At 55.3% G+C, this 115343-nt stretch carries 102 protein-coding genes and 1 pseudogene (2 of these 103 only partly in view); 55 read left to right on the forward strand and 48 right to left on the reverse strand.

What is annotated here, in order from left to right; translation table 11 throughout:
- A protein-coding gene (locus HY751_01050) for a hypothetical protein (protein ID MBI4664974.1) crosses the window boundary here: on the reverse strand, positions 1–1736 show its 5' portion. It extends 100 nt beyond the left edge of the window; 1736 of the gene's 1836 nt are visible here — the first part of the coding sequence; its start codon is at positions 1734–1736; its stop codon lies beyond the left edge, outside the window.
- Positions 1733–2614 (reverse strand): phosphate/phosphite/phosphonate ABC transporter substrate-binding protein, encoded by an 882-nt coding sequence (gene phnD, locus HY751_01055; GenBank protein ID MBI4664975.1) that lies wholly within the window; start codon positions 2612–2614, stop codon positions 1733–1735. Before phnD ends, HY751_01050 begins: the two co-directional genes overlap by 4 nt.
- A gap of 581 nt (positions 2615–3195) precedes the next feature.
- Here phnD and HY751_01060 point away from each other — a divergent pair.
- The 5 genes from HY751_01060 (at position 3196) to HY751_01080 (ending at position 8854) form a co-directional block, all read left to right on the forward strand.
- Positions 3196–3735, forward strand: a complete 540-nt coding sequence (locus HY751_01060; GenBank protein ID MBI4664976.1) for a 4Fe-4S dicluster domain-containing protein — start codon at positions 3196–3198, stop codon at positions 3733–3735.
- 14 nt (positions 3736–3749) lie between these two features.
- Positions 3750–6356, forward strand: coding sequence for a molybdopterin-dependent oxidoreductase (locus tag HY751_01065; protein MBI4664977.1), 2607 nt, complete (start codon positions 3750–3752; stop codon positions 6354–6356).
- 208 nt (positions 6357–6564) lie between these two features.
- Positions 6565–7089, forward strand: a complete 525-nt coding sequence (locus HY751_01070) for a molecular chaperone TorD family protein (protein ID MBI4664978.1) — start codon at positions 6565–6567, stop codon at positions 7087–7089.
- A gap of 9 nt (positions 7090–7098) precedes the next feature.
- The gene (locus HY751_01075; protein MBI4664979.1) at positions 7099–8262 is read left to right on the forward strand and encodes a 4Fe-4S binding protein; all 1164 of its coding nucleotides are present in this window, start codon (positions 7099–7101) and stop codon (positions 8260–8262) included.
- Positions 8252–8854, forward strand: coding sequence for a hypothetical protein (locus HY751_01080; GenBank protein MBI4664980.1), 603 nt, complete (start codon positions 8252–8254; stop codon positions 8852–8854). Before HY751_01075 ends, HY751_01080 begins: the two co-directional genes overlap by 11 nt.
- A gap of 51 nt (positions 8855–8905) precedes the next feature.
- Here HY751_01080 and HY751_01085 read toward each other — a convergent pair whose 3' ends face one another.
- From HY751_01085 to HY751_01185, 21 genes are all read right to left on the reverse strand, one after another.
- Positions 8906–9673, reverse strand: a complete 768-nt coding sequence (locus tag HY751_01085; GenBank protein ID MBI4664981.1) for a dioxygenase — start codon at positions 9671–9673, stop codon at positions 8906–8908.
- 138 nt (positions 9674–9811) lie between these two features.
- Positions 9812–11272: an Asp-tRNA(Asn)/Glu-tRNA(Gln) amidotransferase subunit GatA gene (gatA, locus tag HY751_01090; protein ID MBI4664982.1), complete on the reverse strand. Its 1461-nt coding sequence runs from the start codon at positions 11270–11272 to the stop codon at positions 9812–9814.
- Between the two features lie 3 nt (positions 11273–11275).
- A complete protein-coding gene (gatC, locus tag HY751_01095) occupies positions 11276–11563 on the reverse strand; it encodes an Asp-tRNA(Asn)/Glu-tRNA(Gln) amidotransferase subunit GatC (protein ID MBI4664983.1) in 288 nt (95 codons plus the stop codon).
- Between the two features lie 173 nt (positions 11564–11736).
- The gene (locus HY751_01100) at positions 11737–13275 is read right to left on the reverse strand and encodes an NAD(P)/FAD-dependent oxidoreductase (protein MBI4664984.1); all 1539 of its coding nucleotides are present in this window, start codon (positions 13273–13275) and stop codon (positions 11737–11739) included.
- Between the two features lie 10 nt (positions 13276–13285).
- Entirely contained in the window at positions 13286–14047 is a 762-nt protein-coding gene (locus tag HY751_01105; protein ID MBI4664985.1) for a hypothetical protein, read from the reverse strand.
- A gap of 115 nt (positions 14048–14162) precedes the next feature.
- The gene (locus HY751_01110; GenBank protein ID MBI4664986.1) at positions 14163–14966 is read right to left on the reverse strand and encodes a PHP domain-containing protein; all 804 of its coding nucleotides are present in this window, start codon (positions 14964–14966) and stop codon (positions 14163–14165) included.
- Positions 14954–16447, reverse strand: a complete 1494-nt coding sequence (locus HY751_01115; protein MBI4664987.1) for a radical SAM protein — start codon at positions 16445–16447, stop codon at positions 14954–14956. Before HY751_01115 ends, HY751_01110 begins: the two co-directional genes overlap by 13 nt.
- A 22-nt stretch (positions 16448–16469) precedes the next feature.
- Positions 16470–17897, reverse strand: a complete 1428-nt coding sequence (locus tag HY751_01120; protein ID MBI4664988.1) for a hypothetical protein — start codon at positions 17895–17897, stop codon at positions 16470–16472.
- Entirely contained in the window at positions 17894–18871 is a 978-nt protein-coding gene (locus HY751_01125; protein ID MBI4664989.1) for a hypothetical protein, read from the reverse strand. The genes HY751_01120 and HY751_01125 overlap by 4 nt, the downstream gene beginning before the upstream one ends.
- Positions 18855–19856 carry a glycosyltransferase gene (locus HY751_01130; protein ID MBI4664990.1) on the reverse strand — a complete coding sequence of 334 codons (1002 nt, stop codon included), beginning with the start codon at positions 19854–19856 and terminating at the stop codon, positions 18855–18857. Before HY751_01130 ends, HY751_01125 begins: the two co-directional genes overlap by 17 nt.
- Complete coding sequence (locus HY751_01135; GenBank protein MBI4664991.1) at positions 19849–20442, reverse strand: AMMECR1 domain-containing protein; 594 nt, start codon at positions 20440–20442, stop codon at positions 19849–19851. Before HY751_01135 ends, HY751_01130 begins: the two co-directional genes overlap by 8 nt.
- Positions 20439–21263, reverse strand: a complete 825-nt coding sequence (locus HY751_01140) for a methyltransferase domain-containing protein (GenBank protein ID MBI4664992.1) — start codon at positions 21261–21263, stop codon at positions 20439–20441. Before HY751_01140 ends, HY751_01135 begins: the two co-directional genes overlap by 4 nt.
- Positions 21250–22311, reverse strand: coding sequence for a radical SAM protein (locus HY751_01145; GenBank protein MBI4664993.1), 1062 nt, complete (start codon positions 22309–22311; stop codon positions 21250–21252). Before HY751_01145 ends, HY751_01140 begins: the two co-directional genes overlap by 14 nt.
- Positions 22299–23033, reverse strand: coding sequence for a nucleotidyltransferase domain-containing protein (locus HY751_01150; protein ID MBI4664994.1), 735 nt, complete (start codon positions 23031–23033; stop codon positions 22299–22301). Before HY751_01150 ends, HY751_01145 begins: the two co-directional genes overlap by 13 nt.
- Complete coding sequence (locus tag HY751_01155) at positions 23005–23994, reverse strand: radical SAM protein (protein MBI4664995.1); 990 nt, start codon at positions 23992–23994, stop codon at positions 23005–23007. The genes HY751_01150 and HY751_01155 overlap by 29 nt, the downstream gene beginning before the upstream one ends.
- A gap of 66 nt (positions 23995–24060) precedes the next feature.
- Entirely contained in the window at positions 24061–24930 is an 870-nt protein-coding gene (locus tag HY751_01160; protein ID MBI4664996.1) for a radical SAM protein, read from the reverse strand.
- 41 nt (positions 24931–24971) lie between these two features.
- Positions 24972–26405, reverse strand: a complete 1434-nt coding sequence (locus HY751_01165; protein ID MBI4664997.1) for a radical SAM protein — start codon at positions 26403–26405, stop codon at positions 24972–24974.
- Positions 26395–26928: a hypothetical protein gene (locus tag HY751_01170; protein ID MBI4664998.1), complete on the reverse strand. Its 534-nt coding sequence runs from the start codon at positions 26926–26928 to the stop codon at positions 26395–26397. The genes HY751_01165 and HY751_01170 overlap by 11 nt, the downstream gene beginning before the upstream one ends.
- A 9-nt stretch (positions 26929–26937) precedes the next feature.
- Positions 26938–27123, reverse strand: a complete 186-nt coding sequence (locus tag HY751_01175) for a hypothetical protein (protein MBI4664999.1) — start codon at positions 27121–27123, stop codon at positions 26938–26940.
- Positions 27102–28145, reverse strand: a complete 1044-nt coding sequence (locus HY751_01180; GenBank protein ID MBI4665000.1) for a DUF362 domain-containing protein — start codon at positions 28143–28145, stop codon at positions 27102–27104. Before HY751_01180 ends, HY751_01175 begins: the two co-directional genes overlap by 22 nt.
- Positions 28142–29197: a radical SAM protein gene (locus HY751_01185; GenBank protein MBI4665001.1), complete on the reverse strand. Its 1056-nt coding sequence runs from the start codon at positions 29195–29197 to the stop codon at positions 28142–28144. The genes HY751_01180 and HY751_01185 overlap by 4 nt, the downstream gene beginning before the upstream one ends.
- Positions 29198–29434: 237 nt before the next feature.
- On the opposite strand from HY751_01185, the gene HY751_01190 reads away from it, so the two are divergent.
- Both HY751_01190 and amrS read left to right on the forward strand, forming a co-directional pair.
- The gene (locus HY751_01190) at positions 29435–30061 is read left to right on the forward strand and encodes a CBS domain-containing protein (protein ID MBI4665002.1); all 627 of its coding nucleotides are present in this window, start codon (positions 29435–29437) and stop codon (positions 30059–30061) included.
- A 35-nt stretch (positions 30062–30096) separates the two neighbouring features.
- Positions 30097–31098, forward strand: a complete 1002-nt coding sequence (gene amrS, locus HY751_01195) for an AmmeMemoRadiSam system radical SAM enzyme (protein MBI4665003.1) — start codon at positions 30097–30099, stop codon at positions 31096–31098.
- Positions 31099–31106: 8 nt separating this feature from the next.
- Here amrS and HY751_01200 read toward each other — a convergent pair whose 3' ends face one another.
- The gene (locus HY751_01200) at positions 31107–32387 is read right to left on the reverse strand and encodes an MFS transporter (protein ID MBI4665004.1); all 1281 of its coding nucleotides are present in this window, start codon (positions 32385–32387) and stop codon (positions 31107–31109) included.
- A gap of 846 nt (positions 32388–33233) precedes the next feature.
- Here HY751_01200 and HY751_01205 point away from each other — a divergent pair.
- Together HY751_01205 and HY751_01210 are read left to right on the forward strand one after the other, a co-directional pair.
- Entirely contained in the window at positions 33234–35336 is a 2103-nt protein-coding gene (locus HY751_01205; protein MBI4665005.1) for an acetate--CoA ligase family protein, read from the forward strand.
- Positions 35333–37213, forward strand: a complete 1881-nt coding sequence (locus HY751_01210) for a GNAT family N-acetyltransferase (GenBank protein MBI4665006.1) — start codon at positions 35333–35335, stop codon at positions 37211–37213. Before HY751_01205 ends, HY751_01210 begins: the two co-directional genes overlap by 4 nt.
- On the opposite strand, the gene pssA is transcribed toward HY751_01210, so the two are convergent.
- Genes pssA through ilvB form a run of 5 tightly spaced genes read right to left on the reverse strand, consistent with a single transcriptional unit; the run spans position 37210 to position 41943 of the window.
- Complete coding sequence (gene pssA / locus HY751_01215; protein ID MBI4665007.1) at positions 37210–38037, reverse strand: CDP-diacylglycerol--serine O-phosphatidyltransferase; 828 nt, start codon at positions 38035–38037, stop codon at positions 37210–37212. The two genes, HY751_01210 and pssA, sit on opposite strands and share 4 nt — an antisense overlap.
- Positions 38038–38041: 4 nt before the next feature.
- A complete protein-coding gene (locus HY751_01220) occupies positions 38042–38686 on the reverse strand; it encodes a phosphatidylserine decarboxylase family protein (protein ID MBI4665008.1) in 645 nt (214 codons plus the stop codon).
- Between the two features lie 6 nt (positions 38687–38692).
- Positions 38693–39697 carry a ketol-acid reductoisomerase gene (gene ilvC / locus HY751_01225; protein MBI4665009.1) on the reverse strand — a complete coding sequence of 335 codons (1005 nt, stop codon included), beginning with the start codon at positions 39695–39697 and terminating at the stop codon, positions 38693–38695.
- 53 nt (positions 39698–39750) lie between these two features.
- A complete protein-coding gene (ilvN, locus tag HY751_01230; GenBank protein MBI4665010.1) occupies positions 39751–40242 on the reverse strand; it encodes an acetolactate synthase small subunit in 492 nt (163 codons plus the stop codon).
- A 6-nt stretch (positions 40243–40248) separates the two neighbouring features.
- A complete protein-coding gene (gene ilvB / locus HY751_01235; protein MBI4665011.1) occupies positions 40249–41943 on the reverse strand; it encodes a biosynthetic-type acetolactate synthase large subunit in 1695 nt (564 codons plus the stop codon).
- Between the two features lie 356 nt (positions 41944–42299).
- Between ilvB and HY751_01240 the strand changes: the two are divergent.
- The 10 genes and pseudogenes from HY751_01240 (at position 42300) to thyX (ending at position 53356) form a co-directional block, all read left to right on the forward strand.
- Positions 42300–42571, forward strand: a pseudogene (locus HY751_01240) (BrnT family toxin).
- Positions 42558–42806 carry a hypothetical protein gene (locus HY751_01245; GenBank protein ID MBI4665012.1) on the forward strand — a complete coding sequence of 83 codons (249 nt, stop codon included), beginning with the start codon at positions 42558–42560 and terminating at the stop codon, positions 42804–42806. Before HY751_01240 ends, HY751_01245 begins: the two are co-directional and overlap by 14 nt.
- A 9-nt stretch (positions 42807–42815) precedes the next feature.
- Positions 42816–44012 carry a 2'-deoxycytidine 5'-triphosphate deaminase gene (locus HY751_01250; GenBank protein ID MBI4665013.1) on the forward strand — a complete coding sequence of 399 codons (1197 nt, stop codon included), beginning with the start codon at positions 42816–42818 and terminating at the stop codon, positions 44010–44012.
- A 154-nt stretch (positions 44013–44166) separates the two neighbouring features.
- On the forward strand, positions 44167–45357 hold the full coding sequence (locus HY751_01255; GenBank protein MBI4665014.1) for a PilT/PilU family type 4a pilus ATPase: 1191 nt from the start codon (positions 44167–44169) through the stop codon (positions 45355–45357).
- A 6-nt stretch (positions 45358–45363) separates the two neighbouring features.
- Positions 45364–46086 carry a zinc-ribbon domain-containing protein gene (locus tag HY751_01260; GenBank protein ID MBI4665015.1) on the forward strand — a complete coding sequence of 241 codons (723 nt, stop codon included), beginning with the start codon at positions 45364–45366 and terminating at the stop codon, positions 46084–46086.
- Between the two features lie 50 nt (positions 46087–46136).
- A complete protein-coding gene (locus HY751_01265; GenBank protein ID MBI4665016.1) occupies positions 46137–47330 on the forward strand; it encodes a type II secretion system F family protein in 1194 nt (397 codons plus the stop codon).
- An 88-nt stretch (positions 47331–47418) separates the two neighbouring features.
- Positions 47419–49164: a PAS domain S-box protein gene (locus tag HY751_01270; GenBank protein MBI4665017.1), complete on the forward strand. Its 1746-nt coding sequence runs from the start codon at positions 47419–47421 to the stop codon at positions 49162–49164.
- 253 nt (positions 49165–49417) lie between these two features.
- Positions 49418–51196, forward strand: a complete 1779-nt coding sequence (gene aspS, locus HY751_01275) for an aspartate--tRNA ligase (protein ID MBI4665018.1) — start codon at positions 49418–49420, stop codon at positions 51194–51196.
- Positions 51193–52602: a glutamate--tRNA ligase gene (gene gltX, locus HY751_01280; protein MBI4665019.1), complete on the forward strand. Its 1410-nt coding sequence runs from the start codon at positions 51193–51195 to the stop codon at positions 52600–52602. Before aspS ends, gltX begins: the two co-directional genes overlap by 4 nt.
- Positions 52603–52618: 16 nt before the next feature.
- Complete coding sequence (gene thyX / locus HY751_01285; GenBank protein MBI4665020.1) at positions 52619–53356, forward strand: FAD-dependent thymidylate synthase; 738 nt, start codon at positions 52619–52621, stop codon at positions 53354–53356.
- Here thyX and HY751_01290 read toward each other — a convergent pair.
- The gene (locus HY751_01290) at positions 53353–54369 is read right to left on the reverse strand and encodes a hypothetical protein (protein ID MBI4665021.1); all 1017 of its coding nucleotides are present in this window, start codon (positions 54367–54369) and stop codon (positions 53353–53355) included. The two genes, thyX and HY751_01290, sit on opposite strands and share 4 nt — an antisense overlap.
- On the reverse strand, positions 54366–55331 hold the full coding sequence (locus HY751_01295) for an ATP-grasp domain-containing protein (GenBank protein MBI4665022.1): 966 nt from the start codon (positions 55329–55331) through the stop codon (positions 54366–54368). Before HY751_01295 ends, HY751_01290 begins: the two co-directional genes overlap by 4 nt.
- 110 nt (positions 55332–55441) lie before the next feature.
- Here HY751_01295 and HY751_01300 point away from each other — a divergent pair, with 110 nt between their 5' ends.
- From HY751_01300 to HY751_01330, 7 genes are all read left to right on the forward strand, one after another.
- Complete coding sequence (locus HY751_01300; GenBank protein ID MBI4665023.1) at positions 55442–57082, forward strand: AAA family ATPase; 1641 nt, start codon at positions 55442–55444, stop codon at positions 57080–57082.
- Between the two features lie 168 nt (positions 57083–57250).
- Entirely contained in the window at positions 57251–59959 is a 2709-nt protein-coding gene (locus tag HY751_01305) for a PAS domain S-box protein (GenBank protein MBI4665024.1), read from the forward strand.
- Between the two features lie 73 nt (positions 59960–60032).
- Complete coding sequence (dusB, locus tag HY751_01310) at positions 60033–61010, forward strand: tRNA dihydrouridine synthase DusB (protein ID MBI4665025.1); 978 nt, start codon at positions 60033–60035, stop codon at positions 61008–61010.
- Between the two features lie 112 nt (positions 61011–61122).
- Positions 61123–62496, forward strand: a complete 1374-nt coding sequence (locus tag HY751_01315) for a phosphomannomutase/phosphoglucomutase (protein ID MBI4665026.1) — start codon at positions 61123–61125, stop codon at positions 62494–62496.
- Positions 62497–62535: 39 nt separating this feature from the next.
- Positions 62536–64401 (forward strand): penicillin-binding protein 2, encoded by a 1866-nt coding sequence (gene mrdA, locus HY751_01320; protein ID MBI4665027.1) that lies wholly within the window; start codon positions 62536–62538, stop codon positions 64399–64401.
- Positions 64398–65513 (forward strand): rod shape-determining protein RodA, encoded by a 1116-nt coding sequence (rodA, locus tag HY751_01325; protein ID MBI4665028.1) that lies wholly within the window; start codon positions 64398–64400, stop codon positions 65511–65513. The genes mrdA and rodA overlap by 4 nt, the downstream gene beginning before the upstream one ends.
- Positions 65506–68046: a TIGR03960 family B12-binding radical SAM protein gene (locus tag HY751_01330; protein MBI4665029.1), complete on the forward strand. Its 2541-nt coding sequence runs from the start codon at positions 65506–65508 to the stop codon at positions 68044–68046. The genes rodA and HY751_01330 overlap by 8 nt, the downstream gene beginning before the upstream one ends.
- On the opposite strand, the gene rlmN is transcribed toward HY751_01330, so the two are convergent.
- Positions 68024–69088, reverse strand: coding sequence for a 23S rRNA (adenine(2503)-C(2))-methyltransferase RlmN (gene rlmN, locus HY751_01335; protein ID MBI4665030.1), 1065 nt, complete (start codon positions 69086–69088; stop codon positions 68024–68026). The genes HY751_01330 and rlmN overlap by 23 nt on opposite strands.
- A gap of 470 nt (positions 69089–69558) precedes the next feature.
- Between rlmN and HY751_01340 the strand changes: the two genes are divergently transcribed.
- The 23 genes from HY751_01340 to lspA all read left to right on the forward strand — a co-directional run bounded on the left by HY751_01340 (position 69559) and on the right by lspA (position 91526).
- A complete protein-coding gene (locus HY751_01340) occupies positions 69559–70968 on the forward strand; it encodes a diguanylate cyclase (GenBank protein ID MBI4665031.1) in 1410 nt (469 codons plus the stop codon).
- A 245-nt stretch (positions 70969–71213) separates the two neighbouring features.
- Positions 71214–73454 carry an ABC transporter permease subunit gene (locus HY751_01345; protein MBI4665032.1) on the forward strand — a complete coding sequence of 747 codons (2241 nt, stop codon included), beginning with the start codon at positions 71214–71216 and terminating at the stop codon, positions 73452–73454.
- Positions 73451–75055, forward strand: a complete 1605-nt coding sequence (pstA, locus tag HY751_01350; protein MBI4665033.1) for a phosphate ABC transporter permease PstA — start codon at positions 73451–73453, stop codon at positions 75053–75055. The genes HY751_01345 and pstA overlap by 4 nt, the downstream gene beginning before the upstream one ends.
- Positions 75056–75097: 42 nt before the next feature.
- Positions 75098–75907: a phosphate ABC transporter ATP-binding protein gene (locus HY751_01355; protein MBI4665034.1), complete on the forward strand. Its 810-nt coding sequence runs from the start codon at positions 75098–75100 to the stop codon at positions 75905–75907.
- Positions 75908–75932: 25 nt separating this feature from the next.
- Positions 75933–76607, forward strand: coding sequence for a phosphate signaling complex protein PhoU (gene phoU, locus HY751_01360; protein ID MBI4665035.1), 675 nt, complete (start codon positions 75933–75935; stop codon positions 76605–76607).
- 135 nt (positions 76608–76742) lie between these two features.
- Positions 76743–76976 carry an AtpZ/AtpI family protein gene (locus tag HY751_01365; GenBank protein MBI4665036.1) on the forward strand — a complete coding sequence of 78 codons (234 nt, stop codon included), beginning with the start codon at positions 76743–76745 and terminating at the stop codon, positions 76974–76976.
- 11 nt (positions 76977–76987) lie between these two features.
- Positions 76988–77380, forward strand: coding sequence for an ATP synthase subunit I (locus HY751_01370; protein ID MBI4665037.1), 393 nt, complete (start codon positions 76988–76990; stop codon positions 77378–77380).
- Positions 77364–78026: a F0F1 ATP synthase subunit A gene (gene atpB, locus HY751_01375; protein ID MBI4665038.1), complete on the forward strand. Its 663-nt coding sequence runs from the start codon at positions 77364–77366 to the stop codon at positions 78024–78026. Before HY751_01370 ends, atpB begins: the two co-directional genes overlap by 17 nt.
- Positions 78027–78148: 122 nt before the next feature.
- Positions 78149–78460 carry an ATP synthase F0 subunit C gene (gene atpE, locus HY751_01380; GenBank protein MBI4665039.1) on the forward strand — a complete coding sequence of 104 codons (312 nt, stop codon included), beginning with the start codon at positions 78149–78151 and terminating at the stop codon, positions 78458–78460.
- A gap of 164 nt (positions 78461–78624) precedes the next feature.
- Positions 78625–79143, forward strand: a complete 519-nt coding sequence (locus HY751_01385) for an NAD(P)H-dependent oxidoreductase subunit E (GenBank protein ID MBI4665040.1) — start codon at positions 78625–78627, stop codon at positions 79141–79143.
- A 130-nt stretch (positions 79144–79273) separates the two neighbouring features.
- Positions 79274–80611 carry a signal recognition particle protein gene (ffh, locus tag HY751_01390; GenBank protein MBI4665041.1) on the forward strand — a complete coding sequence of 446 codons (1338 nt, stop codon included), beginning with the start codon at positions 79274–79276 and terminating at the stop codon, positions 80609–80611.
- A 31-nt stretch (positions 80612–80642) separates the two neighbouring features.
- Entirely contained in the window at positions 80643–80885 is a 243-nt protein-coding gene (gene rpsP, locus HY751_01395; protein ID MBI4665042.1) for a 30S ribosomal protein S16, read from the forward strand.
- A gap of 100 nt (positions 80886–80985) precedes the next feature.
- A complete protein-coding gene (locus HY751_01400; protein ID MBI4665043.1) occupies positions 80986–81216 on the forward strand; it encodes a KH domain-containing protein in 231 nt (76 codons plus the stop codon).
- Between the two features lie 4 nt (positions 81217–81220).
- A complete protein-coding gene (gene rimM, locus HY751_01405; GenBank protein ID MBI4665044.1) occupies positions 81221–81799 on the forward strand; it encodes a 16S rRNA processing protein RimM in 579 nt (192 codons plus the stop codon).
- Between the two features lie 9 nt (positions 81800–81808).
- Complete coding sequence (trmD, locus tag HY751_01410; GenBank protein MBI4665045.1) at positions 81809–82546, forward strand: tRNA (guanosine(37)-N1)-methyltransferase TrmD; 738 nt, start codon at positions 81809–81811, stop codon at positions 82544–82546.
- Positions 82543–83133 (forward strand): RNA methyltransferase, encoded by a 591-nt coding sequence (locus HY751_01415; protein ID MBI4665046.1) that lies wholly within the window; start codon positions 82543–82545, stop codon positions 83131–83133. Before trmD ends, HY751_01415 begins: the two co-directional genes overlap by 4 nt.
- Positions 83134–83154: 21 nt before the next feature.
- On the forward strand, positions 83155–83496 hold the full coding sequence (rplS, locus tag HY751_01420; protein MBI4665047.1) for a 50S ribosomal protein L19: 342 nt from the start codon (positions 83155–83157) through the stop codon (positions 83494–83496).
- An 85-nt stretch (positions 83497–83581) separates the two neighbouring features.
- Entirely contained in the window at positions 83582–87139 is a 3558-nt protein-coding gene (locus tag HY751_01425; protein MBI4665048.1) for an AsmA-like C-terminal domain-containing protein, read from the forward strand.
- 47 nt (positions 87140–87186) lie between these two features.
- Positions 87187–87825, forward strand: coding sequence for a class I SAM-dependent methyltransferase (locus tag HY751_01430; GenBank protein MBI4665049.1), 639 nt, complete (start codon positions 87187–87189; stop codon positions 87823–87825).
- Positions 87826–87859: 34 nt separating this feature from the next.
- Positions 87860–88747 (forward strand): DUF3108 domain-containing protein, encoded by an 888-nt coding sequence (locus HY751_01435; GenBank protein ID MBI4665050.1) that lies wholly within the window; start codon positions 87860–87862, stop codon positions 88745–88747.
- On the forward strand, positions 88719–90359 hold the full coding sequence (locus HY751_01440) for an NAD+ synthase (GenBank protein ID MBI4665051.1): 1641 nt from the start codon (positions 88719–88721) through the stop codon (positions 90357–90359). The genes HY751_01435 and HY751_01440 overlap by 29 nt, the downstream gene beginning before the upstream one ends.
- Positions 90360–90396: 37 nt before the next feature.
- On the forward strand, positions 90397–90939 hold the full coding sequence (locus tag HY751_01445) for an arginine decarboxylase, pyruvoyl-dependent (GenBank protein MBI4665052.1): 543 nt from the start codon (positions 90397–90399) through the stop codon (positions 90937–90939).
- 83 nt (positions 90940–91022) lie between these two features.
- Positions 91023–91526 carry a signal peptidase II gene (gene lspA / locus HY751_01450; protein ID MBI4665053.1) on the forward strand — a complete coding sequence of 168 codons (504 nt, stop codon included), beginning with the start codon at positions 91023–91025 and terminating at the stop codon, positions 91524–91526.
- A 35-nt stretch (positions 91527–91561) separates the two neighbouring features.
- Here the strand turns inward: lspA and HY751_01455 are convergent, their stop codons facing one another.
- Entirely contained in the window at positions 91562–91744 is a 183-nt protein-coding gene (locus HY751_01455) for a hypothetical protein (protein MBI4665054.1), read from the reverse strand.
- 603 nt (positions 91745–92347) lie between these two features.
- Here HY751_01455 and HY751_01460 point away from each other — a divergent pair.
- The 3 genes from HY751_01460 to HY751_01470 all read left to right on the forward strand — a co-directional run bounded on the left by HY751_01460 (position 92348) and on the right by HY751_01470 (position 97279).
- Entirely contained in the window at positions 92348–93403 is a 1056-nt protein-coding gene (locus HY751_01460; protein MBI4665055.1) for a hypothetical protein, read from the forward strand.
- The gene (locus HY751_01465) at positions 93400–95304 is read left to right on the forward strand and encodes a HAMP domain-containing histidine kinase (GenBank protein MBI4665056.1); all 1905 of its coding nucleotides are present in this window, start codon (positions 93400–93402) and stop codon (positions 95302–95304) included. The genes HY751_01460 and HY751_01465 overlap by 4 nt, the downstream gene beginning before the upstream one ends.
- Before the next feature lie 94 nt (positions 95305–95398).
- On the forward strand, positions 95399–97279 hold the full coding sequence (locus HY751_01470) for a response regulator (protein MBI4665057.1): 1881 nt from the start codon (positions 95399–95401) through the stop codon (positions 97277–97279).
- Positions 97280–97294: 15 nt separating this feature from the next.
- Here HY751_01470 and HY751_01475 read toward each other — a convergent pair whose 3' ends face one another.
- Positions 97295–98920 carry a response regulator gene (locus tag HY751_01475; protein ID MBI4665058.1) on the reverse strand — a complete coding sequence of 542 codons (1626 nt, stop codon included), beginning with the start codon at positions 98918–98920 and terminating at the stop codon, positions 97295–97297.
- 301 nt (positions 98921–99221) lie between these two features.
- On the opposite strand from HY751_01475, the gene HY751_01480 reads away from it, so the two are divergent.
- Positions 99222–100562, forward strand: a complete 1341-nt coding sequence (locus HY751_01480) for a protein kinase (GenBank protein ID MBI4665059.1) — start codon at positions 99222–99224, stop codon at positions 100560–100562.
- A gap of 7 nt (positions 100563–100569) precedes the next feature.
- Here HY751_01480 and HY751_01485 read toward each other — a convergent pair whose 3' ends face one another.
- Positions 100570–101643, reverse strand: coding sequence for a mannose-1-phosphate guanylyltransferase (locus HY751_01485; GenBank protein MBI4665060.1), 1074 nt, complete (start codon positions 101641–101643; stop codon positions 100570–100572).
- 227 nt (positions 101644–101870) lie between these two features.
- Positions 101871–102134 (reverse strand): hypothetical protein, encoded by a 264-nt coding sequence (locus HY751_01490; GenBank protein ID MBI4665061.1) that lies wholly within the window; start codon positions 102132–102134, stop codon positions 101871–101873.
- A gap of 141 nt (positions 102135–102275) precedes the next feature.
- Between HY751_01490 and HY751_01495 the strand changes: the two genes are divergently transcribed.
- Entirely contained in the window at positions 102276–102527 is a 252-nt protein-coding gene (locus HY751_01495; protein ID MBI4665062.1) for a glutaredoxin family protein, read from the forward strand.
- A gap of 26 nt (positions 102528–102553) precedes the next feature.
- On the opposite strand, the gene HY751_01500 is transcribed toward HY751_01495, so the two are convergent.
- From HY751_01500 to HY751_01545, 10 genes are all read right to left on the reverse strand, one after another.
- Positions 102554–103504, reverse strand: a complete 951-nt coding sequence (locus tag HY751_01500; protein MBI4665063.1) for a L,D-transpeptidase family protein — start codon at positions 103502–103504, stop codon at positions 102554–102556.
- Positions 103501–104487 (reverse strand): nuclear transport factor 2 family protein, encoded by a 987-nt coding sequence (locus HY751_01505; GenBank protein ID MBI4665064.1) that lies wholly within the window; start codon positions 104485–104487, stop codon positions 103501–103503. Before HY751_01505 ends, HY751_01500 begins: the two co-directional genes overlap by 4 nt.
- 157 nt (positions 104488–104644) lie before the next feature.
- On the reverse strand, positions 104645–105097 hold the full coding sequence (locus tag HY751_01510) for a hypothetical protein (GenBank protein MBI4665065.1): 453 nt from the start codon (positions 105095–105097) through the stop codon (positions 104645–104647).
- Between the two features lie 70 nt (positions 105098–105167).
- Complete coding sequence (locus HY751_01515; protein MBI4665066.1) at positions 105168–105692, reverse strand: hypothetical protein; 525 nt, start codon at positions 105690–105692, stop codon at positions 105168–105170.
- The gene (locus HY751_01520; protein ID MBI4665067.1) at positions 105689–107314 is read right to left on the reverse strand and encodes a cytochrome b N-terminal domain-containing protein; all 1626 of its coding nucleotides are present in this window, start codon (positions 107312–107314) and stop codon (positions 105689–105691) included. Before HY751_01520 ends, HY751_01515 begins: the two co-directional genes overlap by 4 nt.
- A complete protein-coding gene (locus tag HY751_01525; GenBank protein MBI4665068.1) occupies positions 107314–108147 on the reverse strand; it encodes an SCO family protein in 834 nt (277 codons plus the stop codon). The genes HY751_01520 and HY751_01525 overlap by 1 nt, the downstream gene beginning before the upstream one ends.
- 200 nt (positions 108148–108347) lie before the next feature.
- On the reverse strand, positions 108348–109868 hold the full coding sequence (locus HY751_01530) for a cbb3-type cytochrome c oxidase subunit I (GenBank protein ID MBI4665069.1): 1521 nt from the start codon (positions 109866–109868) through the stop codon (positions 108348–108350).
- Positions 109869–109882: 14 nt separating this feature from the next.
- Positions 109883–110413 carry a cytochrome C oxidase subunit II gene (locus HY751_01535; protein MBI4665070.1) on the reverse strand — a complete coding sequence of 177 codons (531 nt, stop codon included), beginning with the start codon at positions 110411–110413 and terminating at the stop codon, positions 109883–109885.
- Positions 110414–110434: 21 nt separating this feature from the next.
- Complete coding sequence (locus HY751_01540) at positions 110435–110605, reverse strand: hypothetical protein (GenBank protein MBI4665071.1); 171 nt, start codon at positions 110603–110605, stop codon at positions 110435–110437.
- Positions 110606–110847: 242 nt separating this feature from the next.
- The gene (locus tag HY751_01545) at positions 110848–112029 is read right to left on the reverse strand and encodes a flagellar hook protein FlgE (protein ID MBI4665072.1); all 1182 of its coding nucleotides are present in this window, start codon (positions 112027–112029) and stop codon (positions 110848–110850) included.
- 363 nt (positions 112030–112392) lie between these two features.
- Here HY751_01545 and HY751_01550 point away from each other — a divergent pair, with 363 nt between their 5' ends.
- A complete protein-coding gene (locus HY751_01550; protein MBI4665073.1) occupies positions 112393–113235 on the forward strand; it encodes a flagellin FliC in 843 nt (280 codons plus the stop codon).
- A 225-nt stretch (positions 113236–113460) separates the two neighbouring features.
- Here the strand turns inward: HY751_01550 and kdsA are convergent, their stop codons facing one another.
- On the reverse strand, positions 113461–114288 hold the full coding sequence (kdsA, locus tag HY751_01555; protein MBI4665074.1) for a 3-deoxy-8-phosphooctulonate synthase: 828 nt from the start codon (positions 114286–114288) through the stop codon (positions 113461–113463).
- A protein-coding gene (locus HY751_01560; GenBank protein ID MBI4665075.1) for a CTP synthase crosses the window boundary here: on the reverse strand, positions 114285–115343 show its 3' portion. The gene runs 543 nt beyond the window's last position; the window shows 1059 of its 1602 coding nt (coding positions 544–1602); its start codon lies off the right edge, out of view; its stop codon occupies positions 114285–114287. The genes kdsA and HY751_01560 overlap by 4 nt, the downstream gene beginning before the upstream one ends.

Below are 115343 nucleotides of genomic sequence, written 5' to 3' on the forward strand. Positions count from 1 at the left end.
GCCATGCCAAGGCCAAGCCCCCCGCTTTTTTTCGTGTAGAACGGCGTGAAGCAATTGCCTATTTCCTCATCGGTCATACCCACGCCGGTATCCTTCACCCTGAAATATACAAAGCCGTCGTCCACACCACTGCTCACCCGCAATGAACCGCCGTTTTCCATGGATTGGATCCCGTTTATAACCAGGTTCCACACCACCTGCTTTATCTGGTTCTGGTCCGCCAGTATGGACGGCACCTCATGGGCGAACTCCCTTATCAGGTCAAACCGGGCGGAGCCGTTGCGGTGATGCATGGCCAGGTTCAACGCTTCATCAAGGATCCGGTTGATGTCGCAATAACTCTTGGCCGGTTTCCGCTCCTGCGAGAAACCGAGAAAATCGTTCAGCGTCGCGTTGAGCCGTGACGCCTCCTTTTCAATGACCAAAAGCAGATTGCGCCTCTGCTCATCGGTTATTTTGGACGAAGCGCCTGAAACAAGCTGTAACGCGGTTATCAGGGCGTTAAGCGGATTTCTAATCTCGTGCGCAAGGCCAGCGGCCATCTGCCCCATCAGCGCCAGCTGTTCCTTGCGTTTCAAGTCCTCCTTGAGGTTCGCCTGGTTGGTGGTGTCCAGGGAAAGCTCCAGCGCCCCTATTACAAGGTTGTGCTCGTTATGAAGCGGCGCGGCCAGTATGTGGAAGTTCCGCTCTTCACCCGCAACCACCCTTTTCTTGGATTCGCAGGAGACTATTTCTCCGGAAACCAGCGTCTCTTTCGCCGGGCACGACGGGCACGCGGAAAACCGCTCTGTGCTGTTGTGGACGCATCTGCATCCGAGCATTTCGCCGAACCATTCCTTGTGGATGCGGTTCTGCCATATCACAGACATGGTGGTGTCCATCACTATCATGCCAGCCTGCATCCCGTGGAGGATGTTGTCCAGCTTCTCTTTTTCCAGCCGCAGTTCGTTCAGCACCGATTCGTACCTGCCGATGATGGCGGTGACAAAATCGTTGAACCGCGCTATCTCGTCCCTCTTTTCATATTGGTTTATGTCAATGTCGTCCAGCACGTTTGTGCGCATGGCGCCGATCTTTTTCACGGTAATGTCTATGGGCCGGAGCATCCTTAGCATGGCGAAATACCCGAGAAGCGCGCCGAGCGATGCGAGGCCAATGCAAATAAAGACAACCTTGGCGCGTAGCTTGCCTATGGTAGCGACATATGGCTTGTCGGAGACGCCGGCCACCACCATCCCGATTTTCTCGCCATTTATGGTGACCGGGGCCACCGCGTGGAACATCCTGAACATTCCGGGCTTATGCTCTATCCGGAGGTCGGCTCCAGCTGAGGATTCACCTGTGGGGACACCGGGCAAAGTAAAATGGGAGCCTAACGGGTAGCTGGCCGGATTGGAGTGCGCGGCGACATTGCCGGCCCCGTCTATTACGGCGGCATACTCTATAAGGTGAAGCCCCTCAAACTGTTTGGGAACCTGGCGCGTGACATCGCGCACCGCGTTGTAAAGATCCCATGTGTCGTGGCGGATAAGCGGATTGGCGCTTCTTGTGGCAAGGCTGAAAACCGTATGTACGGCGTTGTGCTTCAGCTCACCCTCCAGAAACTTCTGGCTTTCAACGTATAAAACGTAAGTAAGAAGCGATGAGCATATAAGTATCGTGCCTACAAGCAGAAGGCTTATCTTGCCTCCAATGGGCGCGTCGAACCTGAAAAGGTTGAATATCCGGGGAATCATCGCGCCGGAGCCTTTGTGTAAGATACCGTCTTGCGCATTTTGCGTATGGAATCGTAGTCGGAATCTTTCATTTGGGCGAACTTTTCAATGGCCATCAACTTGAGCACTTCCCTTCCGGCAGGGTCATTGTGCAACGCAAGGAAAAATTCTTTAAGGCGCGACTTGATGGAATTGTCCAGGCCCGGCCGCACAACAAATGGGGTGAAGGGCATGTAATCTGATTTGTGGATTATCTTGGTCTCCGCGGTTATTTTAGGGTGCATTTTGGAGACTGTCTCCCACACATAGCTGTCCACATAGGCCCCATCCGCAAGGTGTGAGGCTACAGCTTCTATAGAATTGGCGTGGCTATATGAAAAGAAAAAGGTCCTGAAAAATGTTTCAGGGGTCTCCTTCATCCTGCTCAGATAATAGACAGGCACTAAAAACCCGGAGTTTGAAAGCGGATCGGAAAACGCGAACACCTTTCCTCTCAGATCCTCGAGGGACGCGTAGCCACTCTCCCGGCTTACGATTAAGAAAGACTGGTACATGGGCCTGTTATTGAGAACAGGCGTAACCAGAAGCTCGAGCCCGAACTTGTCGTGATCGAGAGTATATGGGAGGCCGCAAACGAAGGCGACGTCCACGCTTTCGCTCTCAAGAAGAGAACTCATCTCCTGGTATGACTTCCGGTAAACCGTGTCTATGGGGATGCCCAGACTTTTCTCAAGAAGATTAACCAGTTTTTTATGGGTGGCCAAATCGTATTCCAGCGCCACGGCCGTGAGGCCAAACCGGAGCCTGTGCTTTGCGGCGGGTTTAATACCCTGTGAATACCCATAGCCATACGACAGCGCTAACAACACCGCCGCCAATGAGAATAGAAATTTAGCCATGTTAACCGGTTTGCGACATGGAATGTGATGAAAAGGGAGTCTTTGACCAATGGATTTTTATATAAATTAGCATATTTATCCTCATCAAATCAAATGAGAGCAAACTGGGCGCCATCGTATGAATGGGGTACCGGCCCGGACAAAGCGCTTAATGATTTACCAAAACAGTCAAGTTTTCACTCCACCCCATTCTATTTACATCATTCCAGCAACTCTCTGGTTGTCCAAATATGGAACACCCCTGCTCCAATGTTGTTATCGAATCAGTCCCTGGGTTACTGGGGGATAATTCACCTTATACCTTTATTGCTTGTCACGATGGGGATTTTGTAGGTTATTTAGCATTAATCATGAGTTAGGCATCCGTATTGCTCTACCTGCCAAAGGGGGCTTTTTCAAGTCACACCCCATTCACAGGGGATTACTGCTCTAACGCTTAAAGAGGATTCTGATTATCAGGGGATAAATGTATGGCAAAACAGATGGTTATGGTTGTTGATCTTAGACGTTGTATCGGATGTCAGGCTTGTACGGTAGCCTGCAAGACTGAGAACAAGGTTGGGTTAGGCCGTTGGAGAACCATGGTTCGCACCTATGAGAAGGGGCAGTATCCCAACGCAAAACGCCATTTCTTCCCGACTTTGTGCAACCAGTGCGGAAGTTGCATGAAAGCCTCGAAAAAGACAGGTGGAGACATGTTCTTCAAGAGGCCCGACGGGATTATCGATTTCGACCAGTCCAAGGCCAAAAAAGACGCCAACGGCGTTTATGAGGCCGCGGCTATCGAAGCGTGCCCGGTGGAGGCGGTCTCGTGGGACAAGCACACCGGCCTGCCGGACAAGTGCAACTTCTGCGCTCACCGGGTGGACGCCGGCCTAATGCCCGCCTGTGTACAGACCTGCATCGGCAAAGCCCGCGTTTTCGGCGACCTCAACGATCCAAACAGCGAGGTGAGCAAGCTTATCGCCCAAAATGGCGTGGCTCAGGCCAAGGAGAAGGAAAAATGCCCCGGTGTTTATTACATTGGGCTGGACATGTTCTTCTCCCTGGAGATGGAAGGGTTCCGCGAGGTGAATCCTAAGGATTTCACATCCGGCAAATACACGATGCAACAGGCATAAGGGGGTGATCTAAAATGGATTTCAGCAGACGAAGGTTTTTGCAGTTAGGCGCCGCCACCGGAGCGGCCATGGCGGCCATTGGCAAGAAAGCCAATGCCATGGAGCTAAACCCGGGTGGAAAATCGGTGACAAAAAAGGGTGTGGAGCGCAAGGCCGTCCCCTACACCTGCATGACATGCAACATTGAAGACGGCGGCATCGCCTATGTCGAGGATGGCCGGATAGTGAAGCTGGAGGGCAACCCGAAGCAACCCGGAAACCGCGGCAGGCTTTGCGCCAAGGGCAACGCCGGATTCCAGCATGTTTATGACCCGGAGAGGATACTTTTCCCGCTCAAGCGTGTAGGCAAGAGGGGCGAAGGAAAATGGAAAAGGATTTCGTGGGACGAGGCTCTCAATGAGGTGGCCGGGAAGATCCGTGAGCACATCAAGTCCGGCAAGGATCGCGACGAGATATGCTTCAAATGGGGCAGAAACCGCACCCACGGATTTATTGACAGGTGGATGAACGCCTTGGGCTCTTCGGCCACAATGAACCACACCTCGGTGTGCGAGTCGTCTAAGAAGATAGGCATGGAAGCCACTTGGGGTCCGGATATCGAGACGCCGGACTTCGCCAACACCAAGTACATCCTCAACTTCGGGAGCAACATCCTGGAGGCCGCCTATTTCCACAACCCGTACGCCCAGAGGATCATGGACGGCGTGGTGGGAAACAAGGCCAAGATGGTAACTTTCGACGTGCGTCTTTCCAACACCGCCGCCAAGTCCGACGAGTGGCATCCGGTGTTCCCAGGCACAGATGGCGTCATCGCCCTGGCGATGGCCAACGTCATCATGCAGGAAGGGTTGTACGACGCCGAGTTCATCCGCGACTGGGTAAACGTGTCGGCCGACGAGCTGAAGTCCTACCTGGCCAAGTACACGCCCGCCATGGCCGAAAGCTACAGCGGCGTGAAAGCGGAGGACATTATCCGCATCGCCAGGGAGTTCGCCACGGCCAAACCCGCCACCACCTACACCTACCGCGGCCCCTGCAAGCACATGTACGGATCTTACAACGAGCGGTCGTGCATGCTGTTGCCGATCATTACCGGCAACATCGAGCGGAAGGGCGGCTACTGCCTTCCCCGCGGGATGGGTTGGGACGGCGTGGAGCCAAACCCGCCAAAACCCAAAGGGCACAGTGTCCTCCATCAGCCTCACGACTATCCGCTGGCGGGGCACCATGTGAGCCATCACATTCCCTACCTGATACTGGAAGGGAAGGCGAAGGTGGCCATATGGATGGACTATTATGACAACCCTGCGTACACCTATCCTTCCGCCCATGTGTGGAGGAAGATTTACCAGGATGAGAAGCTCATTCCGTATTTCATCACGTTCAGCCCGGTGATAAGCGAGACTTCCCTGTACGCCGACATCATCCTTCCGGACGTCAGCTATCTGGAGAGGCACGACCCGGAAAATATGCCCAGTGACCTTCTGCCGTGGATTGGCCTCCGCCAGCCGGTTGTAAAACCGATGGGCGATTCCAGGGAGTTCCGTGACGTGATACTGGATCTTGCCAACCGGATCGATCCGGACGGAAGCCTGGGGATCAAGAAGTACTTCTCCTACGGCACCACGGCGGACTACATGCATAAGCACTTTGACAACGTCAAAGGGCTCAAGGATGTGGGCGGATACGAGTACCTGAAGAAGAACGGCGTGTTCCCTGATTACGGTCAGTTGAACCCGGAGGACTACAGGTACTACAAGGACGGCAAACTTGTGGAGCCGGAGTATGGCCTGCACATGAAGGAAGATCCGAACGGCGTGGAGGTAAATGGAAAGAAGAGGGCCGGTTTCGGCACTCCCTCCAAGAAGATCGAGATCAAGACCGACCATTACGCCAAGGCTGGTTTCAACCCGATGCCGGTGTTCAAGGAGCATCCGTGGCACTGGGAGAAAGGCAAAAAGAAACTAAAACCGGGGCAGATGGTGCTGACCACCTTCAAGTGGAACGTACACACCCAGTCCAGAACCGGCAACCTGCCGTTGCTGTCGGAGATAGTCCACAAGAACCCAGCGTGGATAAACTCCAAGACCGCGGCGAAGCTTGGGATCAAGAACAACGACCTGATCAGGATCACGTCCGGCGTAGGTTATATGGTAACCCGCGCCAACGTGACCGAGTCCATCCATCCGGAAGTGGTGGCTGTTTCAACAGCCGTGGGCCACAAGGTGGGCGGCAGGTTCGCCACGGCCAACAAGGGCGCGAAGTCGCACCAGTGGGCCACTGACGATCCGGAGCACAAGCAGATGTGGTGGGATGACGCTGGCGTCCACCCGAACGACATCATCCCGGTATGCACCGATCCGATCGGCGGTTCCCAGGGATGGTTTGACGCGGTGGTCTCCGTGGAGAAAGCCCATAAGGGAGACAAGTACGGTGATGTAGTGGCCGATGTGGATAAGGCTATCGCCTTCTATAAGGAGACGCTAACCTACAACGTGGCCGGGGCCAACCACAAGAAGGTCCATTCGGAACTGGCGTCCAACGCCACTCCGGAAAAATCCACCGTAGCAGTCGCCAAAAACGATAAGGGGTATAATGACTTTAACCCTGTCATCGTCTAGGCCAAGCGGCTTTAGGCGGTATTTCTGAGTTTCTTCCCTGGCCGGCGGCTCCAACCTCCGGCCAGGGGATTTTATAAAGGTTGCGAAGTTTATGTTGAACGATACGATTGCAGAGCTTGAATCATTACGAAACGTTTACCTGTTTCTAAGCCAATTTATGATTCGTGAAGTGGACCGGGAACTCTTGGCCATTCTCCGGACAGAACAAATGTCCGGGTTTCTTAAAAGCATTGGCGTGGACTTGGCGCCTGGGGCCGGGGAGAGCGACGACACGTTGCTGGATGAGTTGGCGGCGGAATACTGCGCGCTTTTCGTCCAGCCCGGTTCAGCCCAGCCATATGAATCGGTTTACCTGGAGGGGCGGCACCTGGCGCCAGCCGCCGACAAGGTGGAGATAACCTACCAGAAGTCAGGTTTTGAATACAGGAAATCATATCCCAATATCTTCCCTGATCACGCCGGGATCGAGCTTGCCTTCATAGCTTCCCTGCTGGACGCCAGGATAAAGAACATCAAAGAGGGCGTGCTGACGGATGAAGATGGATATGAAATGGAACGAATGTCTTTCATATCCGCGCATCCAGCCAAGTGGATGAGGGATTATTTCCTGAAAGTATCCGCGCAGGCCAAGTTGAAATTTTACTCAGCCATTCTCGATTTTGCGGCGGGATTTATCGAGAGCGAGGTAGAAGAAGCGGCCGCGAACGCCACCCGTTGCGAGACGAAGCAGTAAGGTAGTTCCATGAATGCAAGCGAGACGGTGAAAAAATCCGTGCCCCTGTCCATAAACCCCTCCGCGTGCATTGATGTGCGCGCAGAGTCCCGCGTATGCGGAGCGTGCGTGGATATTTGCCCTGAAGAATGCCTGAAAATATCAGGCCGGTCGGCCCAAGTGGACAGCGCGTCCTGCGTGGAATGCGGTTTGTGCGTAACAGCATGCCCCTCTTCGGCCGTTTCTTTAGGATCTTATCTGGAGGGGCGGATCGCCGACATAATAGATATGGAGATTTCACGTTCTCCAACGGTTTCCCTCTATTGCTCAAAAACGGCGTACTCCGGGGGGGAGAGGCAAAAAGGCTTGTTCCACTGCCTTGGCGTCCTCGGCGCTGGCAGGCTTGTCAACATGGTCATGTCCGAAGCCGAATCCGTTACGCTTAACGGGGCCTGCCGGAAATGTGTCATTGTTAATGGGGAGCGGCAGATACAACAAGCCGTGGATATGGCCAATAACACCACCGAAAAGCTGGGCCGTGGCCGTTGTATCCGGTTCGACGCCTGCGCCCCTGAAAATGTCAGGGAAAAGGAGATTGCGGAGGCCTCGTCCCGGCGTGGTTTTCTTTTCGGCATGGCAAGGATGGCGGCGAAACAGGCGGTGTCGAAAATAAAAGTTTATAACACCTCCGAAACCTCCAATGGAAAACTTGCGCCAATACCTCTGCCCACGCGCAAACGCATGCTGAACACCATCGTTAAAAACGCCGGGCCGATGCAATTTGCGTTCACCGAAAGCGATTCACCCTTTAGGTTAATAAGAATATCCAGCAGTTGCGTCTTGTGCAATGCTTGTTCAACCTATTGCCCCACAGGAGCCCTTACTTTAAGGGATTATCCGGACCGGGTGGCGTTGGAGTTAACTTCCGCATCCTGCGTAAAATGCCAGGGTTGCGCGAAATTATGCCCTGAAAACGCCATAAGCTACGCGGACGGGTTCAGCGCGGAGGAAGCGCTGGCGGAGCGTCCTGCGCTAATGGCGGAAAAGGGCAAAGCCCAATGCGTTACATGTCAGAAACCTTTCATACCATCTTCTGACGGGCAGGCCCAATGCCAGGGATGCATGAAAGTGGACAAGTTTCAGAGCCATCTTTTTTCCATGTATATCAATAACAGGAGGAGTCATGAAAGCTAAGCTTATAGCGGGGGTGGTAATAAGTTTTTTCATGGTGGTGGGATACGCCGCCCTGGCTTCCGCTAAAAATCCGCAATATACGGGCAACACAGGATGCAAATGTCACAAGCAGGAGCAGGACGAATGGGCCAAAAGCCCGCACGGCAAGGCATTCGAGGCCCTTATCGCCAGCAAGCGCTCCAAGTCGCAGAACCTCGCGATGAAAAACGCGAAGCTGGACTACAAGAAAGACTACGACAAGGACGATAAGTGTCTCAAGTGCCATACGGTCGGCTATAGCTCCCCAGGTGGGTACGAAGATGATAAAAGCGCCGCGGACCTTAAAAACGTCGGTTGCGAGATGTGCCACGGCGCCGGTTCCGAATACAGGAACCTCCATAAAGAAAAAGAGGAGACTTTTACAAGAACGGAAGCCAAGGCAGGTGGAGCGACTTACGGATCCGAGGACAAGGGCGTATGCTTAAAATGCCACGATCACAAGGACTCACCTTTCAATTCGAAGACCGACAAGAAGTACGCCTTCAGCCATAGTGAGATGATCAAGCTGGAGAAGGCGTGGCACAAGATTTATCCGATCAAGTTCAAACATTGATCCCTTCGCTCCGCCGGTGGCATAAAAACTGCCGGCGGAGGAAAATCAACCTCACGAAAACATCACGCACAGCCTGCTCAAAGATCCGTACTCAAAACCGTCCACTGGGAACGACACCTTGGAACCACTTCCCGCCGCCCCCATGGCCACCAGCAATGGGGTGAAATGGTCATCGGTTGGATGGCACATGCGGTAATGTGGAGCGGTTGCGTAATTTGAAATGGCGGTCACATCCCGGTTATGCAGTTTTAGTTTCAACCATTCTATAAACTCCACAGCCCATTGGTGAGGTGGAGATTTACCGGAAAAATCCAGCGCGGAAAGGTTATGGGTAAGGTTTCCGCTGATAAATATCGTCACCCCATCATCGCGCAATGGCGCCAGAGCCCCGCCAAGCTTTAGAAGCTCCGATGAAGGATAACCACCGGGCATGGAGACCGGTAGCACAGGCACATCCGCATTGGGGTACATATGCAACAGTGGAACCCAAACCCCATGATCCAGCCCACGCTCGCTGTTTTCGGCGACCTCGAATTTCCCTTTAAGAAACTGCCGGGTCTTTTCAGCCAGTTCCGGAGCGCCAGGCGCTGGATAATCCATTTCATATAGCTCTTGGGGGAAACCGTAATAATCATGAATGACCGGCGCTCGTTCAGTGGCTCCTATCACAAGGGATTTTGTAAGCCAATGGGATGAAATCGCCAATATTCCCTTGGGTTTTGGGAACATTCCAGCCCAGGCGGCGTAATCTTTCCCCTTCTCCCTGTCCAGCGCCAGCAATGGCGATCCGTGGGCGGCGAATAAAACTGGCTGTCTCATAACGTCTCCGCTCCGCTTATACCTTCCATTTAGATGTTAATCCCTTAAGACAGGTTCTCCATCAAAATGGTAATGGGAGCTGGAACGGTTGGCGGAAAGTGGGAAAGTTCAACCAGTGTAAAGGAGCGTGGCGCCAGATTAGAGCGCCGGTTTTTTCCCAGCGATTCCGGTTTTTTTCTCCAGCGCCCGGGCGGCGCGGAGGATGGTGGGTTCGTCAAAAAATTTGCCGAACATCTGGACGCCGATAGGCAGACCCTCCGCAGTAAATCCGCAGGGCGCGGAAAGGCCAGGGATGCCCGCCAGGTTGCAGTTGATGGTGAAAATATCCGAAAGGTACATCTGCAACGGATCGTCCGCTTTCTCCCCTATGCCAAAGGCGGCGGTGGGAGTGGTGGGCGCCATGATTATGTCCACATCGGCGAAGGCGTTCACAAAATCGTTCTTTATAAGGGTACGCACTTTCTGGGCCTTCAGATAATACGCGTCGTAATAACCGGAAGACAGGGCGTAAGTGCCCAGCATAATCCTGCGTTTCACTTCGGGCCCAAACCCTTCGCCCCGGGTTTTCTTGTACATTTCCATCAGGCCTTCGGCCCCTTCTGCGCGATAGCCATACTTCACGCCGTCGTACCGGGCCAGGTTAGCCGAAGCCTCCGCCGGAGCCAGCACGTAATATGTTGGAATGCCATATTTGGAATGGGGCAGGGAAACGGTTTTCACCCTGGCCCCTTCGGCTTCCAGCGATTTTATGGCGGCGCGGACGGATTCTTCCACCGCGGGATCCATCCCTTTCACGAAATACTCTTCCGGCACGCCAATCACAAGCCCATCAACACCTTTCTCCAGATCCGCCGTGTAATCCGGCGCCGGAAGGTTGGCGCTGGTGGAGTCCATGGAATCGTGCCCGGCGATGGCGTTCATGAGAATGGCGCAGTCGGTAACATCCTTGGTCATGGGGCCAACCTGGTCCAGCGACGAGGCGAAAGCCACCAGCCCGAACCGGGAAACCCTGCCATAAGTCGGTTTTAACCCCACGATGCCGCACAGCGCCGCAGGCTGGCGGATAGAACCGCCGGTGTCCGACCCTAATGACGCGGCGCACAAATCAGCCGCTACCGCCGCAGATGAGCCGCCTGAAGAGCCACCGGGTATTTTGGTGATGTCCCATGGATTTTTTGAGGGGCCGAAATGGCTGTTCTCGGTGGAGGAACCCATGGCGAACTCGTCCATGTTGGTTTTACCGAGGATAACCGCCCCAGCCTCTTTGAGCTTTCGTATCACAAACGCGTCGTAAGGGGGAACGAAACCCTCCAGCATTTTCGACGAGCAGGTGGTGCGAAGCCCATTGGTGGCCAGCACGTCTTTAATCCCCAGCGGCGCGCCTAAAAGCGCCCCCTTCTCCCCTTTCGCCCGGCGCTCATCGGCGGCTTTGGCCTGCCTTATGGCGCCATCTGCGTCCACCGTAACATAGGCTTTTATTTTGCCGTCCAGGGCGTTTATCCGGTCCAGATACGCCTGGGTGGCCTGCTGGCTTGTGATTTCACCCTTGTCCATTAGGGCGCCAAGCTCTTTTAATGTGAGGGAGCAGATGTCTGCCATAAATCAGTCCAGCACCTTGGGGACGCGGAAATGACCGTGATCCGCCGAAGGGGCGTTCTTCTCCCACAACCCGGCTTCAAACGGCTGGGCCATCTTGTCTTCGCGGAAGACGTTCTTCAAATCCAGCGCATGGGAAGTGGGTTCCACGGCGGAGGTGTCCAGCTCGTTCAACTGGCTGATATAGTCCAGAATGGCGGACAGCTGGGCGCCGTACCGCTCTTCATCCTCCGGCGTGAGAGCCAGCCGGGCCAATGTGGCCACGTGCCGCGTCTCTTTCAGGGAAAGCGACATCCCGGTTACCTCTTGTGGGTGGACTTTTTGCTTCTCCAGCGCCTTTTAAGCTTCTTTTTCCTGGTAGGGCTAGCCATTTTGCGCAACACTCCAAATCTAATTTAATGAAGTTGATTAATTTAGCATTTTAGGGGAACGGGTGACAAGAAAAATAAGCTTTTCGCCGCCAGCCGCTATTTTTTATCCAGTATCCTCCGGGCCTTATCCGCGCAGAAATTGCCGCCGATTATCACTCCCGACAGACCGCCGCCGGGCAGGCCCCAGGCCGAGGATATAAGAAGGTTGTCCACGCCCGGGATGGATATGGGGCGTGACATCATGTCCTGCCCAACCGTTTGGGCGAAACCGTAAAACACCCCTTTGGGATTTCCGGTATATCTTTTAATGGTCACCGGCGTGGCCACTTCGGAATAGATAACCAGCTCTTTTGCGCCGGGCACAAGCTTGTCCAGCCGGTCTATAAATATACGGGCCACCTCGTCTTTCTTCGCCTTATACTCTTCCCGGCTCAAACCCTCCCAATTGGAAATATCATCCCCAATAGCGATGGAACCCACGCTTTTCCCCTCCGGCGCCAGGCCGGAATCTATCATCCCGTATTCCACGAAGGCGTAACTTTTCGATTTATAGTCCGCGTTTCTGCTGTCTTCCTTTATCTGTTTTATGCTGTCCACCGTGTCGCCGCACACGAATGTGGAATAGCACTTGTTCCCAATCCCTTTTAGCGGGCGGCTGAATCCAAGGAAAACGATGGTGGCGGAACCCGGTAACGCCATGGCCCCCATACGCGCCTTGAACTTTTCGTTCCTGTAATCTGGCATCATATGGTTTATCAGGTTTGGCAAAGGCAGGTTGGCGATAACCACATCCGCTTCGGCGAATATTTCCTTGTGTCTCTCAGGATGGGTTTTGGATGTTTTCCGGTACTTTACGCCGGTGGCTCGCCCATTTTCCAAAACCACCCTGGTCACCTCATTGCGGGTCAACACCTCGCCGCCATTGTCCGTTATCACCTTGGCCATGGCGTTGGACAGTTGCTGGGAGCCACCTTTTATGTAATGGCCGCCGCCGGAAAAATAGCTTCCCTGCGCCACGCCGTAATACACCATGCCCAACTCATACGGATCATCGTGATAATAGCCCACATTCGCCATGAGTATTAACTTGAGGTCCTCATCACTGATAATTGAGTCCACAAAACTCCCCACGTCTTTTTTCATGTAGCGGAATATGTGGTAATACCAGAACGGGAAATAGAACGGCAGTCTTAACAGTAATCTCCATGGCTCCATTGGTATTGTGGCCATCCATGCGCCCATGTCAGAGATGACCCTGAAGAATTTTTCAATGCCTTTATGTTCTCGGGGGAACTGCTTTATCAGCTTCGCGGCGGCGGCCTCCACGTTGTCTGGCATCACGAAATCCAGGGATCCCTTAACCACCCGGTAAAACTCCGGCACGCGAATAAACTCCACGCTGGAAGAGATGCCCAGCTCATTAATAATAGCGGGTTTGATGTCATTTTTATCCAGCCCGTCCATTTCATGCAGAGTGGCCTCCACCAGCAGGTCTTTCCGGCGGAACGTGACGGCGCACCCGCCCACAACGTTGTGCTTTTCCACCAGCAACACCTTCTTACCACGCTTGGCCAGAATTGCGCCCGCTGTAAGCCCTCCCAGCCCTCCCCCGGCCACTACCACGTCGTATTTCATGACACTCCAGTCATTTGCCGTCCAGTTGGAACCGCTGATAGCGAAAAGCCCGGCGGGCCAATTGCGCCTGCCCTTTTATCTCCCTGCGTTCTTGCGCTTTTTTATCCTTGGGTATGGCGTAAATCAGATTTTCCTTCTTTTTCGGATCGAAAAAACCAATGTACCCGCCAGGTTTCACGCCGAAGGATTTAAGTGGCCTTCCCTTGTATAGCCTTCCGAGGAAATCGTTCCGCCCCCCAGGCTCATGCTCGCCGGTGAAATATAAAGGAAGGAGGAAGTTGGAGACCGGCACGCCATCTATCTTGTAATGCTCGGCCTGCACGGCGTCGCACAGCTCATACCAGAAAAACACCGACCTTTTCGGCTCGAAGGGGTGCGGCCCGGTCACCAGCAGGTTAACCTCCGGGTCTCCGATAAGCTCCAGAGCCTCGTGGGACAACGTTACAGACCAATCCTCCCCCACCATCTTTGCGATGTTCGTGAACACATATCCGCACGGGACGCCACGGTTGTTCTTGTCATGGTATCCAATGGCGTTTTTCACTTTGCCCACGTCGTCCCACAGGTATATCACCGCATCGCCGCGCATATCCCATGGCGTTTGTTTTTTGGGCTGGTTTCTACCGCTACGCCCCTCCAGCCTTAACGTGGCCCCGATGCTCCAGTAAGGCGCGAAGTCCTCGGCGATCTGTCGGTTTATAGCCCGGATAACGTTTAAAAGCTCTTCATCACTAACTGCGCCGCTAGTCTGATTGATGACGGAAATTATCATTCTCCCCCTCATTTCCCCGATATGTTGGCTATTTTCGAGTAAAGTCAGCCTGTTGGATAAATAATATATTATTTTTTGATAATAAGTTCCCGGAACATGCGTGAATTAGCGGGGATCAGCCCTTCAGCTTTTCTTCCAGGGAAGCTAGAGGAACGCCCAGGTCTTTTACGAACATGGTGGCGCATCTTACGTCCCCCACATCCCGCGCATGATGAGCGTCGCTACCCATCACGAGCCTGCCGCCCCGGGCGATAACAGAGAGCGCCAAACGCTGATAGATTCCTCGCCATTTGGCGCTATCGGCGGTTTCGGAATTCCCTATAAGCCTCATGATATGTTCGTTCAGTTCCACAGCCACTCCGCAAAACGCGGCGGTAAAAGCCAACTCCTCCGCGGCGGCGATAAAAAGATTGGAGAATAGGCTACCGTATATGAATATGTCGAAAGGATGCGTCAGAATATCCATTGCGCCTGTGCGCATCGCCCGGGTGGAAACATCCACATAATATTCCAGTAGCAGGGTTAAACCGGCGGCCCGGCAAGACGCGCCGAACGCAGGTTCGGAATAACCCTGCTCGTTAAAAGCCGGATATAACTTCCATGGCGCAAAACCGTGCACAGCGCCGGATACAGGCCCCCATTTTTCCGCGCCTCCCGTCTCAAGCGCCTTTATCGCGATGTTAGTCTCCAGAGAAAGCTCCACACCCATCAAAAGTGTTACGCCGTATATCTTTTGATTGGCTGGCCTGGAAAACAGCCGTGGAAGATGCTCCGGACTGTATAGATGATCCACCACCGCCACCTGGGCGATTTCTCTTGATAACGCGGTTTTTGCGATGTCCTCCAATTCGCTTTCAGAGTCTGGCGAGTATTTGGAATGAACGTGGCAATCAATTGGCGGCAAAGTCACGAATGACATGCCATCACGCCCCCGCAGGTGGGGTCTTTCCTGCCGATGACGCCGTAGTGGGCGAAAATCACGCCGCGGCACCCTCCTTTGCAGGTTTCCACAGCTTCGCACCCTGCGCATTCTTCATCTTCACATGGCTGGGCGCGATGGGCAAAATCCCGCATCACCGCCGAGTTTCTCCATACCTCACCCAGGTCGTCCACTCCAGCCATGCCAACTTTGAAAGAGGGATGGTTTAGCAAAACGCAGGGTATGTATGACCCGTCAAAACTTACATCCATACGGAACCTTCCGGCCTCGCACCCGGAATACACATATCGGGCGGCATCGTTCCACTCAAACTTTTTACGCCATTCTTTTATAAATACCGGATGGATGCCCGAGGTGCAGTTTATCGTGATGTCGGGATATTCATTCTGCTTTGCCCACAGCGCTTCGCGCACTGTCTTGAAGCCGGACTCCTGCCTGATTAAAAGATCACCGGCGTTTTGTCCGCGCCCCACAGGAGACATAACCATGAAATGGAAATCCTTTATACCTAACTGCAAGCCGCAGTCCACGAACCTTCCGGCCACGTTGAACGTTTTCTCCGTCAACGTGGCGCTCATCCCCACCGGCAGGCCAGCCTTAAAACTGTTCCTTATCCCTTTAACGGTCTTTTCGAACCTGCCCTTGCCCCTCATGGAGTCGTGAGTGGCGGCGTCGGGCCCGTCCAGGCTTATGCTGATGATGGGAAGGCCCGCCGTTTTAAGTTGCTCCGCGCGGGCGCTGTTTAACCCCAATCCGTTGGTGTTCGTGAAAACCGAAAGGCCCCGGCGCACGGCGCCGGCAACAAGCCCCGGGAAATCCGGGAACATCAGCGGCTCGCCGCCAATCAGTACGATGGTAGGAATTTTCAAAGCCACCGCCTGGTCGAAAAGGTTTTCGAGAGTTTCACGGTTCAATTGCCGCGTGCCTTTTCCGGCGGAGGCGTAACAATGGGAGCAGGCCATGTTGCACCGCTCTGTTATGTTCAGGTAAAGCCTCAAAGGCGCCGAAAGCCTGGTCTCACCGGATTCCCACATGGCTATATCCCACCGGGGAGGTTGTTCTGAGTTTGATGGACCCAAAGTGAATATGCCTAAATGAAGCCCTTTCTGGACGAACCGCTCCAAGACGCTTTCCGAATATCCTAAAGCGGCGGCCCAAACACGCAATTTATCAATTGTGGTTCCGCGCTCCATGCGGGCTATCAATTCACAGGCGCCCTTGTCCAGATATGTGATGTGGCCATAGGGGAATTCGGTTGCGGAATATTGCCGGTATGCGATAGAGCCGAAAAACTCCTGCCGAAACACAATTCCCCGGCAAACACCTAATGTGGCGGCGCCCGCCAGTCCAGGTTTCTCCACGAAACTTTCGAGGGGGAACGGCCTCCACACCAGTGAGTAGGGGAACATAAACCTTGGAGCGGCGAAAATCTGTGGCTCCGGCCCGCTTTTTGTATCCATACCAGTCACTCTTTTTTTGTCGTTAATTGAAAACATATGTGGTCTTTACCGGCGTGATGCGCTTTAACAACCTCGTGGCCAATTCCTGTGTCGGCTTTGGGCCAGCCCATCGCCACACCTCATACCCTTCTCCACTTTTCACCAGTTCGTACCCGCAACCGGGAATCAAACCGTCGCCGGGGACAGAAACAAGGAATATTTGCGAGCTATCATGTTTAAGAATATTGCGGCACTCCGGATTTTCCGCCATCCGCTTTACGAGCGTAGCCTGCTTTTTAAATTCAGACGGGTTTTTGAAATTCGTATCCCACAGTGCGGTCATGCCGCCATAGCCTGTTATGTAATGCCCAAACCTCCAATGAGCCACTACTATCGAACTGGAATCGCCGCCAGCCTCTTTCACGGCATCCACAGTACTTGTGCAGGCTTCACCGGTGCGGCACGGGGTTACAAGGCAGATCAGCACCCCTATCGCCACTGCATACCAGCCTGCGGATCCGGGGATGTCGCCAAGAATCACCGCTGAGGGCGCCACTGTGTAAATTAGATAACGCCTGGCCGCCAAAGACTGGATAACCGCCACCGCGAGAAGCACGGTGGGGGGATTTGGCTGAAAAGACAAGATTCCCCAAATAAGCGCAACAATTACGGCGGGAGAGGCCAATATCATTCCCCTTATTGAAACCGGCCGTTCCTCAAGCGTAATTACTTTGCCGGTTTTCTCATCTAACAAAAGCCCACCACACATTTTTTTGCGGTTCCGCCACGCCCACAATAATTCTATAAATGGAGTGAACCTTCCACCGCACCTCCCGCGAGCCCTTAAGCAAATAGCGAAAACCGGCAGGATGCCGGCCATCCCCGCCAATGCCGGAATGGAGCCATTCATGGCTGTTGGGGTGACGCAAAGTAACATCGCCGGAAAAAGGAACGCGCTGGTAGCCGAAGCGAATCCTGTCAACGCAAGAACCATGGGAACGCCGGTAGGAAACCACCAGGAATCCGGGTTGGCCCCGGCGAACATTAATAATGGCGATATCGCCGCCGCCATGGCATCTCCCCGCAACCCGCCCGCCACAAGCCTGCCCAGGACCACCGGGGTGGAAAGTATCGCAAGGGCCGTCAGCGCCGGTTGAGATGAAGCAAGGGCCGTGAAACACGCCATCATTAATAAAAGCGAAACCAGCATTAGCCGTGGAACTATTTCCTCCAAAGCCGGAGCCTGCATTTTTCTGGAAATACGGATCATTCCCGCGAGCAGATAGTGAAGCAGTGGCGGATAAGTGGAGCCTGAGGTCCCCAGGGGGAGCCAACTCTTGGTATCTTGTGGCCGCCTGGATCCGTCATTCGCCACGCAATACGCCATCCGCAGATGATAATAATGCCCGCTGTCGTTGGGCGGGCTTGTGCCCAGCGCAACTCTCACCGCTTCCACCGCAACACTTCTCATTGGAGCGCGGTTCCCTTTAAGGTATCCTCCGCCAGCTTGCCAACAGGCATTATGGCGAACCCCGCTTTCCGCGCGCTATCCACCGCCTTCTCCCATACTTGCGGGCCGGAATATTGGGGATGGAACAGCAAAGCGCAACTGGCCCCAAACCTTGCGGCTTCTCTTATTTTCTTTTCCATCAGCGCCAGGTAAGACTCCTGGCTCATTTTCTTCATCACAAGATGAGCGTAATCACCACCATCCAGCAGTGGCGCCTCGCAAATCATTTCTTCAGCTACCGCGCCTGGGCCGTAAACAGGATGGGCCCATAGCCCCATAAAACTGGAATCCGCCTTATAACCCAACGATGCCAGCGTTCTCCATACCCTTGGCGCAAGTTTCAGCCTGGGTGCGCGAAATACCTGCGGAGTTCTCAATATTTCTCCTACCGCCACATGTCCCCTGAACACATTACGTTCCGAGGCGTCCAGATGATCGGAGGTGTGGTTTCCCGTTTCGTGCCTGGTTAACTGCTCGATCAGCCCATTCTTCAGCGCCGAATTCAATCCCGTTTCGGTGAGAAATACAGTGGCCTTAATACCTTCGGCGGTAAGGTCGTTTAAGTGCCGCGCCAGTTCTTTTGAGCATTCGGCGCAATCCTGCTCCAGGTCAAAGGTGATGGACAATCTGGGTTTAGGTGGCACTGGCAGATTACATTCACCCAATATATCCAACAACTCAACAACGCCCTTTTCATTGCAAAGAGTTTTATATGAGATGAATTTTTTTTGCCCGGAGCCATCCTCCAGCATTACTCCGCTTTCGCCGGAAGCTTTCGCATATGCTTTCGTCCACGAAATACGGAACTGGTTTTGATAACCTGATTTGTTTTTGACCATCACTGGATAACCTAAACCCGCCAGCAGTGTGTACAGCCTTGCCTGTTCGCTTCCCGGCGTCATTGCGCTTGCGATGAACTCAACGCCGGGTTCCACAGGCAGTCTCCATCCAACCAACCAGCGAACCCACCTGATAGCTCCAGCTTTTCAATAAATAAACCAAAGCGCCGTACCAGCCAAGCTTACCGATGACTTTTCGCATATATCCGTTTTTCGGCCCCAAAATGGCCAGCCATCCAGATAGAAAACCAGCAAAAAGCGCGATACCCGCTTCAACGCTGGCCAAACCGGCCGCTATCGCCATTACCGGGCCCAACTGCCACCAAACCGACATGACAGCTTTGCCGCCATTAATTGTTTTTCGCAAGGAATCCTCGCCGCTATGCGCCAAATGGCATGTGAAAGCTTTCCCGTAAGCGAACTGTCTCTGCGCAAGCTCCATGGAAGTTTCCGGCGCGCGATGGAACATCACAAGATTCCAGGAGATTACAGGCGTCAGGCCATTTTTCCGCGCGCGGCCCACGAACTCGGTATCCTCACCTGCGCGCAAACTTTCGTTAAACCCCCCAAGCGCCATGAACTCATCCTTGCGGATGATCATTTGCCCGCCGGGCAGGTCTATTACCGCGCCGGAGCCATCAAATCGGGGTTTGTGGCTCACTACTTTTGCGGCAATCCGCTGGAACCTGTTTCGCTTATCGTATAGCGGAAGAATTCTGCCGCCGATTATTACCCGGCCGGGATAGTTGTTTATAGCCAGTGACAGTTCCACCCGCCAGTTTCCATCAACCACGGAATCGGCGTCCAGAAAGGCCAGCCAGCGCCCCCTGGCCCCTGAGGCCCCAACGTTCCTGGCGGAGGATGGCCCAAGGTTCTCATCAAGGTGGATTACACGCGTGTTGTTGAATCGCTCAACCAGTCCCCGCGCAACCTCCAGGGTTTTGTCTGTGGAACCGTCATCCACAACGATGATCTCCATTGATACCGCCGCCTCATCACCAATAAGAGACATCAACGCTAATCCCAGGGTTTTTTCTTCGTTGTGGGCTGGCAAGATCACCGATACCAAAGGGCTATCCATTCCCAGCTTCTCCGATCAGCGGGTTCCGGCCGGGCGCTTCTTCTTCGATAATTCTCACCGGAGCCAGCATAAGCTTCACATCGGTGGAGAGCCACATGTCGCCGGGCAGTCCGGCTTTCAGGCACAATTGCGACGCGGCCTCCTGAATGTCCCATCCGGCCAGCTCGGCCACTTCGTGAAGGAACACCGCTGAATGGGCCTTGTATTCCAGAAACAGCGCATTGCCTTCGGGAATAGCCCCACCGGTTGTTTCTAGAGGCTTTCGTTCACCAATCAAATGAACACGGATTATTATGTTGGAAAGCTCTTCCGGTTTGAGCCGTGGAAACACCGTTTCGTGAAGCGCGCACCCCCTTGCGGCCTTGGCCACGGCGTTTATCAGCGGCTCATCGGGCTGGTGGAATCCGTGACTTGCGCGGGGATCCATCTGCGGCCATCGCCAGATGGAAACATAAGCGGCGCTTTTTTTTCGCGCCTGATGGGGAAATGACGCCAGCGCCTCATCGGGCACTATCATTGGCGGGCCGCTACGAGTGGCGTTTTCAAGCGAGGCCCTGGCTGTCGCCAGCAGTAGATTTTCTATCATGCGCCCATCCGCCGCGTAAGATACACAAGGTATCTTGCTTTGCCCCCGGTAATGTCCCACCGGCCAGCGGTTAAATCGGCAACATTCTGGAGCCAACGCCAAAGCCAAACCGGAATATGGGCCGACATCTCCCGCCACCACCTGGGCATGAACACCCTCACCGGAGTTTCAATTAATGGCGCCAGTCCGGACTCGTTCAACAGTTCCCGGAACCTTTCACCACTGAACGACCATAAATGCCCCTCAAAAGGCCGTCCGAACTGGCTTTCAACCACCCGCGCGATGGATGCGCCATCTTCAACAACCCCGATGCCGGCTTTCGCGCCGCCGTCCCATGTAGGGATGGATATAACCGCATGGCCGCCTTCACCAATGACCCGGGCAATCTCCTTTAATGATCCGCGCGGATCTGGCAGATGCTCTGCCACCTCAGATAAAACCACCCAATGGAAAGTGGCTGTCTTAAACGGCAGTTCCAAAGCGTCTCCCTGCGTAAACGCAGGGCCATTCCCTGCGCGGCCCCGGGCCCGGATCAGTTTCCCTATGCTAATGTCCATCCCCACCGCAATTGAACCGCTCCTGAACAAGGACTTCACGTAATGCCCCTCACCGCATCCCACATCCAGAGTTTTGTGACCCCGCTCCGGTTTTAGCATCCGCCGCACTGCGGCTTGCCTCAGCCTGTGTTCCCGTCCCTCCAGCGTTGGAGGGCCCTCATACATAAGCTCCATGCAGTCTCCGGTTTGCGCCTCCCATTCGTAATAGTGGCGGAGCAGGCGGCGTAGATTTAGAAGGCTGTTTATTTTTTCAGAGCCGGACATAGTACATGTATTTCTTGCCGCACAAACCAGTGGCCTCGTTGCATGAGCTGTCGAACTGGCAATCATCGCAAATGCCGCCGCAATGTTTTTTGTACATGGAGCAAAGGATGCGGCACCCGCCACCGCAGATATCCTGTTTCTCGCAACTCATACATCCGGGAAGCCCGTGGAATGACACATCCCGCACAGAGCTGAAACCCGGCCCATCGCGCCATATCTGGGGCAAACGCCGTTTGCGCAGGTTGCCGCACCTGTTTTCCGGAAAGATCAATGGATTGCATGGCGTCACATCGCCATTGGGGCGGATGAAACAGTATGTGCGGCCCGGGATGCATCCGGCATGGGGATAAAAGAAACCGTCGCTGTTGGACTGGCGCCTGGCCCCATCGGCCACGCCACGGGTTAGTTCCGCCTCCTCGGCCACAAGATTCCGGAATCCGCTTTCGGTAAGGTACAGATCCGCCCGGTTCTGCCGCCCGGCGCCGGTTGGCACAAACCTCATGTATAAAATCTCCCTGGCCCCGGAGCCCGCCACTTCCATCCGCGTTTTTTGCATGATGGGGGCGTTCCTGGCGGTTAACGTCATGGAGGCTATTACATATATCCCCGCGTCGGTCAGCTGACGTATCGCCGCCAGCGCCTTGGCGTGGTTGCCATGCCCGCGCATGTAGTTGTGGCTCTCCTCGTCTCCGTCAACGCTCACCTCCACGCATTCCACACCCAGTTCTTTAAGCCGTTGGGCTTTTTCCTGGCGCATGAGGACGCCGTTGGTGGTGAGTGTCACGCCAAGGCCGCTTTTTCTGGCCCCTTCTACGATAGTGAGAAAATCCTTCCGGAAAAATGGCTCGCCCCCGCCGAAATAAATCTCGTGCGCTCCCATGGCCCCGGCGTCGGATACTATCTCCAGCCACTCCGCCGTACTCATCTCGTCGAACCTTAATGCGTCGTCGTCATACTTGGGAGACGATGCGAAACAATGCCTGCACTTGATGTTGCACCGGTAGGTCACCGCCGTCACTAGATTGAAAGGGGCGTTCATCGCGAACATGGCATTCGCCCTTTCGCCCAGATATCCTCATAGGCCGTCAACACATGGGCCAACAGAGTTTCCGGTGAATCGCTCACCGGCTCTTTCAGCCCCATTCTTTTCCTTATGTCCAGCAGATGATGGAACACCCAGGTGTTCATGGCGGGGAACGCCTCCTCCACCCCGGCGACAGTCTCGGCCCGGGATGAGCGGAGCCTGCCGGTAATCCCTAAAAGAAGCGCCTTGCAGGACTTGAAAAGCATTTCGTCCAGAAACCGTAACGCCACCGGCGGGTTCATCCTGCCGATCCTTGTGACGGCCCCTCTCAAGTTCCGGAGCCCCACGCCAGCAACCCTCATGCTGTCTTCCACCAGAACCGGTTCAGGATGCATGAACGTAACTTGCCCGCCGTATATCAGGTTCGCCACGCTGATCTCTTTTAGAAGGAACGGGTTAACAGGACCCAGCGGGTCGTCAATCTCAGTTACAGTCGCCATTGTGATGTCTATCTGGCTGAACGGGTACACTTCACCGGCGGCGTTCTTCAGCTTCGCGCCGCCCAGCGCCAGTTCCAACCCCGACAGGCCCGGCTCGAACAGCGCGAATATATCCAGATCGCTGTAACCGGGAATAAAATCGCCATACGAAAGGCTTCCGAACAGATAAACTGAAACCAGCCCATCCAGGCGTTCATCCAAAAGCTGGCGGAAACGGTCAGTTTCCGCAATAAGGATCCGCCCCATCAAGCCCCCTCCCTTCCAACATAGCATGCGCCCTGCATCCACCGCATAACCTCATCCAGCGGCATGATGAACATGGCCCTTGGCTTTCATTTCTGCGCCGGAGCCGCCACAAAAGTGGTGAATCCATCCAGATACGCCACAGGGATGTTTCAAAAACGTTGCCCAATGTTTCAGGAATCTTTCTACAAGGGTAAACGGAGCCATCCTCCATCACCGTAACGCCGCCCACCCCCGCAGAACAGCCTTTCATGGCGAAGCCCGCTTTTTGTGGAAATTCTTTTAAACCCCGCGCCCCCGCCAGGGCCACGTAAAACAATGGGTCGTTCATCCACACCATAAACCCGTCAACCCGTTTCCTCGCCATCCGCTCCACCACCCTGCCCCATTCAGCGCCGCTCAACCCTGGCATGGCCCCGGCTCCCATGGCTATGTGCCGATGGAGACCCAGCGGCAGATTTTCTTCCCGCGCCCACCCGGTGAAATTCTCAAGCTCATCGGCGTTTACCGCCGTTACAGTGGCGGCAATGGAAACTTTTACGCCAGATGACCGCAAGACCGATATTGCGCTCATTGCCCGGGCATAACTGCCCTTGCCCCGGATGGCGTCGTTAACCGGTTTAAAACCTTCCAAAGATATCTGAACGGACTCCACCCCCAGCCCGCGAAGCCTTGCGGCGATATCTCTATCTATTCCCGCCCCGGATGAAAGCAGGCTCCACCGGCTATTGGTTGAATTGATAACCTCCGCCAGTTCCCATATCCCCGCGTACGCCAGCGGATCGCCCCCGGTTACGTTGAACGTGAGCTGGCCGAAATGGGGTTCAAAATCCACCACCGTCTGGCGGATAAATGATTCCCAGGCGGAAACTGGCGCGTCAGCTCCTTCCCAGCCATCCTGATAGCAATGGGCGCACCGGGACTGGCATTTGCGAGTCAGGTGCGTCTGTATAAAAAAGCCCATATATCCCCCCGCCCCGTTCATGTCACTTTTCCAGGCATGTCATTTTAATATTTATAGCATAATTTTTTACTGATAATAACAATAAAACATGCAACCGGGGCATTGGCCCTCGCCAGCGCCGGATGACGCCGCTTCAAAGCCCCGGGATTGGATCGCCTTATTCAATCCATCCTCAATCGCGTTGGCTGTGGCGGCGAAGGCCCAGCACGGGCTAACGCCGCCATTTGGGAATAAGGTGAATATACGTCCGCCTGCTTTGCATTTCCCATGTCGGCGGAATCCCTTCTCTACATAATCAGCGGCGGCCTGGTAATATTCAGCCCCGTTACAGTTCAGCGGATGGTTTAAGCGGGCAAGATTTTTCAGGGTCGACGCCATTTTGGCGAATTGTCCAGCGTTCCGTTGCCATGTCTTGGCTCCCCCGAATGCGGGAGCCCACGGCTGAACCCCCACGCTATGAACCCCCAGCGTTTCCGCCAGCTCGAATACTGCGTTTATTTCATCCATGTTTGCTGGCATTAACGTGAAAGAAAGGCTCACCCTTGATGAGGGCTGGCTTTCACGTATTCGCTTGATTCCCTCTACCGCCCGTTTCCAGGCCCCTTTAACACCCCGGATACGGTCATGTACTCTTTCGTTTCCGTCTATGGATACTGATATGTCTTGTATCCCCTCAAGTTCCTCCGCTCTTTTCGCTGTAACAGTGGTTGCGTTTGTACTTAGGCGTATTTCCAGCCCCTCTTCCAGCATGGGCGCAACCACAGCGCGCAAATCTTTTCGGGCAAATGGCTCTCCGCCGGTGACATAGACCACCTTTACGCCCAGCTCCGCCAATTGCAGGGCCATGCCCTTCACGGCGCTTATAGGGAAATCCTCACCATCCGGCCCGCTATGGGCGCACATGGAGCATTTGAGGGTGCATCTGGAAGTGATCATAAAGATCGCTTTTCGCGCCATAACGGTATTTTAATAACTACTCATCCACCGGGGCAGGTAGCCACAGCATCGGAAAACTGGCTGTAAGCGCCGCCACCCTTCCGGGCAAGATAAGCCACCATAAGCGGAGCGGTTTCCACGGTTGGCTCCATACGCCACTGGCCGCCTTGAGCCATGCGCAGGGCGAATCGGCGGATTTGGCATGGCCACCCTTCAACGGGTGGGCCTTTTGTGGCAAGCAGGCCCAGGAAGTGGGCGAATATGTTTTTTTTCAGTTCACACCGGGCAGGGTCTGTAGGGCTGTTATCAATCCGTTGCGGATAGGTGACCCTGGCGGGGCAATCGCCGGCGCAATGCCATTTGAGCGCGCAGGATGCGCAATGGGGAAGGTTTTCTACAACCCGTTTCCCCAGGGCGTTCAACAGCGCGCCATGCCACATCAATCCTTCTCCGGTCACGTCCCCCACGCCAAAAACCCCTGCCATTGGATGGGCGCGGGAACATGCCTCCAGGCATCTGCTCACCAACCCGTCATGGGTCACATACACGTTTCCCGTTACGGCCCCGCAGTAGGCTTCCGTCATGGCCTGCGGCGACACTCCTGGGAAACTCACCGCCAGCCCCAGTTCCCATGCCGTGTCCAGCGCCTCGCGGAACCGGGCCTGCGCGCGTTCATTATGGTCTATGCCAGCGGGCCCAGCCCGCCCGGCGGACACCACGGGGCCAAGATGTATCTCCCGGGTCTTGGCCGCCCCGGCGAAAAACCTTATCGTATCCGGCAGGCGGTCCAGCGTATCCCCCGCCACTGTGGACACGATGGCGTAATTTTCAAACCCCGCCTCATCGAACGCCTGGAGGGTTTTCATCACCCTATCGAAAGACCCGGCCCCGGTGGATGTTTTCCGGTGAGCGTTATGTATCTGTTCCGGCCCGTCCAGCGCCAGCGATACCAGTTGGAACTTTTCCATTATCTCGTCCCGGATTTTTTGGCTGAACAGACCGTTGGTGGCTATGCCGAACCCAACCGAGGCGCCGATCTCCGCCGCCCGGAGTCTGGCGCGTTCCATGACTGATTGGATCAACCCCCATGCCTGGGTGGGTTCGCCGCCTCCATGGAAATAAAGCTCTATCCGCTCCGCCCCGCTCTTTTCAGCCGATTGCGCCACATGGTCCACAGCCCAATTGGCCAGCCATTCAGGCATGGCCAGGTCCGCCTCGCCGCCGTTGGCGTAACAATAAGAGCAACGAAGGTTGCATCTCGTGGTCGGAATCAAGGTGGCCCGTTCAGCCCGAAGTGTTTCCGAACGCTCTGGCGCCGGGGCCAGCGGGGCTACGCTTCGCGCAAACCAGTTGGCCGCCTCTATCTGAACAGAGATTGGGACGGTTGAAGAAACGGACAATATTCCGCCAGAAATGGGCTCGTAAAAGACAACGCCCCTTTCCCATTCCATCCGGAACACATTCTTATGGCTCATGCGCCGCTACCACTTTCGTGTCTGTGTTAAGAGCCGCTTCCACAAGCCGGTAAAGCTCTTCATGAATTGGGCCGTGGTTTGCTATTGCCACATCCGCCGGCCATTGAGCCCATTCGGTTTCGCTGGAATGGATGTCGTCCACCCCCAAAGAAAACTCCTGCCCGCGTTCCGAAAGCCTGCGGACGCATTCCGCCAGTGGAGCCTCCACCCGCCAGAAAACAAAGCCCCTCGCCCGTAACAGCTCCATATCCGGTTTGAATCGCGCCGCGTCCACAACCACTGGCCGCCCAGCCGGGACGCGCCGCAACGCCGCGGACATCCAGACCGACTCATCCAGCGCGCGCATGGCGTCGGTCACCTGGTTCATGACGGTTTTCGACTGGGAGCCGAACAGTATCCCGCACACCTCCCGGCACACGGTTCCTGTGCTGGCGATGGCATAGCGGTAATGTTCCGCCAGGTACCCGGCCACCGTGGTTTTCCCCGCGCCGGAGCGGCCCGTGAGGGCGATGTTTGGATACATCGTTGATTATTAATCCGCCTTTTGCGGCTGGTCCATTTCCGGCCCGGTGGAAGCGCACACCTTGCAATGGCAATGGGTGCAAAGGAAATCGGCCTCCTCGCGGCCCGACATGTCTGTCTTCAAATATCCGAGAAGCTCTTTTAGCTTGGCCCTGTCATCATCGGTGAGGCCGTTCAGTTTGTTATCGTTTCCCATACGATCTCCTTCATTCCGAAGAATTTTTCACCACTTGCCATCTGGTTGCTCCAAAGTTTCCAAACGCCGCTCTCCAGCGGTTTTTCACGCTCCATAAGCTCCACGCTGGCCCTGTCCGCCATGAAGGGGTCGGCGGCGATTACAAAACCGGCGTCAGTGTAAACAGGGGCGTGGGTGAACGAGGCGCAATCGCACTGGGGGGTTACATCCACCACACCGTTAATGAAAACCGAGCGGCGCCCGGCCAGAAACGCGGCGGCGGCCTCGGTAAGCCTGTGCGAAAAGTTTTCCAGCTGGCCGTCGTCCAGGCTGTAAACCCCTTGCCTGCATGGCCCCATGCAATGGCAACAACCGGTGCAGGCTGTGTCCAGCCGCCGTATTGCTCCATCAACCAATTCCAAAGCCCCATGCCCACACGTTTTCAGACATTCGCCGCAGGCGGAGCATTTGGAGGTATCCATCAACGGCTTGGTGGCCCCATGTATGGCGGCTTTACCCGCCGAAGACATGAGCCCCATCCCAACGTTCTTTATGGCCCCAGCCACTCCCGTGAACCCGTGAAGGGTTATGTGGGAAAGAACAGCCATGTGCCGCACACCCTGTAAAGACCCGGCGCCCATGTAAGCCGGGCCTCCGTTCACCGGGGGCAGGGCTACGCCAAACTCCCCCCGCATGCCGTCGGAGATTATCAACGGGCACCCAATGGAGTCTGCGGTGAAACCATGCGCCGAGGCGGTCTCCAGATAACCCACCGCCGTGCTTCGGGAGCCTTTGTACAAAACCACGGTGTCTGTCGCGAAAGGTTTCATACCGGCGTTTCTGGCCGCATCCGCCACTGCCCGCACATAAAGAGGCCTTAAATATCTTGTGGCGCCCCTTTCCCCGAAATGACACTTGATGGCCAAAAGTTCGCCGGGAGCGCCCCAAGAACGGAATACCAGCTCCAGCTTTTTCCTGATGATGTCCACGGTGGATACATACGGCTGGGTCGTGGCCGGTATGTGGCTTAAATTTACGGTCACGGAGCTTCCCTTCTTTTATTTAGGACCTGGCACATGGGGTCGCGGCCAAAAAAAGACCCTGTGGCGATGGCGGCGCGGGCGTGGCATCCACCGCAACATTCGGCCAGATGGGCGCAATCGCCGCAGGCCTCACGGTACGTCTCCGGATCCCTCATCTTTTGCATGAACCCGCTGGCGCGCCATACCTGGGCGAACCTGCCGCCGGTGACATCTTCCCCCTCCCCGGCGAACTCCGTGAACACCGGGCAATGAAACATGCGCCCCTCTTTGGTGATGTGGCAGAACGACCGGCTGGAGGGGCAACCAAGGGTTTTCTCGCCGCTCATGGCGGCTTCGTACAAATTGTCCAGCGCCAACGCTGTTCCGTTATTTGGGGAGATCAACCTTATCTGCTCGCAGGTCTTTTTGATTATCTCTGGCGAAAGGTCGCCAAAATCCTTCCCGGCGGCGCGGCCTTTGGCCAGCATGGGCTCCACCTTGAACTGGTATGCCCCCAACCCGGAGCTCAGTTGATAGAGCGCGGCCACCTCCTCCACATTAGAGGAGTCTATGGTCATGTTCACCGTTACCCGGATCCCCCAGGCCACGGCTGAGGCGATATTCTCCGTCACCTTGTCAAAACATCCGCGGCCCCTTCTTTTATCGTGGGCATCCCTCAAACCGTCCAGGCTAATCTGCGCGCTCCCAAGCCCGGCTTTTTTCAGCAGGCGCGCCACGTTGGCGGTAAGTAAAACGCCGTTGGTGTCCAGATGGATATTGGCGAATTTTCTACGGTGAGCGGTTTTTATAAAGGTTTCAATATCCTTTCGGCAAAGAGGCTCACCACCTGTGAAACATATGGCTGTCCGCCCTGGATACAAAACCGAACGTATTATTTCTATGATCGATCCGGTGGAAAGCTCCGCCCGGCTGTCACGATAGGCGCCAGAGGCTGGAGGGTTGTAGCAATGGGCGCATCGCAGGTTGCAACGGTGGGTAACCTCGATACACACCACGGCAGGCTCCCGCTTCGCCTCCGCAAACGTTAACACCGAGCCGAGAAAAGGATCCATCCGCCAAAAAGCGCCTCCCGCCAAACATTTGAGCCTCACGCTCCAGCAGGTATAAATATACAATACCATTTTTATTTATACAACACCTGTTATTTTCCAATGCCCATTCGGACTGACAAGAGGACGTTTTAAGAGGCGTTTTTTATGCTTGTTGACCCCGGACGCGCCGCAAATTACAATTAACGTAGAAATCAAGCTTACATCTTTCCAGAGGGGCTTATGCGCGTCGGCCAGTTAATGACAAGAAAAGTTATATCCGCCTCGCCGGATCAAACCGTTGAGGACGCGTTGAGCCTTATGCTCAAAAACCGGGTGGCCCATTTGCCGGTGCTTGAACGCGGAAATCTGGTGGGCATCCTTTCTGACAGGGACCTGCGAACCCTCATCTCCCCTAAGAAACATAAATCCGCCAAAGCGAAGGGGAAAGAGCCGTTCAGCAAAAAAGTGCGCGATGTGATGACCAAGTCCGTTATCACGGCGGACGCTGGCATGAACATCCACGACGCGGCCAAGATGATGCTCCGGCTCAAGATAGGTTGTCTGCCGGTGATAGATAACAACAAGATGGAAGGCATCATTACCAAAGACGACCTTCTGGACGTTTTTGTGGAGCTTCTGAGGACCCTCCAGCAATCATCCAGTATTTACATCGAGCTGATGGATGAAATTGACGATTGTTCCACGGTGTTCTCGGTTCTCCAAAAACATAAAGCCCGGGTTTTAAGCTATTCAGCCACCCCGGCCGGTAACGGCCACCGGCAGATCTGCCATTTCAGGCTGGGAAGATGCCCGGTGAAAAAGATAACCCAGGACCTTGCAAAGAAAGGCGTTAAAGTTCTGGAGGCTTTCGGCGAGGATCTCTAGATAACAAACGTTTGAAGGGGCTCACCATGGAGGAGATGAAACCGCCTCCCGGGGCCCGCCCGGCCCTTTATTGGGAGCCGATGGACAAAGGGCGCGTGCGATGCCGCCTTTGTCCGTTCAACTGCGTTCTTTCCGAATGCAAAACGGGAATTTGCGCCGGAAAGACCAACGTGGGGGGCATACTTTACGCCGTAAATTACGCATTCACCACTTCCATCAACCTCGACCCGATGGAAAAAAAGCCTCTCTATCATTTTTACCCCGGCTCTTCCATCCTCTCCATCGGCCCTAACGGATGTAACATGGCTTGCGACTTCTGCCAGAACTATTACATATCCCAGCAATCGGCCCCGACTGAGCGGCTTATGCCTGAAGAGGCGGCGGCGCTGGCGGTCTCTTACGGATCTGTGGGACTGGCGTACACCTATGCCGAACCGCTTATCTGGTACGAGTATGTGCTGGACACCTCAAAGGAGGTTCGCAAGGCCGGGCTCAAGAATGTGCTGGTGACCAACGGCATGATAAACCCGGAGCCGATGATGGAACTTTTGCCCTACACCGACGCCATGAATATAGACATAAAATCAATGGATCCGGCGTTTTACAGAAAGGTCTGCCACGGTATGCTGGAGCCTGTGCTGGAGACGGTGAAACTGACTTTCGCCCGGACCCACGTGGAGATAACCAATCTGGTCATCCCCGGGTTCAACGACAGCGATGAGATGTTCCACCAGCTTACCGATTTCCTGGCGGACTTGAGCCCCTACATACCACTGCATTTTTCCAGGTACCATCCGGATTACAAGCTCCACGCTCCGCCTACGCCGTTGGATACGCTGTTGAGGGCGGCCCGTATCGCCTCCGAAAAGCTGAAGTACGTATATATAGGGAACGTGCATACGGACACCCATAACCAGACCAAATGCCCGTTCTGCGGGAAGATTGTTATTGAACGGGGCGGGTTCAGCGTTTACAGGGTTTCTTTGACGAAGGGTAAATGCAACTTCTGCGGGGGAGACACCGGGGTGATAATGTGACCCGGGCGCTACACCGCGTCTTCCTTCATTTCCGCATACACTTGGCGTTCAGTGGTGTCGCGCGGCTCCTTGTTCATAACACGAGGCAATCTTTTATACGTCAGCGCGATTAAGAGCGCCGCCGTGAGCGACAATAGCAAAACCTGCCCCGTGAGAGCCGCGTATATCCAGTTCAACCCGCGCCATTTTTCGATGGCCGCCACCTCGTAAACCGCTATGGAGCCCAGCCCGAAGGTAAAGGTGAACTTTATGCCGTACCCTGTGGACAGCCAGCGGCGGGGCAGGAATTTTGTCACCAGGCTGTTCTCTATAGGTTGCATCCCCAGCGAGAAGAAAAGGAACAACCCCGTGACGACATATAAAGGCATGTCGGTCAAAAAGAACATGGCCGCCACGAAAGGCAAAGCCATGGTTTGAACCATGAAATAGGCTTTGCGCAGGTCCATGGCGTCGGCTATCCTGCCCCCCACATACTGCCCGGCGATGGTGAACATATACAGGGTGGATACCAGCAGGCCCGCCGCGCCGGAACCGGCGTTTGCCCCGGTGGACGGGGTGAAGCTGGCGATAATACCCACCAGCTCGCTGGCCCGCATCTCGAAATAAGCGGGCAACGCCGTTAGGTTCGCCCGGTACGTGAAACCGCCAAGCGTCATGGCGAAACAGAGGATGGCGAAATACAGCCAATATTCTTTTTTATGGGTGTCTTTCCCTTTCACAGCCTCAATTTCATGATGGGGGCGTTCATCAAATGAAAAGAGGCCTCCCAGGAAAAACCCGGCGATGCCCAGCATACCGGCGATGATATACACCCATCGCCAGTCGAAAAACAGCAGGGTCAGCCCGGCCAGCAAAGGGGCGGAAGCCTCGCCCAGCGCCCCGAAAATGCCGTTTATGCCGTGGGCTTTCCCCTGCTCCTCTATCTCCTTGGCGATCAATCCCAGCCCCACGGGATGATATAGTCCGCAGAATAGCCCTATCACCGCCAGGGCCATGGTGAAATCGGTAACACTGGTGGACATCCCGGCCAATAAAGAGCCTATCCCCACCCCAAACATGCATATTTTGAGCAAGGCGGATTTGGACCAGAGATCGGCCACATAACCCGCAGGAAGGGCCAGGGCGCCGTACAGGAAATACATCATGAAACTCAGCGGGAACACCTCTGCGATAGAGAGCCCCATTTCCCGGGAAAAGGGCATGACGATGGCCGGGAATATGAGGATGTTCATATGTATGAGGTAGTGGGCCATGCTGGCCAGGGCCACAATCCTTTTTTCCCGCGGCACTTTCGATATAACTCCAAACAGCTTTTATAGATATGGTAAAGGAACGCGGGGGATTTATCAAAGCACCCCAGCCGAGGGTAAGCGGACGGGTGCGCTACCCGCGTCCCCGTGGTCGCTGACCACGGTTACCGCGCCATGGAAATACCGGGGTCGGGCGACCCCGGCGAAGCGAAACCGCGGCGACAGCGGGTCAATTATCAAAACAGAGTGGCGGACCTTTTTCATAAATGTTGTCATGCCGGACTTGATCCGGCATCCGGGCCTTGATTCTTTACCCGCTTCCCCGTGGTCGCTGACCACGGTTACCGCGCCATGGAAATACTGGGGTCGGGCGACCCCGGCGAAGCGAAACCGCGGCGACAGCAGGTCAATTATCAAAACAGGAGAGGCGGACCTTTTTCATAAATGTTGTCATGCCGGACTTGATCCGGCATCCGGGCCTTGATTCTTTACCCGCTTCCCCGTGGTCGAGAGGCGGACCTTTTTCATAAATGTTGTCATGCCGGACTTGATCCGGCATCCGGGCCTTGATTCTTTACCCGCTTCCCCGTGGTCGCTGACCACGGTTACCGCGCCATGGAAATACCGGGGTCGGGCGACCCCGGCGAAGCTAAACCGCGGCGACAGCGCGAAGCGAACTATTTAGCGCCCCGATCCCGGCTCGCGCTATCGCTTGGCCGGGATGACACGGCGCCATGGTATCTATGCATGAACCCCGGTTCCCGGTAATAAACACTCATCAAAAATTATTAATCCGTCCCTGCCTGTTTGATGTAGTATTTAGTTGACCAAAACGGCAACCGTGCTGGAGCCCCAGGTTAAAAGGCCCGGCGGATTGGGGGGACGATGCTGGAACCTCTTTTGTATCCTGAATCGGTAGCGGTCATTGGCGCCTCCAAATCGCCAGGCAAGGTTGGCTACGAGATACTCAACAACCTTGTGAAAGGCGGTTTTGCCGGGGAACTCATCCCCGTAAACCCCACCGCCGACGAAATCATGGGGGTAAAGTGCTTCCCCGACATCACCAAACACGAAGGCCCGGTGGACCTTTCGGTTATCGCCGTTCCCACGGCGGCGGTGAAAGCGGCGGTTGAGGGCTCCATAAAAGCCGGGGTGAAGGCAATCATCGTCATCACCGCCGGGTTTAAGGAAACCGGCCATGACGGAGCCGAGCTTGAAAAAGAGATAGCGGCCATCTGCGCCGCCCGCAACGTGCGCATCATGGGCCCCAACTGCCTGGGGCTGATAAACACCCATCACAAGTTCAACGCCTCTTTCGCCCGGCGGATGCCCCACACGGGGGGAATCTCGGTTATCTCCCAGTCCGGCGCGTTATGCACCGCCATACTGGACTGGGCGGCGGAGCGGCACACCGGCCTTGCGAAACTCATCAGTTTCGGCAACAAGGCGGATTTGAACGAGAGCGATTTCCTGCGCGCCCTGGGCCGGGACGAAGACACCCGCGTGATAATGGGGTATCTGGAAAACATCACCAACGGCGACGAGTTCATAAAAGTGGCCGAAGACGTGGCCAACCGCAAACCGGTGGTCCTGCTGAAAGTGGGCTCCACCAAGGCGGGAATGAAAGCGGCCTCGTCCCACACTGGCAGTCTGGCCGGGGCGGACATAGCCTATGGCGCCGCCTTCAAACGGGCCGGCGTTATAAGGGTGGAAACCTTCGAGGCGCTGTTCGATTATTCCACGGCCTTCTCCATGCAACCGTTGCCCAAAGGCGACCGGGTGGCCATAATCACCAACGCCGGGGGGCCGGGCATCATGGCGGCGGACGCGGTGGAAAAATCCGGCATGAAAGTGACCACCCTTGGGATAGACACTGCCTCGGAACTTTCGTGCAAACTACCGGCGGCCGCTTCCATAGGGAACCCCATAGACGTGCTGGGAGACGCGGATCCGGAGCGTTACGCCCTGGCCCTGCGCGCCGCGCAGGAAGACGACACGGTGGACGCCATCATAGTGATCCTCACCCCCCAGGCAATGACCAAACCGGCGGAGACCGCCAGAGCCCTGGCCGGATGTGTGCGGGGCGAAAAACCAATATTGGCGGCTTTCATGGGCGGGGCCGATGTCCTGCCGGGGCGGGAGGAGCTTGCGGCGGCCAGCCTGCCGGATTACCCGTCGCCAGAACGGGCCGTGGCGGCGCTGAAAGCGATGCATGACTATGTGTTATGGCGCAAACGCCCGCCGAGGATAATCGCCAAATTCCCAGTGAACCGGCGGCGGGTGGAGCGGATAATCACCCACCACATGCGGGCGAACCGTCTGCAAATCGGCGAGGTGATGGCCAAGGAGATTCTTAAAGCTTACGGGTTTAACGTGCCCGAGGGCCAACTGGCCGCCAACGCCGAGGAGGCGCTGGACGTGGCCGACCGCATAGGCTACCCCGTGGCCATGAAGATCGCCTCGCCGGATATCATCCACAAGTCAGATTTCGGCGGTGTGCGGCTGGGGCTTATCAACGCCGAAGCGGTAACGGACGCTTTCGACCTGATGATGGCGCGGATAAAGCGCCGGTCGCCGGACGTTCAGCTTGAAGGGGTGTACGTGGAGAAGATGGCCACCCGGGGCCGGGAGGTTATCGTTGGGATGACGCGGGATCCGCAGTTCGGCCCTATGCTCATGTTCGGCCTGGGCGGCATATTCGTGGAAGTGATGAAAGACGTCACATTCTATCTGGCCCCCATAACCGCCGAGGACGCCATGCAGATGCTCAAGTCCACCCGCTCATACGCGCTTCTCAAGGGGGCGCGGGGCCAGCGCCCGGTGGACCTTAACGCCATAGCCCAGGGATTACAGCGCATCAGCCAGCTGGCCACCGATTTCCCGCAGATAGCCGAGCTGGACATCAACCCCTTCATAGTCGGCGAGGTGGGCGCGGAACCCACTGTGGCGGACGCCAGGATAACCCTTTCGCTGGATGTAAAACCATGAGCGGCGAAGAGAAGATTTCATTCGACCCTGCCTGGCAGGAAAAATACAGGGACATGATAATGACCCCGGCCCAGGCGGTTTTAAAAGTGCGGCCGGGGCACAGGGTTTTCATCGGCTCCGGATGCGCGGAGCCTGAAGAGCTGGTGAGGTCGCTCACCAGGCGAAGCGCGGAGCTGGCGGACATTGAGATAGTGCACCTGGTCACCCATGGCGTGGCTCCATACGCCACAAGGGAAATGGCGGACCATTTCACGGTGAACAGCTTCTTCATCGGCGACAACGTGCGGGAGATAATCCAGGCGGGATACGGGCATTACACACCCATATTCCTTTCAGACATACCGCGCCTTATGAAAAGCGGCCAGCTCCGGGTGGACGTGGCGCTTATCCAGGTAAGCCCCCCGGACGAGAAGGGTTTTTGCAGTCTTGGCGTTTCGGTGGACATCGTAAAAAGCGCCGCGGAGAACGCGGGGCTTGTTATCGCCCAGGTGAACCCTAAAATGCCCCGCACGTTGGGCGACAGTTTCATTCATGTGTACGATCTGGACATCCTGGCCCCGGTGGACGAGCCTGTCATAGAGGTTAAACCCCTTGAGGTTACCGATGTGATGCGCCAGGTGGGCGAAAACCTTTCGAGCCTTATAGAGGACGGATCCACCATAGAGGTGGGGATAGGCCGGATACCGCAAAGCATCCTGCTGTTCCTCAAGGATAAAAAAGACCTGGGGATCCACTCCGAGATGTTCACGGACACCCTGCTGGAGCTTATCGGGTCCGGCGCGGTGACAGGGGCGTTAAAAGCGATAGACCGGGGAAAGATTGTGGCCAGTTTCTGTATCGGTAGCCGGAAACTTTACGATTATGTCCACAATAACCCCATGTTCTATTTCCGGCCCACCGAGTATGTGAACGATTCGTCCATCATAGGCCAGCTCCACAAGATGGTGGCCATCAACACCGCCATGGAGGTGGACCTTACGGGACAGGTTTGCGCCGACTCCATAGGGACCAAGTTTTATTCCGGCATCGGCGGACAGGTGGATTTCAACCGGGGGGCGGCCCGGTCGCCGGGGGGCAAGGTCATAATCGCGCTCCCTTCCACGGCCAAGGGCGGATCCATATCCCGCATTGTCTCGCGGCTTTCGCCCGGGGCCGGTGTGGTTACCACCCGGGGCGGAGTGCATTACGTGGTTACGGAACACGGCGTGGCGTACCTGCACGGCAAGAACATCCACGAACGGGCCATGGCGCTAATATCCGTGGCCCATCCGGACCACCGCGAGCGGCTTCTAAAAGAGGCTATTGAACTGAAGTACGTTAGGCCGGAGATGTCCGAGGTGGAGGGGAAGATATGGCTTTCGCCGCAGGAGTTGAAAACATCCTGTTTGCTGGACGACGGCACGCAGGTCACGTTCCGCTCCATCCGCCCCACCGATGAACATGCAACCCGCGACCTTTTCTACGCGCTGTCGCAGGAGACCATCTATTACCGGTACATGACCCATCTTACCCGCATCTCCCACCGGCAGTTGCAGAATTTCGTGTATATAGACCACCGGCACGACGTGGCGATAGTTGGCACGGTGCCAGACCCGTCGGGAGAGGAGATAATCGCCGTAGGCAGATATTACCTGGATCCCAAATCGAACCGGGCGGAGGTGGCTTTTGTGGTGCGGGACCAGTGGCAGAACCGGGGGCTGGGCAAGTTCATGCTCAAGTATCTTGTGAGCGTGGCGCGGCGGAACGGCATCCGGGGGTTCACCGCCGAGGTGTTGCGGGAGAACAAGTCCATGCAGTCGGTGTTCAACAAAAGCGGGCTTAAAATAAAGAGCGGGCTTAACGAAGGGGTTTACAGCTTCGAGCTGGATTTCGCCTAGCTCTTCCCCATCCCAAGCAGTGAAAGCAGACTTTCCGTTATAGGATCGTTTCTTCTGGCCCAATACCACTCTATGGGTCCGTGTATGGCGAAAGCCACCCCCATGGCGAACAGCATGTGGTGCGGGAACTGGGCCACCACGAAGGCGAAAAGTAAAACACCCATCAGAAGCTGGAACGGCTTCTTGCGGGCCAGGTCCACCTGTTTGAAATTCCTGTATGGGATATTGCTCACCATCAGCAGGGCCAGGATATATGTGGCTATCATCACCAGCACAGCCGGGGCCCGGTCCACATCCAGCGCGCCCCTTGTAAGCAGAACCACGGCGGCCAGAAGGCCCGCCGCCGCCGGAATGGGCAGGCCCACAAACCTGTCCTTGCGCGTTTCAGAAGTCTGGGTGTTGAACCGCGCCAGCCGCAACGCTCCGCAGATCACGAACAAAAACGCGGCCATCCAGCCCAGCCTGCCGAACGGTTGTAGCACCCAGTTGTACATCAAAATGCCCGGCGCGGCGCCGAAGGACATAAGGTCCGAAAGGGAGTCGTACTCCACGCCGAAATTGGTGGTGGCTCCGGTGGCGCGGGCTATGCGCCCGTCCAGCCCGTCGAAGAAAATCGCCAGGATTATCATCCAGGCGGCTATGTAAAAATCCGCGTTGATGGAGGCGATGATCGCGTAAAACCCGCAGAAGAAAGATGCCGACGTTATCAGGCTGGGGACTATGTAAATCCCCTTCCTGATATTGCCAAAAGCCGCCAAACGCCCTTCCCCGCCATTATTATTGGCGGGCGGTTCGGACTGCTGACTTTCTGTTTCCGGTTCCATGGGTTTATTTCGCCACAGGTGAATATCTGGCCATTACCGTTTCACCGGCGGCCACGTTATCTCCGATTTTACTGACAACTTCCACACCGGCGGGCATTATCAAGTCCACCCGGGAGCCGAACCGTATAAGGCCGAACCGCTCACCCGCCGCAAGCTCTTGCCCCACGTTCACCCATGTAACTATCCGCCGGGCGATAAGCCCCGCGATCTGCTTTACGCCAATTACACCGGCGGCGGTCTCCATTGTTATAAGGGTCTGCTCGTTGTCCAGGCTGGCCTTGTGGTCCCACGCGGCCAGGAACTTGCCCTTGTTATAGAACTTGCGGACAATTTTCCCAGCCAGCGGAACCCGCTGGACATGCACGTTGAACACGGAGAGGAAAATGGAAACGCACACCGAGCCCTTGGGATGGTCGGGGCTTTGGTACGCCGTGTCTATCTTCACCACCTTGCCGTCGGCGGGGGCCAGTATAAGCCCCTCGCCGGGAGGCGCCACGCGCTCCGGATCCCTAAAGAAAAACACCACGAACGCCAGGAGAAGACAAACCACTACGCCCGTCTTCCCCCAACCCAGCATTAACAGGAACAGCGCTAAAAGCGCCAGGGGGATGATAAACATCAGCCCTTCGGAGGCTATCGGCAATTTCATCGCCGGTCAGTCCTCGATCTTCTTGCCGATCCAGTGCATCATGCCGCGCAGTTTTTCGCCCACCTGCTCGATGGGATGCTCCGCGTCTTTCCTCAGCACGGCGTTGTACACCGGGCGGTTGGCCTGGTTTTCCAGAACCCATTCCCGGGCGAACTCGCCATCCTGTATCTCGCGGAGAATCTCTTCCATTTCCATCCGGGTGTCTTCGTTTATCACGCGCCTGCCACGGGTGATGTCGCCGTATTTGGCGGTGTCGGATATGGAGTAACGCATGTTGGCTATGCCGCCTTCGTGGATAAGGTCCACGATAAGCTTCAACTCGTGCAGACACTCGAAATACGCCACCTCTGGCTGGTAACCGGCGTTCACCAGGGTGTCGAACCCGGCGCGGATAAGCTCCGATACGCCGCCGCAAAGAACGGCCTGTTCGCCGAACAGGTCTGTCTCGGTCTCTTCCCTGAAGGTGGTCTCTATCACGCCGCCGCGGGTGCCGCCCACGCCTCTGGCGTATGCCAGGGCTATGTTCTTGGCGTTGCCGGTGGCGTTCTTTTCAACAGCCATAAGGCAGGGCACGCCGCCACCCTGGGTGTACACCCGGCGCACCAGGTGGCCAGGCCCTTTGGGGGCCACCATGAAAACGTCCGCGTCCTCCGGAGCCACGATCTGGCCGAAATGGATGTTGAACCCGTGGGCGAAGGCCAGGGCCGCCCCTTTTTTCATGTTTGGCCGCACATCATTCTCGAAAATGGCCTTTTGCGAAGTGTCGGGGGCGAGGAACATTATCACGTCCGCCTCTTTGGCCACTTCCGCCGGGGTCTTAACGGTCAGCCCCTCTTTCTGGGCCGACGCGATGAACCGGCTACCAGGCCTTAAGCCGATTATGACTTTCACCCCGGAATCCCGCAGGTTCAAGGCGTGGGCGTGGCCCTGGCTTCCGTAACCTATGATGGCCACGGTCTTGCCGGCCAGGTGTTTCAGATCCGCGTCTTTGTCATAATAAATGATAGCCATGTCGTTTAACGATTCTCCCTTCTAGTATTTTGGCGTAACGCCCGAATTGAATATCAGCCCAGGGACTTTTTTCCGCGGGCCATGGCCACTTTGCCGCTCCGCGCGATTTCCAGAAGCCCCAGGGGTTTTATCATCTCAAGGAAAGCGTTCAGTTTGCTCTCCGACCCCGTGATCTCAATGGTATAAGTCTTCGGCGACACGTCCAGCACCTTGCCGCGGAATATCTCCGTCATCCGGAGGATCTCCGCGCGGTTGTCCGGCTCGGCGTTAACCTTAACCATAAGTATCTCCCGGACAACGTATTCCTCGTCGTCCATGAAGTCGTTCACTTTTATCACGTCTATCAGCTTGTTGAGCTGTTTTGTTATCTGCTCGATTATGGCGTCGTCCCCCCGGGTGACGATGGTCATGCGGGAGGTGGACGGGTCCAGCGACGGGGCAACGGACAGGGTTTCAATGTTGAACCCACGGCCCGAGAAAAGGCCCGCCACCCGGGCCAGCACGCCGAACTTGTTCTCTACCAGCACTGATATGGTGTGTCTCATAGCCCCTTACGCCAGCAACATCTTGGTCAGCGGCTCGCCCGCCGGAACCATGGGGTAAACATTCTCCTCCCGGTCCACCACGCAGTCCACAATGGCCGGTCTGCGGGCGGCTATGGCTTTCTCCAGCGCGGGGCCCACCTCTTCGGGTTTTGTTACCCTGATACCGAATGCGTTGTAGGCCTCGGCCAGCTTCACGAAATCCGGCTGGGCCTCCATGCAGGTATAGGCGTAACGGCCGCCAAAGAAAAGCTCCTGCCATTGCCGCACCATGCCGAGGAACCCGTTGTTGAGTATTACTATTATCACCGGCAGGCGGTACTGGGCCGCCGTGGCCAGTTCCTGGATGTTCATTTGGATGGAGCCGTCCCCTGCGATGTCTATCACCACCTTGTCCGGAAACGCCGCCTGCGCGCCAAGGGCCGCCGGGAACCCGTAACCCATGGTGCCCAAGCCCCCGGAGGTGAGGAACGTGCGGGGATGGTTCAGCTTTATGTACTGGGCGGCCCACATCTGGTTCTGCCCCACTTCGGTGGCGAATATGGCCTCGCCGCCGGTGACGCGGTTAATTTCCTCCAGCACGAACTGGGGTTTTATAACGTTCGTTTTCTTGACATAGGTAATGGCGTTGCCAGCTTTCCATTCGGCGATCTGCTGGAGCCAATCCTTGTTCTTCGTTTTCCAGTTTATGTCTTTCGCCCGCACGGCGGCGTTGAGTTTCCGTAACGTGTCGTTAAGGTCGCCCACCACGGGGATGTGGCATTTGACGTTCTTGGATATGGACGACGGGTCTATATCCACATGGGCCACCTTGGCTTTGGGCGCAAACTCGTCCAGCTTGCCGGTCACCCTGTCGTCGAACCGGGCGCCGAGGGCCACCACCAGGTCCGCGTGGCTCATGGCCATATTGGCGCAGTAAGTGCCGTGCATCCCCAGTAAACCCAGGTTCAGTTCATGGTCCGACGGCAAGCTCCCCAAACCCATAAGCGTGATGGCCGAAGGGGAGCTGGTATGCTCGGCCAGCTTTAACAGCTCACTGGAAGAGTTGGATAATATCATCCCCCCGCCCACATACAGCACTGGCGCGCGGGACTCCGCCAGCGCGTCCGCCAGTTTGTCTATCTGGCGCATATGCCCTTCAACGTTGGGCTTGTAAGAGCGCAACTCTATTTTCTCGGGCATCTCGAATCTGGCCGTGCCGGTGATAACGTCTTTGGGTATGTCCACCACCACCGGGCCGGGTTTCCCCGTGGAGGCTATGTAGAACGCCTCGGCTATGGTGGGGGCCAGGTCCGCCGTGGTGCGCACAAGGTAACTGTGCTTCACGCACGGGCGGGTGATCCCTATGATGTCCGCCTCTTGGAACGCATCGTTGCCGATCAGGCTTGTGGGCACCTGCCCGGTGAACACCACTATGGGTATGGAATCCATGTAAGCGGTGGCGATGCCGGTTACGGCATTGGTGGCGCCGGGGCCGGAAGTCACCAGCGCAACGCCCACCCTGCCGGTGGCGCGGGCAAACCCGTCGGCCATGTGCACTGCGCCCTGCTCGTGGCGAACCAGGATGTGCCTCAGTTTCGGGTTTTTGAAAAGCTCATCATATATTGGCAGAACCACCCCTCCGGGATACCCGAAGATGAGATCCACCTTCAATTTCAACAGGGACTTCACGAATATCTCGGCCCCTGTGCGCGCGCTTGTCATTGGCTACCTACCGCCTTGTTTTGCATGAATGTTTGATGATATAGTATCTGTCTTTATGAGTCAAACCAAGACGAGATGTGGTAGTGTCCCAGTTTGAAAGTACAGGGGAGATTCTTCACTTACGCTCAGAATGACAATATAACAGCCGTTGATAATATTGTCATCCTGAGCGAAGCGCAAGCGAAGTGAAGGATCTGTCTATTATTTGAGATTCTAACTGAGACACCACCCGAAATGTTTAATAAATATATGCCTTTGGGCAAATTTGACATTCGCTTGAAACGCTCCGCTCCAAATAGCGGTTCAACAGATTGCGGATTGATAAAAAATGCCAACCTGGACGAAAATGGCGAATAATGCGCTTCGAGTGGGATTCTGAAAATACGGCGCTAATGTAAAGAAACACGGGATATCTTTTCTTAAGGCTTCAACGGTTTTCGGTGACCCTTTGGCGATTACGTTCAGCGATCCCGGCCATTCCGCAAAAGAGTGCAGATTCCTGAATTTAGGCCTTTCCACTATGGGCAGGTTATTGGTTGTAGCCCATACGGAAAGGTTTGATAAAATACGTTTAATTAGCGCAAGGCGAGCGACGCGGAAAGAAGGAGAAATATATGAAAACAGTTAAGACCGCCGGACTACGCGCCGGGTACAAACGGGAAGATTTGGGCAAAGGGACAAGGGTCAAGTATTTTAAGAAATATCAAAAAGGAACCAACCTTGTTCTTTTAAGCCCGGATGTGGCGGCTGTTTTTCATGATGACGCCTCCGTCAATGATGCGTTGCGTGATTTGATTAGAGTGGCCAATCAGTCGGTCAGCCCGGTAACACGACCAGGCCATAACGAAAAATCCGGACGTTAACAAGTAGCGATGTCCAAAACAAGGCCGGGTGGGGTTTTGCCGTCACAGGAGATAGCTTCTCTTGTGGATGATGGATGTATTTCCAGCGCCGGACTTTTACCTGGTGAACTAAAACAGAACATTCAACCCGCTTCGCTGGATCTAACCTTGGGGCCCAAAGCGTACAGGCTCCAAGCCAGTTTCCTGCCGCAATGGCCCAACAAGGTTGAAGACCGGCTGGCGGACCTGCTGATGTACGAAATAAACCTCACCAAAGGCGCCATTCTGGAGCGGGGGGCGGTTTACCTAATCCCCCTGGGCGAGAAATTGCGTTTGCCCCGGGACATCCGCGGGCGCACAAACCCCAAAAGCTCCACCGGCAGGCTGGATGTGTTCACAAGGGTTATTACCGACGGTTGCACCCGGTTTGAGGAGATAGAGCCGGGCTATAACGGCGGGCTATATCTTGAAGTGGTGCCCCGTTCCTTCACCATTAAAGTGAGAAGCGGCCAACGGCTGAACCAGCTTCGCCTGTTCCTGTGCCCATCCGAACGCGATTGCCCCCATCCATCCAACTTTGCCGACTCTTCCACACTGCACCATTACCTGGGCGGCACGGAGCTTCGCCGGGTATATGAGAAAGAAAAGCTCCTTTGCGACATCGAGGGGGAGTTTATAGACAATACCGACCGGCATGTTAGCGGCGACGGGTTGTTGATGAGCGTGGACCTAACGGCTCCCGCCGGAAACTACAATCCCGTGGGCTACAAAGCCAAAAAGAACAGCCGCGTGATAGAGCTGGACATGGTGGGCCATTACGACGCCGATGATTTCTGGGAACCCATCCACCCCCACAAACTTGGCAGGCTCATCCTGGAGCCGGAGGAGTTTTACATTTTCGCCTCCAAAGAGAGAATACGGGTTCCCCTGAACTGCTCCGCCGAAATGGTGGAGTTCGACGCGGGCTCCGGCGAGCTTCGCACCCATTACGCCGGTTTTTTCGACCCTGGGTTCGGATATGGCGGCGACGGTAAGGTTATGGGCACCAAGGCGGTGCTGGAGGTGCGGCCCCACGACGTGCCGTTCATAATTGAAGACGGCCAGATACTTTTCAAGATGAAGTACGAGCGCATGGCCTCCGCCCCCCAAATCTGGTACGGGTCGGAAATAGGCTCCAACTATCACGACCAAACGTTGAGGCTGGCCAAGCAGTTCCGGAAACCATAGGCCCTGTCCCCGGCAAACCCGCCAACCGTATCCCTCTGAATTTTCTTGTTAAGCGAACCGGTTAATATATAATTATTCTCACCGGACGCGGGCCGTGGAATGGCCGCGCGGATTTGAGTTTGGCAACGTGCCGCGCGCAGGGGGCGCTTGAAATATGAGAAGAGCCGAGCTTGACCACGTGCTGGAGACGATGCTCGACAGCCACGACAACGTCTCGGATTTGAACATGACCGTTGGCAAGGCGTTCCAGGTGGAATCCTCCGGCGTTCTGGTGGACGTGAACATGAATCCACCCGTCTGGAAACTCACTCCCTTCCAGACGGAGCTTATAGCCCTCAACATAATCGCCAACGACCAGCGCCTGACCCGCCACCTGGTGGATAGCGGCTCGGCGGACTGCTCCTATTTCGTGGGCGACAAGGCCCGGTTCCGCGTAAACATATTCTCCCAGCGCAACACATACTCGCTGGTGCTGAGGAAACTCCAAACGGTAATCCCCACCATAGAAGACCTGGAACTGCCCGAGGTGTTCCACAAGGTGGCCGAAGAGAAAAACGGCCTTGTGGTGGTTACAGGCGCCACCGGTTCCGGTAAAACCACGTCGCTTGCGGCCATGCTGGACGTTATCAACCGGAACAAATCCGTCCACGTGGTTACGCTGGAAGACCCGGTGGAGTATATGCACCCCCACAAAAAGGCCACATTCAACCAGCGGGAGTTGGGGAAAGATTTCGACACATTCGCCAACGGGTTGCGCGCCGCCCTTCGCCAGGCTCCTAAAGTGGTGCTGGTGGGCGAAATGCGCGACCGGGAAACTGTTGAAATAGGCCTGTCGGCCTCTGAAACCGGCCACCTGGTGATGAGCACCCTGCATACGGTGGACGCTGGCGCCACCATAAACCGCATCGTGGGCATGTTCGACCTGGAGGAGGAAAAACTGATCCGCATACGCCTGGCGGAGTCTGTCCGGTGGGTCATCTGCCAACGCCTGCTACCAAAAGTGGGCGGCGGGCGCGTGGCCGCGTTCGAGGTGATGGGCTCCAACCTCCGGGTAAAAGAAACCATATTAAATGGCGAACAGGAGGGCAAAACCTTCTACGAGATAATAACCGCGTCGGAGCCTTTCGGGTGGCGCACTTTCGACAAGAGCATCACCGAGCTTTACGAGAAAGGACTGATATCCGAAGATACCGCCATGGGTTACGCCTCCCGCAAGGCGATAGTGGGCCGCAACATAGACATGATAAAGAGCAAACGCGGCCAGGCCACCACCGACATTGAAGACCTTTCGCTGGACGAAGGTTACGAGCAAACCTCCACCGGGCTGAAGAAAAAGAAAAGGTAAGTTGAGATGAGAGTTTCCTGCCCCAGTTGCCAGAAGGTGCTCAACATACAGGACGACAAGCTTCCGCTAGGAAAACAGGTGAAATTCGCCTGTCCTTTCTGCAAAAACCCGATACACGTCACCCGGGAGGAAGCCTCTGAAGGGGAGACGGAACTGCCCTCCATGGGGATGGTGCCGGACACAACCCCCCAATTCAAGCTGGACGAAACGCAAAACGTGCCCATCCCCCCTCCCCCATCGGGCAAGGTGGAGTTGCCGGACCTGGGCGAGGCGCTGGAGAGCGAGCTTGAGATCCTCGAAGAAGGCGCCCACAGGGCGCTGGTGGCCGACACGGAAAACCTGGACCGCATATCGCCGGTGCTCAAGAAGATGAACTATCTGATAACCACCGTTAAAACCGCCGACGAAGCCCTGCGCAAGTTGCAGTTCAACTTCTACGACCTGGTGATAATAAACGAGCGGTTCAACGGGGCGGATCCGGCCAGCAACCCCATACACAAATTCATCGAGCCGATGACCATGGATATCCGCAGGAAAATGTTCGTGGCCATCATTGGGAAGAATTTCAGGACCCTCGACAGGATGACGGCCTTCGCCAAAAGCGCGAACATGGTGATGAACGAGACGGATTTCCCCAATTTCGAGCTAATCCTCAAGAAGGCGATTAAAGACGACGAGACTTTCTTCCGTCTGATAAAGAAGACCCTTGTGGAACTAGGCAAGGATTAACCGTTGTTGCGGATGATTGGTCAGCCAACGAATAAAAGGGATTAAATATCATGCCCGTTTTTCAGTACAAGTTCGAGACCAAGATAGGAACCCAGAACGGGGAGATTGAGGCCGAAAACCTTGAGGCGGCGAAAGCCCAGCTGGCCAAGCAAAGGGTCAGGGTAAAGTCTATCAAGGCCAAGGGTAAGGAATTTGTCCTTTTCGAAAGCGGCCCCACACCCAAAGACATAGTTATATTCACCCGCCAGTTCGCCACCATGATAAGCGCCGGTCTGCCCCTGGTGCAATGCCTGTCCATTCTCGGCGGCTCTGTGGACAACAAAGGGTTCCAGCGGGTGATAATGGACATAAAGGCCAAAGTGGAGACCGGCGAGACATTCGCCGACGCCCTGCGCAAACACCCCAAGGCCTTCGACGAGCTTTACACCAACATGATAGAAGCCGGCGAGGTGGGCGGTATTCTGGACAAGATCCTCGACAGGCTGGCCAACTACCAGGAAAAAGCCATCGCCCTTAAAGGCAAGGTGAAATCGGCCATGGTTTATCCGGCAATCATAGTGACGGTGGCCGTGGCGGTGGTGGTGTTCCTGCTGGTGTTCGTCATACCCATGTTCGGCAAGATGTTTTCCGACTTTGGCCAAGCGCTTCCATGGCCCACCCAGGTGGTGCTGACCGCGTCGGACACGGTAATCACCTTCTGGTACATCGTGTTCCTGGTGCCAATTGCCATGGTCATGGCGTTCATCTACATCCGCAAGAACGAGAAGGGCAAGATAATCACGGACAAGATATTCATCAAGCTCCCCGTGCTTGGAGTCCTGATCCAGAAGGTGGCCGTGGCCAAGTTCACCCGCACCATGGGCACGCTTATTTCCTCGGGCGTGCCTATTATTGAAGGGCTGAACATAACCGCCAAGACCGCCGGCCAGAAGGTTATCGAAATGGCGGTGCTCAATATCATAGATGACATCAAACAGGGCAAAGGCCTGGCCGATCCGCTCAAGGAGCAAGGGGTGTTCCCGCCCATGGTGGTGCAGATGATAGAAGTGGGTGAGCAGACCGGCGCGCTGGACGCCATGATGAACAAAATAGCGGACTTCTATGACCAGGAGGTGGACACGGCGGTGGAAGGCCTTACTTCCATGCTGGAACCATTGCTCATGGTGTTCCTCGGCATAGTGGTGGGTTTCGTGGTTATCGCCATGTACATGCCCATATTCAAGATGGGCGACATCGTAGGTTAATAAATACGGGGCCAGGCTTGGGCCGCGGGCATTGATGAAATGACCCGGGCCCGGGCCGGTTTTCGGCATGTCTCACAACGCAAGGCCCATGTCCAGCGACACTAAACCGGAAGATAAACAGACGGAACAGGCCGGGGTGTCCCCCGTATCCAGCCTGAACATCCTGTTGGCGGGCAGGCTGGCGGTCATCTCCTTCTTCATGGGGCTGGTGGTTTTCTTCCAGTTCCGCCACGGGGCGCTGGCAAAGTCTTTGCCCGCCCTGCTCCCGGTGGCCTCTGCCTATCTACTTTCCATCATTTACGCCACAGCGGCCCGGTTCATAAAAAACATTCCCCGTTTCATATATGTCCAGCTCATCATAGACATCATCCTCATCACCGGAACCCTCTATTTCACCGGGGGGGCCGACAGCCCATTCACTTTCCTGTACATCTTCGTGATAATAGGCGCCGCCATCCTTATATCCAAACCGGCGACCTATGTAATGGCGTCCACCGCCAGCGCCCTGTACGCCGGGATGGTGAATCTGGAGTTTTTCCAGCTTATCCAGCCTTACCATATTTTCCCCCCGGCCTACAAAGAGGTGAACGCCGGATACCTTTTCCTTACGGCCGTGATGAACATATCGTTCTTCTACCTTGTTGCGTGGTTGTCCGGCTATCTAACGGGGCTGTACAGAAAAACCGACCTGCAACTTATCAAGAAGAGCCAGGATTTCACAGAGCTGGAGGCCTTTAATAAAAACGTCCTCACCTATATGGGCTCAGGCTTCCTGGCGGCGGACCTGGACGGAACCATATTACGCCACAACCCTGCCGCTGAAAGGATATTGGGGTTGGAGTCCAAAGAAATAGACCGGGCCAATATCTCCAAAGCGTTATGCCTGCCTTCCATAGCCAGGGTTTTCACCGAAGACCCAGATGAGCTTGGCGAGCTCACCCGCCAGTATGACTGGACCTTCACAAAGAAGGACGGGAACGAGGCCAGCCTGAACATGACCATAAGCAGACTGGCCATAAACGGGGAGACAAAGGCGCTGATAGCGGTTTTCCAGGACCTCACGAATCTCAAACAAATGGAGCGGCAGGTGGCAAACGCCGAGCGGCTGGCGGCCATCGGGCGCGTGGCGGCAGGTATCGCCCACGAGATAAGGAACCCCCTGGCGTCCCTTTCCGGCTCCATACAGATGCTATCCGCCGATATGGACCATCTTCTGGACCAGAGCGGAAAACGGCTGATAAACATAATCACCCGGGAGGCGGATCGATTGAACCGCATAATCACCCAGTTCCTGGTTTACGCATCGCCCCCCCAGCCAAAACCGTCGCTGGTGGATTTGAGCCTTGTTCTCAATGAAACCGTGACCCTTTTCAGGGCCGACCCTCGGGGCAAGGACAGGCTGGAGATTGAAACCCACATAGAACCCGCCCTTATGGTCAATGTTGATCAGGAGCAGGTGCGGCAGGTGATATGGAACCTGCTGGTAAACGCACTGGAAGCCATGGAGGAAAAAGGCAAGATAACCCTCACGGCCCTCACCGAGCAATACCAGGGGAAAACCCATCCGGCGCTGGGCGCGTTGTCGCAGGATTGCCCGCTGTGCGTGCGCATTTCGATAAAAGACAACGGCGTTGGAATATCCCCGGAAAACCTGGAGCGGATTTTCGAGCCGTTTTTCAGCACCAAAATGGGGGGCACGGGTTTCGGCCTGCCCACGGCCCACAAAATCATCGAAAGCCACAAGGGCAAAATAAAAGTGGCCTCCCACCCCGGGCGCGGCACAACATTCACCATATGGCTCCCCGGCGCCAAGACCGCCGCCACCGTAGCCTGATTTACGTGCGATAGCAGATTGAAAAGTGGTGTCTCAGTTTGAATCTCAAATAACAGACAGATCCTTCATTTCGCTTGCGCTTCGCCCAGGATGACAATGTTATCAACGGCTTTTATATTGTCATTCTGAGCGTAAGTGAAGAATCTCCACTGTACTTTCAAACTGAGACACTACCTGAAAAGTTCTTTGATTCAATAATTCAAGCCCCTGTGCTATAAATACAGTTTTGCCTTTGCTTTGGAGCTATCGATTGATGTCTGAATCCACTAGCGTTGGCCGCACCCATACCTGCGGCGAGCTGAGAAAAGAAAATATCGGCCAGGATGTGACCCTGGTGGGCTGGGCCCGCAGAAGAAGGGACCACGGCGGACTGGTTTTTATAGACCTTTGGGACCGGTACGGCGTCACCCAGGTGGCGGTAAATCCGGAGATTGACCAGACAGCCCACGAGATAGCCCATTCGGCCCGGGCGGAGTTTGTGTTAAGGATATCCGGCAAAGTGTCCGCAAGGCCCGAAGGCACGGTTAACACCAGGCTTTCCACCGGCGAGATAGAGGTTTACGCCCGGCAGGCCAGCATCCTCAACCCCTCTAAAACGCCACCGTTCGTTATAGATGAGGAAGAAACCCCCAGCGAGGCTGTCCGGCTGAAACACCGCTATCTGGACATGCGCAGGGGCCCGCTATTAGACAACCTTATCCTTCGTCACAAGGTGTCCACGGCGGTTCGAAAATATCTGGACGCGCTGGATTTCATCGAAGTGGAAACGCCCATGCTCACCCGCTCCACGCCTGAAGGGGCGCGGGATTTCCTGGTGCCCAGCCGCCTGAACGCCGGGGAGTTCTACGCCCTGCCCCAGTCGCCCCAGCTGTTCAAACAGCTTCTGATGGTGGCCGGGCTGGACAGGTATTTCCAGATAGTAAAATGCTTCCGCGACGAGGATTTGCGGGCGGACCGCCAGCCGGAGTTCACACAGATAGATATGGAGCTGTCTTTCGCCGACGAGGCTATGATCCGCCAAATCTGCGAAGGGATGATAGCCGAGATATTCAGGGTGGCCAAAGGGGTGGAAGTGCCAACCCCGTTCCGTCTAATGACTTTCGACGTGGCCATGTCCAAATACGGATCCGACAAGCCGGACTTGCGGTTCGGGCTGGAGATGGGCGACGTCTCAACGCTGGCTGGCGAAAGCGATTTTAAAGTGTTTAAAGACGCTATCTCATCGGGCGGCGTAATAGTGGGCCTTGCCGCCAAAGGTTGCGCCGAGTTCTCCCGCAAAGAGGTGGACGACCTGACGCAAGAGGCCGTATCCCTTGGCGCCAAGGGGCTGGCCTGGATAAAAGTTACGGCGGAAGGGTATCAATCACCCATCGTGAAATTCTTCAAGCCGGAAACGCTGGACAAGATACGGGACACGCTTGGCGCCGCCGCTGGCGACCTGATGATATTCGTGGCCGACAAGAAAAAAGTTGCGCTGGACATTCTTGGCAGGCTCCGCCTTTCGCTGGGCAGGAAGCTCAACCTCATGGACGACAACCGGTTCGAGTTCGTCTGGATCACCGAGTTCCCATTGTTGGATTACGACGAGGAGGACAAGCGCTATGTGGCGATGCATCATCCGTTCACCTCTCCTGTGCTCGATGATGTAACACTGTTCGACAGCGACCCGCTTAAAATCCGCGCCCGGGCTTACGACCTGGCCTTGAACGGCGTGGAAATCGGCGGCGGCTCCATCCGCATCCACAGCCAGCGGATACAAAGCAAAATGTTCACCGCCCTCGGCATCGGAGAAGAGGAGGCGCGCGCCAAGTTCGGCTTCCTTCTGGAGGCGCTGGAATATGGCGCTCCGCCCCACGGCGGCATCGCTTTCGGGCTGGACAGGCTTTGCGCCATCCTTACCGGGTCGGAATCCATCCGCGACGTGATAGCCTTCCCCAAAACGCAGAAAGCGTACTGCCCGCTTACGGAGGCGCCCGCCCAGGTGGATCCGAAACAGTTGCGTGAGCTCGGGTTGAAAAGGGATTTGCGATGAGCGAAGTCCGCACCAGGTTCGCCCCCAGCCCCACGGGATACCTGCACATAGGCGGGGCGCGCACGGCCATTTTCAACTGGCTTTACGCCCGCAGTCACGGCGGCAAGTTTGTGTTGAGGATCGAAGATACCGACACCGGGCGTTCAACCGAAGACTCCATTAACCAGATAATAGACGCCATGAAATGGCTCGGGATAGACCACGATGAAGGCCCGTTCCGGCAAATGGAGCGTCAACAGGTATATCTGGACTACGCCGAACGGCTCTTGAAAGAAGGCAAAGCGTACCGGTGCGTATGCCCAAAGGAAGAGTTGGACCGCAAACGAGAAGAGCTTTTGAAGGCCGGGCAAAAACCCAAATACGACGGAGCCTGCCGGCATAAGAACATTCAGGCGGATTGCGGCCAACCCTATGTTATCCGCATCGCCACCCCACCAGTTGGCGTGACAGTGGTGGACGACATGCTTCGCGGCACAGTGACTTTCAATAACGAAGAACTGGACGACATGATAATCGTCCGCGCCGACAAGACTCCTACCTATAACTTCTGCGTGGTTGTGGATGACGCGGAGATGCGCATATCGCACGTCATCCGGGGAGATGACCATCTGGCCAACACTCCGCGCCAGATAATCATATACAAGGCTTTGGGCTTGCCCATACCCAAGTTCGCCCACGTATCCATGATCCTTGGCAAAGACAAGGCCCGGCTTTCCAAACGGCACGGGGCCATGTCCGTCCTGGAATACCGGGACAAGGGGATTCTGCCCGGCGCCATGGTGAACTATCTGGTGCGCCTGGGCTGGAGCCATGGCGACCGGGAGGTTTTCACCATAGACGAGCTAAAAAAACTTTTCGATCTGGACGCGGTGGGCAAATCCGCCGCCTGTTTCGACGAGGATAAACTTGGCTGGATAAATTCAGAGTACATGAAAACCGAACCCGCCGAATCGTTGGCCCCGCTGGTGTCAGAACAGCTTTCCGCCAGGGGAATCAACGCCGCCCTTGCAGATATCGTAAAACTTCTGCCCATGTTGAGGCAGAGGTCGCGCACGGTGCTGGATTTGGCGTCCGGCATGGCGGGCTTCTTCACCGACGAAGTTGTTTTCGACCAGCAGGCCGCCGGAAAAATCCTCGTTAAACAGGTGGCTCCGGCCCTCACCGCTCTGGCCGATAAACTCGGGAAAAGCGATTTTTCAAAGGTTGAATCCATAGAGTCGGATTTCAAGGCTCTGCTGGAAGAGCTGGGCATAAAGCTCAAAGACCTGGCCCAGCCCACCAGGGTGGCCCTTACCGGGGGCACGGTCAGCCCCGGCCTTTTCGAGGTGATGGCCGCGCTGGGGAAAGATAAATGCGTAAGCCGGATACGAAAGGCCGCGCAAATGGCCGAGTCTTCAGCGGTCTAACGGGAGCGACAGAAAAATGGACGGGTTTAACACCAAGAGGCCGGTAAGCGAAGGCGCGGAAGCCGAGCTGTACAAGGTTTACAAGCTCCTTAACCATGGCGAGGTGGAGCTTGTGGACTATCTGGGTGACGACGCCGCCATAGCCCGCGCCGCCCGCACAAGCTACCAGAAGAGCGAGGGAAAAACTCCGGAGCATGACCTGCGGCTTATAAAAAGGCTATGGAAAGACCGGCACACATCCCCTTTCGAAATGGTGTCGTTGACGTTCCGCATACGGCTTCCGATTTTCGTCATGAGGCAACATGTGCGCCACCGTACCGCCTCGCTGAACGAATGGTCGTTCCGTTATACGGAATGTCCGGAGCTATTCTATGTACCGGCAGTGGACGACGTGCGCGGCCAAAGCACGGACAACAAGCAGATGAGCGCCGGAAATCTCTCACCGGAGATTTCGGCCAAAGCCCGGCAGTTGGTGGAAAGCGTGAATAACCATGCTTATTCGACGTACAAACAGCTTATCGAGCTGGGCGTTGCGCGGGAACAGGCGCGGGTTGTGCTTCCGGTCTCGGCCTATACGCAGATAATCTGGAATATAGACATGCGCAACCTTCTGCACTACTTCAGCCTGCGGCTGGCCCCCGACGCGCAGAAGGAAATCAGGGAATACGCCGAGGTCATGGCGGGCATAGTCAGCCGGGGCTGGCCCATGATTTGGGAGGCGTACAATTCCAACATGCCTGAAGGAAGACCCTAGCCCCTCCCCCGCTCCTCCCATAACGCGGCGCAACACGCGGCGGGGTCTAACAACTCCACCGGAACGCCGTTGACCGTATCATGAAACGGCGACTGTATCTTTTTCATCAGCGCTTTTTTATAGATTCTTCCCGGCCCCATCAATATAACCGGCGCGCCCGAAAGTTTGCGTTCCCGCATGACCCTGTTTACAGCCCGGGCGATATTCAAAGCGTTGCGTTCCACCAGTTGAACAGCCAGCGATTTTAGATGGCTGTCGCCAAGCTCACCTGGCTCCGACAACACAAGCCGGGCCAGCCTTTTGCCCGCTCCTTTTTTTGTTTTCGCGCCACGGTCCGGCGTTGTGATGGTGTAATCCCTGGCCCTTATCTGCCCTAGATAAATATGCGCGTCCCCAACAACAGCAAAAAACTCCGGGCACAAGTTAAGAATTTTCCGGCCAACCGTTATCTCCGGGAGTACGGCGCGGGCAGGGGTTCGTAGATAGCCGGTGTAAAGAAGCTCACCATGGGCCAACCTTTCTAAATCGGTTTTTCCCCTCACGGCCGGTTTTCCTCCAAATATGGGCAGGATGTCCGTGGTGGTGGATCCAATGTCCACAATCACGCATCGCTGTATCATTCCAGATACAAACTTCGCAGTGGCGGCCCAGTTGGCGGAGGCGGCGGTTGATGGAGCCCGCAATGCAGTGGCCGGGGAAACTAACATACCGTCAACGTTCAACACCTTTAGCGGCTTACCGCCTATCGCCGATAGGGCCGTCCTGATTATCCAGCGCGCCCCTTCCCAACGGTTTTTGAACACGTCGGATAATTCCCCGGTCATGGTAAGGGCTACACCGTCCGGTTTCTCCCTTGCCACGGCGTTTTGGAGTATTTCCACCAGGTCATCTTTTCGTTTAAAAATCTCGTAAGGATAAACCCGGCGAGGGAAAAGATGCGCCTTTGGGCCATCAATTTGAGCCACGGCGGTTTTAACATGCGCCCCGCCCACGTCCACACCCAGAATTCTCATCCCGCAGTCACCTCGCCGGACGTGGTGAACCGGGCGTTTACCCGTTTTTGTATCCGCGGCAACGGCCCACCCAGCGCGGATGCCATTATGAAACGCGCCGGTTCCGGCTCCAGATGGCCCGCCAGCGCCGTGAAACTTGTGGTAAGCCTGGGGTTCACTTCTATAACCACGGGGCCTTCGGGCGTCATTACATAATCGACCCCCCAATATCCTTTAAGCCCGGGAATGACTTGGGATATCGCGCTTACCATCTCAACCACATCCGAGTCCGGCGGACCATCTAAAATCTCCCCACCGGCGTAATGAAGCCCGTCATCCAGAAATTGCCGGTTCGCCGAGAGTATCGCAAATTCCTTATCCCCCGATACCACGGAAACGCTCATGGGCTTACCTTCGATAAACTCCTGCGCCACGTATTTACCGCCCGGTTCCAGATTGATCCGTCGTGGATTCAAAAACAGTTTGATACCATCCGAACCGGCTCCGTCCGCAGGTTTTATCACCCATTTGCCGTCAAAATGGGCGGATGAATCAAAGGAACCCCCGGCTATACAAGTGACCGGATGTTTGATACCGGACTTGGTTAGCGTTTCAGCGAACAGCCTCTTATCCCCAGCCAAGCGTATAGCGGAAGGCGCGCACCCCAGATTAAGTTTTCCCCGTTCAAGGACCACCAAGGTCAACTCTTCCAGAATTCCCCCGGTTTCGGGGGCGATTATCAATGCCGCTTCACACATATCAAGCGCCGTCTCAAACGCCTGGCGGAAGCCATTTTGCGGCTCCCCTCCCACCCAAAAACCATCCGGACCGGCGTGGATGGTAAACGGCTGACAACCGGCAGTTTCATTGAAAGATTTCATTGCCGCCGAAAGCATGGCCCGCCCTTCCATGGCCAGTTTTGCGGACACCACCCCGTCCGAAAGGCCACCGCACGCCAGGTATTCAAAAATGAATATTTTCAATACTATCCCCCGCCCCCACCTATCAAAATCCGCGTATTGGCCTAGCCGTTAGTTCAGGAAGGAATATGCTATATTATATTGATACATAAACATCAGACGTTCGAGTTTTCATGCGGATAGACCCATTACACATTGAAATACCTAAAGAATCCATAGACAAGATTGTGGAGCAATACAAGTGCTCCCCTGAAGACGCTGTGCGCGCCTACCTTTCGGCCAAACAGGATGCGGACACAGCTTACGAGGATGCGCTCAAAAACATCCTGGGCCCGCAGGAAATTCACGAAACCCCCAAGATTCAACTCCACACCCCCTCGGAAATAAAAACCCATCTGGACAAGTATGTGGTGGGCCAGGAAGATTACAAAAAACGGCTCTCCATCGCCGCGGCCTATCATTTCGCCCTGGTAAAAGCCCTCAACGAGGGAATGGGCTCCCAATTGAAGGTAAAACGGTTCAGGAAGAAAAACACCCTTATCTCAGGCCCCTCCGGCTCCGGCAAAACATATTCGGCGGAAGTGCTTGGCGACCTTTTGGAAGTGCCCACACTCATAATAGACGCCACAGACTACACCGAGGCGGGCTATGTGGGTAAAAACGCCGACGACATGGTGCGGGAGCTTATAGCGCTTGCCCCAGGCGCCTCCAAGCAGGAAAAAGCGGAATTTGTGGAGAAAAACGGCGGCCTCATTTTTATAGACGAGATAGACAAGAAAGCCAAAGACGGGAAAGTAATCGGTCATGACATTTCCCGTGAAGGCTTCCAGCGGGCGGTGCTAAAACTTATCGAACGCAAGTTCATCTCCGTGGACGATCCCAACAGCCCCGCCTCGCAGATACAGGAGTTGATGGACCAGCAGAGGGGCGCCCGGGGCCAGGGTAAAAGAAAAGGCTCCATCTCCACGGAAAACATACTTTTCATACTTGGCGGTTCGTTCCAGCGGTCCAATGACGATCTGGAGTCCATAGTAAAAAGCCGGTTGGAGCGGGGCTCCGGAAAAGCCAGGGAAGACGGCTCTTTCACCATACGGGGCTTTTCGGGCCTGTCGGGCAAGGATGAGCAGAAGCATCACAACTTCTATCTGCACGCTGGAGCCGACGATTACATAAGGTTTGGCCTGATTCCGGAGCTTGTAGGCCGCGCGCCTGTGCGCACTTATGTGAACGCCCTTTCAAAGAACGACCTTGTCCGCATAATGACCGAAACGGAGGATTCGATACTGGAGCAATACCGGTTCGAGTTTTCCCTTTTCGGCATCGAGCTTTCGTTTGACGATGAGGCGCTCATGTGGATAGCCGAGAAGGCCGAGAACAGCAAGACCGGGGCCAGGGCGCTGATCTCCGTGTTTGAAAACGCCCTTACCGATTTCCAGTTCGAGTTACCCGGGCGGAATTTCAAAAAGCTCCGGGTCACCAAGGATATATGCGAATCCCCAAGGGACGCCATGCTGAAAATGCTGGCCCGGTCCCCTTTTATGGATTTTGTGGAAAAATTCCGGAAGGACCACGGCATCGAGCTTTTTATAAGCGAGGACATCGAAAAGAAAGTGGAACAATACGCCGCGGCGCAGAACATGTCGGTTTCAGCGGCGCTGGTGAATCTTTTGTCCAACGCTTCCGCGCTGAACTATATGAACTGGCAGGGCCCGTTCGCGGTCACCGAAGAGGCGTTGGACAATCCGAGGTATTTCGACGAGCTATATGTGAAGTGGCATCAGGAACTGATGGAAAAACAAAAAACCCCGGCATAATGCCGCGCGCAAACACTCTGCAAAGTTTAACCGGCATACTTTAATCTAAACGCTGAAGAATCAGGTTTCCCGGTTCGGCGTGAAGCTGTATTTTTTATGCCCGTTTAAATGCCACTGTTTTGATTGATAATGGTTTTAGACCCCTTTCATTTAGGCGGCTTCTCATCAATGAACAAGCAGTTTCAGGGCCTGAATTTTCCTAAACGGATAGGCAGGTTTGCGCTTGCCAGCGCCGTAGCCTGGACTGCGATAATCATTGGCCTGATCATGTGGGACGTGAGCACCATCCGATCTTACACTCAGGAGATAGCCCTGGGCGAAGCCACGGCCAGTTTTCAAAAAGACCTCATAATCCGCCAGTGGGCGTCTATCCACGGCGGGGTGTACGTGCCTGAAACAAATGATACCCCTCCCAATCAGTATCTGGACAACATTCCGGAACGGGACATATCCACCCCTTCCGGCAAGCGGCTTACGCTTATGAATCCCGCTTACATCACCCGTCAGCTCAACGACATGTACAGGAAGCAGAAAGGGATTTTCGGCCATCTGACAAGCCTGAAAGTAATAAACCCCAACAACGCGCCGGACGAATGGGAGCGGCAGGCGCTTCTTGCCTTTGAGCAGGGTAAAGAAGAAGTGCACGGATTGTCGGACATTGAGAAAAAAGCGTACATGCGGCTAATGAAACCTCTGTTCATTACCGAAGCGTGCTTGAAATGCCACGCCCGGCACGGATTCAAGCTGGGGGACATCCGAGGAGGAATAAGCGTATCCGTTCCCATGGACACCCATTTCGCCCATCAGCGAAACGACATTATCCGCGCCATCCTGTCCATGAGCGGCCTGTGGTTATTAGGAGTTGCCGGTATAGGTCTTGGCGCCAAGTGGCTAAAACATCACGCATCTCTCCGGGCGAAGGCGGAGGAAGAGCTGATGCGTCACAAGGATAGCCTGGAAGACCAGGTTAAAGAACGCACGGCCAACCTGGCGTCGGTTAACGAAGAGCTTGTCCGGGAGGTGAAAGAAAGAATAGCCGCCGAGGAAAAAATTAAAGAGACCTCCCAGTTCCTGGAAAAGCTGATGGACAGCGCCACCAACGCCATATTCGCGCTGGATATGGAAGGGCGGTTCCGCATGGCCAACAATGCGGCGGCCAGCATTACGGGCTACCCGCTAAACGAGATTATCGGTATGGATTACCTTGCGCTGGCAGAGCCTGGCTCCCATCGGGTGCTGATGGATCTTTTCCAAAAGGTTTCCAGCGAGGGAATACCCGTAAGCCATTTTGAAATAGAGATCATCCGAAAGGACGGCGAACTGAGGTTCTTGACCATAAGCGTGGCCCCCATGCGCCACGACGGACAAATTGTGGGCGTAGTGGGAACGGCGGAGGACATTACAGAAATAAAACGGGCCGAAGAAGCCCTCCGCCAGAGTGAGAATAAATACAAAACCCTGGTTGACACCGCAGACGACGCCATCGTGCTGATGGACACATCATTCAAACCGATTTATTTCAACAAAGTTTACTGCTCCCAGCTGGGGCTGGCCGCTGATGAATGCGACAACTTTGATCCCCTGGCATGGACGCATCCAGAAGACCTGCCAAACCTTATCCAGAGCCAAAGGGAGATTTTCAACACTGGCAGGACCATTAACGAATATCGGATACGCCGCAAGAACGGCTCCTGGATTGTCAACAGCGCCAGGTCAACACTTATAACAGGCTCCAATGGCAAGCCCACGGGGATACTGTCCATTATCCGGGACGTAACCGACAAGAAGAAGGCGGAGGATGAGCTTCGGGCCGCCAAGGAAAACGCGGAGGAAGCCACCCTCCTGCGGGACAAGTTCATGTCCCTTGTGTCTCATGACCTTAAAAGCCCTCTGGCCTCACTGGGCGGCATCCTGAACATAGTGCGGAAAGACATAACCGGTTCCACCAATCCAAAAACGCTGGAGCTTATGGACGCGGCCATAAAATCTTCCGGCAACATGATAGCGCTAATTAACGATCTGCTGAACGTCAGCAGGCTCAAGACCGGCAAGATAACGTTACAGCGCCGGTTCTTCGACGCCCATTTCCTGGCCCAGGGAGCCATGGAGGAAGTAAGGACAGCCGCCGAGTCAAAAGGGCTTAGGCTGGTTAACCAGGTGCCGCAGGGAACCAGGATACATGCGGATCTGAACCTGCTCATGGAGGTGATGAGGAACCTGATGGCCAACGCGGTGAAATTCACCAGCGCCGGGGGAACCATCACAGCCATGGTTCCGGAAAGCGGCGGGAGCGTACTGGCCGTGAAAGACACCGGCGTGGGAATTAAACCCGACATGTTCCAGAAGCTTTTCAGGTACGAGGAAAAAACCAGCACACTTGGAACCGCCGGAGAGTTGGGCACCGGCCTTGGCCTGCCTTTATGCAACGACATCCTCATGGCCCATGGGGGGAATCTTGAAGTGGAGTCGCAACCCGGTTTGGGCTCCACCTTCGCCATACATCTTCCCATCGAAAGGCCACGGGTGCTCATTGTTGACGGGGAACCGCTTTCAATTTACATGTTGAAAGAATATCTTGACGGGCTGGAACTGGAGATACGGGACGCCACCGATGGTTTGGCCGCCATGGAAACCATCGCCCAATGGCCCCCCCATCTTGTGATCGCCGAACTGAACATAAAAGGCATTAACGGCCTTTCCATGTTGAAGAAGCTGAAAACCAACCCGTCAACCCACGGTATTCATGTAATAGTCATGACATCCCTGCCGGACCAGGATACCAAGAACGAGATATTCCGCCTGGGGGCGGACGATTTCATCACCAAGCCTCTGCTACTGGACGACCTTATTCCCCGCGTAAGGAAAATCACCAGCTGACGGCAACGCCACACTTACCGGCCACATTATCAAACTGTTCTTCGAAATGCCCGGATGCGCTAAACTTTACTGTATGAACATTGGCGTAGTGGAAATAAAATCCCCGGCGGTGATGGCGCCGATAGCGGGAATGACGGACCAGCCGTACCGGCGGATCGTTATGGAATATGGCGCAGGACTTGTCACCACCGAGCTGTTGAGCGCCAACGCGCTTGTCCGGGATTCAGCCAAAACCTTTTCCATGTTCCCGGCGGACAATGAGCCGCGTCCCGTGGCCGTCCAGTTGTTCGGGGGGGACCGGGAAGTCATGCGGGACGCCTGCGCCATAGTGGATCAACACGCCAACTGCGACATTATCGACCTTAATTTCGGATGCCCGGTGAAAAAGGTGACCCGGTGCGGCGCCGGGGCGGCCCTGTTAAAAGACGTGGAGAACGCCGGGAAACTGGTAGAGGCCGTGGTGGGCGCCGTGAAAAAGCCGGTGACGGTTAAAATCCGCGCCGGTTGGGATTTTTCAAGTGTCAACGCGTTGGACATGGCCATGGCCATAGAGCAGGCCGGCGCCGTGGCCGTGGCTGTTCATGCCCGCACCGCCTCGCAAATGTACTCCGGCGAGGCGGACTGGGGGGTTATAGCTAAAGTGGCCGACGCGCTTAAAATACCGGTGATCGGCAATGGTGACATAGACACCCCCGAAAAAGCCCTTCAGAGGCTTAGCGCCAGCGGATGCAAATTTATAATGATAGGCAGAGGAGCCTTGGGCGCTCCATGGATATTCCGCCAGATAAACCAACTTTCCGCCACCGGACATTACGCCAAACCGGGGCTGGATGAAATATCCTCCACCATCCTGCGGCACCTTAAGGACATGGTGGCGCTTTATGGCGATGTGTCAGGAATAAAACGGATGCGGGCCCATTTCGGTTATTACGCCAGGGGGTTCCGTTTGGCAAGCCAGTTCCGGCGGGAGATTAACGCGGAACCCCGGCTCGAAGGGCTGGAACGGCTGATTAGGGAATATTTTTCGGTTGAAAGTGGCGCCGCCGCCTGAATCCCGGTTTTTTTTTAACTGGTTCCTGCTCTAATCTCTATCCCCAAAACCGGCCCCAATCTTTTATAATGGCTAAACGTAAAATAAACGTCACAAACCATCAAGGTGAGCGATGAACAGGCAGATTTTCCGGGAATATGACATCCGCGGCGTCATAGACAAAGACCTGACCCCGCAAGTAGTGGAATCCTTGGGCCGGGCCTTCGGTACCACTGTTAAACGGAACGGCGGCAAGCTGGTGAGCGTCGGGCGGGACGCCCGTCTCTCCTCGCCGGAACTGGAGAAGGCGCTGTGCAAAGGTATAACCTCTACCGGGGTGGACGCCGTTTCCATAGGGCTTGTGCCCACCCCCCTGCTCTATTACTCGCTTTACCATTTGAAAACCGACGGGGGCGTGATGATCACCGGCTCTCACAACCCGCCTGAATTCAATGGATTCAAGTTAAACTTGGGCACTGGCTCAATCCATGGCGCCGGGATACAGGCCTTGGCGGACATGATTGAGAAGAACGATTTTGAATCTGGCCAAGGGGTGGTAACCCAGGTTGACGTGATCGAAGATTACATCAAAATGGTCAAATCCAAGATCACCCTCAAACGGAAACCGCGAATAGTAATGGACGCGGGGAACGGCTGTGGCGGCATATTCGCCCCCAGGCTGATGAGGGAGCTGGGTTGCGAGGTAATTGAGCTTTTCTGTGAGGTGGACGGCACTTTCCCCAACCACCATCCGGATCCCACTGTGCCCGCCAACCTAAAGCATCTTATCGCCCGGGTGAAAGAAACCGGCGCCGAGGCTGGCATAGCCTACGATGGCGACGCCGACCGCATTGGCGTTGTGGACGAAACCGGCGGGATATTCTTCGGTGACCAGTTGCTGATGATATTCGCCCGCGACATATTGAAAAGAAAACCTGGCGCCACTATTGTATATGACGTCAAATGCTCCCAGAACCTGGAGGATGACATAAAGAAGCATGGCGGCAGGCCTGTGATAAACGCCACCGGCCATTCCCTCATCAAAGCGCGGCTGGCCAGGGAAAACGCCGAGCTGGCCGGGGAGATGAGCGCCCACATATTTTTCAAAGACGACTATTACGGCTACGACGACGCCATCTTCGCCACGGCCCGGTTCCTGCGCATCATGTCTGAGACGGACATGGTGGTGTCGAACTTCCTGGCGGACACACCCAAGGTGTATAACACGCCGGAAATAAGGGTGGATTGCCCCGACGACGTGAAGTTCGGCCTGATAGCCGACATTACCGCCTATTACAAGAAGACCCACAGCGTGGTGGACATAGATGGCGCCAGGGTGAATTTTGGCGACGGGTGGGGCCTAATCCGCGCCTCGAACACCCAGCCGGTGCTGGTGCTCCGTTTCGAGGCCCATAGCGAGGCCAGGCTTGAGGAGATCAAGAAAACCATTTTCGACAAATTGCTCTCCTATCCGTCCATGGCCGGGACGAAGGTGGCAAGCCATTAGCCTCTTGCCAGCGTTGAACGGCCCGGATAAGCCCGATAAATGTTAAAACCGCGACCAGAGTCGGAATTCTTTTTTAAAAGACTCCGCCGGAAAGTTTTCGCGTTTGCCATCCTGGTAACGCTGGGTTGCGCCCTGATAACCATGCGCCTGTGGCATCTGCAGGTTATGCAGTACACGGAACTGGCCAACAAGGCCGAGAACAACCGTGTGCGCGAGATAACGCTGGACGGGTTGCGGGGCAAAATCCTGGACCGTAACGGCATAACGCTGGTGGACAACCGCCCGTCGTTCCATCTGTCTTTCATCCCGGAAGACATGGCCAGGCCCGAAGATTCCATGCGTTTCATCAATGAACGGCTGGAGCTGGACATGCAGGCGGCCATGGACGAAATGGGTTCCGCCAAACCGTTCCAGGAGATAACCCTGAAACGGGACTTGAACCGGGAAAGCGTGGCTTTCATAGAGGAACACAAATTAGACCTGCCGGGAGTCATCCTGTCCATCAAGCCGATGCGCAATTACATTTTTGGCGATTTCGGCTCGCACATGCTCGGCTACCTTGGGGCCATTACCGAAGGCCAGCTTAAGAAACCGGAGTTCACCGGATTCTCCCGCAACGATTTTATCGGCCAGTCGGGAATAGAAAAGACCTATGAAACCGTCCTGCGGGGCGTGAAGGGACTTAAGCGTATTGAAGTGGACGCCGCAGGCAGGGAAATTGAGCATCTGGGGGACTTACCACCAAAAAGCGGCGAGGACCTTTACCTTACCCTGGATTACGACGCCCAGCAGGCCGCCGAGCAGGCGTTTGAGGGGAAAATGGGAGGCGCCGTGGCGCTGGATCCCAACACCGGCGACATCCTGGCCTACATATCCAAACCGGCGTTCAACCCCAACCAGTTCGCCTATGGGGTAAACCCTGCGGAATGGAAGAAACTGGTGGAAGACGAATACCACCCGCTCCAGAACCGGCCCATACAAGGGCAATATCCCCCCGGCTCCACTTACAAAGTGATGATGGCGGCGGCGGCCCTGCAAGAGGGCGTGGTAACGCCGCAAACGCAAATCCATTGCCCCGGTTATTACACCCTTGGCAACCGCACTTACCGTTGCTGGAAAAAAGAGGGCCACGGGCCCATGAACGTGCATTCAGCCCTGGTGCAGTCGTGCGACGTGTTTTTCTACACCGTGGGTTTCAAGATGGGCATCAACAAGATAGCCGCTTATTCCCACGCTTTCGGGCTGGGCGAGAAAAGCGGCGTGGAGCTTTTCGGCGAAAAGTCGGGCCTTATCCCCACCACCCAGTGGAAAGAGAAGGCCCGCAGGGAAAAATGGATCTTGGGTGAAACCATCTCCTGCTCCATCGGCCAGGGCTATGTTCTGGCCACGCCCATGCAGATGGCGCGCATGATTTCCGCCGTGGCCAACCGTGGCAAACTTGTAACGCCAAGGCTGGTGAAAAGCTACAGCCAGGAGGGAGAGACCGCCGAATCCCAGTCCAAAATCCTCCCCGTGTCCCCGGAGAACATGGAAATAGTGCGCAACGCCCTCCGGGGGGTAGTCTATGAGCCTCACGGAACGGCCTGGGCCATTAAAAACGGCCCGTTCGAGTATGCGGGTAAAACCGGCACCGCCCAGGTGATAAAAATGAAACAGGGGAATTTCCTTAAGAATGAGGAACTGGAGTTTAAATTCCGTGACCACGCCTGGTTCGTGGCCTTCGCCCCGTTTAACGACCCGAAGATAGCCGTGGCTGTGATCGCCGAACACGCCGGGCACGGCGGTGACGCGGCCGCCCCCATCGTCAGACAGATAATAGACGCGTACCTGGGCAAAATCCAGACGGCCACCGCTAAAGAAGGTGGACAGCCCGCGCCAAAAGAGAAAGAGGAGCCCCAGGGATGACCGGTGAATACCTGGAAAAACGGTTAGTCAAAAAATTCGACTTTCCGATTATGGCCCTCACCATGCTCATCGCCAGCATCGGGGCGCTGGCCATTTACAGCGCCAACCTGCAGAGCGAGTCCCCCATGCTCCAGGGCATGTACATCCGCCAGGTGGCCTGGGCCGTTTTCGGCTTGATGGTCATGTTCGTAGTGATGTTTCTGGACTACCGGACCATTGAACGGATGGCGTGGCCCATTTACTGGTTCGGCATAGGGTCGCTTGCGCTGGTGGAAGTTGCGGGGAAGATAGTAGGTGGCGCCCAGCGGTGGCTTTCTATCGGCGGGCTGAACATCCAGCCGTCGGAATTTATGAAGATCGCCGTGATAATCGCCGTCACCAGAATCCTCGACGACATGGAAAAAGAGGGTGACCTCACTTTAAAGGAATTGATAAAACCGGCGTTTTTCGCGGTCATTCCATTCCTGCTGGTGGCCAAACAGCCGGATTTGGGCACCGCCACCATATATCTGATAATCACCGCGGGCATCCTGTTCTTCCACGGCATCAACAAGGGGACGCTGATCAAAATGGGGACGGTGGGCGCGGCGCTAATCCCGCTGTCCTGGTACGTGCTCAAGCCGTACCAGAAGAACAGGATTTTGACCCTGCTGAATCCCGAGGCCGACCCCATGGGCCAGGGTTACCATATCATCCAGTCCAAAATAGCCGTGGGTTCCGGCGGGTTATGGGGCAAGGGCATTTTCGCCGGCACCCAGAGCAAGCTCAACTTCCTGCCGGAAAAACATACGGACTTTATTTTCTCGGTTATCTCCGAGGAAGTGGGTTTCATAGGCTCGTTCATCATACTGGCGCTCTTCTTTTTCCTCATAATGCGGATTATAGAGGTGGCGCTCCACTCCCGGGACAAATGCGGCGCCCTGCTGGTAAGCGGCGTGGCCACCATGGTGGGATTCCATTTCCTGTACAATATAGGCATGACGCTGGGGATGTTCCCCATTGTGGGGGTGCCCCTGCCTTTCATTTCTTACGGTGGGTCGGCCATGATAACCAACGCCATTGGCGTGGGGTTGGCCCTGAACGTTTCATATAGAAGATTCAGCGTTGACTGAGGATGTAAACACCAGGTTCGAGCGGATCCTCTCCTCCATCCGGAAACCAACGGCCTACCTGGGCACGGAGAAAAACAGCGTCCGGAAGGACCACAAAGCGGTCTCCGCATCCATGGCGCTGGCGTTCCCGGATATTTACGACATAGGCATGTCCCATCTGGGGCTAAAGATCCTCTACCATGTGATTAACCGGGAACCGGACCTGCTGGCGGAACGGGTTTTCGCGCCGGAGGAGGACTTCGCGGAGCTTATCCAAAAGGATGGCATCACCCTTCCTTCGCTGGAGACCAAAACGCCCCTGTCCAGTTTCGATATTGTGGGTTTCACCATCCCTTACGAACTGTCATACACCACGATTTTGTGGATGCTGGACCTGGCGGGCATCCCAATATGGGCCAAGGACAGGGATGATTCCATGCCGCTCATCATCGGAGGCGGCGCGGGTGTGTATAATCCGGAGCCCATCGCGGATTTCTTTGACCTTTTCTTCCTGGGTGACGGGGAAAACGGCGCCGTGGAAATAATGCGCGCCGTCTCCGCCATGAAACACGCGCCGAAAAAAGAAAAACTGCTGGCGTTGTCAAAAATCCCCGGGGTGTATGTCCCCTCTTTCTTCGATGTCTCTTATAACGGCGACGGAACCGTCCGGGAAATAAAACCCCTCATACCGGGATACGAAAAGGCTGTCCGGGTGTTTTTACCCACCCTGGCGGAGTCCCCCTACCCCTTCGACCTGGTGGCTCCTTTCGGCCAGCCGGTGCACGACAGGCTTAACGTGGAAATAGACCGGGGTTGCGCCCAGGGTTGCCGCTTTTGCCAAGCTGGAACAACCTACCGCCCGGCCCGGGAGAGAACGCCCGAACAGGTAATGGAAATCGTGGAAACGGCCCTGGCCCAAACCGGGTACGACGAAGTGTCCATGACATCACTCAGCGCCGGGGACTATTCCAAAATCGGCGAACTGTTGACGGCGCTCATGGACAAATACGCCCATGAGCGGGTGTCAGTCTCCATGCCATCGCTCCGGGCGGCCACGGTAACAGAAGACATCGTAAAACAGGTGGGAAGGGTGCGCCACTCCACCTTCACCATCGCCGCCGAGGCGGCCAGCCAGCGTCTGCGGAACGTCATCAATAAAAAAGTGAGCGATGAAGACATTTTCCACGTGGCAGGTTTGCTGTTGGAAAACGATTTTCAGTCGCTGAAACTCTATTTCATGATCGGGCTCCCCACGGAAACCTGGGAAGATGTGGAGGCCATATACACCTTGGCTGACAGGCTGGCCAATTTCTCGGTGAACCGGAGAAGGTTTAAAAACATAAACGTCAGCGTGTCCAATTTTGTGCCTAAAGCCCACACGGCTTTCCAATGGCAAGGGCAGGAGCCGCAGGAACTATTAAAGGAAAAGAAGGAGCGGCTTTTCGCCCTCATGAAGCGGAACCGGCGGCTGACCTTCAAATGGCACGACTCCCGGATGAGCCACATGGAAGCCGTGTTCAGCCGGGGCGATAGAACTCTCGCAAGGGCCGTTGAAGAAGCTTATAAAATGGGCGCCAGGCTGGATCCGTGGACCGAAAGGTTCGACTTCAACCGATGGATGAAGGCGTTCGAGAAAGTTAACCTGGATTCTCGCCATTTCGCCAACCGAAGTTACGATATTACAGATATGCTTCCATGGAATCATATAGATACGGGACTGTCCTTAAAGTATTTCACGAAGGAGCTGGAGTGCGCGCAGAACGGTATTATTACCGCCGATTGCAAGGTGGACAAGTGCCTGGCGTGCGGATTGGACCCTCGAAAGTGCTTTAAACCTTACGAGTGGCAACCGTATGTAACACCTGAAGTAAATAAGGCGCCGGAAGCTCCAATAGAGAGTTACCGTTACCGGCTGGTATTTCAGAAAACCGGCTATGGCCGGTTCTTCGGCCACCTGGAGTTGCAGAAGATAATTTACCGTTCCATCCGTGTGGCGCGGTTGCCCATAGCCTTCTCGCTGGGTTTCTCACCCCATCCCAAAATAGCCTTCGGCCCCGCCCTGCCCCAGGGGGTGGAAAGTCTGGAGGAGTTTCTGGAGGTGGAACTCTGGGAAGGCAAGAACTGCGATGAACTTGTGGAATCGCTAAACGGCGCCATGCCGGGGGGGATACGTTTCGTCCGGTGCGAATTCTTGCCGGTCACCCCCGCAGGCAAAGTAAGCGTGAATTCCCAAATTTCCGGTTTTACATACAGGGCCGCCACCCCCCTTCCCCCGGAAGTTATCAAAACCGCGCTGGAGAGATTCAATAACGCTACTACCGCCATAGTCTCCCGCGTCAAGGAAAACTCCGTGAAAGAGCTGGACGTGAAAAACTTCACCAGCCGGGTGGAGTTGGGGGAACAGCCCGGCGACATCCTGTTCGAATCCCGGTTCAACCAGCAAGGGGGAACGGTGAAACCCTACGAAATCCTCCAGTGGCTATTCCCGGCGGAGGATGTGAGAAGCTGGCGGGTGATTAAAACCGGCGCGATCATTCAGCCGGACCGCCGGTAGGGCCGGTCATTTCAAGAGACTCCCTCAGCTGGCCGCAGGCCGCCAAAATGTCTTGCCCCCTGCTCTGGCGGATGAACACTGTTAGATGGCTATCAATCAATGTGTGATAGAACCGCTCGATGCGTTCATCCGAAGGGCGTTGATAGCCCAACTCCGGGCACGGGTTGAACGGGATGAGGTTAATTTTCGAAGGTATCCTGCGGGCTATGGCCACAAGCTTTTTGGCGTCCTCGTCGGAATCGTTGAACCCGCCCAGCATGACGTACTCGAAAGTAATCCGCCTTCCCCTTGGCAGAGGCCATTTGGACAAGGCTTTCATAAGCTCGTTGATGGGATATTTTTTGTTGATGGGCATTATCTTTTCCCGCTTTTCGTCCGTGGGCGCGTTGAGCGACACGGCCAGCTTTATCTTCGGGAAATCTTCCGCCAGTTTTAAAATCCCCGGAACCACCCCGGCGGTGGACAAGGTGATTTTCCGCGCCCCCACCAGCGCCAGTTCCTCGTCTGTGATTATCCTGATGGCCTTTAGCACGTTGCCATAATTGTCCAGCGGCTCCCCCATGCCCATTAACACAATGTTGGTCACTCGCCCGCCGGGAACCCTTAACCTGGCCTGGATCAGCTGATCCACAATCTCCGCCGTGGAGAGATTGCGCTGAAATCCTCCGTGCCCGGTGAGGCAGAACCCGCATTTCAGCTTGCATCCCACTTGGGACGATACGCAAAGCGTTGCCCTGTCTTCGTCCGGTATCCAGACCGTCTCCACCGAATGGCCGTCTTTGAGCCCGAAAAGGAATTTCATGGTTCCGTCCGACGACCTGGTTTCGGCAAGTACCTTAAGGGCGGTAACGGTGGATGTCTGCTCCAGGGTTGCCCTGAATGATTTTGATATGTCCGTCATTTGTGAAAAATCTGCCACGCCCCGGGTGAACACCCACTGCCTTAGCTGTTTAACGCGATACGGCTTTTCTCCCAGCGAGGTTATCCATTGGGCGATATCCCCGGCGTCCGCGCCCTTGAAATCGAATTTGCCTGAGCCCATCGTAAAAACACTCCAGATTGGAACAAGTACAACAGCTGTTGCGTTAAGTTAGAAATCGGCTAAATTTTTTCTATGCCGCTTTACACATGATATATAATTGCTTTCAATATAGGCAATCCAAACCAAGATGAAAGCTGGTAACATTCCTTTTTGGGGCAGGGGGATTTTTTTTCTTTTAGCGTCCCTTTTCGTCTCCATTTCGTCTTTATCATGCGCCACCACCCCTTTAGAGAAAGCTTTGGCGGGCAATTTGCCACGGGAGGATGCGGAAAAGGCGGTAACGGAGTATTGCCAGAGTTGCCATACCCATCGTGATTTCGAGCCTCGCCTTCATCTTGAAAGCATAGGCGCCTCTTATAAATCGGAGCCATATCAGTCCACGAAAGATTGCGGCGTCTGCCATAAGCTAAGCCGCGACTTTTTCGGGGGCGACAGAAGGTCAACGGTTTTCCCTGAAGGGCGGCTTGTCAATGAGTAACGACGACAATCATTATATCCGGGTGGGAATAATCGGCGCTGGTGACGGGGCCGAGTCGTTGCTGGAAATCCTGGCCGATTATCCTGAGGTGAAGGTGGTTGGCTTGGCTTGCCGCGCCACCGGAAGGCCCTCCATAAAAAAAGCGCAGGAACGGGGCATCCGCGTATATGAGGATTTCAAGGAGCTGGCGGAATCTTCAGAACCCCACCTGCTTATAGACGCCACCGGAAACGATGAAGTCAAAAACTACCTGGTCTCGCATAAAAAATCACCGGCGGAGGTCCTTTACGGTCACAGCGCCTGGTTCCTCTGGAAAATGGTGGAAGAGCACAAGAAACGCCACGAGGAAATGATGCGTAGCCTGGCCGAGCAGGAGGTGTTGTATTCGGCCGGGGTGATGCTGGCCTCCGCGGCCAATACCGAACAAACCCTTACGCTCCTGATGGAGGCGGCCTTGGGGCTTACGGGCATGTCCGCCGGAAGCCTGGCCCTTTACGAGGAAGAGCGGGGTATGATGCAGATAAAAGTCTCCATGGGTTTCGAGGGGCGTAAAACGCCGGTGAACCACGAATGGAAAGTGCGGCCCGGCGGGCTTACAGGGCACATTCTCTCCAACGACAAACCGACTGTTATAGAAAACCTTCTTGATGAACATTCTTTCGACACCACCCCGCTTACAAACCTTGGCGTGCGCTCGCTGATAGCCACTCCCCTGAAGGTTGAAGGGAAGATAGTTGGCATCCTTTTTGTGGACGATTTTTCGCCCCGTAAGTTTTCGGAACGGGAGATAAACACGTTAAACCTGCTATCCGTGCAGGCCGCCGCCGCCATAGACAAGGCCCTGCTTCTGGAAAAGGCGGAGCTTTTGGCTGTAACGGACGAGTTGACCAAGCTTTACAACCACCGCTATTTCCAGCGGGCGCTGGAGCGGGAGCTTAAACGGGCCCACCGCTATGGCAACAGCCTGAGCCTTTGCATGGTGGATGTGGACTATTTCAAGCATTACAACGACACGTTCGGCCACCTGAAGGGAAACACTGTGCTTAAGACCGTGGCCGAGATCCTCATACACGCCGCCAGGGAGACCGATATCGTGGCCCGCTACGGCGGCGAGGAGTTCGCCGTTATTCTCTCCCAGGCCAGCCACGAGCAGGCGGCGCTGGTGGCCGAAAGGATAAGGATGGAGGTGCAAAACAACCCATTCCCCGGCGAGGAAAAACAGCCCGGCGGAAACCTTACAATCAGCCTGGGTCTGGCCACTTACCCGGACGATTCCACCGAGCCGTACAATCTCATAGAATGCGCCGACAAGGCTTTGTACCACTCCAAGGCCGCTGGCAGGAACATGGTTACCCCCTATCGCGCCATCAAGGGAAGCAACCTGCGCAAAGGCAAAAAATAAGCGGTCAACCAGCCCTTTCTAAGTTATAATTTCCCGTTGTTTTTAATTGTTTCTTAACAATCCGTTTCGTCTTATTCTGCTATTTTGGCAACATATGGAAATTACGAAGGATGTGCTGTCCGGTCCGGCGGCTGTAACCGCTATCGGAAGCCTGGCGGCCAGTATCCGGCTTACCCTTTCATCCCTGGCGGCGGCTTGGGATCCCACTAAAATAAATTAACCTTCAGTCTGTGATCGGAAACGGCATGAGCAACGGCCAAAAAAACGAGGGCGGGCTGTCCAGGGAAGGCGGCGTCCTTTCCAGACGGCTAAAGTTCGACCGCTGGGCCAGCCACGCCGTCACCCTTGGCGGAGTTACGATAATCGCCTCGATCATGGCCATTTTGCTGGTTATCGTGGCGGAGGTTTACCCGTTATTCAAAAAGCTTTCGGTTGACCCGGAGGCGTCGGTGGATTTCGGCTTTCAAAACGTGGAAAAACCACTGGCCATAAGCTCCGATGAATACCAGGAAGTTGGAGCGGTGGTTTTCCCTTCAGGGGCGCGGTTCCATTTCCTGCAGGACGCAAGGCCCTCGAAGTCCATTGAACTGCCGGACTTGAGTGGCGCCACCATTACCGGCGTAACCTCTTACGGCAAAACCGGGTATGCGCTGGGGCTTTCAGACGGACGCATCTTGCCGCTGGAGCTGGAGTTTAGCGCCACCTATGGCGACGATGGGAAACGCCATGTGGAGCCTGGCGTGGCCCCTGGAGAGTTTTTGCGAATCGGCAAAAACCCCATCCGGATCCTTACCCACACGATCACCGAAGATGGCGCCATTACCGCGGCTGTAACAGGCCCAAAGGAAATTTCACTGGTCACGGCTCAAGAATCCAAAAGCCTGATTGGTGACTCCGTACCGGAGAAGATGGAGCAGTCCCTAACGTTGCCAGTTGAGGGGGAAATAACCGCCCTGCTGGCCGACGACCGGGGAGAAGACATTTTCGCCGGCACATCGGCTGGCAACGTAATACGGCTGAACAGAAACAATGACGGCCAGATGGTGGTGGCCGAATCCACCGCCGCCTCGTCCCGCTCCGGCGCGGGCATAAGCGCGCTTGGATTCTTGCTGGGCGACCGCACACTGATAGTGGGCGACACCGCCGGGGGGGTAAGCTCCTGGCAGGTGGTTAAAAGCCAGGATGGTGAAAAACGGCTGGCCAGGATTTACGAGTTCCAGCGGCATAATACAGCCGTTAAAGCCTTCTCCAAGTCCGCTCGAAACAAGAGTTTCATCACCGCCGGCGAATCCGGCGACGTGGCCCTGCATTACGGCACCACCGGTGTTACTTTCCTGACGCTCAAAACTGGCGAGTATTCAGCCATATCACTTACTCCCAAGGGGGACGGGATCTTGGCGGGAAGCGTAAAGGGCATAAACCGGTGGCATGTGGACAATCCCCATCCCGAAGTCACATTCAAAAGCCTTTTCACTCCATTGTGGTACGAAGGTTACGACAAGCCGGATTATGTCTGGCAATCCACCGGCGGCACCGACGATTTCGAGGGTAAATTCTCCCTTACGCCCCTTATCTACGGAACACTCAAGGGGACGTTTTACGCCATGGTGTTCGCCGCGCCGCTGGCTCTGCTGGCGGCCCTTTACACCTCCCAGTTCATGCGCCCGTCCATGCGTGGCATTGTGAAACCCACGGTGGAGATTATGGCGGCGCTCCCGTCGGTGGTGCTGGGTTTTATCGCCGGCCTTTGGCTGGCGCCGGTCATGGAGAAAGTGGCCCCCGGCATTTTCATGATGCCGGTGGTGGTTCCGGCTTTTGTGCTGGCCACCTTCCTGGCATGGCGGAAATTGGCTCCTGAAAAAGCCAGGCACAAGCTTGCCAGCGGGATGGAGATATGGTTGTTGATCCCGGCGGTATTCGTGGCGGGGTTCGTCGCCATATGGCTTGGAATGGGGTTTGAATCCGTGGCGCTGGCTGGCGATTACCGGCAATGGCTGGTGTCGGCCATGGGAATCACCTTCGACCAGCGCAACTCGCTTGTGGTGGGTTTCGCCATGGGTTTTGCGGTAATTCCTATAATCTTCACCATCGCGGAGGATTCGTTGTCCAACGTGCCCCGGCATCTTACGGCAGGCTCGCTGGCGCTGGGCGCCACGCCCTGGCAGACGGCCCTGCGGGTGGTGCTTCCAGCGGCCAGTCCGGGCATTTTCTCGGCGATGATGATAGGTTTCGGAAGAGCCGTGGGCGAAACGATGATAGTGCTAATGGCCACTGGCAACACCCCAGTGATGGACATGAGCCTGTTCAACGGGTTCCGCGCCCTTTCGGCGAACATCGCCGTGGAGCTTCCCGAGGCCCCTGAACAGGGAACGCTTTACCGCACCCTGTTCCTGGCGGCGCTGTTGCTGTTCATAATGACCTTCCTGGTGAACACCGCCGCCGAGCTTATACGGCTGAAACTCAGAAAGAAGTATAGCGAGATATGAGCAATAACACTTTAAAAGGCGGCGACCCTTTTATCTGGATAACCGGCTCGGCGCTGGCGTTTTCGCTATTGATGGTTGTGGGGCTTATCCTGCTTATCGTGATAAACGGCATGGGCTTTTTCTGGCCCAAAAAGATAGAGCGGTTCTCGCTATCCGACGGGCGGGCCGTAATGGGCCAGGTGTGGGAGCGGGAGAACATTCCCGGACACGAGGGCGAATTCAGGATAAAGGTGAAACAGGGAAACCGGGATTTATACGGCTCCGATTTCCTCTGGATCAACGAGAGCGACATTACCAAGCGGGAGACCCCGGAAAACGCCGCGCTGGTGGAGCGGCTGGAATGGGGCGACCTTATAGGTGAGATAAAAGAAGTCCTCGATGGCGACAGGAAGCTCGCCTTGGGCGGCCCAGAGGGGCTAAAACTGCTGTCCGGCGAGGTGGACAAGGCCGCCACGCTTTCCAGCCGCATATATTCCCTGGAGCGCAAAGACGTGGGCGCCTTAAACCTTTCGCAGGAAAGGATAAGGCTGAAGCTCCGCGGGCTGGAATTGAATGGGGTCAAGGAAGGTCCGGAGGTTGGCGATTTAATGGCGGAAATAGACGCCATCCAACAAAGCTACTCCAAGCTGATGGATGAGGTGGCGGCGCTGAGGGCTAAGCAGACAACCCATGTGATTTTTGTCGCCGCCGACGGGCAGGAAAAAGATATGCCCATCTCCCAGATAGTACGGGTGACGGCCCCCAACAGCCTGGGATTTTTCGGCAAGATCGGCTATTACGTCTCAAAATTCCGGGATTTCATATTCGACAATCCCAGGGAATCCAACACCGAAGGTGGCGTGTTCCCCGCCATATTCGGCACTGTGATGCTTGTGATGATAATGAGCGTCATGGTTACACCGCTTGGGGTGCTGGCGGCATTTTACCTGCGCGAATACGCCAGGCAGGGCACTTTCGTGAGCATCGTGCGCATAGCGGTGAACAACCTGGCCGGAGTTCCATCCATAGTGTTCGGCGTGTTCGGCGTGGGTTTTTTCATATATTTCCTGGGCGGCTCCATAGATAAAATGTTTTTCTCCGAAGCCCTGCCCACCCCAACCTTCGGCACGGGGGGTATTTTGTGGGCTTCCATGACGCTGGCCCTGCTTACCATGCCGGTGGTGATAGTGGCCACCGAAGAGGGGCTGGCCTCCATCCCCAAAGGGATAAGGGAGGCGTCTTTGGCGCTGGGCGCCACCAAGTTTGAGACAACCTGGAGGGTCGTGCTTCCGGCGGTGGCCCCTTCCATAATGACGGGCCTTATCCTGGCCATGGCCCGGGCGGCGGGTGAAGTGGCGCCTCTTATGATAACAGGCGTGGTGAAGCTGGCCCCATCCCTGCCCATAGACGGGGTGTGGCCCTTCGCCCATCTGGAGCGCAAGTTCATGCACCTTGGGTTCCACATTTACGACGTGGGTTTCCAGTCGCCCAACGTGGACGCGGCAAGGCCCATGGTGTACACTACCACCCTGTTATTGCTGGTTATCGTATTGTTGCTAAACCTTGGGGCCATAACGGCGCGCAACAGGCTCAGGAAGAAATTTTCCACCTCCGCGGTATAGAAATCAATAACACCAATACAAATGCAAGCGGAAATTACCACCATGGAACAAAGCCAGAACCCGTATTCTTTCACAGACGCCAGCGCTGTGGCTGAAAGCGAGCCGGTGATGGAGGTCCGCAACCTCCAGCTAAGTTACGGCGCCAAAGTGGCGCTGAAAAATATCAACATGTCGTTCCTCAAAAACCGGGTCACGGCGCTTATCGGCCCATCCGGTTGCGGCAAATCCACCCTCCTGCGTTGTCTCAACCGGATGAATGACCTGGTGGACAACGTGAAGACCGACGGCGAGGTTTTGCTGAACGGGCGGAACATTTACGACCCGTCCGTGAAGGTGTCGGAGTTAAGGAAGCACGTGGGGATGGTGTTCCAGAAGTCCAACCCCTTCCCCAAGTCCATTTATGAGAACATAGCTTATGGGCCGCGCATACACGGAACAAAGAACAAGGTGGACCTGGACGGCATAGTGGAGCGGAGCCTGAAGTCGGCGGCGTTGTGGGAAGAAGTAAGCGACAGGCTTCACGAAAGCGCCCTCAGCATGTCCGGCGGGCAACAGCAGAGGCTTTGCATAGCCAGGGCCCTGGCGGTGGAGCCGGAGATATTGCTGATGGACGAGCCCTGCTCGGCGCTGGATCCCATCGCCACCTCGAAGATAGAAGACCTTATGGGCGACCTAAAGGAAAGGTACACCATAATAATCGTGACGCACAACATGCAACAGGCCGCCCGGGTGTCGGAGTTCACAGGTTTCATGTTGTTGGGCGACCTGGTTGAAGTGGGTGTGACGGGAGATATCTTCACCAACCCCCTGGACAAGCGGACGCAGGATTACATTACGGGCCGGTTCGGTTAACCACCCGCGCGAAAGGACATAACAGATGCCGAAACACTTGATGAAAGAGATAGAGCGCGTGAAGGACATGCTCCGCGTGCTCAGCGTGAAGGTGGAAGAGAGCGTCCACAAGGCCGTCAACTCCATCGAGCGGCGCGACGCGGAGATGGGCAAGAGGATCATAGAGCACGACATAGACATAGACCACATGGAGGTGGACGTGGAGGAGGAGTGCCTGAAGATCCTGGCGCTCCACCAGCCCGTGGCCAACGACCTGCGCTTCATCGTGGCCGTGCTCAAGATAAACAACGAGCTGGAGCGGATAGCCGACCTCTCAGTGAACATCGCCGAGCGGGCCATATTCCTCTCCACCAAAGCGAAGCTGGACGTGCCTTTCGATTTCCCCTCCATGGCGGACAAAGCCCAGGCCATGCTGGAGAAAAGCCTCGAGGCCCTGTTCAACCTGGACTCGCACATGGCCCGGGAAGTGATAATCATGGATGACGAGGTGGACGCCATCAACCGGCAGATGTACGACAAGGTTAAAGACGGCATCCGCAAACATCCGGAAGGGCTGGACCAGCTCATCCATTTCCTGTCCGTATCGCGCCACCTGGAAAGGATAGCCGACCACGCCAGCAACATCGCCGAGGATGTAATTTACATGATAGACGGTGAAATAGTGCGCCACCGTGCGGAGGATTTCCAGAAGAACCCGTAAAACGGCTCTACGGGTGGCCGTATTGCAAAGCGAAATAAACAGAAAAACCTTGACACCCCCAGGCCCTCCTGCTAAATTTTTACGTTCTCGAAGATTGGGCTAAACCCTTTGGAACAAGCGGATTTGAAGGTTTAAATGCCGGAAGATAACGACGGCAAGTCGAAATTCGAGGCGTATAAAAAATTTTATCTGCTTGGCACGGTGGGGATGCAACTTGCGGTCTCCATCCTGATCGGGCTTGGCATTGGGTTAGCTTTGGACCGGTGGCTTGGAACCAAGCCATGGTTCATGCTTTTGTTCCTGATCTTCGGCGTGGCCGCCGGTTTCCTTAACGTTTACCGCACGGCCATGAAAGAAGGCTCAGACTGATAAATAGACAAATGGAAAAAGACGCGGAGCGGTTCCGTAACCTTAGCGTGGCGGTTTACGCCGCAATGCTGGCGGTGGCGGCGCTCTTGTGGAATTTCGCGGTCATCTTCTCGCTGGCTTTCGGCGGGATGGTGGCCCTTTTGAACCTGGCGTATCTGTGGAAGCTTATCGGCGCGGCGCTCAAAGGCGGCGGTCCCGCCGATGCGGCCCGGGTGAAAGCGGTTATTTCCTTCTATTTAAGATTTTTCGCCCTTGGCGGGGTGATTTTGGCGCTTAATGAGATTGGATGGATAAACTTCCCCGCGCTGATAGCGGGGCTGTCCTCCACCGTTGGCGGCGCCATGGCGCTGGCATTGTTAAACGTGATGAAGGCTTTAAAGGGAAATTATGAAAGAGCCTATTAATTACATAGTGATCCCCGGGTTTGAACACTACCCGCACATCACTTACACTTGGGTCATCATGCTCGGGTTCGTGTTGATGGCCATTTTCGTCCGCGGCGCGGTCAAGATGGCCCCCTCCGGGTTCCAGAACGTGATGGAGACCATCGTTTACGAGTTGAGCCAGTTTGTGGAGTCCATCCTCGGCCATGAAGGGGTGAAATACTTCCCCCTTATCGGCGCGCTGGCTTTCTTCATATTCTGCTCCAACTTCATAGGGCTGTTCCCCGGGTGCGTGTCGCCCACGGCCAACATAAACACCAACATCGCCATGGCGCTCACGGTGTTCCTGCTTTATCAATATGTGGGTTTCTCCCATCATGGCATAGGCTACGTGAAACATTTCATGGGCCCGGTGTGGTGGATGGTTCCGCTGATGGTCCCCATAGAGTTGATCTCCCATCTGGCCCGGCCGGTAACCCTGGCCGTGCGGCTTTTCGGGAACATCCGCGGGGAGGAGCTTGTGATACTGGTGCTGGGCTTCCTTATACCCCTGTTTTTGCCCATGCCCATGATAGCCTTCGCGGTTTTCACCAGCGTCCTGCAAACCCTGGTGTTCATACTGCTTTCGATGGTTTATATAGCAGGAGCGCTAGAGGAGGCGCACTGATAACGCGGTTTTCAACGGTTACCACGTTTTTTCGAATTAGGAGGATACTTAAAGTGAAGAAGATGTTAAAGTTCGCCGGCCTTCTGGCTTTCGCGGCGACGATGCTTTTCGCCCCGGTGGCGATGGCCCAGCATGAGCCTGCCCCCGCGGCGGCCGGTGAAGCTGGCGCAGAGGTGTCGAAAGAAGGCAGATACGCCGGATTTTTCAGCTACATCGCCTTGGGCGCGGTGGTGGGCCTTGGCCTTGCGGCCGGCGGCGGCGGCATAGGCATGGGCAACGCCGTTTCCGGCGCTGTGAACGCCATGGCCAGGAACCCCGGTTTCTATGGCAGGATTTTCACCAACATGCTTATCGGCCTTGCGCTGATCGAGTCGCTGGTTATTTACACACTGGTTATCGTTCTTCTGCTCCTGTACGCGAATCCGTTCATCTAGGATCCGGCGTTTAGAAGTTTTCGTTCAGTCTTGTCCGGCCCGTCCGGTTTTTCCCGGGCGGGCCGTTCCCTTGATGCGCTCACGGCGCGGTTGAGGTAAAATTATCTAAAAAAGCGTTTTGGGCCCGCTTTTTAGGCCCGAGCAAGAACCTGGGAGAATTTAAAATGAGCCAACCGGCGGCAACCACCGTTATCCCCGATGAGGAGGAAGACCTGTCGTACGTCGATGAGGTCCTGGCCAAATACAAAAACGCCCGGGGCGCCATAATCCCCGTCCTGCAGAAAGTGCAGGTGCATTATGGCTATCTGCCCCGCAAGGCGATGCTCATGATCTGCGACGCTACGCGGATGACGCTGGCGCAACTGGCAGGCGTGGCCACCTTTTACGCCCAGTTCCGGCTTACTCCCCGGGGCAAATACATGCTCAAGATATGCTGTGGCACGGCCTGCCACGTGAAAGGCTCCCTGAAACTTGTGGAGAAGGCGCTGGAAAAGCTGGACATCACCCCAGGCGAAACCACGGTGGACAAGCTTTTCACCGTGGAAAAGGTTGCGTGCATCGGGGCATGCTCGCTGGCCCCGGTGATAACCGTCAACAACGAGGCGGTGGGTTACCTGGACGCGGACATGTTCACCGGCATTATGAACGACCTTAAGGACGGTAAAAGAACGGCTCCGGCCTAAAACCAGAGAATTGTTTTAGTTGTGGATTATACAAGCTTGTTTCTGATATAGTTAACAGCTTGGCATTTTAGCCTTTCGGGCGGTTTTAAAACCACCGGAAGGTTTTTCATTTTCACAGGATTTTTGGTTACTGATGCTTGAAGGATTGACCGAGCGGCTTGACGGGGTCGTAAAGCGGCTTCGCGGGCTTAATAAGCTCACGGAAGAGAACGTGGCCGAGGCCATGCGCGAGGTTCGCATGGCTCTGCTGGAGGCGGACGTGAACATCTCCGTGGTCAAGGAATTCATCGCCGGCGTGCGCAAAGAGGCGCTGGGGGCGCAGACCATGCCGGGCCTTACGCCTGGCCAGCATCTCGTGAAAATAGTCCACGACAAGATTGTGGAGCTTTTGGGCGGCCAACAGGCCCCGCTGGCTTTTGCGGAACGGGGGATCACCAAAATCCTCGTCACCGGCCTGCAAGGCTCCGGTAAAACCACCACCACCGCCAAGCTGGCGCGGCATATCGCAAAAATGGGTTACCGGCCCATGGTGGCCTCGGCGGACATTTACCGCCCCGCCGCCATCGAGCAGTTGAAAATCCTGGCCCGCGAGCTTGAGATACCCTATTTCGACTCCAACCCATCCATGGCGCCTGTGGACATCGTCAAGCGCTCCATGGAATTCGCCGCCAAAGAAAACGCCAACGTTTTGCTGATAGACACCGCGGGCCGTCTGCATATAGACGACGACATGATGGCGGAGCTGGAAGCTGTGAAAAACCTGGTGAGCCCCACCGAGATACTCTTCGTGGCCGACTCCATGACAGGTCAGGACGCGGTTACCGTGGCCAAGGCGTTCAACGAGCGTATCGGCATGTCCGGCGTGGTGCTTACCAAGCTGGACGGCGACACCCGGGGCGGCGCGGCCCTTTCGATAAAAAAAGTTACCGGCGCGCCCATAAAGTTTGTGGGCGTCGGCGAGAAAACGGACCAGTTCGAGCCGTTCCATCCCGAGAGGCTTGCGGGCCGCATCCTGGGCATGGGCGACGTGATGAGCCTTATAGAAAGGGTCCAGGAGAACATAGACCAGAAACAGGCGGAACAGCAGGCGGCCAAGATGCTTTCGGCCTCGTTCACGCTTACCGACTTCCTTGATCAGATCAGGATGGTCAAGAAAATGGGGCCATTGGAGCAGTTGCTCAAGATGCTACCAGGCGTTGGCGGAGCCATGAAGGATATGAACCTGGATCCCAGGGAGCTTACGAAGGTGGAAGCCATCATCTGCTCTATGACCAGGAAGGAACGGGAGACTCCCCACATAATCAACATGTCGCGCAAGCTTCGCATAGCTCTGGGCTCCGGCATGGAAGTGACGGACGTAAACCGCCTTTTGAAAAATTTCGACAAATCGAAGAAAATGATGAAAACCTTAAGCCGGTTCAAGGGGAAGAAGTCCATGGCTAACCCTTTCGCCGGGCTTGGCATGTGATAATCACCTTACAGGAGGATAGGAGAACTAAATGGCTGTTGTCTTGAGACTTCGGCGCATGGGCGCCAAGAAAAGGCCGGTTTACCGGATAGTCGCCACCGATTCGCGTTGCCCCAGGGACGGAAAGTATCTGGAGACCGTGGGTTTGTTCGATCCGGCCAAGGCCGAAAACCAGGTTACGCTGGACAAAGACCGCGTAAATTACTGGCTGAAAGTTGGCGCGGAAGTGTCTGACACCGTGGGCGACATCCTGAAAAAGGAAGGCGTTCGCTAGTATTTTTGATAAAGCCGTAAAAGGCTTTCACCAGAATTAAGGCTGGCTATAAAGACACCGGGCTACGCCCCGACAGGCGGCCCGGAATGAGGCGTGGATGATTAAAACACTTATCGAACACATGGCCCAGGCGCTGGTGGACCATCCCGAACAGGTTTCGGTGGTGGAGACGGACGAAGAGGACATCACCTCGGTGGAATTGCGGGTGGCGCCGGATGACCTTGGAAAGGTTATCGGGCGGCGGGGAAGAACCGCGGCCGCCATGAGGGCCATCCTCTCCGCTTCGGCGGCCAAGCACAACAGAAAGGCCGTGCTGGAAATCGTAGAATAACCCTTTGGCTCATATCAAAGACCCCAAGGGCAAAACGGAGGGGGGCGCTGTTGGACCTTCCCCCGCCAAGGGCATTATGGTGGCCGTGGGAAGGTTTATCAAACCCCACGGCGTCCAGGGGGAACTAAAACTCATCCCGTTTTTCGAAGAGGTGATCCGCGGCCTCGTGGGTGAACCAATAGAGGCTTCCACCGAAGACGGATCCTCCCCTCCCCTGCGTTTCACCATCAAATCCATCCGTGGCGCGGGCGTTTCGCTTATCGTAAAACTTTCCGGGCTGGACTCGCCAGAGTCAGCCGGGGCCTTAAAAAACACTCTCATGCGCGTTGAGCGGAGCAGGATGCCGGACCTGGATGATGGCTATTATTATTTCGAGGAAATCATAGGGCTCCCGGTTTTCGATGTGGCCGGGAACAGCATCGGCAAACTGGTATCTTTTTTCCCCGCCGGAGAAAGGGACGTTTGGGTAATAAAACCGCCCAAAGGAGAAGATATATTATTGCCCTGCATACCGGAAACCATCGTGAGCGTGGATGTGAAAAACGGGAAGATAATCGTGAAACCCATGGAAACGGTGGAGTAAAACCGCCTCATGCGTTTTGATGTGGTGACCATATTCCCCGAAATGTTCGCCGGGCCGCTGGAACATTCCATCATCGGCCGGGCGCGGGAAAGAGGCCTGCTTTCCGTTCACGTGCACGACCTTCGCCAATGGGCCCGGGACAAGCATCACGTCACCGACGATTATCCATACGGCGGCGGAGCGGGAATGGTGATGAAGGTAGAACCTTTCGCTGGAGCGGTCACGCAACTTAAAAAGGATAATCCCGGGGCCAGGGTGGCGCTTATGTCCCCTTCCGGCGCATTACTTTCGCAATCCATGGCGCGGGAGCTTTCCACCCTTCCCGGCCTCATACTGCTCTGTGGCCGGTACGAAGGGGTGGACCATCGCGTGGTGGAGCTTTTTTGCGACATGGAAATATCCATAGGCGACTATGTGCTAACCGGGGGCGAAATCCCGGCCATGGTGACGCTGGACTGCGTGGCAAGGCTTGTGCCTGGGGTGGTGAAAGAGGCGGATTCGGTGCTGTACGAATCCCACTCGGCGGGGCTTCTGGAGCATCCCCATTACACCCGGCCGCCACAGTTTATGGAATCGTCCGCGCCGGAGGTTTTGCTATCCGGCGACCATAAAAAAATAGAGATGTGGCGGAGGGAGCAGTCCATAATAAAAACCGCCAGGACGCGGCCGGAGCTTTTAGGGAAAGCAGGATTGTCTGAAGATGAATGGAAACTGGCCAGGCGGATTATGGAGCAGGAACAGCCATGAGCGACACGGACAAACCGGACAAAGCTTTGGCCGAAAATCTGGCTGTGGCGCTGGTGCATTACCCGGTGCTGAACAAGCCGGGGGATGAAGTGGTAAGTTCCGTCACCACGCTGGACGTGCACGATTTCGCCCGGGTGTGCAGGACTTACGGAGTTTCAAACCTTTACATCATCACACCGGTCAAGGCCCAGCAGAGGCTGGTGGAGCGGCTGTCGCGCCATTGGATCGAGGGATTTGGCGCGGGGTACAACCCCCACCGCAAAGAAGCCCTGGAATGTTTAAAAGTGGTTGACACCATTGATGATATGATTGATAATTTTAAGCTTTCCGGTGACGGGGTGGAGTTAATCACCACGGCCGCCCGGAAGGCGGCCGGCACTGTGGGCTATCAAGAGGCCCGGCAGAGAATGGCCAAGATGGAACGGGCGGCGCTTTTGTTCGGCACCGGGCATGGCTTGGCCCCCTCGGTGATGGAACGGTCGGCCCTAAGGCTTTCGCCGGTGGAGGGCGCGGATGAGTTCAACCACCTGCCGGTCCGATGCGCGGCGGCGATTATTTTAGACCGTCTGCTTGGGCGATGGCGGTAATTTAGGATAAAGGATTTAGAGATGACGGCTATTGAGTTTGTAGAGAAGCATTACCTGAAAGAGAGCACTACCGAATTCCGCATAGGGGACACGGTTCGTGTGCATATAAAAGTTGTGGAAGGCGAGAAAGAGCGCATCCAGATATTCGAAGGCGTGGTGATAGCAAAAAAGAACCACGGCCTCAAAGAGACCTTTACGGTGCGCAAAGTATCTTCAGGCGTTGGCGTGGAGCGCATATTCCCGGTACACTCCCCCCGGGTGGAGAAGCTGGAGGTTGTGCGGTCTGGCAAGGTGCGCAGGGCGAAACTGTATTACCTGCGCGAGCTGAAAGGCAAAGCCGCCAGGCTGGCCGAGCGGTTCTAGGCATATCTGCCCCGGTATATTGCCGGGGCTAATTAATACCACGCGGGCCTAAAAACCACAGTCCGCTTTTCCCCTCGTATAGAATATGAACGAAGGGCCGCTGAACGAAAAGGATTCTGGGCCCAGCCAACAGCCGGAAAACGCCCCTGCCTCCGGCTGGATATCCCTTAAAAAATGCCACTCTTTCATAAAACACCCGGCTTGCGCCGTTTCGGCGCTCATTGTGTATATCGCCGTCATGTTGGGCGCGTTTCTATATGTGGCCCCGCTTTTCATCAACATCGAAAAGTTCCGCCCCTTCTTCCAGAACCTTATCTCCGAAAAGCTGAAAGCCGAAACCCGGTTTGACCGGCTGGACATGACCATTACCGGCTGGGGGCCTGCGGTGGAGTTGTCCAACGTGGTGATGGAGGTGGACGGAAAACCCGTGGTGTCCATCAAGAACCTCAAGGCCAGGATGAGCGTTATAAGCGCCTTGAGCGGCCATATAACCTTTGACGAGTTCACGGCGGAGGAGCCGGTGGCCAGGATATGGCGAAAGAATGATGGAACGTTCAACATTCCGTTGCTAAACGTCAAACCCGATGAGAAGGTCGAGATATCTGACATCATCAAAACGGCCATGTCCACATTCAAATCCGCCTCCATCACCGGGGGGAACATCAGGTGGAAGGATTCCCTTGCCGCCACCCTCCCCGTCCGGGCCAATGTTTACAGCATAAACGCAAGTTTCTCCCGGGGCGGCGTTGCCAAACCCGGCTGGATAAACTTTTCAGCGCTGATGAGAAACCGGGGAGCCTCGCCGGCCAGGTTGTTGCTGGCGGGCAGGGTTTCCAACGACCCTCTGAAAGGTTTGATAGAGGATTTGGAGGGGAACGATGGCCCGGGTTTTATAGGGGCTGTCTCCCTTTCCAACCTGGATATGGAGCGGTTCTGGCCATACCTGCGCCCGTTCGCCCCTTTCGACAATTTCACCGGCGCCCTCTCCTGGAGCGGCTCGCTGGCCACCGATTTTGAAAGGGGGCTGGTGTCCAAAGGCAGGATAGGGCTTTCCTCCATCGAGGCCGGGTTCAAAGGCGTTCCCGATTTCGTAGCCCGCCCCCAAAGGGCCACGTTAGCCTACGACGTGGCCGGATGGAACAACAACCTCCATATTAAAAAGGCCCGGGCGGATTTGGACGGCTTGATGGCCGAACTGACCGGGAAGATAGAAGGCCTTTCCCTGGAAGATCCTTCCATCATTTTCTCGCTGAACACCGGGGCCATAAACCTGGAAAACGTGAAAAAATACGTTCCGGGCACGGCCCTTACCCCTCAGCAGGTTTCTTTCCTTAAACAAAGCGTCAAAAAGGGAAAACTGTACCTGAACGATTTCACCTATTCCGGCAGTGTGGAACAGCTTCGGTCATCGGCGGAACAATACTCTTTAAAACTCTTCTCCGGCCGGTTGAGGGTGGAAGGTCTTTCGGCGCAGATTCCCGAGATGGCCCTGCCATTCGACGATATGAATGGAATTTTCGAGCTTGAGGGGGACAAGTTGCGGCTTGTGAACCTGGCTGGAAGGTATGGTAACAGCTCGGTGGAAGAGATCTCCGGAGAGCTTACAGGGCTTGAAGGGTGGCCCAGCTTCAACGTTGCGGTAAAGGCCGATGTTAATCTGCCAGAGGCCGGGAAGCTCTTAAGTAGCAGGATGTCCTCGCCGGAATTTAAGCGAAGCCTCGAAAAAGTTACGTTCACAGGTGGGGCGGTACGGGTGGATTTGAACATCTCCGGATCCACCAGGGATCTGGTAAAAACCGTGGCGGCCAGGGGAAAGATCACCTTGGACAAGGTTGGGCTATCCCACGAATCTTTGGGCTTGCCCATACACGGCCTTTCCGGGGAGATAGCAGGCGATCTCAAGGAGATTAAGCTTACCGGCGTAAAGTGGCTGGCCGGAGCGTCATCGTTTGCGTTGAATGGCTCCTTAAAAGACACTCTAAAAAAGAAACCCGGTTTTGACATGAAGCTGGGCGGGGCCATCTCCCTGGAGGACATGGGCTCCATAAAATTCCTGGCTTACAACCGCATGCTATACCAGACCGGGCTTGGTCTTTTAGACATGGGCGTTAAAGGCCGGTTCGGCGATTTCAAGATGGACTACAAGCTGGACTTGACCGGAGCCGAATACCGTCTTCTGGACGTGATCCACAAGTTCAAGGGCACTAAAAACGTTTACACTTTCACCGGCGCCATACGCAACGGGGAGAAGGTGACCATAGACCGGCTGAATGTGGACATCGGCGGCTCCCGGATAGTGGTGTCCGGAGGCATCGGTGAGTTCTTGCGGGGCCAGGGGATAGATTTGACCATTGAAACCGATGGCGCCAGGCTGGATGACCTGGACAGGTTCTTCCTCTTCTTCGATGACATCCAGGGCGCCGGAGGGATAAAAGGCAAGTTCTCCATGCAGAGCGCCGAAGGCAAGCCCATCAAACTGGCTGGCTATGGGGTGTTTGAAGGGGCCGCTTTCAAGCTACCGGTGCTGGACGGTGTGATAAACCAAAGTCATGGCGAGTTTGAGCTGATAAACAACCGCATCTTCCTCAAGAATGCCGGAGGCAGGTTCAACGACGCGGTGTTCGACGTAACCGGACAGGGGCTTTTCGGCGACAGGCCCGAGTTCACCCTGAACATAGAAGCCGACAACCTTAACTTGAGCGACTTTTTCGGCAAACCCCTGCCCGACGACGCCCCGGAGCCTCCTGCCAGGCAAGCCGCCCTCACCGAGCCCACGCCCACGCCGGACTGGATATGGAACCTGTACATAAAATCAAAAAAAGGCGGTATAGGCATACTAAATTACACCGGCCTGAACGTCCGCATAAAATATGACCGGGACACGTTCCATGTTAACCCCCTCACCTTCGACGCCCACGGCGGCCGGTGGCGGTGGAGCGGGGATATTTACCTGCCCAAGGAGCCAGGGATAACCTTCGATTCCCGGATAGACGTGGAAGACTTGAGTTTCGACCGGTTCCTGGCCGAATCGCTGGGCGCTGGAAAAGATATTACCGGCAAGCTGAACCTGCGGGGTGATATTTCCGGCAAAGGCTCGTTGTGGCGGGAAATGAAACGTTCCTTAAGCGGCAGGCTGGAAGCCCGGGCTGGAGGCGGCGTCATACACCGGTTCAACGCATTGGCGAAAATTTTTTCTTTGCTTAACGTTCTGCAATATTTTAAACTCAAATTTCCGGATTTGGCTGTGGACGGCATGCCTTACAACAGCATGTCGGCGGACTTCGATGTGAAGGGAGGCGTGGCCAGGACGGAGAATTTGATGGTGGATTCGGAGGCAATGCGAATTTCGGCCATCGGCGGTTACGACATCGGCGCAAACACTGTGGACGCGCAGATCGGCATAATGCCTTTCGTTACGGTGGACCGGGTATTAAGCTCCATACCGGTGGCCGGGTATATACTCACCGGTGAGAATAAGGGGTTTTTGGTCACCTATTTCGAGGCCAAAGGCCCCTTGGGCGATCCGGAGGTGAATGCCATTCCGATAGAATCATTGGCTGGCGGTATCGCTGGCATATTTAAACGCCTTTTTGAGCTTCCGATGGATTTTCTAAAGGCGTTGAACGGTAAAAAGGCCGAGTAAAGATCCGGCGTGAATAATTAACTGGATCAGGTTTATCAGGAGAGGCGATGGAATACGATAGCATTCAGAAGATATACAAAAACTATTCTTCTATTTACGATTTGCTATTCAAGGGCTTCTTCCACCCCCGGCAGAGGCTTGCCATAAGCAACCTCAACATCACGCCCGGCGCCCGTGTGCTGGACGTGGGCGTGGGCACCGGCCTTACGCTTCCGCTTTACCCCAGCCATTGCCAGGTCACAGGAATAGACATTTCCTCGCATATGCTCAAACAGGCCCGGAAAAAGGTTGAAAAAATGGGCCTCACCAACGTGCAACTTATGGAGATGGACGCGTGCGACCTGGCTTTCGAGGAAAACACCTTCGATTTCGTGATAGCCACGCACATAATCAGCGTCGTTCCGGACCCGTTCAAGGTGATAGACGAGATGCGCAAGGTGGCCAAGCCAAACGGCCAGATAGTTATAGTGAACCATTTCGTCTCCTCCAATCCGGTCATCGCCAAAATGGAAAACTTCTGCGATCCGTTCTTCAGGAAGCTGGGCTGGAGGATGGACATGTCCCTGGAAGATCTGGTGGCGGCCACTAACCTGCAGGTATATCAAACCAGGAAACTTAAAAAGCTGGATTTGTGGCAGGTTGTGCATGCCTACAACAACAAGTACGCCGCCCAGGCCAGCAATTAGCCACAGCCGCCCGCGCTGGCGGGGCGCCGCGCTCTTGAAACGGGGCACAGCCTTTCTGGCGGCGCTGGCGCTAGCCTTCTCAACCTGGGGCGTGGCCCAGGAGCAAACAGAGCCCCCCTCCCCCGCCAAAAACCTTCCTTTCGACATCGGCGAGCGGCTCGTTTATGACGTATCCTGGATGGGCATAAAAGGGGGCGAGGCTTTCCTGTATATAAAAAACCAGCTTGAAATGGCGGACTCCACCGTTTTCGCCGTGAACCTCATCGCCCGCTCCACCGGCTGGTTGCGGACCTTTTACAAGGTGGACGATCATTCGTTCTCCTATTTCGACGCGGTCAACATACGGAGCCTGGGGGTGGACATAAAGATTTCCGAGGGGGATTACAGGAAATCGAAAGTAATAGAGTTCGACCACAAGCGGAACGTGGCCATTTACAAGGTGGATAACGATAAACCGGAGGAGTATCCCGCTTATCACAACAGCCACGACTCGTTCTCGGCCCTTTACGCCTTCCGCTCCATGAGGGACAAGATAAAGATCGGGGAAAGCGTGATGATCCCGGTGTTCGACGACAGGAAAAAATACGAGCTGGAGATAAAAACCCTGCGAAAGGAGCGCATAACGCTGGATTCCGGCGCCATGATAGATACCGTGGTGGTGGAGCCTCAGCTAAAATCCGAGGGGATTTTCCAGCGGCGCGGCTCCATGACCGTATGGTTTTCGGACGACAAGGTTTTCGCCCCCGTGCAGGTAAAATCGAAAATAGTCATAGGCGCGTTCTATGCCCGGTTGAGGGAATGGCGCGGGGCTGATATAAACGTAATCGCGCCGGCGGGGGCGGCCAATGCGGCTCAACCCGGCGGCGCGCCTTCAAACGCAAGGAAAGAGATTCATGATACGCCTGGCGCTGGCTCAAATTAACCCGCTGGTGGGGGACATACCCGGCAACGTCCGGCTCATCGGCGATTATATGGCCCGCGCCGCCCGGATGGGCGCTGACGTGGTGGCGTTCCCGGAGCTGGCGCTGTGCGGTTACCCCCCGGAAGACCTGCTGGTGAAAAAGTCGTTCATAAAAAACTGCGCGGAAGCTCTTGCCTCCCTGGCGGCAATTACTCCAAAGGATTTGACGGTGATAGTTGGCGCCCCCACCGGAAAACCGGGCGCGCTATATAACAGCGCCTGCGCGCTGTCCGGAGGGGAGTGGATTGCAACCATCCACAAAACCGAATTGCCCAACTATGGGGTGTTCGACGAACGCCGCTATTTCCTGCCGGGGAAGAACGGCCCACTGGTGAAAAGGGGTAGTGTGGCTATCGGCGTATCCGTATGTGAAGACATCTGGGTTGAGAACGACATTCTCATAAATCAGGCCCGGGATGGGGCGGATCTTTTAATAAACATTTCAGGTTCCCCTTACAGACACAACGCTTTCAACCTGCGCCGGGATCTGGTGCGCGGAGCATCGCGGAGCTTGGGCATGCCCATGGCGTATTGCAACCAGACCGGTGGGCAGGACGAACTGGTTTTTGACGGCAGGTCTTTTATTTGCGGTTCTGATGGGGAAATAACCGCCGAGGCGATGGCTTTCGCCGAGGACTTGCTGGTGGTGGACGTGGGGCCGGTAGCTCCGGGGGAAGCCGCCAAACCTCCCCTGCCCCCGGTGGAGCGTCATATTATCCGGGACGAGGACGAGGAGATTTATACGGCGCTCGCTACAGGCCTGCGGGATTATGTAAATAAAAACGGGTTCAAGACGGTGGTTGTCGCCCTTTCAGGCGGAATAGACTCGGCGCTTACGGCCACCATCGCCGTGGACGCCCTGGGGCCCGGGCGGGTGAAAGGCGTGTCTCTACCCTCCCCCCATTCCTCCAAAGGCTCGGTGGACGACGCGGCCCATCTGGCGGCTAACCTGGGGATAGAAATGCTATCGCTCCCCATAGGGGAACTGATGAAATCATTTGACGGCGTTCTCGCCGAAGCATTTACCGGACGCGAGCCGGACATTACCGAGGAGAACATCCAGGCCCGGATCCGGGGCGGGATTATGATGGCCCTGTCCAACAAGTTCGGGTGGCTGGTGTTGACCACCGGCAACAAGAGCGAGACCGCCGTGGGGTACTGCACCCTGTACGGAGACACCGCCGGAGGCCTGGCGGTGATCAAGGATGTATTCAAGACCCGGGTTTACTCCCTTTCCCTGTGGCGCAACAGAAAAGCCGGTAGAGAGCTTATTCCAAGAGAGTCCATAGAAAAGGAGCCCTCCGCCGAATTGCGGCCCGGCCAGAAGGACACAGACAGCCTTCCGCCATATGATGTTCTGGACCCTATCCTGAGGGAATACATTGAACACGATAAGCCTATTGATGAGATTATAAAATTGGGTTACAGTAAAACACTTGTTTCGAGGGTCGCACGGATGGTGGACTTGAACGAATACAAGCGGCGGCAGAGCCCTATGGGGATCAAAATAACCGCAAAGGCGTTCGGGCGCGACAGAAGGCTTCCGATAACGTGCAGGTTTCATGAACAATAGCCGGTAAAACGGCGCAGTCTAGGAGATGATAGCTAAGATGGACCTGGTTCCCAAAAAAGTGTTTTTCACTAACGGCGTTGGTACCCATAAAGAGGAACTGCGCTCCTTCGAGTTGGCCCTGCGCGACGCTGGGGTGGAAAAATGCAACTTGGTGTACGTTTCGTCCATCCTGCCACCCCACTGCAAGATTATTTCGCGCAAAGAGGGGGTGAAGCTGTTAAAACCGGGCGCAATCACCTTCTGCGTCATGGCGCGGATCGGTAGCAACGAGCCGCACAGGCTTTTGTCCTCATCGGTGGGTTGCGCCATCCCTACGGACAAGGGTAGCTACGGCTACCTGAGCGAACATCACGCCTATGGGCAGACCGACAAGGTGGCTGGCGACTACGCCGAAGACCTGGCGGCGGCCATGCTGGCATCCACCCTGGGTGTGGAGTTCGACGAGAACCAGTCCTGGGACATGAAAAAAGAGGTTTTCAAGATATCCAACCAGATAGTGAAAACCAGGAACATCACGCAGTCTGCCATCGTTAAAACCGGATACACCACGGTGGTGGCGGCGGCCATTTTCCTGTTCTGACCTGACGCAAGTTTATATACCGGGCGGGGGCTTCTAAAACCTCCGCCCGTTTTTTTGTCAAAACCGGTTCGTCCGAAAAACTTATGAAAAATGGCTGGTTAGCGCTGGCGGCGGCACTGGCGGTGGTGGCTGTGGATCTGGCCACCAAGCTTGGCATAGAGTCCGCCTTCACTCTCCACGAGAGCAAAACGGTGATACCGGGCCTTTTCAATATCGTTTATATAAAGAACAAAGGCGCCGCTTTCGGGTTTTTATCCCAAATAAACGGCGATTGGGTTTCTTACGCCTTCATGGCCATAGCTGTAACGGCCCTGGTGGTGATTGCGTTACTCTACCGCTCGGCCCCGGCGGATGACTGGATTTCCCGGGCGGCTTATGTCCTTATCGGTTCGGGCGCGTTAGGGAACCTGATAGACAGGATACGCTCCGGCGCTGTTACCGATTTCCTGCTTTTTTATATTGGAGAGTATCAGTGGCCCGCTTTTAACGTGGCCGACTCTTGCATAACCGTGGGGATAATTCTGCTGGGATATGTGATGGCTTTCAATAACTCAAAGCCCGGCTCCATGCCTGTTGACAGGGTTTGACAGGTTTCTATTGACGCCAGGCCTCCACCAGCGCCTCATAGGGCTAGCGTTGTGACGAGGGCCAACATGTAGCCGCCAACCAGGGCCACAAACCCGCCGATAAAAGCCACCAGGTACTTGCTGTCTTCGATTCCATGAACCGTGTTGTACATCTCCGCTTCTCCTTCCCTCTTTCCGTCTTTCGTTTCCGCCGCGTCCATCACGGCCATACTCTTCATAAAAGCAATAGCTGTACCATTCGTGTTATTCATTATTTTTCAGCGCGTTATCCCGCATCGCCAAAACTGGCCGATTAACCGGTGTACTGAAGCGCTCCATGGAACGCGTCCCGATTAACGACACACCTGTCGCAACAAGGCTCGCCACATGTCCGGCTTTCTATTAATAGACCAAATAATGAGAACAACCATCTCCGGCCGATAAAGAAGATGGCGCGTAACGCTTGGGTAGTGTCCCAGTTTGAAAGTACAAGGGAGATTCTTCCCTTACGCCCAGAATGACAATATAAATGCCGTTGATAACATTGCCATCCCGGGCGAAGCGCAAGCGAAGTGAAGGATCTGTCTATGTCATCCTGAGCGAAGCGCAAGCGAAGTGAAGGATCTGTCTGTTATTTGATATTCAAACTGGGACACCACCAACGCTTGAGTGGAAGCCATGCGAAGCGTGAAGGGTGATATACTTCAGTAATATAAATCAGCTTTGCGGTAAATCTCTTTGGGTGTGAAGCTCACCTTGCCATGCGAAATGCCTTTAACCAGCTTCATCCCATAAAAATATCAGGCTGGATGTACCGCTAATTTGGGGGAGATGGGCAGTTTATGGACGCCGCGAAAAAAAGCATGGCGCTTTTCCGCAAAACCAAACCCCCAACCCGCCCCGCTTTCAAACCGCTAATTACAATCCAGGTGTTGCTTCTCTCGTTCTGCATCACGCTACCCCTTTCCCCCGCGCAAGCGGCTGAAGCTCTGGCGGGTGAATCCGGCCGTGTCCACTCTCAAGCTCTTGCGATTAGCGGCCAGTTGGAACTGATCAGGGCCAAGTTGGGAAAACCAAAACCCCCTGTTGTGGATATTCTGGTAACGAAAGCCTCATCCCTCGATATATATTTCCAGTCACTCATATTGTTCGACAAAATAAACACCCTTTCTTTCGAGCGAACCAGGACAATTTATCCTGATCCGTCAGCGCCCAAAGCTGATCCATCGTTAATTGACGTTTTGAGAGTTCTTGACGCTATTCTGGAGTTAACAAACAAGCTGGCCAAGGAACTGGGCGCGGCTCCAGCCGCCTCCATTCAGCCGGGGGCCATTAAGCAATCCGGTACGGAAGGGGATATTTTCCTTCTGTTGGCCAACTCCAGCCGCCAGGCAGGGGCGCTATTGGAAACAAAGGCGGAGCTTGCGGATGTTTTCCTGAAGGTTACCGGAGCCGTGGGGTACGCCGCCAGAACGCTGGAAATTTATCCAGATGTTTTACGTCTTATACCCTCTGTCCGGAGCGCAGTAACCAATCCTAAACCAGCCGATGTTTACATGAAGCTGGTCAACTGTCTGGACCTGATGGGCGACATGGCTCCGCCGCTTGGGCTTATACCATTAAGGATATCTGTGGAACAGGCTTCCCTGGAAATTATATCCACCGGCGATCTATTAGACATGGCTTCCCTTGTCCGCCTGAAAACCGGATTTTTGCATTCCCTCTCAAAAGAGGCCAAACCCGAATTTCAGGCCCATCACCCCGGGCCAAGAAGCTTGCGGGAGCTTTTTGAGCGGGTTTTAACACTGGAGACCCAGTTGGCGGAACTTGAAAAACAGGTGGACGCCCATCCGGAGCGCCTGCTCAAGACCGCCCCGCCGCCAGGACGAAAGCGATGAAAGACCTGCGGGAACATGTACGGGAGTTTTTATCCCCCAAGGATTTGAAGGGGAAGCTTCTGCTGTCCCACCTTTCGGTGACGGTGATAGGCCTTGCGGGTCTTTTAATAGCTTTCATAGGGCTTATGGTGTTGCGGGGCGCCTTAACGGAATTCTCCGGGGAAACTGCGCCTAAAGCCCAAGCGGCCATGACGGCTCTTTCAGGGGTAAACCGCTCGTTGGGCGGCCTTCGGCTATCCGTGACGGAGGAAGGACTCAGACAGGACAGGCTTGATGCCTGGGAGAAGGACATCTGGCCCTCGATGCTCAAGTTGCGCTCCATGAGTTCCGGCGAAGAAGCGGAGCTGGTGGGAAAGATTATCAGCGCCTTAAGGGAGTTGGAGGCAACCCAATGGTGGCTGGAGGACCTGGCCCACACACCGGGAAATGAACCTGCGGCGATGATCCTTGCCAGTCGTGTTAAACCCATTTATGAAACCGCTCTTTCCTCCATCACCGGCATGGATAATCAGGGCGGCGCAAGACTCCGTGGCAGGCTTTTGGAATTAAAAGCGGCGCTACGGGATAGTTTCCTGGAGCTTCACGATTTCGCCGCCACCGGGGACGAGGCCGTTGGGGCCGAAATCTCGATACGCATAAAGAAGGCGCTGGATTTGACGGATGAAACGCTGACCGCTGAATCCAGCGGAGGATTTTCCACCGCTTTAGACCGGTTGAAAAGAGATGTGGAGGCTTATGCCCGTTTCGCCGGTGAAACGATGACAGAGCGCAGGAAGCCCGGCTGGAACCTGGCCCGGGAGCTTATGACCCTCAAGGTGTTCCCCCAAACCAGCGTCACCGCCAAAGAGTTAAGTAACCTGGTGGCCGCTTACCAGGGTGAGATGGAAACAAAAGCCAGGATAGCCTCTATCATGGGGAACGTGGTCATTGTCATCCTTGCCCTGATAATAGCGGGTATGACGATGGTCGCAATCAGGCTGTCCCGCCATAACGCCAGCCGGATTACCCGGCCGGTTGCGGCCCTGTTATCGGCCACGCAAAACTTTTCGGCAGGCATGGCGGAAGAAGACCTGCCCATATCAGGAGACGATGAGATATCTGAATTGACCGCCGCCTTCAACGAAATGCGCCACACTTTCCGCGCAAAGGAAAAAGCCCTCACGGAACGCACCGCGGAACTGGAGAAAGCTGGCAGGGAAATGGAGTCTTTCATCTACTCGGTCTCGCACGACTTGAAAGTGCCAATGATTACGATAAACGGGATGACCAGCCTTATTCAAAAAGAACTGGGCGAAAACGCTTCCGGCGACATCAAGTTGTTCTTCGGGCATATTCACGACGCCGCCACGATGATGGCCAGACTGCTGGAGGACCTGGCGGAGATATCCCGCGTGGGAAGGATGGACACCCGCCCCGAGCTTGTGAATATAGACAGGATTGTGACCCAGGTTATGGCCGAGGCCACGGCCCTGGCCCGGGAGCGGAAGATAAATTTCCGGATACCTTCCGGCATCCCGCCAGCCTGGGCCAATGGGAAAAGGGTTTACCAGATATTTTCAAACCTGGTCTCCAACGCAGTGAAATTCATGCCGCCCGCCGAGGCTAACCCGGTGGTGGAAATAGGCGTTTCGGGAGCCCTGGAAGGCTATACCGGATATTTCGTGAGGGACAATGGCGAAGGTATAGACCCGAAACATCACGAGAAGATATTCATGCTGTTCCAGCGCCTCCATGGCAGACAGATAGAGGGCACTGGCATGGGACTGGCCTTTGTTAAAAAGGCTGTGGAGAACATGGGCGGCCATGTGCGGCTGGAATCCGCCCCCGGCATGGGGGCCACGTTTTATTTCACCCTCCCCTCGGCAAGCCAGGAAGCGGAGAGGGACAAATCGGATATATAATGAAGACGGTTTTCTTGAGGTAGTTTCAATATTCTTTGAAACTGAAGAGCGTGAAAACCATCACAATAACGAAGCCAATTCATCGGCGGCGGTCATGAGCATTGATGAAACCGGCAATCCTCTGAACATCCTCATGGTGGAGGACGAGCCTGCTATCGCCATCCTGCAAAAAGTGGCGGCGGAGGATGCGGGCCATCGGGTGGTTGTGGCCGAAAACCGGGCCACCGCCATGAGCGTTTTGGACCGGGGCGGGATTGACCTTATAACCCTGGATCATAAACTGCCGGACGCCTCTGGCGAGGACCTTCTGGTGGAGATCATCGAAAAACACCCTACCACACCGGTGATCCTTGTGACCGGCCACGGTGACGAGGCGCTGGCGGCAAGGGTTATAAAGCTTGGCGCCCGGGACTATCTGGTAAAAGACGCCGGACTTGGATACATAAAGTCGCTCCCGGATATAATCAACCGCGCCTGGCGCGACGCCCAGCGGGAAGCCCGCTCCAAAAAGCTCCAGAGCCAGCTTTTGGAGAGCGAGGAACGGTTCCGCACCATGGCGGACACTGCCCCCGTAATGATATGGATAGCCGGGCCGGATTCCCGCCACATCTATTTCAACAAACCCTGGATAGATTTCACCGGCAAGACCCTGGAGCAGGAACTGGGCGAGGGATGGGCGGGAAATGTCCATACGGACGACCAGCAACGCCGCCTTGGAACCTACCTTCAGGCGTTCAATGGCCGGTCAGCCTTCACGCTGGAATACAGGCTTCTCAGGCATGACGGAAAATACCGGTGGATTTTGGACAACGGCATTCCAAGATTTTTGCCAGACGGCTCCTTCGCGGGTTATATAGGTTCCTGCGTGGACATAACGGAACGCAAAGAAGCCGAAGACGCCCTGCGCCAGGCAAAGGAGAAGGCCGAAGAGGCCACCAGGCTGAAAGACCGGTTCGTCTCCATGGTCACATACGACCTTAAATCACCCCTAACCTCCATCACCGGTCTGCTAAAAGTACTGGTCGGCGGCTGGGGGCAATACAAAGACGATGAAAAAATCAAAGTGATCAAGAACGTCGCAGAGATAGGCGACCACATGGGGCTGGTGATTGAAGAGCTTTTAAACATAAGCAGGCTGAAGACCGGCCAGATAAAACCCCGCCCCATGTTCCTGGATGGAAGGACCATAGCCGACCTGGCCCTGGAGCGGGTAAGCGGCCTGGCCAGGGAAAAAGGGATAGAACTGGTCAATGACACCCCCGCAGGCCTGAGATTGTACGCCGACATAAACCTTTTCTCGGAGGTGGTTTACAACCTGGTATCCAACGCCGTTAAATTCTCCGACCGGGGCGGAAATGTGGTGGTGTTCGCTCCGGATGGGCGCGGGTCGGCCATAGCCGTGAAAGATTCCGGCGTCGGGGTGCCGCCAGAAGTCCTGCCAAAGATATTCAGCCATGAAACCCGGGTTAGCACCGAGGGAACCGCCGGGGAGAAAGGCACGGGCTTTGGGCTTCCTTACAGTCACGACATAATGGAGGCCCACGGCGGGCAGATAACCGCCGAATCAATTATGGGCCAGGGAAGCGTTTTCACCGCCAGGCTTCCATATGTGCGGCCAAGAATCCTCATTGTGGATGACGAGAAAAGCATCAGGTTCATGCTTACAACATATCTTGCGGCTATGGAAGTGGACATACTGGAAGCGGCCAACGGCGAGGAGGCCATGAGGAGAATAGACGAAATCCCGCCTCACCTGATAGTGTCGGACATCTACATGCCGGACATGGACGGTTTCCGTCTGCTGGAAAGGGTGAGAAAAGACCCGGCCATCGGCAACCTGCCGTTCATTGTGCTAACGGCGGACAGTCATCAGGAAACACGGGACAAGGCGTTCAGGCTGGGCGCCAGCGATTTTGTTACCAAACCGGTGCAAAAAGAGGAGTTCATGCCCCGGGTGCGGCGGTTTGTTTTCTAAACCCCTACCCGTTTATCAGGAAACGAACCGGCCCACCCTCGGTATGAAATCCCGGTCCGAAATCGGCGTGGTGAAGAAATCGTCGGCCCCGTTACGGATAGCTTTCTCCCTGGTCTCAAACTCCATGTTGGAGGTCACCACCACAATAGGCAATTTGGCGGTGGCGGGATTGGCCCGCACTTTCTGAAGAAGGTGGAAACCGTCCATCACCGGCATGTCCAGATCGGTGATCAGAAGATGTGGAGCCTCTTTGTTTATTATTTCCAGCGCGGCGCCGCCATTGTCCGCCTCTATAACCTCGGCGTCCAGTTTCTGGATGTAACTCCGAAGGATGAACCGCATATCCTCCTTGTCGTCCACTATCATCACCTTCGGCTTTACCGTCTGGAAGCTTACATAGAAAACGCTCCCCGTTTCGACGTTGGTTTCCACCCATATCCGGCCACCGTGGGCGTCCATTATGTCTTTACATAGAGGCAGACCCAGGCCCGAACCCCGCTCGCCCATGGTTCCTTTGAGCGATGTTTTCATGTCGTGCCTGAAAAGGTTTGGCAGGATGTCTTCGCTGACACCTACACCAGTGTCTTTCACCGCTATCATGGATAACGACCCTTCCGGGGTGAATACCGTGACGGTATCGTCCCTGCGTGAGAATTTTATGGCGTTGGAGATCAGGTTCTGCAAAACCTCGAAGAACAGCTCCCTGTCGGCGAAAAGCCTGTTTTTGGAGTTTACTTCGCATACCAGCTTGATGCCCTTTTTCTCGGCCAGGAACGAAAGGCTGTCCAGCACCGAGTTCACCACGGTAGCCGATTCGAAGAACCGGTAATGGGGCTTTAACGAACCGGTCTTAAGTCTGCTTATGTTAAGAAGCTGGTCAATCATGTTGATAAGGTCATGGCAACTGACAGCCGCTTTTCTTATTATCTCCCGCCGCCATTCGTCTGAGACTTCCAGGGTGTTCCCGTCCATCACTTTCAACATGCCCAGGATGGATGCCAGCGGGGAACGCAGATCGTGAGAAACCAGCGAAACGAACTTGTCTTTAAGCCTGGTTTCTTCCTCCGCCTTTTCCTTGGCCTTTTTCAGGTCTTCCTCGGCCTTCCACCGCTCGGTTATTTCCTGGACCTGGGCGCGGACGCGCTCTTCCAATAGCACGTTCTGCTCCTCCAGGCTCCGGCGGTACTGTATTTCCATATCCCTCAAGCGTTTCTTTTCAAGATAGGAGCTGACGCGGGCTTTCAGGATGACAGGGTCGAACGGTTTGCTAAGATAGTCGTCCGCCCCCATACGGATGCACTTTACGGCGGAATCCACCGAATCGTTACCGGTAATGGCTATTACGGGAATGTGGCTGAGGTCCCTGTCGCTTTTGACCTCCTTGAGCACCTCGTACCCGTTCATGATGGGCATGAAAATGTCCAGAAGCACAAGGTCGAACGAACGTTCCCTTAGAAGCTCCAAGGCACGCTGGCCGTTTTCGGCGCCAACCCACTGGAAACCCTGGGAGGAGAACAGCTTTCCCATGATCTCCATGCTCTGGGAACAGTCTTCCACTATCAATACAAGGTACGGCTCCGTTTGAGACGCATCGGCTTCCAAGGAAGTCCTAAAACCCGGATTGATGGTGGTTATATCCATCAGAGCATCCCCCTCAGTTTGACACAACAATTATAGTTATATTATGGAGTCTTGTAAATTCAAACATTAACATGCTCATGTATCAATTAGTCACACATACTTTGGACGCGCCATTGGCCGGTTTCCCCGTCAAATTCCCGGAAACAAGCGAATAGGCGCCGGGCTGGTTTACAAGAACCTTAAACGATGGATATAAGGATAAAATACACCATTATCAATATGATTGCCAACTCCATGGGTTTGGCTTGATGTATAATCCTTAACTTGGCGCATTCAAATTGGGGCCTGGGCGGAAAGAATAATGGACATTCCGGAATATCTTGGACGCTACCGCATAAAAGAACAGATAGGCAAAGGCGGCATGGCCACCATATTCCGGGCCACCGACGAGCTTATCGGCCGTGACGTGGCGGTAAAGGTCACCGACACATCCCATGCGGACAAAGAAGTGACGGCCGAGTCCGTCATGCGGCAGTTCTCCATAGAAATGCAGATTTCCGGCCAGATGTCCCACCATAACTTCGTCACCACCTACGACGCCGGGATGGAAGGCCAGTTCTGCTATCTGGTGATGGAGCTTCTGGACGGCGTATCCATGGACAGCGTGATAAGCGGCGCCGCCCGCTCCATGGAGATGAAACAGAAGCTCGACGCGCTGGTGCAGGTGGCCAGGGCGCTCCATTTCGCCCATCAGCGGGGCGTGTATCACCGGGACATCAAGCCCTCCAACATAATGGTGCTTACCAACGGGCAGGCCAAGGTGATGGATTTCGGCGTGGCCAGCATCGGCGAGGGGTCGGGCATAAAGCTTACGGTGAAACCCATGCCAGGCGTGGGTGGTACGCCTTATTACATGTCACCGGAACAGATAAACAAGGCGCCGCTGGATGGCAGGAGCGACCTTTTTTCACTGGCGGTGGTCACTTATGAACTGCTTACGGGCAAGCGCCCATTCATGGCCGACAACCTTTTTACCCTGTACGACAGGATTTTGCGGGTTAACCCCACCCCGCCACAGGATTTGGATCCCGCCATACCAGACCGCGTGGCGGCCATAATCTCCATCTGTCTCAATAAAGACCCTAACCTGCGTCTGCCCTCCTGCCAGGCTTTCGCGGAGCAATTGGACGAGATAATAAACGAGAGCTTTTTCGAAAGCGACGGCGGTGTAATCTCCCAGGAGACCCTGAGCATATTGAGGAAGTACCGGGCCAGTTTCGGCTTCTTTTACGACCTGGACAACTCCCAGCTATACCGGCTGTTGCAGGTGTGCCAGGTGAAGAAATATTCCGCCGGGGAGGTTATTTTCCAGGAAGGGGAAGTGGCGCGGGACATGTATCTTGTTATGTCCGGCAAGGTGCGGATATGCCGGGGGCCATCGGTGGAAAAGTCTGTGGTGATCCTGACACTAAAACGGGGCGACATTTTCGGCGAGATGGGCATTATAGACGGCGGGCCCCGCTCCGCCACCGCCATCGCGGAGACCGACTGCCAGGTGATGGCCATACACCAAGTATCGTTACTGCGGTGCGACGCGAATACGTCCGGGAAGCTATACCGTAACCTGGCGCAGATTCTTTCACAAAAGCTGAGGGTCACCTCCGGAAAACTGTCCGAGTTCTTCCAGCAGACGAATATTTAAAGCCCGGTCACAAATACCGCTCTAACCCTTCTTTTTTCAGCTTCTCCGTCACCTGGCGCACGTCCTGGGCCCGATCCTTGTGGCATACAAGTATAGCGTCATCGGTCTCTATCACCACCACGTCATCCACCCCCACCAGGGCTACAAGCCGCTTGCTGTTGTGGACTAGGGCGCCGGTGGAATCCACCGCTACCAGTTTCCCCCGGGCCCGGTTACCCTGGGCGTCGGCGGGCATAAGGTCGTACAGCGAACGCCATGAACCCACGTCGTTCCAGCCAGGGTCCGCCACGGCGCAAATCACCTTTCCCTCGGCCCCGGCTTTTTCCATGACTGCGTAGTCTATGGATATGTTTTCCAGGGTGGGGTACACCTCTTTGATTTTGTCGCCGAATCCCGGAGTCCTGAAAAGGTCGGCCAAACCTTCCACGGCGGGCCGGAGGCTGGGCAGGCGTTTTTCTATCTCGTTTAGCGCCGTATCCACCCGGAGGAAAAACATGCCCGCGTTCCAAAGATATTGCCCCGATTCCACATACATTTGAGCGGTGGCGTTATCCGGCTTTTCCAGAAAACCGTCCGCCTTGTAAACCTGGGATGTTATATGCGCGCCTATCTTTATGTAACCGTAACCCGTTTCAGGATATGAGGGTTTGATTCCCACTATCCCGATAAGCTCCGGGCTGAACTCCAGCGCCCCCACAAGAGCCTTTACGGCCGAATCAAGAGCGGCTGGATTGGTAATCACATGGTCGGAGGGGAACACGGCCATTATTCCCCTGGGGTCTTTACGCCGGATAATGGCCGCCGCCAGCGCCACACATGGGGCGGTGTTGCGCCCCACCGGCTCCACCACTATATTTTCCGGCGGCAGTTCGGGCAGTTGAAGCCTTATCTCATCCGCGTGGGACGCGCCGGTGATGATGTAAATGTTCTCGTGGGATGCGGTTGCGCCGACCCGGTCAACGGTCTGCTGGATAAGGGTGCGCTCCCCGGCCACGGCCAGAAGCTGTTTTGGGTGCTTCTCGCGGGAAAGCGGCCAAAACCTGGTCCCTTTGCCACCGGCCATTATCACCACATGAATCATGTTGGAAAAATCCCCAAAGAAAAAGTTGAGTGGAAAAGAGGGATTAGTTTATCAAAACGACAGGCGATTGAACAATGCGGTTTACCTGATTATAGGAAGGGGAAAGAGATTAACTGATTTTAAGGGGTCATTAGAAATGGGGCTAATCATACTTCGGACTTCGGGCGTATTTGGGCGAGACTTACCCCAACCGCTCAACCCTCCCGCACGGTAGCGCCCTCAACCGTTTAAGCCGCATGTTTCTCGTGGTCAATACAATTGGCGCATTGATGGTTCATATCCCTGCCGCACATTACACATGCCGCCGAGCCATCAGGATCGTATTTCAACAAGCCGCCGCAATGGTAACACCTGGTGCGGGTGGAATGTTTCGGGCTTCTATTGTCTTCCCTTTTATTCATGCCAAACACCGGCCCGCTCCGTTTAATGGCGTTGGCTACCGATTTGCGCGATTTTCTGCCACCAGCCGCTTCCTTGATTCTAGTTCTCATAATCGCTCTCCTTTTAGCCTCAGCCTAAAGATGGGCTTTTGCTCTAAAGGATTCCAACTTTTTGTCGTACCTTTTTCTATATATAATATAGGCCTAAACGCGCCAACCGGCCTGAAAAAACAAATTAAATGGAGCTTATAAGTGTCTGTTTTAACATTATATTCCGCTTCGTGGTGCCCGGACTGCCTGGCGGCCATAAGAACGCTGGAAGATAGGGGGATAAAATACAACCTGGTGGACATAGAATCCCAGCCGGAAGCTGTTGATATTATTATAGCCGCCCGGGGGAAAAGGGTTGTCCCCACTTTGGAGTTCAAAGGGAGGTTCATGGACGGCAACAGGTTTAACAGGGTGAGGTTCGAGCAGGAACTAGACGTTTTGTTACAGGCGTAAGTCAGAAATAATTGCTATTTAGCCACCTATCCGCCGGTCCGCCGGGAGCCGGCAGACTCACCGCTGGCCAGTTTTTGATCCCGTTCAGCCACCTTCATGTCCCGGAACTTCTTTATCCCATACAGCGTAAGGGGTTTTAGAACGTTCTTCTGGATAGCCCTGTTCGCCACCGGCACGTTATACCCCTCCGGAAAAATGTAAACCTGCGTCCCCTTCTCCGCAAACCGGCCCAGCTCCATAATATGGAAATCGTTCACCTGCACACAGCCTTTGGTGGGTTTGGTTTTGTCCCCCATGCCCGAACCGTGGATCCAGATGCCATATCCCGATTTGCCCTGTTTCATATCCACATCATTGGGATAGTTAAGCACGAACGCCCTGGGGCCATATTCCGACAACAGCTCGGCGTCTTCCTTGATACCCACTATTTGATAAATCCCCTCCGGGGTCCGTTTATCCCCGGTAACCTGTTTATCGCCACGTTCGGCGCCTATGGAGATGGGGTATTGCTCCACGATCCGGTAATTGTCCTGCGTCTCCTCCAGGACGTAAAGCGCATGGTTCGTTTTATCCACCGCCAGGGTATAAATGGCGCTGGTTTCCTGCGCTGGAATATCGAAATCCGGCAGGGGAAGGGCCGCCAGATCAGGGATATTCAAGGCAATAGCCTCAACCTCTTCAGGGGTGGGCAGAGTGGGGCTTAAGGCCGATGTGGTTAAGGCGCTGTCTTGCGCCACTCCAGGGTTTGAGTATTTCCCCACCGCCACGGAGCCCATGGGGCCGGTAACCGCCCAGCTGATCACAGAAAAAGCCACGATGCCAGTACCGGCGAAAACGGCCACTTTCTTAAACGATGGGGACTCGCCATGAAAATTGAAAGCCTGGGTAACCTCCAGGTTCTGACGGCGCACGCTGAACGAAACCCTGGCTTGATACATCATCAGCCTGGCCCTGCCCAGCATGTTGTCTTTTATCATCTGCCTATCGGTCTCCAGTCTTCCGATTCTATCTTCCAGCCATCGTGGGTTTTTACCATGGTCATGTTTTTCAGGCCGGAATCTGTATGCCTGCCCGATGAGTAGCGCTGGATGAACCGCACATGGGCGGTTTCACCAATCACGTCTATCTCCACATCCGAGATGGATATTTTAATATCTTTGGCCTTGGATATTTTCTTTTGTTTTTCGGCCAGCCATTCCGCCCTGCCCAGCCCGTCACCCTGGAACGTTTCCGCGTAATGGAAGCTGTACCGGCCAAAATCCCTGGCGCTCCAGCCGTCTTTCCAGCCGATGAGCGATGCCATAACGCCAAGCCTGGGGTCTTCCGCTTCCGCGGGCCCGGCTTTTGGCTCGTCTTTTTGAGGGGATGGCTCCACTGCCGCTTCCACCGGCGTTTCCTGTGGATTATCCGGTTCCAGCGGCGGCTGGGCGGGTGTAGTGCCGGAGGTAAGGATCAACCTGAGCTTTTCTATCTCCTCGGTAAGCTGGGTGATGGTTTTCTTTGCCTCAAATAACATGGCCGTGTCTGAAGTGGTGTCTTGCCTTATGGTTATGTATAAAGATGCCCCATCTTTTTCCATATCGCAGGTGTAGGGCTGTTTCATCAGGATTTCGGCCCGGGTCTTCCCCGCCTTCTCGAAACTGAATACGCTAACTTTCTCCACCAGGGCGTCATTTACTATCACCAGCGGCGACGCCAGCGAAAACCCCATGTTATCCATCTCCACCGCCAGGCGGATAGGATTGTCCATCCGGTAAGCGTAATACTTGATTGGCGTCTCGCCGGTGAACCGGATCATGGTCTTATCCTGGCTGGTGAAGGATTTAACGTCCGTCAGATAATTCCTCCGGGCGGAAAACCAGCTTCCGCCGAATCCATTTTTGGAATTGGATGTGTCCGGCGTAGCGCAAGCTCCGGAAAACACGGCTAGTATCGAAAACAGGGCCAACGCCTTTACCATGCGCCGTCCTGATCCGGGTTTTGTCATCCTGTCTATTTTATGGATAAGATTTCTGGCGATAGAAAAACCCCGAGTCGATTATGTTTACCAGTTTGGGGCCTAGCCGTCAAGGACGGTTTGGGCGCTATAAAACCCGCGCCCGGCCCCAGAAGGAAAACTACTTTCGAATGAGGGGTTTTGGGGCCGGATTAAGGTTTCGCGCCTCGGTTATAGGGTCATACAGAAAGAGGATAAATGGGAAACTGTCCCCTTTCCCGGCGATGGTAAGCTCGAATTGTAGCCGCCTGATTTTCCCCACTGGTTTGCCCCACACCGCGTGCGCGCGCCACATGTCCCGCCCGCTATAATCCGGCCTGCCATATTTTTGAACCAGCTTTTGAAATATCATGAATGGGTCTGGCGGATCTTTGAAAATCTCCCTTTTCTCGATGTAGTACAGTAATGACCCGTTCGATGGCCCGGTAAACCGCAAATGAAGCCCCCCACCCTCACCGCGTATTGCTGTCAGGGCATCCCCCTCGCGGTGAAGCTCTTCATATTTTAAGGCGGGTTTTACCGACTTCACCTGCTCCAGTGTCATCCCCAGCCTTAACCCTTCGATCTCGAACATGGACACGTCCGCCAATGGGAAAGCGGGCTCCACCAAGCATAGGCTAATGACAATGAGGGCTGAAACCGTTTTATAAAATGACAAAAGACTCCTTCCCGGACTCAAAACTGATGACCACAGCCCTCCGCGCCTGGCCGTTGACCGTGGTCTTATATTCATAATCATACTCATCGCCATCCCCCACCGAATCTTTCATGGCCACTTTAATTTCATGCTCCCCCGCGGGCAGAATGAACCTTCGATAAACATAACATGCGCCGTCCCGCCTTATGCCCGCCGGGATCACTTCCAGCTCCGCTTTCAGCGCGCCATCAATCCAAATTACAAGTTGTAACGGAACCCGTTCACGGCTTCCACATTCGGCGTTTGCCCGGCGCATGTGTTTCAGCCTTTTCTCCGCCTGGGCGTGGAATTCCGCCAGCTCTTTTTCATCACACAGATGAACCCGGTCCGTCACCTTCTTGAATGACACGATGACCCCCATGGTATCTTCGGCGTTGAACCTGTACCCGGGCCAGTCCGAGAATACCCCCACCGCCAGGGCTGGCGCCATGAGGATTATCAACCCTATTATATTGAGCCGTGCGCCACTCATTTATCCCCCCCTGTTTTTGAGCCGTCGAAAAACCCCGTAAGGTTTTTTTTCAGTTCATCCACTTCATAAGGGGACACGTGAAACACTTGCACCCTGAAATCTTTCATCTCCTCCACCACGAAATGTTTGGGGAACTGGACGGTTTGGTCCTTGATGCGCCGCCGGGTTTCGCGGTAATGGCAGTCCAGCGCCCTGCACCCGGCCACCGCCACACAGGAAGCCCCGGCCGTAAAGCAATGCTCCACCATCAACGGGCTTATAACTCCTATACACGGCGTGATGACCAGCGCCGACGAAGGATGGAACGTAAGAGTCGCGTCTTTTTCCGAGGTAAATCCGGACAAATCGCAACACCTCTCGCAGATGAACGTTACGGATGGCTCGCCATTCCGCCGGGCTTCGCCGATGGCTTTATCTATGGCGGCCTGGAAATCGCTTTTCGTATGCCCGGCCATGGCCACCGCGTCAAACTCGCAGGAGGTCACGCAAAATCCGCATTCGGCGCACCGGTCCGTATCCACGGTCACATACGCCCGCGTCTCGCCGTTCACCAGTTTCTCCACTATGTTCACGGCTTCGAATGGACACGCCTGGAAACACAACGCGCATCCCACGCATTTTTCCAGATCCACCGTGATGGCCCCCTGGGGCGCCATGGTTTCCGCGCCGGGTTTTCGCGCCGGGCTACGGATTATCCAGGGCATGGCGGTAAACAGGCCGAACAGCGCCGCGCCCCACGCCCATACTGCCAAAGGTGGGATGGAGTATTTATGGATCAGCGGATAGGGCCAGAAATAAAACCAGTCCATCTCCACTTCGCCAAGTATCTTTGACAGGTCCGCCGGGGCCATGCTTAACGCCGGTTTCACGAGGGAAACAGCCAGTAGAGATATGATTATGGCCCACCCCACAGGTTTCGGCGGCAATATGTTGGGCCGCGCCACCCGCATGCAATGGAGCCAGAGAAGCCCCATTATTAAAAAAGGTATCGTGATGTGCAGATACGTTATTACAAAAAAGAGCAGGAAATGCACCGAGCCGCCGGTAAGGAAGTTGCGGGAAAGCGGTTCGGCGCTCAGCGGCAACGGGTCTAACAGTTCCGCCGTAAGCTGTGCTATCATCCGCCCCTTCTCGTCCCACACAAGAAAATAGCCGGTGACGCCGTCAAACCATGCGGGGAATAACACAGCCGCTCCGGACACCCACGCCACCCAACGGTTCTTCCGGAACCTGTCCGAAAAGAACACCTGCAATATGTGGATGGCGATGACTATCAATAATCCGTCCGCGGCGTACCTGTGAAGCGAACGGATTATCCCCCCATAATAACGCTGGTTTTCGGTGATGTATTGGACAGACTCATACGCGTTCGTAGCGCTAATCTTGTAAAAGAGGAACAGGTAAAGCCCCGTTGCGATCAGTATCCAGAAAAACAGGAACGTTATTCCACCAAGAAGGTATAGAGGATTAAGGGATGGGGTGAATACCTTGTTCAAGGTTTCCTGGACAAACACCAGCAGCGCGTTGCCCGGGCGCAGTATCATCGGGATTTGCTGTTTGCGCTCCCCGCCCGCCCTGGCGCCGGGGAGCGGCCCAGCCGGGTCTTTCAACTTCCCTTCCATCACGCCGCCCGGCAAAGCCTGAGAACCGAGGCGGTGAACCTGCCTATCCTCCCCCTGAAAATGTATATCAGCGTAGCCATTACCAGAAGATACTGGATCCCCCAGGACACTATCAGAAACGGATTTACCCGGTAGGTTTTTGTGGCCGGATCGTAGGTGGAGCAGAACAACGTCAGCGAGTTCACAGCGCGGGAGATACTGCCTGTCACACCGGCGCTTTGCGACGCCTTTATGGCCGCCTCCACCTCGCCCACGTCGTAATCCACCCCATAGAAGTGGCGTATTACTTTTCCTTCGGAGTTTAATAGCGTAAGACGGTTGAGATGCTCGTACCCGCCACCCTTCTTCTCGTAGAAAAATCCCAGGTCCAAAACCAGTTCGTCTATGGTTTCCCTTTCCGCCGTGGCGAATATCCAGTTGTCCAGACCGGTTGAGAACTGCGCCCCGTATTCTTTCAATTTGGAAGGCGAATCGTTCTGGGAATCCAGGCTGACGGATAACACGGTGACGCTACCGGCCACCGCGGGATCCATTTTATGTAGAAGGTTTTTTATGCTCTGGTTGATGAGATGACATGGGCCGTTGCAGTCTATATACATGAAGCTTATCAGCGCGGGGGCGCCCTTCAGTTTGTAAAGGGGCATCTGTTCCCCATCCTGGGTGAGCAGGCGGAAATTCCTGGGCGTTTGGCCTGTTACAAATTCTGACCGGGCCAGGCGAGGCTCGAATCCTCCCGGCCCGGTCTCCCCAGCATAAGCGGGAGCGGCGTTAAGGCGCAGGAGGAAAAATAACGCCACCCCAGCCCTGAGAATAAATAAGTAACCGTTTTTCATTACCGCTCCCAACAAACAACAAGCGGTGGAAAACCGTTTAACCGGTCTTCCACACCTCCGCCAGGAACATCCAGTTGAGCAGGTAATACACAAGGAACGTCACGAAAAAGATCATGATAAGGACAAACGATCCTTTCGGATGGTGTTCTTCCCTTTCAAACTCTTGCGACATGGGTGTTAGCCCTCCTTCCCAAAAACGCTCAGGCGTTTATCTTTTTACCCACCAGCAAAGTGCCAACGGCAACCAGCACATACATGGCCCCGCCTACAACGCACAGCACGCCGGAGATGCCCACCACGGCCATGGTAAGGTCCACCACCGGGCCGAAGTTAACCTGGAACGGGGCGTCCACGCCGGTCATGTCCCACTGTCTGCGCGACACGCCGAACCCACCGGCGAACATCATGGCGGTGCAGAACGCGTACAGGCTTAATCCATAAACATAAGGTTGCCATTTGGCTATCCCCTTGAACGCCACCTCACGCCGGAAAATCAGCGGAAGCACATAATAGGTAACGCCCATGAAGGCCAGCGTTGTGCCCGCCACAACCGTGGCGTGGAAATGGCCCGGTATGCGAAGGGTGTTGTGGGAGATGATGTTCAACTGCTCGGTGCCGTACACAACCCCGGAGATGCCGCCCAGAAAGCCGAAGCCGACCAAAGACAACGCCAGCGATGAAAACGCCGGGTCGCCCCATGGGGCTTTCTTGAGCCATTCGAACAACCCCTTGGTGTAACCCTTCTTGCGCAGGGCCACCTCCACCGCCGCCGGAACCGAATAGGCGTGGATCATGGAAGCCAGAACGGCAAGGTGCATGAAGTAGCCGGTGTTCCAGGTTTTATGGGCCGCGCTCAACCCCGGATCCACCAGCAGATGGTGCTCCGACGCGATGCAGATGAACAGGATATAAAGCGCGAAGGCGCTTCGGGAAACCTTTTCGTTGATGGGTTTGGAGCCGGTGGTAAGCGTGCCCAGCAGGTACCACACCGAGACCATGGCGCACACGTTTATCTGTTGCGAGGAATGCCCGAATCCCCAGAACAATAAACGGTACACCTCCGCGTCCATCATGGGTATCAGCCCCAGCGCCCACAGCCAGGTGGGAACGAACGTGATGGCCCCGTGGGCCAGGGTGATTATGGCGATTATCGCCGCCGCCGCCGCGCCGAAAGTAACCAGCGGGACGGAGCCCTCATAGGTCTTCTCGTGTTTTGCCACCATCAGCGTGGCGAAGAACACCACGCACCCCACAATGGCGCCAACGGCGAACAGTATGATGCCTAGGTAATACCAGTGGCTGGCCGCCAGCGGCACGTATGATGTGAACATCACGTCGGCCCGGCCCATGAGCACCTCCACCGTAACGATGGCTCCGCCAACGAGCATCAACACATATTGAACCCAGCCAGCCCACGGCGCCGCGAGCCTGCTGTTGAGCAGTATGGCCGAGGCGAAATATAGTATGGCCATTTCGAAGAAGATTATCCAGGCCACCAGCATGGCGATGCCGTGGAGCGTGAGAAGACGGTAGAACCACTCCTCATTGAGAAGATGCACCGTCTGCCAGCGGGTCAACGCCATGAAAAGCCCCATTATGCCCCCCACCAGCAGGAACACAATGGCGGTGACGGCGTTGATCTGTATCAGCACCTCGGCTGGCCTGTGTACTTTCAGGCCGGTGGTCGGGCATGTCCTAAAAGCAAGAGTATCGGCGTTCATATCCTCATCCTCCTTCAGGATTCCACGTAGATCTTGCCGATCATCGTGTGATGCCCGATGCCGCAAAACTCGTTACAGATTATGGTGTACTCTCCCGCCTTGGTGGGCGTGACCACCAGAAGGTTGTCCCATCCGGGGACCACCTCGAAATTGATGTTGATGGGAAACACGGAGAACCCGTGGTTCACATCACCCGAGGAAAGATGGAGCTTGTATGAGCTGTTTGCTTTCAGTTTCAGGATGGGGTCCCACGAAAACTGCCGGGCCCTCAGGTAAATGTCGCTATCGGCTGGTGGAGCCACTACGGGCGTCCCCTGCTCTTCCCCCACCTTATACTTGTCTATGAACCTGTCCGTGGCCTTGTCAAATTCCACGGCGGTCATTTTTGAGTAGGCCTGCGACGTGTTCTGCTCCCCTGTCACGTGCCACCAGGGCATGGCCAGGGTGAGAAGTATGCTCCAGGTGAGGGCCAGGATAATCCACAATCTTTCTTCCTTGTGGACCGGGGTGTCCCACCAGTTTCTGTCCGGCGATGAGATGCTCATGGTTTTTAATCCCCCAAAATGTCAATTTACCGCCTGGGTAAAGCCCACTGTGCCCAACTCCACAAGCCCCCACACGGTATAGCTTATGAAAGTGATGGCCACTCCGAGGAAGAACAGGAGGAAGATGTCGTCCAGAAACACTTGCCAGAACGAGATGGGTTTTTGCTGATCGGGAGATTTTTCCTGCGCCATACGTTGTCCCCTTTCAAGAAGGTTTGCCTTAAAGCACAGTTGACCCGGCCATGAAACCAGCGGCCCGCAGGGAAATGCAAGGAGGGAAGGGCCTGTTTCACGCCGTTACGAACGCATTATCCCTCCACCTAAAAAGCGCCGGATATGATAAAAGTCATCCGGCGTTAATAAATATATGTAAAATATATATATATATCCGCACGGAGATTGTCAAATGGGCGGGGTGTACCGGGGTACGGAAACTAGGCTTTTATATCCAGCAGATAACCGGCCATTTCATCGGCGGCCTGGATCATTTTGGTTTGGGCGGTAAATCCGTATTTCGCCTGGATAAGGTTCACCATCTCGCTCCCCAAATCCACGCCGGAAGCTTCCAGGGAGCCGGGGACTATCTCCCCAAATGAGCCGCTGGCGGCTACTCCGGCTATGGGCTGGCCCGAAGCGGCGGTTTCAAAATAAAGGTTGTTCCCGCCCCTCGATAGCCCGCCCGGGTTGGCGAAGTTATAAAGCTCCACCTGGGCCACCGGCTGGCTTTGCCCGTTTATCATGGCCGACACGGTTCCATCGCTCCCAACCGACAGGCCGGAAATTTGCCCGCCGGGCGCTCCGTCCTGGGTGACGGCGGTGACTGTGGAGGCGGAAGCATACGATTTAACGCCACCGGCGGAGTTTAAATCCCAACTCATGGTCATGGGATCCGCTCCCGATGGAAAACCGGTTATGGTAAGGGATGGATTCGACGCTGGCGATGCAAGGTTCCCCGCCGAATCGAACGAAAGGGTTCCCGCCGCGCCGGAGCCGCTCAAGGTGGTTCCAGCCGGGCCGGTGGCGGAATAATCCCACGTCCCGGCGCCGGTTTTGGTGAACGAATATGTGATGGGTACGCTCTCCCCCAGCGAGTTGTACGCGCTTACGGTAGTGGAAAAATTTTCCCCCACGGGAGCCTGGGCGTCCAGGTTCATCCCAAAACTGAAGGAACTGCTACCCTTTGGGGAGCCTTGCGCGTTAGATATATAGATATCCCCCGCCTGGGAGCTTCTAACGAGAGCGCCCGAAGAATCCCTGGTGTAGGAATAACCCTGGATGAGGTTTCCGTTGGAGTCGGCAAGCCTGCCCCGGCTATCAATCTTGAAATCCCCGCCCCTGGTATAACCCGTTTGGCCATTGGGGCCTACGGCCTTGAAATAGCCGGAGCCGCTGATGGCCATATCCAGCGAGGCGCCTGTATAAGTGATTGCGCCTTGGGAATGCACGGTTTGCGTGGAGGCGGTGTAAACCCCCATCCCGCCCGGCAAAGACTGGTTTACAGTCCGGGATGGGCTGAATGCCGTGGTGTTTAGGTTTGCGATATTGTTGGCCGTAACCCTGGTGTTGTTCACATAGGCCCTCAGGCCAGACAGGGCGGAACCGAGACCTTCTATCATCAGGCGTCACCGAAAAAACCAGCTATCTATATAATACAGCGCGCCAATAAGCGGTAACCATACCCCGCCAAGACTAATCCTTTTTCCTTATCGGCGCCCGCAAACAATTTCTTTAGTCCATTTTAGCCCTTTTTTCATTAATGCAGATTTTTCCCGTATAGGGGAAATTTTTTCCACCTTCCGCTTAAGAAAAGTCCGGGCCTTCCGAAAAGATGATTAGGCGATATATAAACCGGCAACGGTAAGGTCGCCGGAAGAAAGAACTGGAAGTTTTTAAGAAAGCCTTCACCACCAGATTTAATGGAAGAGCTGGCGGGGCGGCAGGGAAGCTAAACCCAATCATGGAGGAACCTAGTCATGGCACTGCGAGTCTATAACAACCTTTATTCAGTGACCGCCCAGCGACACTTGGGCAACAACAGCGGCGCTCTTCAGAAATCTCTGGAAAGGCTATCTTCAGGTTTGAGGGTCAACCGCGGCGCGGACGACGCGGCCGGCCTGGCCATATCTGAAGCTCTGCGGGGTGACATCCGCTCCCTTCAGCAGGCGTCCAGAAACGCTTCCGACGGCGTGAGCATGATAAACACCGCGGAAGGCGCCCTCTCCGAGCAGTCTTCAATCCTTGTTCGTATGCGGGAACTGGCCTCCCAGGCCGCCACTGGCACTGTAGGCTCCACCGAGCGGCAGACCATCAACCGTGAGTTCAACGCGCTCCGCAACGAAATAGACAGGATTTCGGCGGTTACAGAGTTCAACGGGCAGAAGCTTATAGACGGCTCTCTGCGTTCCGGCGGCTCAAGCGTGGTTATCCATGTGGGTATGCAGGCCACCAGCAACGACCGCATCAACCTCAATACCTCCGTGGATCTGACCGCCATAGACTCCACCGGTTTGAACATCACCAACATATCGGTGACCCATGTCCAGTCGGCCCTGGATTCGATGACCAGGCTTGATTCGGCCATCTCGACCGTTACGGAAGGCCGCGGTAAACTGGGCGCGGTGCAGAACCGGCTGGTGCACACCATCAACAACCTGGCGGTGAGCGCCGAGAACCTGCAGGCCGCCGAATCGCAGATCCGCGACGCCGACTACGCCAGTGAAATATCGCAGTTCACCAGGAACCAGATACTGGTGCAGGCTTCCACCGCGATATTGGCCCAGGCCAACCTGGTGCCGCAGACGGTGTTACAGCTCTTAGGGTAACAACCGGCTTGGGAAACCAGGCCTGAAAAGGGGCGGCGGGCAAAACCCGCCGCCTTTTTTATTTTCGTCGGGAGGTATTTGGAACTTGTATATCATGGCTGGTGGCCTTGGCGGGCTGTCATAGTGAGACTGCCGAGCCATGACAATCAATCTATTGTCACACCTCGACAAGCCCGGGGTGACAGGGAGGGTGTCAGGCTGAGCCTGCCGAAGCCTGATTATTTTTTAAAGAAGCGGTTTTACGGCACCGTCAACCCGTTTGAGCGACTCCAGCAAGGCAGGAAGTTCCTCCATGGGCCACATGTTTGGCCCGTCGCACGGGGCTTTGTCCGGATCGGGATGGGTTTCCAGAAACACACCCGCCACTCCCACCGCCACAGCGGCCCGGGCCAGCGCCGGGATCAATTCCCTTTTTCCACCAGACGATTTGCCCAGCCCGCCGGGAGCCTGGGCGGAATGACCGGCGTCGAAAATCACAGGAACGCCCAATCCCGCCATGATACTCAACCCGCCCATGTCGGTGACAAGGGTGTTATAGCCGAAAGTGGTTCCCCGCTCGGTAAGCGTTACACGCTTGTTTCCTGTGGAACGGACTTTCTCAAGGGTGTTCTTCATGTCCCACGGGGCCAGGAACTGCCCCTTCTTCACGTTTACAACTTTTCCTGTTTTACCCGCCGCCACAAGAATGTCCGTTTGACGGCAAAGAAAAGCCGGAACCTGAAGCACATCCAAAACTTCTCCCGCCGCGGTGGCCTCCTCGGGTGTATGGATGTCTGAAACTACCGGGACACCCACTTTTTCGCGGACTTTCCCCAGTATCGAAAGCCCTTTTTCAAGCCCCGGACCTCGGTATGAATCAATCGAAGAGCGGTTGGCCTTGTCGTAAGAGGATTTGTAAATGAACGGAACCCCCGCCTCCCGGGTGATTTTTTTAAGCCGCTCGGCGGTGAAAAGGGCATGGTCTTCGCTCTCTATCACGCACGGCCCGCCTATGAAGACGAATGGAAGGTTGCCCCCCAATTGTACAGGCCACGGCTCCAGCGAGAGGATCATATCAGCTGGCTGTTGTTCATCGCCGCCCGGACAAACGCCGAGAAAAGCGGATGCGGCTTTCGCGGTGACGATTTGAATTCCGGGTGAAACTGCACGGCCAAAAACCACGGGTGGTCCGGAAGCTCGATTATCTCCACCAGCCTTCCATCCGGAGACTGGCCGGAGAACATCATGCCCGCCTCTTCAAGCCTCATCCGGTAATTGTTGTTGAACTCGTACCGGTGCCGGTGCCGCTCGTTTATCTCCCGGTTGCCATACGCCTGGTGCGCCAAAGCCCCGTTCCTCAACTGGCAGGGGAAAGACCCAAGCCTCATGGTGCCACCCTTGGCCTTGGTCGGGCTTTGGTCCGGCATCAGGTCTATCACAGGGTGGGGGGTGTTCTCGTTGAACTCTGTGCTGTGGGCGTCTTTAAGGCCGCAAACGTTCCGGGCATACTCGATTGCCGCGCATTGCATCCCGAGGCATATCCCGAAAAACGGTATCTTTTTCTCCCGCGCAAGCTTGATGGCCAGGATTTTACCTTCCACGCCCCGTTCGCCGAACCCGCCCGGCGCCAATATGCCGTGGACGTCCCGAAAGGTCTTTTCCAGGTTCTCATCGGTAAGATGCTCCGAGTCAACCCATTTAAAATCTATATCCACATCATTGGCCAGCCCGCCGTGGATTATTGCCTCCGAAAGGCTTTTGTACGATTCGGTGAGGGTCACATATTTGCCAGTTACGCCTATGGTAACTTTCGGTTTGGAGCGGTATATCCTCTCGGTCAGGTCTTTCCATTCAGTCAGGTCGGATTTGCGTTTCTCCAGCCCCAGCAACTCCAGGACCCGCTCGTCGAAACCCTCCGCGTGAAGCCTTAACGGCGCTTCGTAAATGGACTGCACATCCAGCGCCGATACAACGTGGGCAGGGTCCATGTTCGAAAACAGGGCTATCTTCTTTTTCACCGAATCGTTAAGCGGCTCCTCCGACCGGCACACAAGCACGTCCGGCTGGACCCCTATCTGCAAAAGCTCCCGCACGGAATGCTGGGTGGGCTTGGTTTTAAGCTCTTTTGC

Source organism: Nitrospinota bacterium (genome assembly GCA_016208975.1).
Classification (GTDB): Bacteria; Nitrospinota_A; UBA7883; order UBA7883; family JACRLM01; genus JACQXA01.

Bases quoted from the DNA above. Each gene is read 5' to 3' on its own strand.
- phnD (MBI4664975.1), bottom strand. From the start codon at position 2,614: ATGGCTAAATTTCTATTCTCATTGGCGGCGGTGTTGTTAGCGCTGTCG.
- HY751_01060 (MBI4664976.1), top strand. From the start codon at position 3,196: ATGGTTCGCACCTATGAGAAGGGGCAGTATCCCAACGCAAAACGCCAT.
- HY751_01065 (MBI4664977.1), top strand. From the start codon at position 3,750: ATGGATTTCAGCAGACGAAGGTTTTTGCAGTTAGGCGCCGCCACCGGA.
- HY751_01070 (MBI4664978.1), top strand. From the start codon at position 6,565: ATGTCCGGGTTTCTTAAAAGCATTGGCGTGGACTTGGCGCCTGGGGCC.
- HY751_01075 (MBI4664979.1), top strand. From the start codon at position 7,099: ATGAATGCAAGCGAGACGGTGAAAAAATCCGTGCCCCTGTCCATAAAC.
- HY751_01080 (MBI4664980.1), top strand. From the start codon at position 8,252: ATGAAAGCTAAGCTTATAGCGGGGGTGGTAATAAGTTTTTTCATGGTG.
- HY751_01085 (MBI4664981.1), bottom strand. From the start codon at position 9,673: ATGAGACAGCCAGTTTTATTCGCCGCCCACGGATCGCCATTGCTGGCG.
- gatA (MBI4664982.1), bottom strand. From the start codon at position 11,272: ATGGCAGACATCTGCTCCCTCACATTAAAAGAGCTTGGCGCCCTAATG.
- gatC (MBI4664983.1), bottom strand. From the start codon at position 11,563: ATGTCGCTTTCCCTGAAAGAGACGCGGCACGTGGCCACATTGGCCCGG.
- HY751_01100 (MBI4664984.1), bottom strand. From the start codon at position 13,275: ATGAAATACGACGTGGTAGTGGCCGGGGGAGGGCTGGGAGGGCTTACA.
- HY751_01105 (MBI4664985.1), bottom strand. From the start codon at position 14,047: ATGATAATTTCCGTCATCAATCAGACTAGCGGCGCAGTTAGTGATGAA.
- HY751_01110 (MBI4664986.1), bottom strand. From the start codon at position 14,966: ATGTCATTCGTGACTTTGCCGCCAATTGATTGCCACGTTCATTCCAAA.
- HY751_01115 (MBI4664987.1), bottom strand. From the start codon at position 16,447: ATGGATACAAAAAGCGGGCCGGAGCCACAGATTTTCGCCGCTCCAAGG.
- HY751_01120 (MBI4664988.1), bottom strand. From the start codon at position 17,897: ATGAGAAGTGTTGCGGTGGAAGCGGTGAGAGTTGCGCTGGGCACAAGC.
- HY751_01130 (MBI4664990.1), bottom strand. From the start codon at position 19,856: ATGGATAGCCCTTTGGTATCGGTGATCTTGCCAGCCCACAACGAAGAA.
- HY751_01135 (MBI4664991.1), bottom strand. From the start codon at position 20,442: ATGATAGAAAATCTACTGCTGGCGACAGCCAGGGCCTCGCTTGAAAAC.
- HY751_01140 (MBI4664992.1), bottom strand. From the start codon at position 21,263: ATGTCCGGCTCTGAAAAAATAAACAGCCTTCTAAATCTACGCCGCCTG.
- HY751_01145 (MBI4664993.1), bottom strand. From the start codon at position 22,311: ATGTTCGCGATGAACGCCCCTTTCAATCTAGTGACGGCGGTGACCTAC.
- HY751_01150 (MBI4664994.1), bottom strand. From the start codon at position 23,033: ATGGGGCGGATCCTTATTGCGGAAACTGACCGTTTCCGCCAGCTTTTG.
- HY751_01155 (MBI4664995.1), bottom strand. From the start codon at position 23,994: ATGGGCTTTTTTATACAGACGCACCTGACTCGCAAATGCCAGTCCCGG.
- HY751_01160 (MBI4664996.1), bottom strand. From the start codon at position 24,930: ATGATCACTTCCAGATGCACCCTCAAATGCTCCATGTGCGCCCATAGC.
- HY751_01165 (MBI4664997.1), bottom strand. From the start codon at position 26,405: ATGAGCCATAAGAATGTGTTCCGGATGGAATGGGAAAGGGGCGTTGTC.
- HY751_01170 (MBI4664998.1), bottom strand. From the start codon at position 26,928: ATGTATCCAAACATCGCCCTCACGGGCCGCTCCGGCGCGGGGAAAACC.
- HY751_01175 (MBI4664999.1), bottom strand. From the start codon at position 27,123: ATGGGAAACGATAACAAACTGAACGGCCTCACCGATGATGACAGGGCC.
- HY751_01185 (MBI4665001.1), bottom strand. From the start codon at position 29,197: ATGGATCCTTTTCTCGGCTCGGTGTTAACGTTTGCGGAGGCGAAGCGG.
- HY751_01190 (MBI4665002.1), top strand. From the start codon at position 29,435: ATGACAAGAAAAGTTATATCCGCCTCGCCGGATCAAACCGTTGAGGAC.
- amrS (MBI4665003.1), top strand. From the start codon at position 30,097: ATGAAACCGCCTCCCGGGGCCCGCCCGGCCCTTTATTGGGAGCCGATG.
- HY751_01205 (MBI4665005.1), top strand. From the start codon at position 33,234: ATGCTGGAACCTCTTTTGTATCCTGAATCGGTAGCGGTCATTGGCGCC.
- HY751_01210 (MBI4665006.1), top strand. From the start codon at position 35,333: ATGAGCGGCGAAGAGAAGATTTCATTCGACCCTGCCTGGCAGGAAAAA.
- pssA (MBI4665007.1), bottom strand. From the start codon at position 38,037: ATGGAACCGGAAACAGAAAGTCAGCAGTCCGAACCGCCCGCCAATAAT.
- HY751_01220 (MBI4665008.1), bottom strand. From the start codon at position 38,686: ATGAAATTGCCGATAGCCTCCGAAGGGCTGATGTTTATCATCCCCCTG.
- ilvC (MBI4665009.1), bottom strand. From the start codon at position 39,697: ATGGCTATCATTTATTATGACAAAGACGCGGATCTGAAACACCTGGCC.
- ilvN (MBI4665010.1), bottom strand. From the start codon at position 40,242: ATGAGACACACCATATCAGTGCTGGTAGAGAACAAGTTCGGCGTGCTG.
- ilvB (MBI4665011.1), bottom strand. From the start codon at position 41,943: ATGACAAGCGCGCGCACAGGGGCCGAGATATTCGTGAAGTCCCTGTTG.
- HY751_01245 (MBI4665012.1), top strand. From the start codon at position 42,558: ATGAAAACAGTTAAGACCGCCGGACTACGCGCCGGGTACAAACGGGAA.
- HY751_01250 (MBI4665013.1), top strand. From the start codon at position 42,816: ATGTCCAAAACAAGGCCGGGTGGGGTTTTGCCGTCACAGGAGATAGCT.
- HY751_01255 (MBI4665014.1), top strand. From the start codon at position 44,167: ATGAGAAGAGCCGAGCTTGACCACGTGCTGGAGACGATGCTCGACAGC.
- HY751_01260 (MBI4665015.1), top strand. From the start codon at position 45,364: ATGAGAGTTTCCTGCCCCAGTTGCCAGAAGGTGCTCAACATACAGGAC.
- HY751_01265 (MBI4665016.1), top strand. From the start codon at position 46,137: ATGCCCGTTTTTCAGTACAAGTTCGAGACCAAGATAGGAACCCAGAAC.
- HY751_01270 (MBI4665017.1), top strand. From the start codon at position 47,419: ATGTCCAGCGACACTAAACCGGAAGATAAACAGACGGAACAGGCCGGG.
- aspS (MBI4665018.1), top strand. From the start codon at position 49,418: ATGTCTGAATCCACTAGCGTTGGCCGCACCCATACCTGCGGCGAGCTG.
- gltX (MBI4665019.1), top strand. From the start codon at position 51,193: ATGAGCGAAGTCCGCACCAGGTTCGCCCCCAGCCCCACGGGATACCTG.
- thyX (MBI4665020.1), top strand. From the start codon at position 52,619: ATGGACGGGTTTAACACCAAGAGGCCGGTAAGCGAAGGCGCGGAAGCC.
- HY751_01290 (MBI4665021.1), bottom strand. From the start codon at position 54,369: ATGAGAATTCTGGGTGTGGACGTGGGCGGGGCGCATGTTAAAACCGCC.
- HY751_01300 (MBI4665023.1), top strand. From the start codon at position 55,442: ATGCGGATAGACCCATTACACATTGAAATACCTAAAGAATCCATAGAC.
- HY751_01305 (MBI4665024.1), top strand. From the start codon at position 57,251: ATGAACAAGCAGTTTCAGGGCCTGAATTTTCCTAAACGGATAGGCAGG.
- dusB (MBI4665025.1), top strand. From the start codon at position 60,033: ATGAACATTGGCGTAGTGGAAATAAAATCCCCGGCGGTGATGGCGCCG.
- HY751_01315 (MBI4665026.1), top strand. From the start codon at position 61,123: ATGAACAGGCAGATTTTCCGGGAATATGACATCCGCGGCGTCATAGAC.
- mrdA (MBI4665027.1), top strand. From the start codon at position 62,536: ATGTTAAAACCGCGACCAGAGTCGGAATTCTTTTTTAAAAGACTCCGC.
- rodA (MBI4665028.1), top strand. From the start codon at position 64,398: ATGACCGGTGAATACCTGGAAAAACGGTTAGTCAAAAAATTCGACTTT.
- rlmN (MBI4665030.1), bottom strand. From the start codon at position 69,088: ATGGGCTCAGGCAAATTCGATTTCAAGGGCGCGGACGCCGGGGATATC.
- HY751_01340 (MBI4665031.1), top strand. From the start codon at position 69,559: ATGAGTAACGACGACAATCATTATATCCGGGTGGGAATAATCGGCGCT.
- HY751_01345 (MBI4665032.1), top strand. From the start codon at position 71,214: ATGAGCAACGGCCAAAAAAACGAGGGCGGGCTGTCCAGGGAAGGCGGC.
- pstA (MBI4665033.1), top strand. From the start codon at position 73,451: ATGAGCAATAACACTTTAAAAGGCGGCGACCCTTTTATCTGGATAACC.
- HY751_01355 (MBI4665034.1), top strand. From the start codon at position 75,098: ATGGAACAAAGCCAGAACCCGTATTCTTTCACAGACGCCAGCGCTGTG.
- phoU (MBI4665035.1), top strand. From the start codon at position 75,933: ATGCCGAAACACTTGATGAAAGAGATAGAGCGCGTGAAGGACATGCTC.
- HY751_01365 (MBI4665036.1), top strand. From the start codon at position 76,743: ATGCCGGAAGATAACGACGGCAAGTCGAAATTCGAGGCGTATAAAAAA.
- HY751_01370 (MBI4665037.1), top strand. From the start codon at position 76,988: ATGGAAAAAGACGCGGAGCGGTTCCGTAACCTTAGCGTGGCGGTTTAC.
- atpB (MBI4665038.1), top strand. From the start codon at position 77,364: ATGAAAGAGCCTATTAATTACATAGTGATCCCCGGGTTTGAACACTAC.
- atpE (MBI4665039.1), top strand. From the start codon at position 78,149: ATGGCCCAGCATGAGCCTGCCCCCGCGGCGGCCGGTGAAGCTGGCGCA.
- HY751_01385 (MBI4665040.1), top strand. From the start codon at position 78,625: ATGAGCCAACCGGCGGCAACCACCGTTATCCCCGATGAGGAGGAAGAC.
- rpsP (MBI4665042.1), top strand. From the start codon at position 80,643: ATGGCTGTTGTCTTGAGACTTCGGCGCATGGGCGCCAAGAAAAGGCCG.
- trmD (MBI4665045.1), top strand. From the start codon at position 81,809: ATGCGTTTTGATGTGGTGACCATATTCCCCGAAATGTTCGCCGGGCCG.
- HY751_01415 (MBI4665046.1), top strand. From the start codon at position 82,543: ATGAGCGACACGGACAAACCGGACAAAGCTTTGGCCGAAAATCTGGCT.
- rplS (MBI4665047.1), top strand. From the start codon at position 83,155: ATGACGGCTATTGAGTTTGTAGAGAAGCATTACCTGAAAGAGAGCACT.
- HY751_01425 (MBI4665048.1), top strand. From the start codon at position 83,582: ATGAACGAAGGGCCGCTGAACGAAAAGGATTCTGGGCCCAGCCAACAG.
- HY751_01430 (MBI4665049.1), top strand. From the start codon at position 87,187: ATGGAATACGATAGCATTCAGAAGATATACAAAAACTATTCTTCTATT.
- HY751_01440 (MBI4665051.1), top strand. From the start codon at position 88,719: ATGATACGCCTGGCGCTGGCTCAAATTAACCCGCTGGTGGGGGACATA.
- HY751_01445 (MBI4665052.1), top strand. From the start codon at position 90,397: ATGGACCTGGTTCCCAAAAAAGTGTTTTTCACTAACGGCGTTGGTACC.
- lspA (MBI4665053.1), top strand. From the start codon at position 91,023: ATGAAAAATGGCTGGTTAGCGCTGGCGGCGGCACTGGCGGTGGTGGCT.
- HY751_01455 (MBI4665054.1), bottom strand. From the start codon at position 91,744: ATGAAGAGTATGGCCGTGATGGACGCGGCGGAAACGAAAGACGGAAAG.
- HY751_01460 (MBI4665055.1), top strand. From the start codon at position 92,348: ATGGACGCCGCGAAAAAAAGCATGGCGCTTTTCCGCAAAACCAAACCC.
- HY751_01465 (MBI4665056.1), top strand. From the start codon at position 93,400: ATGAAAGACCTGCGGGAACATGTACGGGAGTTTTTATCCCCCAAGGAT.
- HY751_01470 (MBI4665057.1), top strand. From the start codon at position 95,399: ATGAGCATTGATGAAACCGGCAATCCTCTGAACATCCTCATGGTGGAG.
- HY751_01475 (MBI4665058.1), bottom strand. From the start codon at position 98,920: ATGGATATAACCACCATCAATCCGGGTTTTAGGACTTCCTTGGAAGCC.
- HY751_01480 (MBI4665059.1), top strand. From the start codon at position 99,222: ATGGACATTCCGGAATATCTTGGACGCTACCGCATAAAAGAACAGATA.
- HY751_01485 (MBI4665060.1), bottom strand. From the start codon at position 101,643: ATGATTCATGTGGTGATAATGGCCGGTGGCAAAGGGACCAGGTTTTGG.
- HY751_01490 (MBI4665061.1), bottom strand. From the start codon at position 102,134: ATGAGAACTAGAATCAAGGAAGCGGCTGGTGGCAGAAAATCGCGCAAA.
- HY751_01500 (MBI4665063.1), bottom strand. From the start codon at position 103,504: ATGATAAAAGACAACATGCTGGGCAGGGCCAGGCTGATGATGTATCAA.
- HY751_01505 (MBI4665064.1), bottom strand. From the start codon at position 104,487: ATGGTAAAGGCGTTGGCCCTGTTTTCGATACTAGCCGTGTTTTCCGGA.
- HY751_01510 (MBI4665065.1), bottom strand. From the start codon at position 105,097: ATGTTCGAGATCGAAGGGTTAAGGCTGGGGATGACACTGGAGCAGGTG.
- HY751_01515 (MBI4665066.1), bottom strand. From the start codon at position 105,692: ATGAGTGGCGCACGGCTCAATATAATAGGGTTGATAATCCTCATGGCG.
- HY751_01520 (MBI4665067.1), bottom strand. From the start codon at position 107,314: ATGGAAGGGAAGTTGAAAGACCCGGCTGGGCCGCTCCCCGGCGCCAGG.
- HY751_01525 (MBI4665068.1), bottom strand. From the start codon at position 108,147: ATGAAAAACGGTTACTTATTTATTCTCAGGGCTGGGGTGGCGTTATTT.
- HY751_01530 (MBI4665069.1), bottom strand. From the start codon at position 109,868: ATGAACGCCGATACTCTTGCTTTTAGGACATGCCCGACCACCGGCCTG.
- HY751_01535 (MBI4665070.1), bottom strand. From the start codon at position 110,413: ATGAGCATCTCATCGCCGGACAGAAACTGGTGGGACACCCCGGTCCAC.
- HY751_01540 (MBI4665071.1), bottom strand. From the start codon at position 110,605: ATGGCGCAGGAAAAATCTCCCGATCAGCAAAAACCCATCTCGTTCTGG.
- HY751_01545 (MBI4665072.1), bottom strand. From the start codon at position 112,029: ATGATAGAAGGTCTCGGTTCCGCCCTGTCTGGCCTGAGGGCCTATGTG.
- kdsA (MBI4665074.1), bottom strand. From the start codon at position 114,288: ATGATCCTCTCGCTGGAGCCGTGGCCTGTACAATTGGGGGGCAACCTT.